Source organism: Bacillus sp. z26, from assembly GCF_058313635.1.
In genome coordinates this window covers 115,343-230,685 of the sequence record NZ_JBZFQM010000005.1, presented here as the reverse complement: position 1 = coordinate 230,685, position 115,343 = coordinate 115,343, and the positions used below count along the sequence as shown (strand labels likewise).

Here is a 115,343-nt window from a genome sequence, read left to right as displayed (position 1 = left end):
AGATATACATATAGGTACAGAAGATGAGGTTGATCGATTAAAAACTAAAGCTCATTTAGCATATCAAGTAGATGATTTATCCTACTGGGAAAAGGTTTTGGAGAAACAACATATTCAGACGGTGAAAGGGGTACCCATACCAGGATTAGACCGTTTTGAATTTAGAGACCCCTTCGGAAACAGAGTGGAAATGATACAAGTTATTTAATACCACACCCTGTGTTTAAGGGAAAAATAAAGGCTCAGGAATTTTCCTAAGCTCTTTTTATCGTACTTTGTGTCTTCGATTCTTTATTTCTCTCATCGTATTTTATTTGAAAATTTCCAATAAATCTTTCAAGGAATAGATATGGTAATCAGCATCATCTAGTTCACCAGCACCCGCATATCCAAAATGGCAGGCCACTGCCGGTATACCATGCTCTTTTGCAGCATCAATATCAGACGACCGGTCTCCAATCATAAAAACATCAGATTTATTTAAATGCTGAAAGTGTGCCGTTAGAATATCCCCTTTCTTTCGGCCGCCTACCCCTTCAATACACAATGGTTTATGAAATAAATCGCTCATTTGCTGCGAGTTCAGTATTTCATTTAGATAAGCCGTTGAACAATTACTTGCTGTTGATAAAATATGCCCTCTTCTTTTCAGTTCAGTTAATACTTCTTTGGCAAAGGGAAGCAGTACATTCTCATTTTTCAATGTTTGCAGTAATTTTTCCTCAGAATCACTCTGAATCGAGATTGCCTCTTGCTCTGTTGCATCAGGAGCCAAAAGTTCCCAAAACTCCTTACGCGGCAACCCAAATGCCGATTGTATCTTTTTTGGCTCAGGCACCTTCAAATGAGGATATTTCTTGATTTTAGCTTGAATTATAGGTATACTCAATCTCGTTGTCTCCACCAACGTACCATCTAGATCGAATAATAATATAGACAAAATAATCCCTCCGAACTTTTATTGAAATAATAGGAAGAAATATATGGAGTTATCCTAAAAATTGTTATATAATTCCTTTAACCTCTCAATTTATTCCATCGGCCAATTACTAAGTTTATTTTTATTCAAAAAAGGGAATAGTAATATATCCTCTTGACTGACAAACCGTCCATTAAAGAAAAACTTCTCTTCACTTATACTCTAAAACCTTGGAAAAACACCAATATTTTAGATCCACCAAAAGATGCACTTAGATGCGTCTATTAAACATTTTAAAAGAATAAAAGGAGTAGAATTATATGGTAAATGTTACAGTCTTAATAGATTTCATGGGAAAATGCTATCAAACAAATGTCCTTGCACCGCGAGATACTGATGAATCAGAAATTAAACAGGTAGCCTATGAGCAAGTCCGTAAGCAATGGACACCAGTAGCTAAATAAGTGTTTCTTTTTATAATTTTAAGCTATCGATTCTAATCGGTAGCTTTATTTATTTTCAATTGATCTTCTTATATTACACTTTTATTTCTCCCCTATTTTGTAAGATTCAAACACCTCAGGAGTAATTTCAACCTATTATCAAATTGTTATCTAAAAAAGTAAAATCCCCCTGATATCATCTTTACCCTTTCTCAAAATTCCCAAATAAAACCTTGTTAAATATAAGGGTTATCATTTGAATTTTGGATATTTTAAATCTTATCATAATAGTATAAATACTTTATCAATATAATAAAAATCATTCAAGAAAGGAGACTATCATGAAGAAAAAATGGACTTTATTCACTATGTCTTTGGCAACTTTATTGGCACTGGCAGGTTGTGACTCTTTAATGGTATTGAACCCCAAAGGGCCACAATCAAAGATTCTTTCCGACACAATTATTTTTTCAATGATTGTGATGGCTATTATCTTAGTGGTTGTTTATACCCTTTTCATTTATATGATTGTGAAATATCGAGCATCTAAACAACCTATTGATTATGTCCCGCCATACGAAAAAGGAAATATATGGTTGGAAGTTATTTGGACTGCCATTCCTATCCTTATTGTAATAGTCCTATCAGTAGTTACTGTCATAACCACCTTCCAAGTGGAAAGTACACCAGCTGGATATGAAGACGAAGAACCTTTGGTGATTTATGCATCTTCTTCCAACTGGAAATGGCATTTCAGCTATCCAGAAGAAGGAATTGAAACGGTCAATTATGTAAACATTCCAACCAATCGTGAAATTGAATTTCGTCTATATTCCTTTGGACCAATCACTAGCTTTTGGGTTCCACAGCTATCAGGTCAAAAATACGCAATGAGTGATATGGTTACGACCTTAAGAATCGCAGCAGACGAACCAGGTTCTTATTTTGGGCGAAATGCAAACTTTAGTGGTGAAGGCTTTGCACAGATGGAATTCGAAGTATTAGCCCAGTCACCAGAAGAATTTGATGAGTGGACAAAAGAGGTTCAGGAAACAGCTGATCCTTTAACTGAGAAGGAATTTAACAAGCTGCTTGATATGGAAGTAATGGGCAGAGCTACTTACACTTCCACACACCTTGATTTCAGTCCGGCTCCTGTATGGCCATTCCATGAAAACAATGATGATGCAATAGATGGCACAGATACAGAAACGGATGAACACAATCATGAATAAATCAGGAAAGGAGATTTGACCATGAAATGGGATGAATTTTTTGTAACTGGCGATCCACTCATATATGGAGCAATGGTCAGTATAGTAGTAGTCATGCTGGCAATCATCATCTTTCTAACCTATACCAAAAGATATGGTTGGCTGTGGAGTGAATGGTTAACAACGGTAGATCATAAACGCATTGGTATCATGTATATACTTTCTGCGTTCCTTATGTTATTTCGCGGTGGTGTTGATGCTTTAATGATGCGTCTACAGCAAGCGACACCAAATATGGAGTTTCTTCATTCACAACACTACAATGAGGTATTTTCTACTCATGGAGTCATTATGATTCTTTTTATGGCCATGCCATTTGTACTGGGAATGATGAATATTATAGTTCCTTTACAAATTGGAGCCCGTGACGTTGCTTTTCCGTCGCTGAACGCCTTAAGCTTTTGGTTATTCTTTGTAGGAGCTATGCTTTATAATTTATCGTTTATCATTGGTGGATCTCCAGATGCAGGCTGGAGCGCCTACTTCCCTTTGGCAAGCAATGAATTCAGTCCAACTGTTGGACACAATTATTATTCAATCGCCATCCAGTTATCCGGTCTCGGTACACTGATGACGGGGATTAACTTTATCGTAACTATTATTAAAATGAGAGCACCAGGTATGTCCATGTGGAAAATGCCGGCATTTACTTGGTCAGCTTTGATTACATGTATTATTATTTTGTTCGCTTTCCCTACCTTCACCGTGTCACTCGCCCAAATGATGTTTGACCGATTATTTGGGACACAATTTTTCTCTACCACAAACGGTGGTATGGACATGCTTTGGGCAAACAACTTTTGGTTCTGGGGACATCCTGAGGTATACATCGTTATCTTGCCTGCTTTCGGTATTTTCAGTGATGTCATCTCTACTTTCGCACGTAAAAACCTTTATGGATATAAATCAATGGTATTCAGTATGATTGCCATCTCGTTACTATCATTCCTTGTATGGACCCATCACTTCTATACAATGGGACACAACGCAACAGTAAATAGTGTATTCGCAATTGCTACAATGGCTATTTCTGTACCAACAGGTATTAAAATTTTCAACTGGCTGTTTACTCTGAGAAAAGGAAAAATTGTATTCCCTACAGCCATGCTATTCTCACTAGCCTTTATACCGATTTTTACAATCGGTGGTGTTACAGGGGTTATGCTGGCGATGTCCAGTGCAGATTATCAGTACCATAATACCATGTTCCTGGTGGCTCATTTCCATTATGTATTAATTCCAGGTACTGTATTTGGATTGATTGCAGGAACGTATTATTGGTTCCCAAAAGTTTTCGGCTTCCGATTAAATGAAAAAATAGGAAAAATTAGTTTTTGGATGATTGCAATATTCTTTAATGTGACATTCCTTCCGCTATTCTATTTAGGCTTGGACGGTATGGCACGTCGGATGTATACCTACTCCGAAGCAACAGGCTACGGACCACTGAATTTAGTAGCAAGTATTGGAGCGGTAGGTTTAGCAATCGGCTTTGCACTGGTTATCTATAATATTATCTATAGTGCATTCAAGAGTCCGCGTGACAGACAGGCAGACCCATGGGATGCACGTACATTAGAATGGTCTATTCCTAGTCCGGCACCTTTTTATAATTTCGCTGTTATGCCAAACGTTAAACACGTGGATCCTTTATGGTATTCCAAAACCCATAATGAACCGCTTTATGAAGATGAAATACAACCTATCCATATGCCAAGCAATACAGGAAAGCCAGTCATTATGAGCATTTTCTTCTTCCTCTCTGGTTTTTGCTTAGTATTTAGCTGGTGGATTCCAGCTATTATATTTGGGATTGGTGTATTCGTCACGATGGCTGCTAAATCCTTTGAACGAGATCCTGGCTATTATGTTTCTGTTGAGGAAATAGAAGGAACGGAAAAAGTATTGAGAGGTGAAAAACTATGAAGATAGACTCTTCTCTTCCATTGGAATATAGTACAGAACAAAATCAATTAAGAATCTTTGGATTCTGGTTATTCCTTGGTGCTGAGATTGCCTTATTTTCCATGTTATTTGCAACCTATTATACGCTCTTTAATGGTACAGGTGATGGCCCTACAGCAAAAGAAATTTTTGAAATTAAAGGCGTAATTATTGAAACCATTGTCCTTTTAACAAGCAGCTTTACTTGTGGTCTCGCTATTCATAGTATGAGACTTAATTTGAAAAAACCGATGATTACATTCTTTATTATTACCATGCTGCTCGGTCTTGTCTTCCTTGGTGTAGAGATCTTTGAATTTATGACCTATATTGAAGAAGGCGCAACCATGCAAACAAGCGGTTTTCTATCCAGCTTATTCATGTTGCTCGGCACACATGGAGCCCACGTAACGTTCGGGCTATTCTGGGGACTATGTATTCTGATTCAAGTCATACGAGAAGGATTTACTGCAGATACAGCTAATAAATCATTTATCTTTTCTCTATATTGGCATTTCCTTGATGTGATTTGGATTCTCATCTTTAGCTTCGTTTATTTGAAGGAGATGATATAGGATGATCAAACAACTATTTCCAGTTAAACATGTTTTAGGATATGTTATATCTTTAATTCTAACAATCATTGCGCTATCTGTAGCCTTTTATGACATATCCTTTACGGCCGGAATGGTAATCCTGTCCATAACCGCCATTATCCAAACAGCTGTACAACTCTTCATGTTCATGCATGTAAATGAATCGAAAGATAAGAAAATACTCTATCTCAATCTAATATATGCGATATTCGTTGCACACGCTATTATCTTTGGAACCATCCTAACCATGATCTGGGGCCATTCCCACTAAAAAGCTGAAGGGCCTTGCTCAGCCGCGACAAGCATAAGAGGAGTTGCGTAAGGAGAGCGCTCTTTCTCTCCTGCAGCAGCTACACTTATGTCTCGAGCGGCTAGGCCCTGAAGCTGGATTAACTAAAAAGCTGATGCGACTGTATTAATGAACAAAGACTAAGGACGCCACATCGTGTGGCCATGTCTTTGTGACCAACATCCTGTTGGCCTCAATCAAAAAATCCTGTGTGTTCAAACACAGGATTTTCATTAGCTATATGCCTCGCTTAAAATACTTTTTTTCGTTCTCTATCATCTGTAATAATTTGTACAGCCTCACGGAACCGTTGAGAATGAACGATTTCTCTTTCTCTTAAAAATCGTAAACTATCATTTAAATCAGGATCATCTGACATATTAATAATCCATTGGTAGGTAGCTCTTGCTTTTTCCTCAGCCGCAATATCCTCATATAAATCTGCAATTGGATCTCCCTTTGCCTGAATATATGCGGCCGTAAATGGAACACCAGCAGCATTATGATAAAAAAGAGCAGAATCATGATCAACATAGTGCTCTGCCAAACCGGCATCTCGCATCTGCTCTGGAGTAGCGTCTTTTGTGAGTTTATAAATCATGGTGGCTATCATTTCTAAATGGGCGAACTCCTCCGTGCCAATATCGTTTAACAACCCCACCACCTTATCAGGAATGGTATATCGTTGATTCAGGTATCTAAGGGCTGCCGCCAATTCTCCATCTGCTCCTCCGTATTGTTCGATTAGATACTTGGCTAATGTAGGATTACATGTACTGACTCTGACTGGATATTGTAATTTCTTTTCATAGAACCACATGCTGATATCACCTCATCTATTATATTTGCCAAGGCCACGGGTTGGTTCCCCATCCCCAAGTGGCATCTGTATAACTGTTCCCAAATTGTTGAAGCGGTCCGAATTTCTTTTCGAATTGCTGTTTAAGCTTTCTGCTTTGATGAGAATACTCATTAAATTGCTGCATGGTATCCACGTCTTTAGGGTGCGTGTCTAAATATAAAGTTAGCTCTACCAAGGCAAAGTCGATTGCCTGAATTTCCTCTAATAATTGATAATATTCATCCGGTAGTTGCGGTTTCATTAAGGCTCCTCCCTTTTATGTTCATATGGGTTTTCATAATAGTCATAAAAAACAGGCCAAAGGGTTCCCTTGAAAAGCGCTTCTTTCGGAGAATATTGCGGCAAGTTGGGAGGTTGAAACCCAAGAAATAAATTAGGTGGAGTAGAATAGTACTTCTTGCCAATTGGTCTGCATGGATCAAATCGACTGTGAAAGGGTGTGTAAGATTTCATATAAGATTTCTCAGGTCGATCTTGTTCAGTCATGGTTGCACCATCCTTTTTAAAATTCATATTCCTTTCAGGCTATGAGTGAAGTAGCCAATTTATTACGAACATTTTTCATAGAGGTTAAGCCTCCCTTAGAGACTATATTTTTCATTTAATAAAAGATATATAATCTAAAAGACATGCAAATAACTCTTGATCTTTTTTGCTTCTTTTTCATTCCTACCTTCAGCCCATTTTTTTAATTTAATAAAAAGTTAATAATAGTTATCATAGTTTCAACTATTTGTATTTTAAGTAAAAGTGACATACCATAATTAATATAAGATTTAGTACTGTAGAAGATGGGTGAAAGAATGTCAATACTTGTCGTTGATGACAATAAAGTAAATTTGTTTGTTATAGAGACCATCTTAAAGCAGGCAGGCTATAAAGAAATAGCACTGGCAAAATCTGCAAACGAGATGATTCATATTTTAGAAGAAGATTTAAGTAAAAATCATGGGAGAAGTTCCTATAATTTGATTCTATTAGATATCATGATGCCTGAAATAGATGGAATAGAAGCCTGCAGGAGAATTACTGCAACGGTGGAATATAAAGATATACCGGTTATATTTGTGACCGCATTAGGCGATACACATAAGCTGGCAGAGGCATTGGATGCCGGCGGATCGGATTATCTAATGAAGCCTATTAATAAGATAGAGCTTTTGGCTCGTATACGTGCTGCACTTCGATTAAAAGAAGAGAAGGATTGGCATAAAAATCAGGATGAAAAAATAAGCTACGAACTCGATCTTGCCACTAAAGTGCAGAGGAGTTTGTTAAGTGAGCCTATAATTAATGAGCAAATTAAAATTACCAGGTCTTATAAGCCATCTTTTAATCTGGCGGGTGATATGTATTATTGGCAACAAATTGATCAGGACCGCTATGCTATATTTATGTTTGACATGATGGGGCATGGAATACCCGCATCATTGGTATGTATGTATATCTCCTCTATTCTTCGTGAAGCGGTACGTAACCTGGTGGATCCTGAGAAAGTTATTCTTGAATTAAATCGATGCATGACTTTACTTGAGGAAAAAACAAAGTTAACATCTTATTACTTAACAGGTATTTATATATTAGTAGATACCAAATCCAAAACGATTCAATATGTAAATGCCGGCCATCCACCAGGCTATCTTTATATCGATGGGAAAGATGTAATCGAAATGGGTCAACGAAACACTGCTGTAGGCTTCTTTGTCGATATGCATATAAACAAAATAACTGTTCCTTATACAGATAGTTTTCAGGCGTTACTATTTACTGATGGTGTTGCAGAAGCTATTGATGACAATGAAAATATTGCGTTGGCACATTTGAAAAAGATCGCCAAGCATCCATGGACAGAACATGAAGCAATGGCTCCATTAAATATTATCCTTCCTGAAGAGAAACAAGCCAATCAACACGATGATATGTGCGTGATTCTCGTTAGAGGTTAATATAGCTTTCTAAATGTTTATCATAAAAAGACAAAGACACAGGTTCCGTATATGAATCTGTGTCTTTGTCTTTTTTGATGGAGGAAGTAGTCGATTAAAAATTAGATTACGGACAAACATTGAGCATAAAATTATTAGTTGCTATTAGTGAGCTGATTACTTTTTTCCTTACTCCCTAATATTCATCCTATCCGGGTAAAATAAAAAGGAGACCCAACTGAGCTGATTCCAAAAGTTAGATGATAAAACCAACTTTCGGGACACAGTCCAGAACTGGAGTCTCCTTTTCATTTTTCAAACCCTATTATGAATGTAATTTTTTTCGATAAAGACGCTGATTAATATCTAATTCCATATACGTATCAGCCATTTCCATAATCTTAAGGGATTCTTTGTTACCAAGTCCCAAAAAGCCACCAGGGCTTAAGCTCTCATCAAATAGCTGGAATACTTTCGCCTGCAACTCCAATGTGAAATAAATAATGACGTTTCTGCAAATTATCACATGGAATTCATTAAATGATCCATCCGTCACTAAGTTATGCTGTGCAAAAACAATATTCCTCGATAAGGAAGGTCGGAAATATGCATATTGCATGTCCGTCTTATAATATTTGGAAAAAGCATCCACCCCACCAGCCTGCAAATAATTTTTCGTGTAAGATTGCATTCTTTTTAGGGGAAATGCACCTTGGCGGGCTTTTTCAATGACTTTTTCATTCATATCAGTCGCATAAATTTTTGTTTTGTGAGCCAGTCCTTCTTCTTCCAAGAGGATCGCCATTGAATATACTTCCTCACCGGTTGAACAACCCGCATGCCATATGCGTATTTCTGGCAGATCCTTCAATCTGGGAACAATCTTCTTACGAAAAGCATAAAAGAAGTCTGGATCTCTAAACATGTCAGTAACATTAATTGAAAAGTCACTCAGAAGATTATTTACATACCCTTCTTCATGAATCACTCTTACTAGAAGGTCGGAAATAGTAGTCAGGTGATCCTTATTAAGTCGATTTTTTATGCGGCGAGCAATTGAAGAACGCATATATTCACGGAAATCGTACCCTGTCATCCGGTAGATTGCCTCTAGCAATAAGTCAATTTCTAAATTCTCGCGTTCCTCCAAAGATGAGGGATACACCAACAATAAGCAGCTCCTTTCTCCTTACTTCGTTAACCAAACAGACATTACCGAATATAGCTGTTCTAAATTAATTGGTTTGCTGATGTAGTCTGTTGCACCAGCTTCCAAACATTTTTCTCGATCTCCCTTCATTGCTTTAGCTGTTAATGCAATGATAGGGATAGATGTAAATTCAGGATTTGCACGTATATGTCTCATCGTATCATATCCATCAAGCTCAGGCATCATAATATCCATAAGAATCATGTCCAAATCACCTTGTTCCTTAATGATATCAAGACATTCTCTTCCATTCTCGGCAACTATGATTTGAACACCTTTACTTTCAAGTGCTCTTTGGAGAGCAAATATATTACGATGATCATCATCCGTAATTAATACCTTTTTCCCTTTAAAGACATCCAGTATTTCCATTTCTTCTTCCCGAGGATCCACTACTTCTTTTTGAACAGCAATTTGCTCCATTACATCATTTGCAATTGGCATATGAATAATTTCAGCATTCTCTTTACTGTTTCTATTAGTCATTCCATTCGGTAGATTCGGCAAGTACACAGTAAACGCACTTCCAACGCCCTCTTCACTTTCTAAGGTCACGTATCCGCCTAGTAATTTTGTAAATTCGCGGCATATCGATAATCCTAATCCAGTTCCCCCATATTTACGGGCTGTTGCTCCATCTGCTTGCCGGAAGGCCTCAAAAATAATTTGCTGTTTAGCAACTGCAATACCAGGACCAGTATCGGTTACAACAATTTTCATCCAGAAATCCGTTTCCGTAATACCATCAAGCAGTTCTTTCTCTCGAGTGTTTTTCACTTTTTCCAGCTTGACCGTAACTGAACCTTTGTCCGTAAACTTCACAGCGTTGGATAATAAATTCTTTAAGATCTGCTGCATTCTCTGTTCATCCGTATAGAAGATGGATGGCAGGTCATTCTCTTTTTCAATAACCAATTCCAGGCCTTTTTGTTCTGCCTGAGGAGAAAAGACCCTTTCTAAACTTTCAATAATCTCATATACATTGGTCTCATTAAAGAAGACTTCCAGTTTACCAGCCTCAATTTTAGATAAATCTAAAATATCATTAATAAGTGTCATTAAATCATTACCAGACGTATGGATCACTTTTGCAAATTCTTTTTCATCCTCTGTATATTCACCCGGCTCTTTTTCTGCAAGCATTTCAGATAAAATTAAAATACTATTCAGAGGAGTTCTTAATTCATGAGACATATTCGCAAGAAACTCAGATTTGTAATTTGAACTTTGAAGGAGTTGTTCATTTTTAACCTCCAGTTCCTCTTTAGAAATCTCAAGTTCTCTTGATTTCTGCTCGGCTTCCAGATTACGTTCTTCCAATTGTTCATTAATCATGCGCAATTCTTCTGATTGCATCTGAAGTTCTTCAGATTGGGTTTGTAATTCTTCTGCCTGAACCTGCAATTCTTCAGTCATAGCCTGTGATTCATTTAGCAGTCTTTCTACTTCCATCCGACCAAGTACACTGTTTATAGCCATACCTAGATTATCAAGCATATGGTTAATTGTTTTTAACTCAAGATCAGTAAAACCTTTAATACTCGCAAACTCCAGTACAGCTATTACCTTATGTTCATATAAAACCGGAGCAATCACAATCGACTTCGGTTTTATTTCTCCCAGCCCAGTTTTAATCAGTTTGTAATCTCCTGGGACATCATCAAGTAATACAACTTCTTTATTAGCGACCGACTGGCCGATTACGCCTTCACCAAGACTAAATCCATCACGCCCTCCATCACCATAAGAGGCAACTTTATAGAATTGGTGATCTTCATTTTCATTTCTTAAATAAAAGGCTCCCAATTCCGCTCCCATGATTGGCGTGATTTTATTTATAAATTCATCGGCAAGCTGCCCAACCTTAAAGATTCCCTGATACATTTCCGCAACTTCGGCAACTTGTGTTTGCACCCAGCTTTGATTCATGATTTCCTGAGTATATTCTTTTTCGTTTCTACTAAATGTCTCTAGTGATGCTGACATCCTATTAAAAGCAGATGCGATTCGACCAATTTCATCCTCTACTTTTACTTCAATTCTTGGCATAGTGGTCGTATCACTTAGATCTACATTAGTAATCACTTTTGTAATTCTGTTTAATTCACGTGTAGAACTCATGATTACCCAATAAGCCAAAAGTAACGTCAGAACAATTGTAATGATTAAAGAACTGACAATAATCGTCTGCATTTGTTCATATTTTTCATCGGCACGCACCAGTGCGTCATCCATAAGATCTTCTTGGAAGTCAACAAAATCGGCAATTACACCAAGCACATTATCACTTGCTCTGTCTTTCTCTGCCCTTAGCACTTCATAGCTAGTGACCCCTTTTTGCATATCAGTCATTAATTGAATTTCCAGCTTTGTATAGTTCTCATATGATGCACGGAACTCCGCCAATAAGGCTTCACCTTTTTTCGTATTCGCGATGCTTTCCAGTTTTCTATAACGGTCTTCAATATAGATATGATTTTGATCGATTGTTTCTGAGGCCTCGCTTAACTCTTCTTTACTCGGAGTACTGGAATCCTGCCCCAGTAAATTAAGAGTACGTTCCGACTCTGCAAAATTTCTTTGAATATCATTAATATAACTAACCTTTTGATATCGATCATCCACTATTTCAAGTAAATCTTCTCTCGAGCTGCTCAATCTTGCGTCAATTATAACCATCAATGCAATAATGATTACTAATATTGTGCCAAAGCCAACTAAATTTTTTTGCTTAAATGTCATTCATGTACCTCTTCCCTGTTCCCAATGTCTACTATCTATTTACAGGACTATTATTAGAAATATTTAAAGAACACACCAATATTATACTGTATTACCATAATAAAAAGACACTAACTCGTCCTAGTGTCTTTAAAAATAGTACTTATTTACTCTTATTTATAAAACAGGGGATAATAATCTGGATAATGACTCTTTAAATCGAATGAAAAGCGATCGATTATTATAAATTTCTAATGTCAATTCATGGCAGTGCTTTAAATCAGCATCAAATGTATCCTTTAAACGTACCGCTGTCTCTGCATGATAAATAATGGCGTTTACTTCAAAATTCAACCGGAAACTTCGCACATCAATATTAGCTGTTCCAACCGTCGCTAATCGATCATCTATCACCATCGTTTTAGCATGCAAGAATCCATTTTCATATAAAAAAACTTTTGCACCGGCCTTTAGTAGTTCTCCTACATAAGAATAGGTGGCCCAATAAACAAATAAATGATCCGGCTTATTTGGTATCATTACTCTGACATCGACACCGGACATAGATGCGATTCTGACTGCATCTAACACACTGTCATCTGGTATGAAATATGGTGTCTGCAGATAAATATACTCTTTTGCATCCAGTATCATACGAATATAACTGGTTTTAATTTGTTCCCACTCAGAATCAGGTCCGGATGTAACAATTTGAAGTCCAACGCCCTTTTCATTATGTTTGAGACTGTATCTGAAGTAATCTTCTGTCCATTCCATTTTATCTCCAGAAGCCTGCGCCCAATCCAGTAGAAAGCGCGACTGCAAATCATTTACTGCATCACCCCAAATTCGTAAATGGGTGTCTCTCCAATAACCAAACTTCGGGTTAAGTCCCAGATATTCTTCACCGACATTGAATCCGCCAAGATATCCAACTTTACGGTCAATGATGACGAGCTTCCGATGGTTTCGGAAGTTAATTCTGAGATTGATAAGTGGTAATTTCCCAGGAAAGAATGCTTCTGCATGACCACCAGCTTCTTCTAATTTCTTAATTCGTTTTTTTGAGATCCTCCTGGAACCGGCATCATCATAAATCAGCCGTATTTCTACTCCTTCTTTAGCCTTTTCAATCAAAGCATCGAGCAGCCTGTTACCATATGTATCGTTTTGAATAATGTAATATAGTACATGAATATGATACTTGGCATTCGCAATATCATCAAATAGTGCGTTAAATTTATCTTTTCCATCCGTAAAAATTTCAATATTATTATCATTGGTGTACACGGAATTATCCGTTTTCATATTCATTAAAATCAAATCTTTATATCTCTGAGGTATAGAAGTATTAAAAGGCTCTTCCATATTTTTTAAGTTTTCTTTTTGTTTGGCGATCCGTTTCTCCAAATAATCATAGCCACGTTTATCCCATGTGAATATTTTCCTTTTACTTAAATTCTGCCCCAATACAATATACAGAATAAAGCCTCCAATTGGAATAAAGCTTAGAACCATTAACCAAGCCCACGAAGCACTGACATTACGCCTTTCTAAAAAGGTTATCGTTATAGCAAATATAAGATTGATTATTATTAACAATTGCCACATAAAATTATTAATTATATCCATTTATCTACCTCTCCAACTGAAACATTGTCTTTACTTCTATAAATATTATAACGATAAAGAATAAAAAAACATACAGAACTATATTGATAACAAAAAGGCAACCAAATTCAAGAGGTTGCCTTTTACACTTTGTTAATCTCCTATATTATACCAATTAATGAACGTAATATTCACTATATGACGCTTTAAAACAAAAGCTCATGGCAACGCTTCTTATCATTCTCCAAGTATAGAAAGAAAGATTTCAGGCAACTTAAGAGTAAATAATTCTTGAGTAGAAAAGGAATGAGTCAATTGCCGAGAAACAGAGATAATGTCCATGTTAATCCCGAACCAAATCCAGATGGGAAACAGGAATCGATAATAAATGATCCAATGGGCAATCAAATGGGTGTGGTTAATGGCAGCCTGCAGCCCGGGTTTAACCAAAGCCAAAACCCTTATCATGTCAGTGATAAAAAGGAGACCCCAGAATCGATAAAAGGATTCGAGAAATTAACCAGAGGCAGAAAATCAGATGAGTTCTAATCTTGATGTTACGGCTTATAGGGGATATTATTAAGGAAATCCATTTAAGGAGTTTATTATAATATGTCTAAAAAATTAAGTCTTCAAGAGGCAATCAAACAAAAACTTGCTTCCAAGCAACAATCAACTCAAGCCAACAGCCATGTAAACGGACCTGTCAAAAAAACGAAAGAATTGCAAAGCCAATTGACAAAAAAACCAAACAATCAACGTAAACGGACCGGTGTATAACGATTCAGGGACTGCAATTGCAGTCCCTTTGTCATTATAAAACTTTACTCAAAAATAGCTTTGTCCGATTGTGTTGCGGATTTTCAAATAAGCTTGCTGGGTCATTTTGTTCAACGATATATCCATCATCCATAAAAATAACCCGATCTCCAACTTCACGTGCAAACCCCATTTCGTGCGTGACAACTACCATTGTCATTCCGTCACGTGCCAGTTCTTTCATGACTTCCAGGACCTCTCCAACCATTTCAGGATCAAGTGCTGAAGTTGGTTCATCAAACAACATAATTTCTGGCTCCATTGCCAAAGCACGTGCGATCGCTACCCTTTGTTTTTGTCCACCGGATAATGAATCCGGATAGGCATTTTCTTTATCTGAAAGCCCTACCTTTTCGAGAAGCTCCAAACAATGCTTACGCACTTCTTCAACGGGAATCTTCTTTACTTTGGTAGGAGCCAGCATTAAATTTTCCAAGACCGTCTTATGGGGAAACAAATTGAAATGTTGAAAAACCATCCCCGTTTTGGTTCGAACCATATTAATATCTATTTTTTTATCGGCAAGATCCTTCCCATTGATGATGACATGCCCATCCGATATGATCTCCAATAAATTTAAACATCGAAGAAAGGTAGATTTGCCCGAACCTGAAGGACCAATCACTACCACGACTTCCTGGGGTTTAATCTTTAACGATATGTCTTTTAATACCTCATGATTTCCAAAGCTTTTTTTCAAATTCCTCACATCTATCATGTTGTCTCCAGCCTTCTTTCCAATCGATTTAATAGCAAGCTCAAAGAAAGCGTAAGGATGAGATAAATAAAGGCAGATGTTAAATAAGGTTCCCACACCCGATAATACTCAGTCGCCATGGCTCTGCCCCAATACGTTAGTTCCGGTGCCGCGATAACAGCGGCTATTGAAGACTCCTTTATTAATACAATAAACTCGTTCCCCAGAGGAGGAATAATGCGTTTGAACGCTTGCGGCAAAATAACATATCTCATCGCCTGACTCTGAGACATTCCAAGTGACCTGGCTCCTTCCATTTGTCCTGCATCAATCGATTGAATACCCCCTCGGAAAATCTCAGCTATATAAGCAGCTGCATTTAGGGACAAGGCGAGAATGGTTGCAAATATGGCATTTGTTTCGCCGGTCAATGCTGGTACCACTCCAAAGTGTACTAACAGGAGTTGAACAAATATGGGTGTTCCACGAAAAAATGCTATATAACAATTTAGGGGGATAGATAACCATTTTCTTTTGGTCAATCTGCCAAGACCGATAAGTAAACCAAGAATTGATCCAATTAAAATTCCGGCTATTGAAAGCCCAATTGTATAAAGCGTTCCTTTCATTAACAATGGAGCATAAATTTGAATAATATCCCACCTAAAATCCACACCTGTTCCCCCTCTAGACAAAGATTGCGTAGCACAGTTTCCCTGCGATACGCAATCCTCTCACGGTTTCTTTATTTTGATTGCTGAGCTTTTAACGTCTCAAGATCCGGTTCAATTCCAAACCATTTTTTATAAATTGTTGTATATGTTCCATTTTCGATAATTTCTTTTAACGCTTTATCTACGGAAGCTCTATCTTTACTATCCTTTGGAAACATTAAACCATAGTACTCATTGTCAAATGCTTGTTCATCCTTCACTACAACAAACTCATCCTTAGGATTATTTTTAGCGTATTCCTCGACAACACCATTATCAGCTACTACGGCTTGCGCACCGCCTTTTTTCATATCCATAATTGCCAATACGGTTGTTTCAAATTTTTTAATATCTTTATGGTTCTTGCCCACTACTTTTTCAACTGCAAATTGACCTGTAGTACCAGTTTGAACGGCAATTTCCTTGCCTTTCAAATCCTCTGCAGATTTAATATCACTTCCTTCGGGGACAAGAATTTTATTAGTGGATAAAAAATATGGCAAAGAGAAGTCATATGTTTTTTTCCGTTCGTCATTAATTGATATCGCTGACATCCCAAAGGCCGCCCTCTTGCTTTTAATCTCGACAAATAACGGATCCCAGCCAACATGCTCGATTTTTACTATAAAACCCGCTTCCTTCGCTATCGCATTAACAATATCTACATCAAACCCAACGACTTCACCTTTTTTTTGAAATTCAAATGGTGAATAGGCCGCGTCAGTCACTACTCTTAACGTTTTCTTTGCGTCACCTTCGCCGCTCACGTTTTCTTCCTTCGTTCCGCAAGCTGCAATGACAGCCATAATAGATAACATGATTATGGTTAAAAAAAATCTCTTTTTCAAAATGACGCCCCCTTTATTTAATTATTCAGAAAAGTCTATGAATAACATTATAAGGTTGGCTGTGAAAATACGCAATTTAATTTTGAATTTTTTGTATATTTAAACTTTAAAAGGAAAAAGTATCTATTTATTAAAAATAATCCATATTTTACTTTGATAATTGAGAAATAATCAATTGTGTTTTTCTTTTATTACAAGCAAAATATTTAATATAGACAGTAAAGGAAAGAGGTCAGTATGGAAAACAAATCGAAAGCTTTGTATGATTATTTGATTACTCATTCAGATAAAATAATTGAAGACTGGTATTCACGATTGCCAAAATCTAATGAAGCTGATTATTCTCTTAAAGCGCCGATCCATACAGTCACAGCATTAAAGAAACAATTTAAAGAATACTTACATATAGTTGCAGATAGCCTGTTTCAATCAGAAGAAGAACGGGATTTTATAGTAAAAGAACGCACGCTCTCTGTTGCACATGTACGACTTGATTCTTGTACTCCTTTAAGCGATTCTATTAATGCTGCTGGTTTATTAAGAAGAGTGGTATGGGGATATGTTAAAAAATTTATTGAAAATACCAGTATAAAAATTAGCTTTGAAGATATTTTTTACTGGGAAGAGAGGCTTAACTCGACCATTGATCAGCTAACTCACAGCTACACAGAACATTATATAAACATTTTACTAAAGCGTATTCTCTCACAATCTAATCTTATTAATGAATTAAGTTCTCCTGTGATTAAATTAACCAAAAACATCGGCTTGTTGCCTATTGTAGGTAATATTGATTCAGCCAGAGCTCAGGTTATTAACGAAAGTACCCTTCAGCAAAGTGCCGATACTCAAATTTCAACATTAATTATCGATTTATCTGGAGTGTATATCGTTGATACTATGGTCGCCCAGCGCCTTTTTCAAATGATAAAAGCACTTAAACTCATCGGTGTAAAGGTAATTATGACAGGAATTCGGGCAGAGGTTGCCCAAACAAGTGTACAGCTTGGAATTGATTTTTCAAGTATTCAAACAGAAAGCAGTGTTAATCAGGCTTTTACTAAATTAGGGCTCATCATTGAAGATATGTAATTTTATCTTTCTCGCCACACCACATGTCACATCCATTATATATATCCATATCAAACAGCGACTTGTATTCCTGAATTGGTGTAGTCGCTGTTTTTTTATAAGGTTGCTTACCATCTATTTTTCTTGCCTGAGAGTATATTCTTCGCATTTATGGGTATAGTTCTAGCAAACGAAATTATAGATTCGGGGGATTCTTATGTGGATTAATAAACCTTTTTATAAATATGCCACTGCTACAATTCTGATATTGATTATTATCTACTTATTTGGAAAAATTGATTATTTTATGTGGCCCTTTCAAAAACTGATTATAACAATCTTTTTTCCTATTCTGATAGCCGGGCTTCTCTATTATATCTTGAGACCTGTCGTTCAATTTTTAAGTAAATATATGCCCATCACGCTCAGCATTCTTCTCCTCTATCTGGTAATAGGCGGGATAGGTTATAGTGCGGTCCAATTTCTAGGGCCGAAGATTGCTTCTCAGAGTGAAGAACTCATCCATAAAATACCTGAAAAAGTAGAAGAATCAAAGGATATGTTAAGTGAGAATACCTCAAACTACGTATCAGTGGATAAAATTCTCCACTATGCAAAAGAATACTTAGACTCTTTTCCAAAGCTATTATCCGATCATGCTATAACTATTTTTTCAACTGTCAGCAGCATTATCACTGTTCTCTTGATTGTTCCTTTTATTGTATTTTACTTTCTTAAGGATGGACATAAACTTAGACCCTTTTTATTAAAACGTATTCCTTCTAATGTAGAAGAAGAAGGCAATCGTATCTTAATGGATGTCGATAAAACCTTATCCACCTATATTGTTGGTCAATTTATTATCGCCATTGTCGATGGTTTCCTGATGTATATTGGCTATCTTATCATTGGACTTGATAATGCGTTAATTCTGGCTGTTTTTGCAACCTTACTGACTGTAGTACCTTTCCTTGGTCCATTTCTCGGAACCATCCCTGCGATAATATCAGGGTTATTAATTAGTCCGTTTACCGCCTTAAAAGTCCTAATCGTCTTTGGGATTGTCCAACAACTTGAGGGGCATCTCGTTACACCACAAGTTATGGGCAAGCGCCTGGATATTCATCCCTTAACGGTTATATTATTGCTCCTTGTAGCAGGTTCCCTATATGGATTTATTGGCATTCTTATTGCCATACCTACTTATTCTGTTGTGAAGGTCATAGTAAAGAATTTCATAAAATTTTATAAACTGCGTACTACTTAAAGTAGCTGAATTTTAAAAAAAGGTGACTCAAGGCTTTTTCTTAAGACCATTGAGTCACCTTATTTTTATCTAGTTATGGCTTGAACTTCTTTTTGGCCAATCAAGATCCATTCGTACTGACGTAGTCGCAATTCGTATAACTTTAATGGATCGCGATATAATTCCGGTTGAGAACGCATTTTCTCAAGCACAATGTTGTGCTCCGCAATTTGCTCATTCGTATTAGTAATAGCTCCAATCATCACTTCTTTTGGATCTGCAAAGAACATGGCTACATCCCGAGTAATCGATTTTTCAAACATATCAAATTGCAACAAGAATTTATCTGCAATCAATTGAGCGACCTCTGTGTAATCCTGTGTTTCAATTAAAGTTGTATACTTATTGTACAGAACACTTTTATTCGCAATCGAACCAAACAACATTCCTGCACCCTTCAACAATAATTGCTGTGGGGTATGGCGAAGTAGAATATTAATGGTTTCCATTTGTACTCCGCTTGTCATTCTGTTTGCGTCTCTGCGCCAATCATCCAATACTCTAAAATCACACTCTAATCTCATACTGTCTTCACGATAAATGGCATTAAAGCTTTCCGCCATCTCGGTTAAATAAGCCTGGCTTTCCTTCAATTCTACTTCAGCCTCTGTAATCCATTCCTTTAGAGAGTAAAAATACTTAGGCAAAATAGTTGTATCTATATATTCTTGAATCCGTAGATTCATTTTTTCATTTAATTCAACATGAATTGTACGGAAATCACTATCCTCCGTAAGTAAATCTTTGCTGGCACGCAGAATTTTCGGCACGGCTGCCTCCACATCCAGACGAATTACTTCTTTTCTTTGTTTAAATGATTTACGTAACAATACGGCCTTTTCTTTTTCCAAATCATCCATCTGATTTTTGGCACCATTTAGTTTAGCCAAAAGATCCTCATTCCAGTGAATAGATTCTATTAAACTTTCTTCCCTTTCCAAACGTTGATCCAACAAGTTAGAAATGGTATCCCGTACAAAGTGCAGCAGTTTAGCCGTTCGGACGTTTTCCGTAAACCTACTTGTCAAATTCATTTGTATAAACTCAGCAAAATCGGATAGCTGCCTATTGCCCCTGTAATGGGCCGAATGGGCAAATATTTTTGCATTTGGCAAATAAGGGTTAATTTTTGACCATGCTTCATCTACTATACGAATGGCTTCCTGATCATTATGGACAAGATCCATCTTATTCAATAAGAAGTGAATTGGCAGATCAGGTACCTGTTCATGAATCTTCATGACGATTTCCCGTTCTTTATTCGTAAACGGATCATTTACATCCAATACAAGCAAAAGACTGTCTGCCATATTCAAATAACGACGTATTTCATGCATTTTATTATTCGCGATACTGAATCCCGGAGTATCAATAATTGCAATTTGGTTATCACTCAAAAATTTACTCTGCAGTTGATACTCAATGATACTTAAATCAGAGCTCATCAAGCTACGATCCATCACTTTTTCTTCTAATTCTTCCAGTGTAAGTGGATTAATTGAAGAATTTGTTACTTCCACAATCTTTTCTTCTTCTGCATTTTTATACATGATAGCTGAAGAGGTCGGTTGGTCAAATAGCTCCTCACCTATAATAGAATGAATCAAAGCAGATTTACCGCTTCCACTTGTTCCAGCAATCATAATATGCTGTACATGAACATCTAACAGTTCATCAATTATCCATTTATCTCTTTCACTCACAGCAAGATTATTTTCAACTGCCCATTGATCGATTTCTTCAAATAGACGCACACTATCTTCCAGACCATTCCGGTTATTTTCAGCCTTCATTAAGACTCTCTCAGCTTTATCAATATCCATTTGTCCAATAGCAGCCGGGAAATTATCATTCCATGCCAATACAGCAGAAGAAGCTAGAAGAGCATGGTGCCTATCTGCAATACGAAGCCAATTGCGTAATAAACTTGGCACTAATCCTTTTAAAGATTTTAGTGGTTTTTCTCCATTAATTAATTCGAAATATCCCTCTTTAAATAAAGCGGATAAATCAGACCATTGTTCGGCATGAATAAATTCCAGATCCTGCAGTAAATCATTGAATCCCTGAACCCAGGACAAATAAGCTGGCTCACCCTTATAGCTGTTCCAAAGAGATACAGCTAGCTGTTCGAAATGGGTGCTGTCAATGGAATAAAGTTGGTGTAAAACTTGATAAAAATAGCCGGGTTCCATATTCTTCGTTACACCCTGGTTAATATAGGACTTCAGGACATCATACCAAATTAAAGACTCGGTACGGATAGATTCATTGACTGCAAGTTCAACTGCGCTATACCAATCTTGTTGATTCTCAAAAAATGAACGTGCGATTTCTGTCACTTGAGAATCATCAGGATTTAATTTAACAACCTTTTTAATGGTTCTGTCAGCCATTTCTGTTTTATTCAATTTTATGTAAAGTGCAAATAACTGTAATCCAACCTCGGTATTCAATATAATCGATTCTGTTTCAATAGATTTATAAAGCTCTTCCGCATTAGAATACATAGCCAATTCAAAATATGCATCCGCCATATTCTTTTTAGCCCATGGTTTTAAATCATCACTAACTTTTTCCCACTTAAAAATAGAAGCTTCGTAATCTTTATGATGAAAATAAATCTCTCCCTGAGCAAATCTTAATATTGATAACTCAGGTAGTTCTTTTTGTTGTTCTGCCAGTAATTCTTCACTTATTATAAGCAACGGGTTCGCCGCATTATCATTCATTAATAAGGTCTTATATAAGGACTTTTCTATCAAGTTATTTTCATTATTCATCATACGACCCCTCCCTGGTTCATTTATATAAATTGGATTTTCTATAATACTTTATAACTTATATAGTGTAATAAAATTTGATTGCAAAATGATTTCTGTTAAATTTCATCTTCAATACATTATGAAAGTATTATGGAATAATTGTCATATTTGAAATACTATACTTATAGATTATATCCTATACCCATTATAAAATAACTAAAACTATTACATCCCTTAATTGTTTCTTATTTATTATATCAATATATTTTACCTTATGGCATGATTCAATTTATTCACGAAAAAACAAGCCCATGACTATAAAAATCACAGGCTTACCTTTGGTTGTTTATTTCCACCAATTATCGTGTATACTTGCTGGCATTTGGCGTTTATGTTCTGTTTTTAAATATTGCTTTTCAATTTTCAGAGCAGCTTCAGGATCTACTTTGCGACCTTCCAAATAGTCATCAATCGTTTCATACGTTAAGCCGAGCTCTGTTTCGTCCGCTTGCTGCGGTTTATTGTCAAGTAAATCAGCAGTCGGCACTTTCATATATAGTCTTTCCTCTGCCCCTAATTCTTTAAGTAATTCTCTGCCCTGACGTTTAGATAGTCCGGATAACGGAAGAATATCAGCCCCACCATCTCCATATTTTGTATAAAATCCAGTTACTGCCTCAGCAGCATGATCTGTACCCACTACGAGAAGGCCATTTTGTCCACCAACCGCATATTGCGCAATCATACGAAGTCTTGCCTTTACATTCCCTTTGTTAAAGTCAGTTAATGCCTCATCTGTTGCTTCTCTATATTGATCGGTAATCGCATCGACTGTAGATTTTACATTAAAAGTCACACTTTCATCCGGTTTAATAAACTGAAGGGCAAGCTGTGCATCATCTTCATCATGCTGTACTCCATATGGAAGTCTAACAGCAACAAATTTGGCTGCAAATCCTTCTTCACGCAGTTCTTCCACCGCTAATTGGACAAGGCGTCCTGCTAAAGTAGAATCCTGCCCACCACTTATCCCAAGAACAAATCCTTTTGCTCCGCTCTTCTTTAAGTAATTTTTTAAGAACCCAACTCTGTTTATAATTTCTTCTTTTGGGTTTATTTGCGGTTTAACATGTAAAGCTTCAATAATAACTGATTGTAAGCTCATTCCCATTCCTCCTTAAAAATCCTATACTATTCCTTTTCCTTAAAAGTACTTAGTCTAATCATTTATATTAAATATATTTTACTCTTATATAAGAAATTTATAAAAGGGGTAAATTTATTAAAGTTCCATAAACAAACGATATGGCTCTGAATAAATCTTGGTAACCATCTTTATAAGATTGTCTACCCCGCAAAGTTTGTGAAGAAATGCACAATATCACATTTGTAAAGTTATTTTCAGTATTAACTCAAAAGATTCACATGTTTTTGTACAAATAATGAAATGCAGGGATAATGTGCCACAAGATGTGTTGAATGGTATATAAATAAGGAGAAGAAAGTTATTGGCACTAACAACCGCGGATTAGAGCCAGTTAAATCCATATAGGAGTGATTAAAAATGATGAATTGGTTACGCACGAATAAATACGCTTCCGGACTATTATTACTCATTAGACTATACCTTGGATATGAATGGATGATTCATGGATTCGAAAAAATTAAAGGCGGAGCATTTGATGCCTCTGGATTCCTTGGAAATATTGTTGCCAATCCTGTAGCGGGGCCAGAAGGAGGAGCACTATATCCAATCTACGGTGCTTTCATCGAAAAATTTGCCATTCCGAATGTCGGTTTGATCAATATCTTAATTCCATGGGGTGAATTTTTAGTCGGACTCGGATTATTGCTTGGTGTTTTAACAACCACTGCCGCTTTCTTTGGCTTATTGATGAACTTTATGTTTCTTTTCGGCGGAACGGTATCTACTAACCCATTATACATTTTACTTGGAATGATTATTTTGGTAGCAGGTGCAAATGCTGGTCGCTTTGGCGGAGATTATTACATTCTTCCTTGGATTCGTAAAACAATCTTTAAAAAGGATGACGTAAAGCCCGTTAACACAAAAAAATTAACTCCAAGTCATTAATTGGAGACACTAAGTATACATGGCGCCGAGATAATTCTCGACGTTTTTTTTTCTAAAAGGTCCATTTATTTACATTGAACTTAGCTGAAATAGCTCAATTAATTTTAATATAAAATATCCTATTCAAGCGATCCATAGTTGAATGCTGGCACATGGAATTTCCTGTTGACTGTACACCTTATTTTGCTTATGATTATTTGGTATCTTCGGGTATACCGAACGTGGTTCGTAACCATCCCACGATAAAAAACTAAGGGAGAGATTTAAAAATGAATATTAGAACACTTGCTGTAAATGGTGTATTAGCGGCACTCTATATTGCTGTTACCATGATTGTACAGCCGATTGCATTTTCGAACTTTCAGTTTCGAGTTCCAGAAATATTAAACCATCTGATTGTATTTAATAAAAAATACTTCTTTGGAATTGTGATAGGGGTATTTTTATCCAACCTCTTTTTCTCACAATTACTAGCCTACGATTTAGTTTTTGGTGTAGGCCACTCCATCCTATCATTAACCATCACAATTCTGATTTGCCGATTTATTCATAACATTTGGGCAAGAATGATTATAAACACACTTGTGTTTACTTTTATGATGTTCATAATTGCTTTTCAGTTAAATCTTGCCTTTCAATTCCCATTCTGGATTACGTGGGCAACAACAGCTATTGGGGAATTTGTAGTTATGGCAATTGGCGCTCCAATCATGTATTCATTAAACAAGCGTATTCATTTTTCGAAATTAATTTAACCATACTATTTATCAGCTTGATCCTTCTTGGATCAAGCTTTTTTATATGTAAATTTATGTAGTATGTCAAATAATCTTAAACATTTCTAAATTTTGTCACGAAAAGGATGCTTAATATGTAGAAAAGTAGGGTATCTTTGAATTATAGACAAGTAGAAGGAGTGAATTTTGGAATGGACGCAAAATTAAAAGAATTAATTGATGGGTTAAACGAAGATTTAGCTAATGAATATGCTGCATCTATTATGTATTCAAACTACGCAGCTTTAGTATCCGGTTTGTACAGACAAACTTTAAAACCTTTCTTTCAAAGTGAAATAGCCGATGAACAAGGCCATGCCTTATATCTTGCAGAAAAAATTAGTACATTAGGTGGAACTCCAACTGTCACACCAGCCAAAGTCAAACAAACTACTGATGTAAAAGTTATGCTTGAATCTGCCTTTCAGGCTGAAAAAGATACAATCGACCGTTATGAAACTCGTAAGAAACAAGCGGAAGATTTAGGTTTAACTGAATTAGTTGTGAAACTTGAAGATTTAATTACAGATGAAACAGGTCATATGGAAGAATTAGGCCGTATTCTCAGCGACTCCAAATTTGACTGAATTTAATTTTAAAAAGCTATATAAAGAACCGCAATCCTATTTATACAGGATTGCGGTTCTTTTATAGTCTCTATTGCCTGATCTTATTCTGGGACAGGGATAGTAAATTCTGCTTTTTTACCTTTAAATAGATCCTTCCCGTCACTATCCCGGAATGGACCGAATTCCATTTTTAATTTTTTGGTTATAGCAAACATATCCTTATCCATTAAAAATACATGAAGCATTTCTCCTGATGCTCCGGCAGCGATAACCTCTCTTTGTTGTTCCGTCTCCATACTGGACTGAGATATATAGGAAAATTGATTATCATTTCCCCTTAAAAATGAGCTTATTGAAGATAAATTCAATGGCTGATCAGAATTATTCTCGAGCTTTAAATTCATTGTAAGTGCCACGACGCCAGTTTCACTGTATTTTTCAAACTTTGATTTCGTCGCCTCAGATGGCGTTATTTCCGTAAACTGTATGCCTTCTAAAGTAATATTTACCTTGTCAATTTGTTTAGTTTTATTCATTTTTAAATTTTCGTAGAGTATTTTTTTCACAGCCATCTTATCGGAAGTCAAACGATCTGGATACAGACTGGGTTGAGATGTACCCTTTTTTGTTCCTTCTTCTCCTTTAGCCGCTACTCTTCCCTTTGTTTCTTTATTCTTAACACTTACTTCTTCCCTAGTAGCACTCTTTTTAAAATTTTCATCTTTTGACTCTTCTTGTCCGCTTTCACATGCTGTAATGATTAAAATTAAACATGCCATATATATGAGCCTTAATCTATTCTTCACCATTCATTCCCCCTATAAATACATGTATATTTCCATTTTAAAGTAATTGTTATACAAACACCTCTAAAATATTTAATATTCTAATAATGGTAAATTAGAAATATACTCGTATATCAGATAAGAATAGGGTTCTTAATGCCTATAATTGACGTACACAAATACGTAATCATTGATTAGGACTAGATATACCTTTTATAGTCATATTTTGTAAAATAAAAAAGAGGATGGGACATAACTTATAAACGATCCTGAAAAGACGAACGATATCTAATTTATCGGCTAAGTTACTTATTCAAGAGTTAAGTTGGAAGAAAAGTTCGTTCCATTGCGCACTTACTCCACTCGCTTTCCGCGGGGAAGAAGGCTTTAGCCTCCTCGGCTACGCCTTGCTCAAGTCTCAGCCTTTCCTCTACTTCCCGCAGGAGTCGGTGGCTTCCGTTCCAGGCCACTAAGTTTAATAATGGTAAACAGTAGGAACCAATCTATTGAAAACAAATAAAAATCCAAACTATAGGCGAAATATTTATTAAAATATCACCTACTAGTTCGGATTTATCATTGAATGAAATACTTATGTCCCAGTCTCTTTTTCTTCCTAGCCTATTCACTTTCATTACTTAGTAAAGAGTTTAGTTACCAAAATACCTGCCAAAAAAGTTATACAGCATAGCAGAATAGTAACTGATCCTGTTGGTAATCCAGGAACGATGACAAATATCGATCCAATAATTAACCCCATTATCACCGCAAATGTCATATGCGGATATTCCCTCAGTAAATAGCTAATCGCTTTACTGCTCACAATAAATCCAACCGCTGCTCCAGCCCCTACAATAATAATGATGGTAAAGTTTAAGTTTGATAATGCCGAGATGACAGTTGAATAGACACCAAGCAATAGCAAAATAAACGAGCCGCTAATACCCGGTAGAAGCATGGCCATACTTGCAAGCCAGCCGGAAAGGAATAATCCCAGAGCAGATAATAGTGTTACATCAGATATGACAATGGATTCATTCGGCTTCAAAAAACCGAGAGCTGCCATCATGATTGCGACCAAAATGACAACCAATATATGCTTGCCGGTAAAATGTTTTTTCACCTCTGCCTGTTTCACAATAAATGGCAATACACCGATAATTAATCCTACAAAAAAGAATTGTGTCGGTTCATGATGATGTTCCAACAAATAATCAATCAATCGACTAAACGTCAATATAGTAAACCCCATACCGAGTGCCAGTGGCAATAAAAATCCAAGATGACTTCTCCAATCCCGGCTGAAAAAACCACTGATTGATAATAATAGGCGATCGTATATACCTAATATAAACGCTATAGTTCCTCCACTTACACCAGGTATTAAATCACTGATTCCCATTAACATGCCACGATATATATTTTTCCATTCCACTATTTTTCAGTCCTTATATTTTATTTCACTATAATAGTTTACAAAATATAACCCTGTAAAAACAATGGCACATAAATACAAATTATATACTCCTTAATGAATTTTGATCTCACTTTAAATATATATGGATATCATTTATTTAGGTTCATGTATAATCTATCATTTTCTTAATTTAACAAAGTAGCAAACTTATTGTATAGCTTAGCTTACTTTCGCCGCATATTTCTTCCTTTTGATTAACGACGAACTTCCAATAACACTTTACCAGTTGTCTTTCGCGCTTGCAGTAACTCATGAACTTTTGCAGCTTCCTCTATAGGATGGACTTCACCAATAATCATCTTTATATTTCCGTCTTCTAAAAGAGAAAAAAGCTCATGCATACTCGGTAGCAATAGTTCTGGTTTCCTCATTATTTGCGGAAGGAAAAATCCAATGACGGATTGATTTCGTGCCATCAAAGATGATGGATGCATAATGGCCTGTTCTCCACTTGCCACTCCGTATATAACCAATCTCCCAAAGGTAGCTAAACATTTAAGCGTATCCTCAAAAATATTTCCCCCAGCCATTTCAAGCGCGACATTGACTCCGCGGCCATCTGTCGCTTCAAGCACTTCTTTATGCCAGCCCTCATTGGTATAATTGATACACACATCAGCTCCCAGAGAACGTGCAAGCTCCAACTTATCGTCCGTGCTGGCTGTAGCTATAACCTTACCAGCGCCCATTAATTTAGCCAATTGGACAGCAATAGTCCCAACACCTCCAGCAGCCGCATGAACCAGTACAGTTTCATCTTTTTGCAGACGACCCATTGTTTTTAAAATATGGTAGGCGCTCAAACCCTGAAGTGGCAGGGAAACCGCTTCTTTCAAATCTTGTTCTTCTTTCAGGATAATCACGGACCGAGCATCTGCAATAGCATATTCAGCATATCCCCCAGATTCAATTAGCGTGACCACTCTTGCTCCAATATTTACGTTTGTCACTTCTGCACCAGTTTCGACCACAACCCCGGCAACTTCTGCCCCAGGCACAAAAGGAAGCTTGGTTGGTACAACATATTGGCCCTCACGTCTGGCTGTATCTGCATAATTCACACCAACTAAATGTATTTCAATTAATACGTCATGTGGACCAGGTTTCGGTCGATCTAATTCGACTATCTCTAAAACTTCTGGTCCTCCGTATTCAGTAAATTGTATGGCTTTCATATAACATACATCCTTTCTCCTATTTGCCGGTAAATTGCGGTTTTCTTTTTTCTTTAAAGGCAGCTACACCTTCATGATGATCCTCTGTGGCTATCATCATCGTTTGAGTGATGCGTTCTCTCTCCAGGACATCTTCGAGGGTAGCTGTAAAAGAATAATCAACCAGTTTTTTCATTTGTCCATATGCTTTTCCTGGACCGTAGGATAGCATGGTCGCATATTGAATCGCTTCATCACGTAAAGCTTCCAAAGGTACAAGTTTATTAATGACCCCAAGATCATATAAACGTTCTGCCGGTATAGGTTCAGCTGAAAAGAAGAATTGTTTGGCCAAATGCGGACCAACTAAGCGCGGAAGGAAATACGAACCTCCCGCATCCGATATAAGACCAACCTGTGAAAAACTTAAGGCAAACTTGCTACCCTCTGCAGCCACAATCAAATCGCAGGCAAGCGCGAGATTAAAACCGGCCCCTGCAGCAAACCCATGTACCGCGGCAATAATGGGCTTTTCTATCGCTTTCATTGTTAAAATACACTTATTTATCAAACCTAGATGCTCATAGATCGCTGTTGCTGAATTGGTCCCCATTGATTTAACATCTCCGCCGGCACTAAAGGACCTGCCAGCTCCGTTTAGAACAATCACTTTCATATCAGGATTTTTATCAGCTTTATTTAATTCACTAATTAGGTCTGTAATCATCTCCGCACTAAAAGCATTCAAGCTTTCAGGTCTATTTAATGTCAAAACTAAAACTGAACCTATTTCTTTTTTTAATAAGTGTTCCATCATCCATCTCCCTTTCCCTGTTTACGTAATCATCCATCCCTATCTGTACCTGTCATATACACAACGCTTTCCAGCTTTTTGGTCTTTCCAACTAGAATGACATTCGCCCCTTCTTTCGCTAAACGTAGAGCGGTTGCCTTACCAATTCCGCTGCCTCCGCCGGTTATCACGGCGACCTGCTCTTTAAATCGCATCCTACACCTGCTTTTCGGCTGTTAATACAATGCGATTTTTTAACAACACAGGAACCACATCATGAGTTCCACGTGTGCCTGATAATAGGAGATCTTCCATCAACCCATGTTTAGTTAATAGTTGTCCAACTCTGGATGCGGCTAGAATTGAAACTGGATCTGATGAATAGCTGTTATAAAAAGCAAAAGCCGCTTTCCCAGCGTCATTCAAACCTATTTCTTCATTGGTTCTGTCTTTTATATTTGCAATCAAGTGCCCCGCACCATAGAAATCCTCTAAGCTAAATTCTCCTGAATTCCCTGAACAGATTACGATAATTGTGTCTTCCATGCCATCATTCAGTATCGTCTCCGCTACGGAAGCATTATTAAGGAAGGAGGAAATATATACTTGATTCGCATGAGCAGCTTTATGGAGCGCTACTGTGCCATTGGTAGTAGAAAGAATCAATGCTTTACCATGGATATGCTGGCTGATTTCAACGGGACCTGGATAAATAAAGCCATCGATAGGTTTGGCATGTAATTCCCCGGCCATCAACGCCTGTCCGTTCTCAAATTGTCTGCTTACTTTAATAGCTTCTTCCGGATTAAGAACCGGAATAACCTCCGTTGCACCATGCTGTAACGCTGTTACGATTGTGGTTGTAGCCAGGAGAATATCTAATACAACAGCTATCTTTTTGCCTGAGGCCAGTTTTTCAGGTGAAATATCTTCCTTAGTCAGTAAGACATGTACTTTCCGCATATTACTGGTCCCTTGTAAGTGAATAAGCATGCTCGATTAATGTTTTTACATACTTATCAAAGTCGGCAAATCTCGGATCCTTTGTTTGACCATTATGATAGCGATAGTAGATTTGCTGACATATCCCTGCTAATTTGAAATAAGCGAATGTCAAATAAAAATTCATATTGGTGATATCACGGCCACTTTGTCTGGCATATTCGGAGATAAATTGCTCCCTTGTATAAAATCCATCCCAAATCGTAATAGATGGCTTCCCTAACCCTTTCTTCAATAAATCAGGATCATCTCCCTCAGTCCAATAGCTCATAGCTACTCCCAGATCTGCGAGCGGATCCCCGACCGTAGTCATTTCCCAGTCAAATAGACCGACCATTTCTGATCCATCGTCCGTAAACATCGCGTTATTTAATTTGTAGTCATAATGAATAATCGAAGCATCACTTGAAGCTGGAACGTGATTAATTAACCACTTCTCCAAATCTTGTACATTTGGAATATCATGTGTTTTCGCTCGTTCATAACGTACTATCCATCCATTTGTCTGTCTTTCCATAAAACCATCAGGCTTGCTGATTTCTTTAAACTTTGTCTCCTGATAGGGGATGTTATGAAGCTGAACAAGCCGTCTTACCATTTCCTGTGATAAATTTTGAAAAAGTTCATGGGAAGGTTTAATACTTTCAGGAATGGATGTATCAAATACAAAACCTTGCTTTCGTTCCATAATAAAAAATGGACTTCCGACAACATGCTCATCACCTGAATATAGGATTGTTCTTGGGGCCGGATTAAAAAGAGGATGCACTTCTGATAGGATGCTATATTCTCTATGCATATCATGGGCTTTTGGAGCCACGGGTCCAAGCGGCGGTTTCCTTAAAACAGCCTCCCAAGTTCCTATTTTCAATTGATACGTTAAGTTTGAATGACCTGCCGAGAATTGTTCGATTTCCAGGTTTCCTTCTGGCAAATCGTTAATCTTACTCCGCAGAAATGTTTCAAGTACAGACAGCTTAAATTCTTCTCCACTTCGTACGGGAATCGTATCTTTACTTACTCTTGGGGTCATGCCTATCCCACCTTTTCAAAATTCGGACTCATTAAGCAGCTTTGATCAAACTCAGCAGTCTATCTTTAAGCAATTCAGGGATCGGTTCACTTTCCTGTTTATCAAAATTAAACTGAACAAGGATTGCAGTCCCTTTGGCAATCGGACTACCGGTTTGTGCACAAGAAATATCATGTTCAAGCTGGAAGCTCTTTGTTCCCACTCTTGATACAGTCGTAGTGATTTTTAAAATTTGGTCAAAATAGGCTTGAGAGAGAAAATCACACTTAGTCGATGCCAGAATGAATGACCAGTTTTTCATTTTCATATCTATCTCTATTTCTTTTAAAAAATGCAGACGTGCTTCCTCCAAATAAATGAAATAGCTTGTATTATTCACATGTCCCAATGCATCTGTTTCTGAAAAACGGACTGTAACCGTTGTTTCCATGATGACCTCCTATTCTATTGTTCTAAACCTACTCTGAGAACAAGCGCCTTCCCTTACTTGCATAACATCTTTAAAAATATCTCCATGACAATTCAATTTGATTCCCCCTACCAGCTACTAAACCGAACTTCAATAAAAAAAAGGAGTATTGCTTTCTACTCCCCTATTTCAATTCCTTTCATAATCATTTCAACGAACATATCAGCTATATCGTTTTCAGAAATAGCTCCTTCTGGATTAAACCATTGATAACTCCAGTTCAAAATACCAAGAATACCAAATGTAATGATGGAAGGGTTTAGAGTTGGACGTAATTCGCCCGTCTCTATTCCCTGCTTCATTAAATTTTCAATATTAAATCGAAATTGGTCACGCTTCGGGATAATTTCCTCAAGCTTATCGTCAGACAGGATCTTCATTTCTCGAAAGAACACTTTTGCACTTAACCCATTAGTTCTAATATCGCTGATTAATAATGAAGCGATATCCTGTATTTTTTGCCGACACGTTTTCATTGGAGCATTCACTATTTCTTCCTGTCTTTCAATTAATCCATTAATATAGTCGAGATGAATATTCATCAATAATTCTTCTTTACTTGCAAAATAGTAATAAAAGGTTCCCTTGGTAACACCCAAAGAATCAACAATATCCTGTATGGATGTTTCCGCAAAGCCCTTTCTTTCAAATAAAGAAATACTGGTGTTCGTTAATTTTTGTTTCATCCTCAGGACTCCACTTCTTGTGTATTGATGGCGTCCTACTTTGTTTGAATTTCTTCTCTCAGTGCCCGGCGAAGTATTTTTCCGACATTAGTCTTTGGTAATTCATGACGAAATTCTACAATCGTCGGTACTCGATAGGCTGCCATATTATTTTTGCAGTATCCAATGATTTCTTTTTCTGTAGCTGACTCATTCGCTTTTAAAACGATAATAGCCTTAACTGTTTCTCCTCGATATTCATCCGGTACACCAATCACAACGGCCTCTTGTATCGAAGGATGCTCATAAAGGACCTCTTCTACATCACGCGGATAGATATTATAGCCTCCTGCAATAATAAGATCCTTTTTACGGTCAACAATTGATAAGTATCCATCTTCATCCAGCTTGGCAATGTCCCCTGTAAATAACCATCCATCACGCAGAGCATTAGCCGTTTCTTCAGGCATATTCCAGTATCCCTTCATAACCTGTGGACCTTTGACAATTAATTCTCCCAATTCGCCTACCGGGACTTCTTCTGTTCCTGTAGCAACATCCACAATTTTACAATCGGTGGATGGATAGGCAATTCCAACTGTACCTGATTTACGAATTCCGAATGAGGGATTGCAATGAGTTACCGGTGATGCCTCCGAAAGGCCATATCCCTCCAAAATTTTAGCACCTGTTTTTGATTCATATTCTTTCATTAATTCCAATGGCATCGGGGCACTTCCGCTATTGCAAACTTTAATACTGTCAATTCCATATTCCTGTGCTTTCGGATGAGCATTGATTGCCACGTACATGGTTGGTACGCCAGGGAAAATAGTCGGCTTCTCCTGTTTAATCGTTTGAAGAACCTCTTCAAGGTCAAAACGCGGCAGCAATATATTTTCGCTGGCCATTAAAATACATCCATTCATACAGGCTGTCATGCCAAATACGTGGAATAATGGGATGACAGTCAAATACCGCTCCTTACCACGCTCTACAATTTGTTTGAAAAATTCCTTTGTTTGATACATATTAGCCACTAAATTTTGATGAGTGAGCATAGCTCCTTTTGAACGCCCCGTCGTTCCCCCTGTATATTGCAGCACGGCAACATCATGGATCGGATCAATGGCCGCCGGATCTACCGGAGTTACCGTTTCAGAGATAAATTGCTCAAATGTACGATCTGTTCCGAAATCTGCCACGGACGGCTGCAGACTGACTACAATAATATTTTTGAGATTCGTAGAGGATTGAACTGATTTAACGGTTTGATAGAATGCATCCATGACTACAATCGTTTCAGCACCGGAATCGTTCAATATATATTCCAGTTCACGGGCTACTAACATAGGGTTAATTTGAGTGACAATCCCTCCCACCATTAAAGTCCCATAATAGGCAATCACGTACTGAGGACAGTTTGGCAGCATAATCGCTACTCTGTCACCTTTTTTCACACCATTATTCTGAAGCGCTGCTGCGAATCGATTCGCTGTTCCTGAAAGTTCCTGGTAGGTCATTTTTCTTCCAAAGAATGAGAGGGCATTATTTGTAGGGTATTGAATGGTCGTTTCATGAAGAATGTCTGGGAGTGATTTATTTGGAATGTTAATCTCAGATGCTATACCTTCCGGATATTGCGTAAGCCAAGCTTTTTTTTCCATAGTCAAATCTCCTTCATCTTTTATTTAAACCATGGCGTGTTTTCCGCCATCAACTACCAATACCTCACCTGTTATATAGTTCGACGCATCAGATGCCAGGAATAAAGCAACTCCCTTCAGGTCCTCCTCATTCCCAAGCCTCCCAAGTGGTGTCATATATTCAATTGCATCTTTCCCCTGTTCAAGTAAGACTTGGGACATTTTGGTCGGGAAAAAGCCTGGTGCAATTGCATTGACATGGATATTGTGTTTCCCCCATTTCACTGCCAAATCCTTTGTTAAAGTAATGACAGCACCCTTGCTTGCATTGTATCCAACGGTATCCATCATATCAGCATGTGTTCCGCCGAGCCCCGCTACCGAAGCAATATTGATGATTTTTCCCCGTCCCTGTTCCACCATCACCTTTCCTACCGCCTGAGACATCAGGAATGTGCCTGTTAAATTTATATTGATGACCTTGTTCCAGGCTTCAAGGGGCATATCCAGGGTCGGTGCTCCCCAAGAGGCACCGCTATTGTTGACCAGAATATCAATGGTCTCAAATTTTTTTAATGTTTCTGAGACGACATTATGAATATCTTCCGGATTTGCGATATCACATTTTACGGCCAAGGTTTGAATTCCATATTCTTTCTTCAGATGATTTGCTACCTCTGTGCAGGCCTCAACCTTGCGTGAGCACAGAACAATATTAGCTCCCGCCTCAGCCAACCCATGCGCGATTTGGGCTCCAAGCCCGCGTCCACCGCCTGTGATAATCGCTGTCTTACCGGATAAATCAAACATTTGTAAAACGTTCATGGTTAGCTTGTTCCTCCCCTCGATATTTTTTTAGCTCAAGCTTGGCAATTTGGGCACGATGAACCTCATCCGGTCCGTCGGCCAATCGTAATGTTCTCGCATTAGCCCAATGAGCAGCCAATGGAAAATCCCCTGAAACACCGGCAGCACCAAGCCCTTGTATCGCTCTATCAATCACCTTCAGTGCCATATTCGGAGCAACCACCTTAATCATAGCAATCTCCGCTTTTGCTTTTTTGTTTCCGACTGTATCCATCATATAAGCTGCTTTCAGAGTTAATAATCTTGCCTGCTCAATTTCAATTCTTGAGTCCGCAATCCATTCCTGCACGACCCCTTGATTAGCAAGCGGCTTCCCAAAAGCATTTCTTTTTTGAATACGCTTACATAATATTTCAAGCGAACGTTCTGCTGCTCCGATTAGCCTCATACAATGATGAATTCTCCCTGGACCCAACCTGCCCTGAGCGATGGCAAATCCCTTACCCTCTCCCCAAATGATGTTCTCTTCAGGAACTCTAACATTCTCATATATAATTTCACCATGTCCATGAGGAGCATGATCATACCCGAAAACAGGTAGCATTCGCTCAATCTTTACTCCTTTGGAATCAAGAGGAACCAGAATCATAGATTGTTGCTCATGCCGGTTCGCCATTTTGTCCGTTTTTCCCATTACGATCGCAATTTTACACCTAGGATCTCCTGCACCGGACGACCACCATTTGCGACCATTGATGATATAGCTATCCCCATCTTTTTCAATGCTTGCTTCAATATTTGCTGCATCTGATGAAGCAACATCCGGTTCGGTCATTGAAAAACAGGAACGTATTTCTCCGGTCAATAATGGCTTGAGCCATCTATCTTTTTGTTCAGCTGTTCCATACCTCTCTAATACTTCCATATTCCCGGTGTCGGGTGCACTGCAATTAAATACTTCAGGTCCGATTAATGAACGGCCCATAATTTCACACAGAGGAGCATATTCCAAATTGGTAAGACCAGCTCCATATTCACTCTCAGGCAAAAATAAATTCCATAATCCTTTCTTTTTAGCCTTACTTTTTAATTCTTCCATAATAGGAGGTACTTGACTCCAGCGTGATTCTTGCTCATTTAACTGACCCTCATAGACTGCTTCATTAGGTAATACATACTCTTCCATAAAGGCAGTTAACTGTCTCCCCAGGTCAATAACCTTACTTGAATAGGAAAAGTCCATATACTCACTCCTTTCACATACTGACCAGTAGGTATTGTTAATTGTTACCAATTATACAAGAAAAGATATAAAATACAACTATTTTACTGATAATTTTAAAAATTCTGTTTTTTTAATTTGGCAATTGATTCGAATTTTTTATGATTCAAACTATATAATGGTATATATAAAAAAGGAGATGTGCTATGAGAATACGTTCTATTAAAGAAGCAGCAAAACAATCATTATCTGGCAACTGGGGTATAGCAATCGGTGTATTATTTATAAACTATATTTTAGCATCTATTATTGGAAGGATTTCTGAAGATTATTACATCCTTTCACTTCTTACCATGTTTTTTATATCTGGCCCTTTATTCATAGGATACATGTGGTTTCATTTAGATATAAAAAGAAAACAAGATCCTTCAGTCAGAGGACTATTCCGTGGGTTTACTGTGACTTATATCAGAAATGCTTTAACCTACTTTTTAATGACACTATTCCTTTTTCTTTGGTCACTTTTACTTATTATACCTGGGATTATTAAAGGGCTTGCTTATTCAATGACCGTATTTATATTACGGGATCACCCTGAACTGACTGCTCTCCAAGCCATTTCAGAAAGCCGCAAAATGATGAATGGGAAGAAAAAAGATTTGTTGTTATTATCCTTATCCTTTTTCACATGGCTTATCATTCCAATCATTTTATTGGTAATTGGAATCGCTTCTATTGGAGTTGGATTTAATGCTGATGCTAATTTAATTTTTGCAGGTTCTGCCAGCATTATTATTGGATCCATTGCTATGATGGGTATATCCATTTACGTCACACCTTACTACATGACTTCACTTGCCGTCTTTTATGACGATTATGTAAAACCAACAGAAGACTATATTACACGGGGTCCAATATCTAAAAATCATGATAACACTATAGAATACAACGAACTTGTTAAACCTATAGAATGAAGAATAAACCCGATCCTACCAAAAAGTCAGGGGATGACATGAACTAAATTCTTTTATTTAGCTTATGTATAAATTCATTTGGCATATATACTGCTATAAAATACAGCAATCTCACAATTCATATTATCTCGGATAACAAGATTCATATGCATTTTTCATTTTAAAGATATGTTAATAGAATGTCTCCGGTGTTTTTTAATAAATTGCTTCTGAAAAAATCCACTTCTAATAAAAACAAGCCAGCAGGAGACTGCTGGCTTTAAATCTGATCACTGTATTTTTTTCTGTAAATCTGGCACTTCTATTATTGCTGGTGCTGTTTGTTTCATCATTCCTATTGGATAACCAATGATAGCTCCCAAAATGGCTGGAGCAATCCATCCTAATCCCACTGAAGAAAGTGGCAAATAGGAAAATAAACTATTTATTGCTTCAATCTGCACGCCTGCTGCATTTAACCCATCAAACAAACTTACGATAAAGGTTAACCCCAAGCTGCAAATATAGACTTCAGACAAACCTTTAAATGCATTATGCATGAATGTAAGAAAAATCAAGCATATGGCCAAAGGATAAATAGCAGTTAATACAGGAACTGATATAGCTACTAAATTGGCAAGTCCTACATTAGCAACCATCGCACTAAAAACAGATAAAACAATCACAAATGTTTTATATGAAATTTTTGGAAGCAACGTATTAAAGTAAGCCGCACACGCAGTTACGAGGCCAATGCTCGTTGTTAAACAAGCCACAAGAACGACAAGCCCCAACACCAGACTGCCATATGATCCAAAATAATAGTGAGATACTGCTGCTAAAATAGCACCTCCGTTATCAAATACCCCAATCGCTTCCACACTGGAAGCTCCAAGAAAGGCAAGACCTGCGTAGATCACAGCGAGTAAACCAGCTGCAATGAAAGCAGACTTCATAACACTTGTCATCATTTCTTTTTTACTATAAATACCAGTAGAACGTACGGCATTAATAATAATGATTCCAAATACAAAAGATGCCAATGTATCCATCGTCAGGTAACCTTCCTGAAAACCTTTGAAAAATGCATATTCCGTATAATTTTCAGCTGGAGCAGTCAGGCTTCCCATCGGATTAAACAAAGCTACAAGAATTAATAAAGCAATAAATATTAATAAAATCGGTGTCAACAATTTACCGACAATATCTATAATTCTTCCTGGTCTTAACGCAAAGAAACATGTAATTGCAAAAAAGATAACAGTAAATATCACCATAGCCATTGTGCTATTCATATTTCCGATTAAAGGTTTCACACCAATTTCAAATGAAACCGTTCCTGTCCTCGGCATCGCGAACAATGGCCCGATTGCTAAGTAAAGCACCGTTGTAAAGATTATTGCAAATATAGGATGAACATTTTTAGCCATCGAATATAGATCATTTTTACCTGAAAACCCAATTGCCAGTACACCTAACAGAGGTAATCCCACACCAGTTACGATAAATCCCAGTGTAGATTGCCATACATTCGTTCCTGACATTTGTCCCATTAATACAGGGAAAATTAAATTTCCAGCTCCAAAAAATAAGGCAAAGAGCATGAAACCGATTGCTAGTGTTGTAGACCTACTCTTTCTATTATCCACATAAAAAACCTCCCGTTCAAATCTTGTTGGTCATTTTAAGTTTTCTGATAATTCTAAACATTTTTAATATAACATTGTCTAGTTTAACATAGATGTTAAGATTATTCAGACTTTTTGCTTCACTTTTTCACTGTGATGCTGACATTCACTAAAGTATTCCCTATATTACAAGTGATTATAGTAACTGTGCCCTAAAAATGCAAGAGATTCTTAAAAATTAATATAAAGGTAATTTTTATCACCCAGAAAGTGAGTTTTAGAGGTTCCATAAATCCAATTTAATATTTCTTCTAAATTTACCTTCTTACATACAAAAGAAACCTTCTTCATAGAAAGAATAAGGTTTCTTTTGTATTTGCTGACTAGTCAATAACTTGCAGCCTACTATTAATCTACAAAGTATTCAGCATATTGGCTATCTGACTTTAGTAAACTATTCCAGTATTTTTCTGGTCCTAATATATGTTGGCTAACAGCCTCATCAATTTGGTCCACTTTTTTATTTTCGATAATATCAATAATATTTTTATGTTGTTCAATGATTTCTGTATAATCATATTTGATCTCCGATAAAAGTCGGATTCGATTATAATGTGTGCTTAGACGGTTAATAGCATCCCATATATGTTCTTTTTCCTGAGCTTTATAAAATAGGGAGTGAAATTCCTGATCTAATTCATGAAAGGTTCTTTCCACGCCTTTTTTACCTATGAAATTTTCCTGTAAACTGATAACCCTCTTTAACTCTAATAATGTTTCTTCAGTAATAGATTCGCAGGCTAACTTAAGAACTTCTTTTTCAAGTACAGAGCGCATAAATGCTGCCTCTTTAACCAATTTATAATCAATTTTCGATATATATGAACCGACCTGCGGCCATACTTCAACCAAATGTTCCTCTTTTAATTTTCCGATTACCTCTCGAATCGGTGTACGGGAAATTCTTAGTTCATTGGCCAATTCAATTTCACTAATTGCTTGTCCTGGTTTCAATTCAAGAGACATAATTCCATTTTTAATAATTCTATACGAATAATGTTTATTATTTTCTCCAGGTAATTTGGGTGTCACTGTCAACATCATGATTTCTCCCTTATATAAACATATATAAATCTCATAATTCATTACTCCACACGTAACCAATATACCTATGTATTTTAATTATCATCATATTCCAAACATTTTTCAAGCAATTCAAACAAAAAGAGCTGAGACGACTGGTTAGGCCCGACAAGCATAAGACGAATACTCGAAGGGTGTTCTTCTCCCGTAGAGTATTTACTTATGACTCGAGGGACTAGGAGTCGAAGCTGGATTACAACAAAAAGAGCTGAGACGACTGGTTAGGCCCGACAAGCATAAGACGAATACTCGAAGGGCATTCTCCTCCCGTAGAGGATTTGCTTATGACTCGAGGGACTAGGAGTCGAAGCTGGATTACAACAAAAAGAGCTGAGACGACTACATTAATGAACAAAGGCTATGAACGCCACGTCGTGTGGCAACGTCTTTGTGACCTACATCCTGCAGGCCTCCGACAAGCATAAGACGAATACTCGAAGGGCGTTCTCCTCCCGTAGAGGATTTGCTTATGACTCGAGGGACTAGGAGTCGAAGCTGGATTACAACAAAAAGAGCTGAAACGGCTTGCCCAGAAGCGAGGAGCATAAGACAAAGGCACGTAGGGGATCTGGTAAAGGAACAAAGACTAAGAACACCACATCCTGTGGCAACGTCTTTGTGACCTACATCCTGTCGACCTCCCAGCAGCTACATTTATGTCAGTATTATCTATCTAATGTCCCTTCTCTATTTCGACATATTCCCGTATTAGATTGTTGTCATAAGACGAAAATCTATTGTTAACTGATATACCTCTGGGATAAAAGAGGGGGCGGATATCACCTTAAAGATTGGTAAATTAACAAAACTCCTTCCCTATTTCCCATTTTCTATATAGTTAGAGTGACTAAAGGATATGATTTAAATAGTTCGGTAAGCCTGATGACTTATTTTTATTATACTAGCATATTCATACTCTTCCACCCTCTCCATTTCACCGACTATATCCATATGAAATAGACAAGAATTATTTTTTTCTAAACAGGTCCTGATTAGTATGACACCTGCAGGACGGGAGAAAGTGTATACAATGATTCATTTTCATTTCTCCGAGCATCCTGGCGACATTTAGTGACAGTATATGACTGCTATTATTCGTTATGGTAGAAATACCAGCATGATTCCTATAATTCGATCTTACTTAACAAGGAGGTGCAAATATTCTTGGTATATTGGCAATTTAGTAAAATAGAATAGGGAGGGAAACATGTTGAAAACGAAAAGAAAAAAAGTTTCATCACTCATTCTTACATCTATTCTCATACCATCATTGCTACTTACTACAGGTTTTAATTCTTCAACCTCATCTTCTGCTGCTTCCTCAGAATCCATCCATAGTTCAGCAAAATCTACAATAGTTCAAAATAGCAGTAACAAAATCTCCAAAGATCTTCAAAATAAATTTAAAGATGATGTTAAAGTTACTTTTTTAATCAAACTTAAAGAACAGGTAGATACAGCCAAGGTTGCTAAAGAAGCTACTTCAGCTGCAAAGAAGCAAAAGCTCTCATCAGCTAAAACGACCCTGTCTAAACGATCTTCCATCGTCACAAATCTTCGGGCAACAGCTGAAGAAACTCAGCATGAGCTGAATAACTTTTTAGAGAAACAAGAGAAAGCCGGTAACGTTAAGGATATCCAGTCCTTTTACATCGTAAACGGTATGGCAGTTACGGCCACAAAAGAAGTGATGGAACAAATTGCGACATTTCCAGAAGTTGATAAACTACTACCGAATGAAACAATTCAACTTATACAACCAGTTAAACAGTCAAAAGCGGAAAAACCATTAATTGAATCCGATAAAAAGGAGACTTCCTCCAAAGTAAAAACGAAGGCAGAAACCTCCTCTATCGAGTGGAATATCGAAAAAATTAGTGCTCCACAAACTTGGGAGATGGGAATTGATGGTGCTGGAACAGTCGTAGCTAGCATTGACACAGGCGCACAATGGGATCACCCATCTTTAAAAACAAAATATCGCGGCTACAACCCGGCTAATCCTGATAATCCTAATCATGAGTTCAGCTGGTTTGATGCTACTTCGACAAACAACCCCGAAGCATTTGATGATCACGGCCATGGTACCCATACAATCGGAACAATGGTTGGCTCAGAGCCAAATGGTTCAAACCAAATCGGTGTAGCTCCTGGCGCTAAATTCATTGCGGTTAAAGCCCTTTCTGCATCTGGCGGTGGCACTAATGTTGATTTACTAGAAGCTGGTGAGTGGGTTTTAGCTCCTAAAGATGCAAATGGTACTCCACACCCTGAATATGCACCTGATGTCGTAAACAATTCATGGGGTGGCGGACCAGGCTTAGATGAATGGTTCCGACCAATGGTTCAGGCATGGAAAAATGCAGATATCTTCCCTGAATTTTCTGCCGGAAATGACGGAGGAGGAGCAGGAACTATAGCCGCTCCATCCAATTATCCTGAATCTTACGCAACTGCCGCAACAGATATCAATAATGCTTTGGCAAGCTTTTCTTCAAGGGGACCTTCTCCATATGGTGGAGAAATGAAACCAAATATAGCAGCACCAGGTGTAAATATTCGTTCTGCGGTACCTGGAAACGGGTATGATTCCTGGAATGGCACATCAATGGCCGGACCTCATGTGTCCGCAGTAGTTGCCCTGCTTAGACAAGCTGATTCGAGCTTAACTGTTGATCAAATGGAAGAGATTATGAACTTAACAGCAACACCATTAACTGACAGCGCTTATCCAGAGTCACCTAATTTTGGATATGGTCATGGTTTGGTAAATGCTTTCGATGCTGTCTCTTCAGTTGTAAGTGGTTTAGGAAAAATTAAAGGAACTGTCTCTAAAGAAGGTGACGACACAGAGGCACCTGATATTGAGACTGAACCTGTTACCACTTCTTATAAAGAAATGGATCTTACTCTTAACGCAACCGCTGAAGATGATATTTCAGTGACATCGGTTATTTTAAAATATAAAAAAGCTGATGGAAGCTGGGCAGAAGTAAACGGTGAACGTGTCACTGGAGATCATAAATCCGGTGAATACGAAGCAACAATTCCTGGTGCTGATTTAACCGGAGATTCAACAGAATACAAATTTATCGCCTATGATTTTGGAGGTAATTCAAAAGAGACGGGTGCTCATACAGTTACGTTACTTCCGGGTATTACAGTTGGATATGAAACGGATTTTGAACATAATCCGGTAGGATGGACATCGTATGGCACAAATAATTCTTGGGAATGGGGAGTACCAACAACTGGCCCTGGAGCTGCATTCTCAGGTGAAAAATTATATGCAACCAACCTGACAGGAAATTATGCAAATAGCTCTAATATGAGCTTAGAAATGCCGCCAATCGATCTTTCTGAGGGAGCCAGCTACTTGCAATTCAAACATTGGTATGAATTGGAAAGAAACTACGATTTTGGGCATGTATTTATATCAACGGATGGTACCAACTGGACACAGGCAGCGCGTTTCAATAATACATCCGGAGGTTGGATTGATGGGGAAGTAGATTTAAGCGAATACGCAGGACAACGTATCTACATTTCCTTTAACGTCACAAGTGATAGTTCTATCCCAAAAGCTGGATGGTATTTGGATGATATCAAATTATCAGCAGTGCCAATCCAACCGGCTAAAAAAGCTAAACTTGGTGTGACAAAAGAAACAGATTCCAGCAAAAAAGCAGCAAAAGAAAAAGTAGATCCAGCAAAAATCAAACCAGCAACTGAAAAAGAAAGCCCAAAAGCTGATAAACCTGATAATGAACAACCAGCACCAATGCTATTGCCAATCCAAGCTCATGTAACCGTCCTTGAAACGGGACGTTCTGTTTACACAAATCCACAGGATGGTTCCTATGAGTTAACCCATGCAACCGGAGACTACACTGTAAAAGCGGAAACCTATGGATTCCAATCCCAAACACAAAGAGTAAGTGTTGTAGATGAGGGAATAGCTACTGCTAACTTTACATTACAGGAAATCCCTAAAGGGACAGTCAGCGGTACGCTTACCAATAAAGTTACAGGCAATCCAGTTGCTGGCGCCACAGTTTATCTCGTGGAAGATGCTGCAGTCGTTCCAGTGACAACGAATGGAGATGGAGAATATTCGATTACTGCATATGAAGGTACCTACACACTTAAATTTGTTGCACCATCTTACTACAGCTCTGAAACAACCGTTACAATTGATGAAGGAGAACCAGTAGTTAAAGATATAGAGTTACGCCCATTCATTGGCTATGCCGGAGAGATTAAATATGATGACGGTACGGCTGAAAACGCCAGAGCCTGGAATGCTTCAGGCAATAGCTGGGCTGTTAAAATGTCATTAAGTGAAAGTGAAGATCAAGCTCTTGTAACTGGTGCACTCCTTCGCTTCTGGGATACTACATTTCCAACCCCAGGCGGAACTGATTTCCAAGTATCCGTTTATGACACCAGTGGTGCCAATGGCAGCCCAGGCAATAAGTTAGCCGGACCTTTCAACAAAACAGCTTTACGTGATGGTACCTGGACACATGTTGACCTTTCCGAACATAACATCATGGTAGAAGGTGACTTCTTCATTGTCTATACTCAACCAAATGCAAATCCAAATGCACCTGGCTTGGCAACTGACGAAGATGGGCCAAATGCCAAACGCAGCTGGCAAAGTGTAAGCGGAGCATGGTCTCAATCACCGGAGGCTGAAGGAAACTACATGATCCGTGCGACCGTCAACTATGAATTACAAGTACCATCCATCACTTCACCTAAAGATGGATCGTTTACGAATAAAAAGTCTGTTACAGTTGAGGGTAAATCTTCTCCTGAAACAACGATTGATTTATTCAATGACGGTGAAAAAACTGCTACCACAGAATCAAACGCAAGCGGCGACTTCTCTGTTGCTGTTGAATTGAATAATGGTGTAAATACACTGACTGCGAAAGCAAAAACAGATGTCGGTTCAACAGACCCATCTGAACCAGTTACGATTACACTTGATCAGGATAAACCTGAACTGACTATTACTTCACCGACAGACGGTTCTAAAACAAATAAAGAAACCGTTACAGTTACAGGGACTATCACTGATGTCAATCTGGATTGGGTGAAAGTAAATGGTCAAACGGCAACTGTAAGCGACGGGAAATTCAGCAAGCGTATCCTTCTTGATGAAGGTATCAATGAAATTACTGTCCAAGCTAAGGACAAAGCAGGAAACAGTATTAAGAAAATTATCACACTTGATGCCAATTATACGGCACCTGAACTTTCCAACCTACTCCCTGCTGAGGACAAAGTATTGGAAAGCGGTGATTCTGTCAAAATCGAATTTGACAGTGAACCTGGACTAGACGCTACCTTCTCAATCCTAGCTCCAGTCACAAACGTTGGCGTATCAAATGCACTTGAGCTTCCAATGCGTGAAACATCTGAGGGACACTATGTCGGATACTATACTGCCACCAAAAACATCAAAGCAAACGGTGCAGCAGTACAAGTAACCGCAGAAGATGACTATGGTAATAAAACGATTGAAAGAGCGGAAGGATTGTTATATATAAACGCTCCGCAATAAAATTATGAAAGCACAAGTGCATGAGCACTTGTGCTTTCTTTTTTGGACAGTCCGAATTTCAGGTGGATTCTCTTACTATTTTTCAAATGGCAATCTTGGATTCTCATCTTGATAGATAGAATACCCAGATCCTACATTTTCCATTTCTGAGCATTTTTCATTATTGCATGCAAACTGATAAGTCTGCTTGTCAGTACGAACAAATACCCCAAAATAGTAAGGGAAGACTCCGCCATCAAATTTATTCATATCTGCATTGATTGCCATAATGTTTTCTTTAGTAGCTAATTTTTGATAGTCTGTACTTTCGACTGTATTTTGAACCATCTCACTAAGAATAATATCCTCTTCTGAATCACGTTCATACCATTGATTAACCAGAACCCACTTCCCTGCTATATATAGATTTATACCTAAGCTGATAATCAATAATATAAACACAATCTTATTCTTCATATGTATACACCCTTCTTTATCTAACTACGTTTCTCTGTCAAAACAAAAGAAACCGCTATCAAATTACCATACTGAAAGTCCTATTATTCCAACGATAGCGCATCATAGGAATCTATTAATAATCCGGATGTTTTGTAATATTGCTGAACCATATTTTCAATCGCCGCAGGGTATCCAAGACTCCCATTAAATTTGTTAACACTACACTATCAGCTGCTATTGTTTCTCTAACTTCCATTCATCTAAATCCCCCAATTCAATGAGAAATAGAATAAAATGATGACCATTAAATCTTTCGAACATATCTCAGTGTCATATAGTTTTCTTCCTCAATATTTCCATGTCCATTCTGCTCATTTTTGAAAACAAACCCTCTTGCTTCATAGAATGGTATTCCTTTTTGATTCCCCTTAGCCACAGAAACCCATTGTTCATTTGCCTGATATACTTCTTTTTGCTGCTTTGTAAGAACATTTAATAACCTTGTCCCAATTCCCTCATTACGTCTTTCAGGATTTAGGTATAAAACAAATACCTCCCCAGAAGTCTCACCAATCATTCCGCCCCCAATTGCCCCAATGACTTCATTATCTTCTATAGCCACGAAATACCCTCCCCAGTCCCTGCCTGTATCATTTACTTCCTTCAAAATTCTTTCATGATTATAAAACTCTTTTATCACTCTCTTAATATATTCTTCAGACCTTAAACCATTATACGTAGCCCAATATCCATCACTGCATACTTTCGAAATCCCCTCGGCATGGCTTGCATTCGCTTTTAGTATGTCAATCATCTTTCCATCCCCTCATTTTATTATCTATAAGATCCTTTGAAAGTTCACTTTCCCATACAGTTTTCAACAAAAAGACCATTAATCCTTCAAAAATCAATGTCATTAGCATTAATAGCAGTCCTACAATCGATGTTCATAAAAATCCAAATGAAAAATGGCTAATATAAAATGCCTGAAATGTACAAAATATGAAGAACACAAACTATAGAGACTACACAGGAGGTACATATGAACCAACTCTTAGAAAGTGCAAGGGCCATGCAAGATGAGTTAATCCAATATAGAAGAGAAATTCATCAAAATCCGGAAGTAGGCGATCATCTTCCTCAAACCACGAAATACGTGATGGATAAGTTAAAGGAATTCGGCTATGAACCAAAAGAAATCTGTGAAAGTGGGATTGTAGCACTGGCGGGGAAACCTGATGCAAAGAAAACATTTTTATTACGGGCCGATATGGACGCTCTTCCAATTAAAGAACAGACAGATTACCCGTTTAAATCAACAAACGGAAATATGCACGCCTGTGGGCATGATATGCACACAACTATGCTACTAGGGGCTGCCAAATTATTAAAACAATATGAGAATGAACTGGAAGGATCTGTTAAGCTCGTATTCCAGCCAAATGAAGAAGGCTTCAAGGGTGCTAAATTAATGTTGAAGTCGGGAGTTTTAGAGAACCCAAAAGTCGATGCAGCAATGGCCTTACATGTACATTCCGGCACACCAACTAATACGATATTATATGGGCTTGGAACCGCAATCGCAGGTTGTACAATCTTTAGAATTACTGTAAAAGGTGTTGGATGTCATGGAGCTATGCCGGAAACAGGTGTTGATCCGATTAATATTGCAGCGCACATCTATACCTCTATCCATGAAATCATAGCAAGGGAAATCGCAGCAACCGAATCCGTAGTTATCACCATCGGAAAATTCCAAGCCGGAAGTACTCATAATGTGATTCCTGACCAGGCTATACTGGAGGGGACCATTCGTTATTTAAATGTAGATTTAGGAGATTTTATTTACAAAAGGTTAGAGAAAATAGTCACTTCAACAGGTGAAATGTTCAGGGGTGAAGCTAATATAGAGGTCGTTGCATCCGTTCCTCCATTAACGAACGATAAGAACTTAGCCAATCAATTGTCCTCTTATGTGAGTGATGTTGTCGGTAAACAATCTGTCATTTCTTTTGAGGGCGGAGGGATGGGTTCCGAAGATTTCGCTTCATATTGTTATCAAGTCCCTACCGTTTATTTTTTACTGGGAGCGGGCACAAAAGATGAAGACCCTCATTATGGACTTCCGATGCATCATCCACAGGTAATTTTTAATGAAGAAATCCTACCAACCGGTGCAGCCATACATGCCCATACGGCAATGATGTGGTTAAAAGCAAATCAATAGAGAAGCAGTAAGAGTGTGGCAAAGTTCTTTAAAGGATGCCACACTCTTTTAAATCTATTGTTGTTTATAATTATAAAGACTTTTTAAATATAGCTGTCAAAAAACCTTCCTCAGTAAATACATCATTCGATGAATCCATTTGTCTCATGTTTCTTATTTCAATTTCCTTAAAATCTTTAAAGATGTCCCTTAATTTTTGCTCCGTAAACCCCAAACCTCCTTTTAGGCTCCATAATCTATACACATCCCAATCGGTTATATCTGATCCGCCATACTTCCCATTTTCAAGAAAACAGGTAATACCTAACAAACCATCTGTTTTTAGAGCTCTTTTTATTAAATTGATATAACTAATCCTGCGATGAGGTGCTATATGATGAAAGCATCCTGAATCAAACACGATATCATAGCTTCCTTCATCAATAGCTAAATCAAATATATTATTATGTATAAAGTTGATTGCCAAACCACTCTCTTTCGCTCGTTCTCTTCCCCACTTCAGACTTTCTTCTGATGAATCAACGGCATCAACATGACAACCTTTTTCTGCAAAAAATACTGCATTTCGACCAGGACCACATCCCAATTCGAGCACTTTGCTCTCCGAAACAAATAAGCCCTTTTTGAAATACTCCAATAAGTTTTCATCAGGCCGATTAGAAAAAAAAGGGACATTCCGGTTACGATCCAAGTAAAATTGATCCCAGTCAAACCCGGTTTGTTCTTTTAATAATTGATCCATCATCATCAGCAAATCCTCATGACTATAAAGAGCTTCCATACTTAAACCTTCCTCTCCAAATTGATCCACGCTTCCCTAATTACCATTTTATAACAAACGATATATTCAGATTACATTACTATTAGATTAATTTGGTATGAACATTCACCTGTACGGCGCCTAATATAATATAAATGTTCACAAGCTATATTGAGACATTTAACATATATTAAGTTCCCAGGTTAACCGCAACCACTTCTTTAAATAAATTTGGTTATGACAAAAAGTCCATGATTATCATGGACTCGTAGATTATGCCAGAGCACCCTCTGGATTATAGGCGGATATATCGATATCCGTTTCCTCTCCAACGATCAGTTTTGCGAGCTGAGAAGCGATAAATGGACCCATCGTCAAACCTGAGGCACCCAAGCCATTTATGACATAAAGATTATGGTGATTTGGCATGCGGCCAAATACAGGAAGGAAACCTGGCGTAAAAGGTCTGAAGCCGACCCTTGTTTCAGTCAAGCTTGCATCCGCAAGATCGGGAGCAAGCTGAATGGCTTTACTCAGCACTTCTTGGACGCCTCCTGCCGTTATTCTGATATCCATTTTTTCATCGTTTTCATGCGTAGCACCAACTATTATTCTTCCATCTGGAAAAGCAAGCAAATATTGATCATTCGGAGGAATGATTACTGGCCAATCATGTGTTTTGGCAGTATGAACCTGCAAATGACAAATCTGTGCTTTTTGGAAGCTGACTTCCATTCGATAGCCGAGTGGTTCTAGCAATTGTCCAGCCCAAGCGCCTGCAGTAACTACGACTTTTTCCGGTATCCATTCTTCATTGCCGGCTGTCACAACGATTTGCCCTGCTTCCAAAGAAAGCTGTGCTTCAGCTGATACGAAACGGGCGCCGTATTTTCTGGCTGCTCGTTGCAAGGCATTTCGTAAAGCCCGGCCATCGACGCGAGCAGCACCGCTGACATGCACAGCTCCATATCCCTCCGCAAGTAAAGGAAATAACTGGCGTGCTTCGTTTTCGTTAAAACGGGTTATCTTACCCATCTCCGGTGCATCCGTTCTGCGCTTTTCAGCACGTTGCTGCATTGCATCCAGTTTTTTGAGATCCTCATGCAGGCTCAACGCACCTACACGTTCATAACCCGTCTCAGTTTCTCCATCACGACGGAGTTCCTCAATGATTTCTGGATAATAACGAGCACCGCCTTTCGCCAGCTGGTACCAATCTTTATTTCGCCGCTGGGACAGCCATGGACAAACGATCCCTGCTGCAGCATCTGTCGCTTGCCCTTTATCAAAGCGATCGATCACTGTTACTTTTAAGCCCCGCTTCGCAAGCTTATATGCGGTAACCGATCCTGCTATACCTGATCCGATTATTGTTATATGCATATCGAACATCCTTTTCTTCGTTTAGCTACAATATACCAAATATACCATAGCATATCGGTCATTTTTCAGTATTATAATCGAATGAGACAAAGTAAAAGTGAGAAGGAAAAATAAAAAGTCCAGTATGGAATGGCAATTCCTTTATATGGACAAGGCAGCCAGCTTGCATAAAAAAACCTCTCATCTGAGAGGTTTTTTATTCATTCAATTAAAGCAAATACTAAGCGCTTCGATTATTACTCGGCTTTTGTCGGAACCCAGCCTTTTGTCTGCAGAATGATGTTCCAAAGCGGATCTGGAATACCGTGTTGATCTTCACGGGCAGGATCGATCAGGCGGATGATTTCGTCTTCGCGTCCTTCTTTGAGCTTTGTGACGAATTCCGGATCAATTAATAATTCACGTCCCATAGCAATCAATGGTACTCCCGTGGCTTTGGCTGCAGCTACGTCTTCGGCAGAGTACAAGGATCCGACACCGATTAAAGGTAGTCTGTCATTGATGCGTTCCTTGATCAGGTCAATCCGTTTGGCATTCGTATCCGCACCGCGGCGCGCTGTGGAATGGAAGTCCATCAAAGATACATGCAGGTAATCCAATGGTTTTTCTACTAGAGCATCAATCAGCTCAAGTGTTTCTTTCATCGTTAATCCCGGAGTTTCCGGTTCCTCAGGAGAGAAGCGGTACCCAACGATGAAGTCTTTGGAGCCATGTTTTTCAACAGCATTTCTGACTGAGTCAATGACAGCCAATGGGAAACGCAAACGCTCGCCCCATTCATCTTCACGACGATTGGAGAATGGAGAATAGAACTGCTGAATAATATAGCCGTTTGCACCATGAATTTCGACGCCATCAAAGCCGGCTTCAATAGCACGACGAGTTGCTTCGCCAAAATCATCAACGATTTGCTGTACTTCTGCAGTTTTTAATGCGCGTGGTGTAGCTGCGCCTTCTTTTTCTACAGCGCTTGGAGCAACCACATCCCCATTCGGTACAAGATCAGTTAATGCTTCCCGTCCGCCATGGTGAAGCTGGATGATCGCTTTAGCTCCTTCAGCCTTTATTGTATCTACTAGTTTCTTTAGACCTGCTATATCTGTATCGCGTACAATGGATGGCTGTCCGGGGAACGCCTTTCCGCTATCGGATACATTGGTTGCAGCAGTGATGACCAAGCCGATCTCCTTGGAACGCTGTGCGATGTATTCAAGTTCCTGATCGGAAATCGTACCATCAGGATTAGAAGAGTAATGTGTCATTGGAGCAAGTACGAACCGATTTTTCAACGTAACGCCATTTGGCAGTGTTAAGCTTTCGAAAAGAGATGTATATTTTTCATTCATTGGAATCTATTCCTCCTCTATATGAACCTTATTCTAGTGAGTTGTGAAAAAGGTAGCAAACAAAACGCTCATTCGTAAGTAAGTGATGATTAGTAACATACTGACATGAAAGAAGTTCATCGCTGACTTGTTGGGTTTCAGCAGTGCTGTCATCCTTGTTGACAGATATCACCGAACTGATCCCCGTGATAAACAACAGAATTTTCCAAACCGGTACAATGAAGATTGCAGGTTTTTTTAAACAAAAATTTAGAACGATGATTACATTTATGATTGAGTTACAAGTTCCATAATGCCCTCCTTTTTATAATCCCTATAAAAAAGGCATTCAAACTGCTCATGATTATTCAACCAAAATTTAATCCTGAAAATTTAGTTATGTATTTGTAATAAATTTTACATCTTTTTCACCTAAATGATATTGATAATCGTTATCATTTGAATTATACTAATAGTAGAACACATCATAAATGCCATAGAACACAAATAAATCCCCCCTCTTTGCATAAAGGTCTCAAGGAAATAATCCTTGAGACCTTTAGCTATTTATCTTTTTCTAAACCCTATCATTTCCATATGTTTCTCGCCCTTTGTTATGATTGAATTATTACATGCTAAGGGGGTTTTTGTATGAATGAAAAAGTTCAGTTAGGTAAAACAGACTTACTTGTAAATCCGATTGGTCTTGGAACAAATGCTGTTGGAGGACATAATATCTACCCAAATCTCGATGAAGAAACAGGACGGGGAATCGTACGGACTGCCATCGACCATGGTGTGAATTTTATTGATACTGCCTATATTTATGGTCCGGAACGATCAGAGGAATTAATTGGAGAAATCGTTAGAGAAAAAGGCAATCGAGAAAACCTGGTTATTGCAACAAAAGGAGCTCATAAATTTGTAGAAAATGAAGTTATTTTTGATAACTCCCCTGAATTTCTAAAAAAAACTGTGGAAGATAGTCTGATTCGTTTGCGAACAGATTACATTGACCTCTTCTACATTCATTTCCCAGATCAAGATACTCCAAAGGATGAAGCAGTCGGCGCCTTAAAAGAACTGAAAGAAGCCGGAAAAATCCGTGCCATCGGTGTATCTAATTTTTCATTAGAACAATTAAAAGAAGCCAATAAAGACGGATACGTGGATGTGATTCAATCTGAATACAATCTATTTAAAAGAGATGCTGAAAAAGAGCTTCTTCCTTATACTGCTCAACACAATATTTCCTTTGTTCCATACTTCCCGCTTGCCTCTGGCCTATTAACCGGGAAATACACAAAGCATTCCACTATTGCTGACGGACGCTCCCGTAACCCATTATTCCAGGGAGAACTGTTTAATCAAAACCTAGCAAAGGTGGAGCAGCTTCGTAAAATCGCGAATAATAAAGATGTTCAAATTGCTCATCTCGTCCTTCAATGGTATTTGGCACAGGATTCGATTGATGTAGTCATTCCTGGAGCAAAACAGCCGGAACAAGTGATTGATAATCTTAAAACACTGGATGTTACATTATCTTCTGAAGAAATCCAACAAATCAGTTCAATATTCGAATAAGACACCAAAAACAGCCGCATTAATAGCTCAGCAACCCAATCTGACGGCGCGGACTTTATCATACAAAAGGATGGAGTATCATCGATGGCTCCTTCTTTCCAAATGAGTAAATGAAAGAACGATATCTGAATACTCGGTAAAAAGTTATCTTAAACTATATCTAAAAAAGGAGAGCGCTAAGCTAGCACTCTCCTTCTATCTTTTATTTTATCTTTGTATTTGATTGATTTTAGCAAGTGCCTGGTCTGTACTCCAGAAGACATTGTCTTCTCCAATCACATCCAGAATACCGCCTCTTTCAAATCGGCTGAGAACTCTGCGCTGTACACCACTAAAGATGATGGTTACACCCTCTTGTTTCTTTAATTCGCAGAATTCCATCATTGCTTGTACTCCTGAACCGTCAACGGAGGAAACACCGCGCATGGAAAGAATCATAATCCCTTGATTGATGTCTTCCAGTCGCTCTGTCAACGAGCTTACCGTTGCAAAGAAAATAGGCCCGGTAAGATAAACAACCCGTATATCATCATATGCCTGATCTAATTTTATTCCCTTGTCTTCTAATTTTTCTATATCCACTTTACTGATATTCATCTCTACGTCTGCACTGTTAATAACAAATAATATGGCAGATAGGGCAATTCCCGCAACAATAGCAACCGTTAAGTCAAACACTACAGTAGCAAGTAAGGTTAACATGAATTTAAAGATGGCCCCTTTGAATTTGTGAGAGAAGATATAGTGAATACTCTCCCATTCATTCATACGCCATGCTGTTACAATCAAAATACCCGCTAATGCGGACATCGGTATACTTGACATAATCGGGCTAAGGAGAAACATCGACAAAAGTAGACCAATTGCATGGAAAATTCCTGTCAATCTTGTTTGCATGCCGGCTTTAATCGCCACACTCGTACGGGCAATCGCAGCAGTAGCCGGAACGCCGCCAAAGAATGGAATAATCATGTTCCCGATTCCCTGTGCAACCAGTTCCCGATCTCCATTCATTTTTTCTCCAACCATACGACCGGCAGATGCTCCGCATAATAAACTTTCAATCATTCCTAAAGCCGCAATACTGATTGCCGGCCAAATTAATGGCTCTATTTTAGTGAGTGATAAATCCCCAAACATGAGTCGGTTTTCTGGGAAAAAAGTTTTTGGTATATCTCCTACCACTGCAACCGGTAATTTTAAAAAGGTATTGATGATTAGAACAAGCAATAAGGCTGCTAAGGAAGATGGAATAATCGCATTCCATTTTTTTGGCCAGAAGATCATCGTGACAACGGTAATGATTCCAATCAACACCGTGGCAAAATCAGGATGGAAACCATTCTCTATGTAAGAAATGATTTGACCAATTGGATTCTCTCCGCTCGATTCAACCCCAAAAAAGTTATCTACTTGTCCCATTGCGATTATAATGGCAATCCCTGATGTAAAACCCGTGATAACTGGCATCGGTATAATAGAAACAACACGGCCAAATTTCAGTAGACCAGCAATCACCAATAAGATACCAGCCAACAAACAGGCAATAAATACTCCATCCAGACCATACTGGGCAACAACTGCTATCAATATAGCAGACATCGCTCCTGTAGGTCCTGATATTTGATAGGATGCACCTGATAGCATACTGATAATTAAGCCTGCTAAAATCGCTGTAATTAATCCGGCAGCTGCATCTGCTCCACTGCTAACGCCGAACGCGAGGGATAAAGGCAGCGCAACAGCGGTAACTGTAATACCTGCCATAATATCTTTACGAAGCTTTGCCGAATTATATCCGGCAAATTCATTATGCAAATCTAGAATATATTGTTTAAACATGCCAATTCTTCTTTCCATACGTAATATGATAATAATTGCAACCTTATCATTATACTGACCTCAGAAATTGAAATCTATATACAATCAATTCCAATTATGACCTATAGGACGATGTATGTTTATTATCCCATTGCAATCTTTTAATTTATGCTTTTGGGAGATTTTCTCTCTCTCTAAACCTGTACCTCTCTTTCCATATCTATTCAATCTCAAACAACAAACCAAAACTTTTAAATAGAAAAACCTGTGAAAACTTTGTAAAATATTGTAGAATTAACTTTTAATACCAATAGAAAGAGTGGGTTACTCTGCAAAAAAAAGTATTCAAATGGCAAATTGGTCACCGATTCTTCTGGAGTTTACTATCCATCGGATTAATATGGATCTGTTTAAACTTAGCATCCCTTTTTTATGTAAAGAGTGAATTTGTTTCTTCAAACGAAACAATGGAACAACTAGAAGCCATGAACGAACATGTATTAGTTCTCTATCAATCTTTAATCGATCAAGAGACCGGGCAGCGAGGATATAGTTTATCTAAAAATGATGCCTTTCTTGAACCATTTTATGCTGGAACTGAGACATTTCAACAAACTTCTGAAAAACTCAAAGAAGATATAACCATTTTTCCAAGCGTAAGTAAATCTGTTACTGCTTTGATGACTAGCGGAGAAAAATGGAATAGTGAGTATGGGAATGTTCAAATTAAGATCATAGAAGATAATAAATTGATTTCAAAAGAAGTACTTGATAATAGTAAAATGGCATTTGATAACATACGGATCCATTATAAAGAGGTAACGAATGAAATCAGACTGTTAAAATCAAAAATGGAAGAGCGTTCACAAAACAGGGTAATGATTATTCTAACCGTTTTTTGTTTTGGAATTCTGCTCATGCTAGTACTTGCTGTTTTCTATATCATTTGGCATTTAACCAATTTAGTTCAGCCAATTGTTGAATTAGAGCAAAGTGTTACATCCTATTCCAATAAGGACTTTACAGTTAAAGTCCCAGAATATCATAAAGATGATGAATTGGGCCGTTTAATCATCGGTATCGAGCACATGCGTACTGAACTGAAAGAAAAATTTTTCACGCTTGAATCTATTGCCTATAAGGATGGATTAACAGGTATCAATAACAGAAGAACGGCAGATTACTACTTAACGAAATTTATAGAAAAGGCCCCAATGGAAAATGATTTAAGTATTATATTAATAGATATCGATCATTTCAAGAATTTTAACGATAAATACGGACATTTAGAGGGAGATCGGGTATTGAAGCATATTGCATCTGTTCTCGAGAAGAATGTAAAAACCTTTGATGTACTTGCCCGTTTTGGTGGTGAGGAATTTATTCTCATTTTGCCTAAAACCAAATATCCGTGTGCATTGAATGTCGCTGAGCGCTTACGAAAAGCGATAGAAATGGAGCCTCTTGGTACGTATCAAATCAGAGCAAGTTTTGGTGTAACCACCTTTGAAAAAGGGGACACCTATACTTCTTTTATTCATAAAGCAGATAAGGCCCTGTATAAGGCTAAAGCAAATGGAAGAAATCAAGTTGAACTCAAACTTACAAATATCGAAGCACAAAGCCAGAATTAATGGTTGAGTGCTTTTTCTATTTTCAACAGAAAATGGCTATCATGATTTCCAACATTCCAATGATTCCGAAGATCGGTTGCCCAGCCATTGCCTATTCCATTCAAAAGGAATAATAATAGGCCTGGTATAAACCAGCTATTTATAAAAGGAATAGGATTCAAAAATGATAATGACATCTGCATCATATCCATTTCAGGATACACAGCACCAAGCATCATGGTACCCCCCAGCTAAAGCTCCAAAAGAAACAAATGCCAGCAATAGAGCAAGAAGCAGACGAATGTACGTACTCAACATCTTCACCATCTCTTCTTAAAATAACCTATTATCTTTAAACAAAAAAGCACTGCATAATGAGAAATTTCCTAAAATGCAGTGCTCTAATCTTTAATTCTATGGTTTTCTTTATTAAACAGTTTCAATTTATCTTTAAAGGCAGATTTATTCATATTTTAATGGAATCTACTGTTCCTTCACACAATCATGGTTAGCCTATACTTGCCTATGGCTATCGAGCATTATAATCCTGAAACAAACTCTTTGAATGTAAGAGTAATTTTAACGGATCATATCTGTACCATATTTAGCTATCCGTTTTTATAGGATTCAAACGGATGATTCTATCGTCTTTGTCAGATGGATTGCCTCTGCCATCCCGATTATTTGTCATCATATACAAGGACCCATCCGGTGCTTCAATGATATTTCTGATTCTCCCGTACTTTTCTTTAAAGAGAGATTCGATTTTTTTTACCTGTTTGCCAGATTCATCAAGTTCTACCTTAAGCACCTGCATGCCTCGTAAATTGGCAACCAGTAATTGATTTTTCCATTCACCTTTCGAGACAAATGTCATTCCTGAAGGTGCCCATGTTTCAGTTGCACTTTGGGCAATAGGGGGTTGCATTCCCTCTTTTGCTTCATTTCCCTGAATAATCGGCCAGCCATAATTTTTCCCTGCCTCAATTAAGTTAATCTCATCATGTGCCGATTGGCCGTGTTCCGAACTGAATAAGTCTCCTGTTATAGGATGCCAGGCTAGTCCCTGCGGATTACGATGTCCGTAACTGTAAACAGGCGATTCGTCGATTGGATTATCATTCGGTATGGAACCATCTGTATGGATTCTGAAAATTTTCCCGCCCATACTTCTCTTATCCTGAGCTAAGTCAGGTTCATACCGGTCTCCTGCTGTAATATAAAGCATCCCGTCAGAACCTATCTTCATCCTCCCTCCATTATGATTCGTATCACCAACAATCCCATCCAGAATCACTTTATCAATACTAGCTTGATTGTCATCGACTACAAGACGAAGAACGCGGTTTTTGATTTTCCCATTATCTTCATAGGTGTGGTACGTATACATAAAGTGATTCGTTTGGAAATCAGGATCTAGCGCCAATCCAAGTAATCCTCCCTCTCCTTCACTAATGAAAGGTGCCGGTAAAGACAGAAGCGGCTTTTCCACTACTTTTCCATCACGAATTTCCCTAATTTGTCCGGGTCTTTCTGTAAAAAACATTCTCCCATCTTCAGCAATAACCATTTCCCATGGAACATTCAGGCCTTCAGCAACCACTTCAATATCATATGGTTGTTTTTCATTTGTATCTGTCTGCCTGACAACGGTATCATTCTCCTCCTCTTTTGAACAACCGAGTACGACCATGATGATTAAATAAGGCAGTAACAAACGAAATACTGTTCTCATATTAGCCTCCTTTTTTTACTTCGATCATTCTGAGATGTCATACGTGATGGATTTTTTGACCCTGTTTTTTCAGGGCGATTAGGCGGATATCCATGTGTGTTTCGATTTGCTTTCCTTTCGTCCGTAAAATCTGACCACTCCAGTACACTATTCAATTCATTGGCATGAAAAACAACGCAGCGGAGCTATGGTTTTGTTAAATTTTATCATAATCCTCTCTTACAACTAAACTATCAGGAAAGATAGGACCAATTGAGTTATAGAATAACTTGAAAAATCCGAGTAAATTATCCATAATAGAATAACTTGGGAGGAAAAGAAAAAATGACTAATTCAGAAGCAAATATTACATTATTTCGTGCAGTTAATGACATAGGAAAAGAATATCCGGATATAAATCCACTTTTTATTTTCTTCGCTGAATATACGGTTTATTGCTTGATGCTAGTTCTGCTGTTTTACTGGTTAACTCGTAAAACAGAAAACAAATTAATGGTCGTAAGTGCCGTTATTTCTTTTTTTATCGCTGAAGTAACTGGTAAATTAATTGGATTGGTCTATTCACATCATCAACCATTTGCCGTTTGGTCCAATGTAAACAAGTTAATAGAAAAAGAGGTTGGAAACTCGTTTCCTAGTGACCATACGATCGTGTTCTTCTCGGTTTGTATATCTATTGCCCTCTTCCGCAGACGATTCTGGTATTTATGGGCAGCACTTGCACTTCTTCTTTCTATTTCCCGAATCTATGTAGGAGTCCATTATCCTGTTGATATTTTAGTAGGAGCTATTCTTGGATTTGTTTCTGCTATACTCGTCCATAAATTCGTTCCTAAACAGAAATGGATTAGACACTCAATTGCTCTATATGAAAAGGGAGAAAGTTATCTATTTGACCGAAATAAAAGCATTTAATTTAAAATCACCAACATGAATGGCCACCGACAATGTCGGTGGCTTTTTATTTATAGAACTACGTATCTTATCAAAATAGACTATGTTAAGGTGTAATTATCCGAAAATTACATTTATTAAGGAAAATTTATTCCCTGGGAGGTAGATTATATGAAGAATAAAAAATACCGTAAAGTGAACTATAACGAGGGGAATACTGCTAAATAAAAATGCGTTTCTCCACATTTGAAAGGGGAAATCCGGTTGAATCAATCTTTGTTAATTATTGATGCACAACAAGAATTAATAGATGGGAATCAAGAAGTTAGTGCTGTTTTTATGAAAAACAGACTTATAAGGAATATTAATTTAGTAATTGATAAAGCAAGGGAATTAAATATTCCGATTATTTTTGTAAGGGATCTAGATGTTGCTGGGGGTAAAGGTAAAGGATTTCAAATTCATGAAGAAATTCGGGTACCTGTGGATGCAAAATTCTTCGATAAGACGGCAACAAATACCTTTCATGGGACTGGCCTTTTAAATCATTTACACTCTAAAGGAATAGAACATATTGTTATAATGGGCTGCGAGACACAACACTGCATTGATAGTGCGGTGAGAACAGCCACTATCAATGGATTCGATATTACATTAGTTGGGGATGGTCATTCTACAGCCGGCAATACGGTTTTAACCCCGGAACAAATCATCCAACACCATAATGAAACTCTTCATGGGCATTACAATGTTGAACATTTTTCAATTGTGAGAGATGCGGTTGAAGACCTATTTCATCCGAATCATGATTCATATCGATAAATTTATAGAAGTATGACAGAAATTTCCTCATCTTTCAAACAGATGGGGATATTTTTGTAAACTATAAACTCATTTTGTTTTAAAAAAATATGTAGGTAAGAAACTCATTTCAGAAGCAACATTATTATCATAAATTGGCCTCCTCGATAATAAGATATTCTTGTATCAAAAAAATCTTCGAAAGCAGGGATGTATATGTTGGCTTCTAAGATAAAAAAACCCTCTATTCTAATAGGTATTGTGATGGCCGTACTTCTACTTTTCTCAGCCTTCTTTGGTCCAGTACATATTGGTGGAGCACAATCGGAAAGTCAAGAAACAACGCCTATTCAATAAAATTAACAAGCAGTCTATATAAATTGGGCAGAACAACACCAAAGGGTTTCGATACCTCCGGCTTCACACAATATGTATTTTAAAAAGCGCGGCAAAAAAATGCCGCGTACCAGTGCAGATCAGTTAAACCCGGCGATTTAGTTTTATAGAAAACAAAATTTATTGGTGCTTCATCAAAAGGAGTTTGAACCCGAGAAATGAATCTTGATTATTGGAAGAAACACTGTGCAGGAGCAAAACAAGTAGGTAAGTAAAGATAAAATGGCAAGAACAAAACTCTTTTTCTATATGGAAAAGAGTTTTGTTCTTGATAGATTATAATACTTCACAATGATACCTCGACTATTATATTTAACAAAATTAAGGTATCCATAAACCTAAACGACTTTTAAGATATCCCCCAACCTTTAAATATTACATTTTCAGCTTTACTTTTACCCATTCACGGACACTATTGATAAACCATATATTTGAGGACTTTTCCAGTTCTTGAATGGTAATGTCTTTTTCCGTAATTTCTTCGCTTTTTAATAAATATTCTCGAAAAGTACCTTCTAATAATCCACAATCCGTACTAGGTGTATATAGCTGTCCACCCATTTCCACCACAATATTACCATTTGTAAATTCGGTGATTTCACCATTTTCATTCCAAAGGAGAACATCAAAATACTCCGGATATACCTCCTTCATCTCTTTATGAACAGCTCGGTTCGTTGTTTTATGATATAGAAAAATATCGTCCTTTAAAATTGGTTTTTTAGCCAATATGACCTCTGCTGGTAATGGTATTCGTTCCATTTTATGAAACTCAATTGTCAGATTGCATAACCGATCCGCCAGCACTCTAACTTTATATTCACCTTCTGGATAGTTTTCGGATTCTTTCAAAAGAGTGTCCCTGACTTTATCTTTCGTAAACTTATATCCAAAATACTCAGCTGAACGCTCCATGCGATTTAAATGCTCGTCAAGTAAAAAATAGACGCCATCAATCAACCGAATTGATTCTAGCAACTCAAATACAGTCTGTTTCGTCTCCAACACTTTAGCTTTAGTAAGGACTTCTTCATATTCATCCTCAGCTGTCGAATCCCAAGTGATTCCACCGCCAACACCATATTGAGCAACACCTGTTGGATGATGAATAATCGCTGTGCGAATTGGTACATTAAAAACCGCTTCTCCACCAGGATTTACATAGCCAATGGCACCACAATAAACCTCCCTGGGACTGTTCTCAAGCTCAGCAATTACTTCCATTGTTTTCACTTTCGGGGCTCCCGTAATGGATCCACATGGAAAAAGAGCACGAAAGATATCCACAAGCTTTGTATCAGCTTCCAATTCGGCAGTCACAGTGGATGTCATCTGATGAACAGTCGGATATTTTTCAATTTCAAATAGTTTTGGCACCTTAACAGTCCCAGTCTTGGCAATTCTACCAAGATCATTTCTTAACAAATCTACAATCATGACATTTTCAGCGCGATTTTTCTCAGAGGAGGCCAGCCGTTCAACATGCACCTGATCCTCTTCTAACGTCCTTCCACGCTTAATCGTGCCTTTCATCGGCTTGGTGGTTATTTTTCGATCCTTAATTTGAAAAAATAATTCTGGTGAAGCAGAAACAATCGCATAGTCCCCAATATCCAGATAAGCAGAATAGTTGGAGGACTGCGCCTTTGCGAGTTTTTTGAAAAAACTCCTGCTATCCCCGGTAAATTGCGAATTCATTCGAATAGTATAATTCACTTGATAGGTATCACCTTGTTCGATTCTTTCCCGTATAGTCTTTATAGCCTGATCATATTCCTCCCTGCTTACTGAAGGCTGCCAATTTGTTAAGGCATATTCCCCATTCGCATCAATTTCCTTTTCACTCGCCTCATTATAAATTCCAAACCAGAGCAAGGGCATTTTGGAACCGTTAGTGATTTTAAATGAAGAATCGAATGCTGGTGCTGCTTCATAGGAAAGGTATCCTGCTGCATAGTATCCTTTATCTACTGCATGTTGTATCTTTTCTAAACAAGAAACTACTTCATCAAGTTGATGTGTTTTAATAATATCCACTGGTTTTTGATATATTTTCTTGATGACTTGACCATCTGGATTAGCAAACTGAAAGGCCAGCATTAAACCGCCTCCCCAAAAAAGTTTTCCAAGAGCTTCAACCCATACTCAGTTAAAATCGCTTCTGGATGAAATTGAACACTCTCAATTGGATATTGCTTATGCCGCATTGCCATAATTTCTCCATCCTCACTTAAAGCACTTACCTCTAGACTTTCCGGTAGGTTGGCACGATTCACAACCAACGAATGGTATCTGGCAACTGTATAAGAAGTTGGCAATCCACGAAATATCGTCTGTCCATCATGTTGAATTTTAGAAATCTTCCCATGCTTTGGCTGACCTGCTTTAATAATGTTCCCTCCAAAATATTGGCCTATGACCTGGTGACCTAAACAAACACCCAGTATCGGAATTTGTTGATGGAATACCTCTAACACTTTCATACTGATTCCAGCTTCATTAGGATTACCAGGACCCGGGGAAAGCAGAATCGCTTCCGGCATGATTTTTTCTACTTCCTCAATTGTGCATTTGTCATTTCTAACAACATGAACATCATGTCCAAGTTGTTTAATATATTGGACTAAATTAAACGTAAACGAATCATAATTATCAATGACCAGAATCATACACTTAAGTCTCCATTTCAACTTCTTTTAAGCGTATTATAACTTGATTCCACCATTCAACTAGTGCCATTTTTATCCTATTAATAAATTTAAACCTTACCTTACACCAGCTTCCAATATGCTAAATGTACTTCGTTCGCAATCTATTTCACCCATCGCTCCAAGAGGAACTATACTCATTGGAGCCGTATGTCCAAAACTCATATTATAAAGAATTGGCAAATCGGGTAACTTTAACTCATCTCGCACCACCATCAGGATAGCTTCCTTATATTCGTCGTAATAGCAATCACCGTATGGCTTGGAAAATAACAAGCCTTTGGCATTTTGCAAAATTCCTTGTGCTCCATAATTGCGCAGCCAACCAATAAACAGCTCTGGACTGACTTTCACTTCTGAGGTCTCAAAAAATAAAAGTTTGTCCTTCCATTCTGCTTGCGCAGGCCACACTACAGTCCCTTTAAGCAATTCAAGTACCTCCATGCAACCACCCAACAATTGCCCCTTATGTATTCCTTCACCCTGTAAAACTTCATAACCAATATGAGGAACTGTCTTTCTTTTCCGTATCCAATTCTGCTGTTCCCATGGGATATATTCACTTGTCCATTCAGAAGGCGGCCCAATTTCGCCAATCGGTTCTCCCGAAAATAAAACCTTTTTTACCCAATGATTTGTATAATCAAAAGCCTCCACATTTTCTGCAAATTCAGCCAGAACCGATGGGCCATAATAACTCATCACACCAGCTTTATAACAAATAAAATGAGTGACGGTTGAATCAGAATAACCGAGGAAAATCTTTGGGTTCTTTTTGATGACCTCATAATCGATGTATGGCAGCATGCGAATACTATCATCCCCACCAATACACGAGAATATTCCCTTAATGAACGGATCTTGAAATGCATTCATCAAATCGCGTGCCCTCTCCTCCGGATGCTTATACACATATTCAGAACCCTTTAATGTATGCGCCAACTCCATAACTTCTAAGCCGAATTCCTCCAACCGCTTCTTTCCCACCTGATAACGCCAACGAATATCAGGGTCTCCCGCACCACCCCATGAAAGACTGACTGTAGCTATACGGTCTCCCCTACTCAACCGATTTGGTTTTTGCAACTCCATCCAACTCACCACTTTCTCGATTCTCCTCGTATTAGATAAAGTATAATGCAATATATACCAAATTTGATAATAATTATATAATCTTTGCCTTTGAATTTTGCAATTTATAAATCTTCATTAACTTAAAATTAGGATGTATTGGGGATGGTTGTGTTAAAGAAACTCTATTGGATTCTTTGATAGCTTCCTTATCGATAAAAAAAGCTCCCACAAAAATGGCAGCTTTCTAGAATACAATTATGTTGTATGAATCTCCGACTACTATTTTATCTTTTCAGGATTTTCCACAGCATTTCTTATACTTTTTTCCGCTTCCGCATGGACAGGGATCATTTCTGCCTGCTTTTATGATCACAGTTTGGCTCGAATTATCAGGTTGATGTTGGCCAGCCCACCAAGCAAGTTCTTCATGAATGTTTGTGATGGGTCGATAATCATTGGCATACATTGGATCATATTCTCTAAATTGTGCCTCCACATCATCGAGTGACATATGAAAGGCATCTACTTTCTTTTGAGCAAATATTTCTGCTATATCATCATATAGATTTCGAAAATTCAGTACCATACAGGAATCAATTAAAATGGTGTATATATATCCCGATTCATCTTCCAGCCCACCCTGCAGAAGATCATGGTAGTAATACTCTATCATTTCTATTGATATACGTTTTTGCAATACAAGTGATGTAATGGCCTGAATACCAGTAGCACGAATACTCTCATCCAGCGATAGATCATCAATTAATTCAAATAAGGCATCCAGTTCTGGTATTATGGGGCTATCCTCGTCCATGACTATTTCTCCCGTATATGTATCAGCAAGAATTCGACCTGCCGTTGTAACCATATAGTCATCATATAAATCCAATGCAAGATCATTCGGTAATTTTAATATTTCTAAAAATGGATAATATGCTTCCTTGGCACCTAACTGCCCTAATATAATAGAGGCATAAATATGGTCAAATCGATCCGGTTCATTTAAAAATAATTCTGGTTCCTGTCTAACAAGTTTTAAAATACCCATTAGTTCGGAAATAGCATCCTCACGATTCAATAACTGATCCAGCTCATCTTTTGGGTAGGTATCCCCTATATAACGAATCTTTTTTATTAATTCCTTAGTTGAAACAATTGGCATATCCATATCAACAGCACCTCCGTACCCTTCTTATATAACTAGTTTACCAAACTCCCTGACAGCTCCTCTACTCGCAAACGATCCGAAAAATTGTTAAAATTAACAAAATAACAGTATATAGTATCTATTATATTGTTTTTCACCAAGGGAGTGTCATAATGAATAAACATTGGATAAAGGTTTTTATAGGAGCTTTCTTTGAAGTCATTTGGGTAAGCGGCCTTAAAAATGCAGATACAATTGGGATGTGGCTGATTACACTTGCAGCTATTTGTATCAGCTTCTATATGATGATTGATGCAAGCCGCCATCTACCAGTTGGTACGGTATACGCTGTATTTGTTGGATTGGGTACGGTCGGTACTGTTGTTGCAGAAATCATTTTTTTTGGAGAACCATTAATGATAGAGAAAATGATGTTAATTCTTCTCTTATTAATAGGTGTCATCGGATTGAAAATGGTGACCGATGAGGACAGTTCCAAGAAGGAGGCTAACCTCTAATGGCTTGGTTCGCTCTAATCGTCGCTGGTTTTTTAGAAATTTTCGGTGTAGGTATGATTAATAGACTGAATAAAAATAGAGATTTCTTATCTCTTCTTCTTTTAATTATCGGATTTTCCGGCAGTTTTTTCTGCCTATCATTCGCAATGAAGACACTTCCCATGGGAACAGCCTATGCAGTGTGGACGGGAATTGGCGCTTCTGGCGGTGCATTAATTGGTATGTTTTTATTTGGAGAAGCTAGAAGTTTAAAGCGTGTTTTTTTCATATTGCTCATTTTAATTTCAGCGATTGGCTTAAAATTAATATCATAATGAGAACACAAAGAGAGTCTGCCTAAATATAATAGGACAGACTCTCTTTACTAGTTTAAAATATATCTTTTTATTACCATTAGTAATAAATATATGCAAAACGCTTACAAGGATTTTTTTCAATTTATTCGAAATATTTATCTAAAAAATACCAGACTCTAGTAAACAACTTGCTTAGCACGGCTTTTTTGATTACTTATCCAACCATTCCATGATGATCTCTTGAAACTTCCCATAAAAGGCAGTGCTCATTAAGGCAGGATCCTCATTTAATGAAGCGATCATATTTTTAACCAAATAATGTCGCGGGGCTTTATTATGCAATAGTTCATCTTGCAGAAATTCAATTATTTGCAACTTTTCCGCGCGATACTCAGCTTCAAAAACCTCTTTTTCAAGGTAAGTTTTCAGTTTGTTAACGGATTGGATTAAATCGTAGCAAAAATCCCTATTTCCCTTAGGGCCATCTGGAATAAACCGATTTAATACTTCCGGTTCGAGTAAAACAACATCATTTTTACTCACATCATCAACAATCGCCTTAATGCAATCAAAATAATACCGAATGGCTCTTTCCGTATCGTTATTTCCCTTTGCTATACTATAAAAATGTAAGTGATGTTGGATCATGGAGGAAAGAAGAATCGCACAATCTAACAAATATGGTTTCTTCTCCATCCCAAATATATCGACCAGACGATTATGAATCCAATTTAAATATAACCATCGCGTTTGTTTCAAATACTCTTTTAATTCGACATCGTTCGAAACCATTACATCCTCTATAAGAACAAATAATTGATTATGGGAATGTGATTTTCTTTGTATATGAAGTTGTTCTATAAAAATGTCTATATCACTTAGATTTTTTCCAATAATCAATTCATCCCGCTGTTGGTGATACTCCTCCAGGAACGAATCGTATACAGCTTTGAATAGTTCACTTTTAGACGGAAAGTAATTATAAAAAGTTCCTCTGGAAATACCGCTATCTTCCAAAATTTCTTGAATAGATGTATTTCTATAGCCTTTTTCAATGAATAGCTTTTTCGCATGATTAATGACTTGCTTTTTTCTTACGTTCATGACAACTCAATCCATTCCTAATGACTTCAGTTATTTGAGTGTATATTAGCTCAAATCTTGGGTAAATACAAATTTATATATACTGAATTTTTTTAATTGCCAAATGAGGGGAATGGGAGTAATATATTCAACATGGATTTAGAGTCTAAAAATTAAACACATAGTATAAAAAAGGGAGAGAAGTACATGACAGCAATTGAAAGACAACAAGTGCGTCCTAATTATGGAATCATAGCTATTCTTTTAGCCGGTGCATTTGTATCTATATTGAACTCAACATTATTGAATGTTGCTTTACCGTCCATGATGGCAGATTTTAAAGTTGAGGCAACAACGATTCAGTGGCTAGCAACAGGTTATATGCTGATAAATGGCATTATCATTCCTACGACAGCCTACTTAATTCAAAAATACTCGGTTAGAAACTTATTTATAACCGCCATGATACTCTTTACAATCGGAACAGTTTTTTCTGGTTTTGCACCAAGTTTCGCATTGTTATTAGTTGGAAGAATGATTCAGGCAGCAGGTTCTGCTATTATGATGCCACTCTTAATGAATGTTCTTTTAACGAGCTTCCCAATTGAAAAACGCGGTGGTGCGATGGGGATCTTAGGACTTGTTATGATTTTTGCACCTGCTATTGGTCCTACATTATCAGGCTGGATTATTGAACATTATGAATGGAGATTTCTGTTCTATATGATCATTCCTTTCGCCGTTATTGTTTTACTGCTTTCAATCTTTAAATTAAAAGATACGAAAGAAAGAAATAACACTACATTAGACGTCTTATCCGTTATTTTTTCAAGCATCGGATTTGGAGGATTGTTATATGGATTCAGCTCAGCCGGCAGTAAAGGCTGGGGAGATGTTGAAGTATTCGGTACACTGATTGCCGGTGTTATCGGCTTGATTTTGTTGATTGTTCGCCAATTCAATTTGGAAAAGCCGATGCTTGATTTCCGCGTCTATAAATATCCAATGTTCTCTTTGTCTTCAGCTATATCAATTGTATTAAATATGGCGATGTTTTCAGCCATGATTTTAATGCCAATTTACCTGCAAAATATACGTGGTATTTCCCCATTGGATTCTGGTTTATTAATGCTCCCAGGTGCAATCATTATGGGAATTATGTCACCTATTACAGGTAAATTATTTGATAAATTTGGCGGTCGTGTTCTTGCCGTAATCGGTTTATCCATCACAGTCGCTACAACTTATTTCTTCAGTCAATTAACAACGGATACTACTTACGGAACATTAATTGTGATGTATTCTATTCGTATGTTCGGTATGTCAATGGTCATGATGCCGATTATGACTAACGGGATGAATTCATTGCCTGCCCGATTAAATCCACACGGTACAGCAATGAATAGTACACTTAATCAAGTGTCCGGGGCCATTGGTTCTGCCTTGCTTGTTTCGGTCATGACATCCCGTACGAAAATACATGCGGAAGAATTAGCTGAAAAAGCAATGAGCAAACTGACAGGCCAACCAAGTCCTGAAGCTATTGCTCAAATGAAGGCTGAAATAGGTGCTCAAGCCACTGTTAATGGAATTAACGATGCCTTCTATGTAGCTACCTTTATCGCTGCATTGGCTCTTTTCCTTGCCTTCTTTGTTAAACGACCAAAGAGAGCTGATGAACAGATCAATTCTCAAGAAACTGAAAACCTCTCCCATTAAGGAGAGGTTTTTTTATATTATTCTTCCCATTTCCATTCCTCGATATTATTTAAAACAAATAGAGGTTGCTCATTTGATTGAAACGTCTGCTCGCCTATTTTTAGCTCTTTCTTTGCAAAGAATAAATGGTCGGGATTGACCAACCACATCCATGGCACATCCTCTGCAATCTGCTTCTGAATCATTTGCCACAGCTTAAAATCACCGTTGGCTAGTGCCCCCTCCATCAGTTGATCCACTTCCTCAGATGAATATAAATTCGTATTATAAAATCCGGTTCCAATACTATTCGTATGGTACCTGCGATATACATCAAAGGGATTACGATTACCTGCGCGCATTATAATCGGATCTTTAAACTTATTTGAACTGATTTCCTCCCATGTTTGACCAACCAATTCCACCTCAATACCCAGCTCTTTCAATTGCTGCTTGAAGATTTTCGCCATTGCCTGTGCCATACTATCAGATTCCAAAAACTGTAGATTAAATTTCGCTTTGAGCCCTTGTTTTTCAAGAACACCATCTTCATCCATATCTGCCCATCCTGCTATTTTTAAAATTTCCTCAGCCTTTTGTCTATTATGATATTCCGGCTCTATATCTTTGTAGCCCCATGGAAGCTGATCAGCATTATTGTATGCTTCTTCCCCGTACCCATATAAAACTTCATCTATAATGTATTCACGATTAACCGTTAAATTAATCGCCTGTCTGATTGACCATTCACTCGTTACATCATTTCCTGCCTGCTTCCCTTCAATTTCTGCTCCTGATGGAGCGGTAACAAAGGCAATCCCATATTGATCAATGCCTTTAAAGCTATTGATCTCCATTCCATCCACACCGACATTTGCATAAGCAGGGGATGTTTGAGCTACATCCACCAACCCCTTTTGTGCCGCAGCATAGGCCTCTTCCTCATCCATAAAAAGAATCGTAATCTTTTTAAAAAAAGGTTTATTTCCATAATACCGTTCATTTCTAATGAAAACTGCTTGTTTACCTTCCTTCCATTCCTTTAAGATAAAAGGTCCCGAACCAATTGGATCTAATGCGTAAAAATCGTCGTAATGATTTTCAGGAACGATTCCCAGTTGAGCAGTTATATAACTAAAGGTAGATAGAGGTTTCTTCAATCGAAAATGGACCGTGTAATCATCTACCACCACGGCTTCTTTTAATAAAGATAAATCCAACCATCCATTATGCTTAGCTGTATTAAATGTAAAAGCTACATCATCTGCTTTAACTTGTTCACCGTTCGAAAAATAAGCATCATCTCTAACTTTAAATTCCCAGGTCAATTTATCATCACTAATCTGATACTCATCAGCTAGATCATACGTAAGTTCCATATCCTTATCAAAAGATAATAAAGTACTTTGAATGATTGCAGTAGCATTGGCTGAGGAAAATACTAAAGGGTCAACGCCTTTGATTGCCTCTGGTGTCAAAGCTAATGTTAACTCATCCTTAGTGGTTGTTGCTCTACTGACTCCCGCTCCAACATTCAGCGATCCGCTTGCCAGAATAAGAATCAGGATTATTTTCATTATTTTCATCAACTTTATCCCCCGCTGAACTAACGCTTTACTAAAGCCAGTACCAAGTAGTCCAAGTACTAAATAGTATTAGTATGTACAGGCGATTCCTGTTCATTCTATTCATCAAAAATAAGAGAATCAGATTCATACTGTTCTCTCTCTTGTCTTAATCTCATGCTGTTTACTCTTGTGGAATCGAATGGACAATCAGGATAAAGTGATGCTCTATTAGGTAACCTTTATTGCTTCATCACGTGAATCCATAATTGTACCAGTTTTTCTTCAAAGTTCTGCTCGGAGTCCCCTTCCGAATCGTTCGAAACAGCATTCTCTCGTTCAGAACTACCCTCCGAATTATTCGGAATCTAGTTATATTATCTTTGATTGGGCAGATAAATATACTTTAGATGCTATTTAGGTCCTTTAACAGATAAAAAGATTCCTGAGAGAATTCAATTCTTAACAATTTCAAAATAATACAAGCTGTAAAATAGGTGGCTCTTCTTTAAGCTACTAAAGGGGTGGGTTAGTGAAAGAAGACTTAGACTATTATTTTATCTTGCTTAATATATGATGCTAATATAAACGAGTAGATAAATTAATAAATAGAGGTGTATTAATGAAGTTAGGTGAGTTTACTGTTGGACAGGTGTTCGAAACTAAATCATTCAAATTATCTAAAGAGGATATTATGAGATTTGCAACTGAGTTTGACCCTCAATATATGCATTTGGATGAGGAAAAAGCAAATCAAGGAAGGTTTAATGGAATCATCGCTTCTGGTATACATACGTTAGCCATTTCATTTAAGCTGTGGATTGAACAAGGCATCTATGGTGATGATGTCATTGCTGGAACACGGATGAATAATATAAAATTTATTAAGCCCGTGTATCCTAATGATGAATTACATACCATTGTTGAGGTTATTGATAAGGAAGCTAAGAAAAATGAAACGGGAATTCTTACAGTACTGTTAACTACTTTCAATGATAAAGAAGAAAAAGTTTTTGAGGGTGACTTGTCCGTATTAATAAAACAATGAAGGGATATTGAGCAGAAAGTAAATATTCTATTTAATAACTCCAGTCTCAAACTTATGCTAGATTAAGGAGTTGTTTTTAATACATTGTGAAAAAATGACTTACATTAATAGGGACTTTAGCGGAGCAAGGAGACGGCTTTTCACCGTCTCCCTATTTTAACTATTAGCAACAGTGTTTATGAAAAAAGCCTTTGATTAAATCCTATATCGCTTACTATGGAATCCATATCAACTTTTCGTTTTCTGTTTGTCCCGTTTTTCCGTTATACTCTTTTCTAATCCTAACGTATTCCGGAAGCCTTCTTGTCCTCTTGAGACTAAATAAATACGCGCTTCATAGGCATTCAATTTATAAGTTGGTGCTTCATTATAGTTGGTAATTAGTAAAGATGATTTGCTCAAGTCCATTTCATTTCCCAGATTAATCTCAATCGATTTCGGCTGATGATTCGAGACAAAGTAAATCGTCTCATTCGCATAGCTTCTTATATATCCGTAAAGATGAGGATGCCCTTTGAAAATTTCCTGATAGTCACCATATACGAAGACCTTATGCTTTTTTCTTAACTCAATTAATTTTTGATAGAAATAAAAGATTGAATTTGAATTGAATAATTCGTTATCCACATTAATTGTTTGATAGTTCGGATTAACCCCAATCCACGGCTCGCCTGTTGTGAATCCCGCCTGTTTCCCACTGGTCCATTGCATGGGTGTACGGCTATTATCTCTGCTCAGTGGCTGTAAATTACAAAGTGCCTCTTGTGGGTCCGCTCCCTTTGAAACTAATTCAGCGTACTGATTTTTCATCGCAATATCATTATATTCATCAATCGAAGAGAGACGAATCCCTGTCATACCTATTTCTTCTCCTTGATAAATATAGGGAATCCCCGGCAAAGAATGAATCATAGCTGCAAATAGCTTAGCTGATTGAACACGGTGCTCATTATCATCACCATATCTGGTAACTACTCTTGTATGATCATGATTATTTAGAAATTGTGAGTTCCAGCCCTTCTCCTTTAACTCTTCATACCATCTTTCCTGAATCTCTTTAAATTTTTTCAAGTCCCAAGTCGGCATTTCATCACATACTTCGAAGTGAAACAAGGTATTCAATTCATGACGGTCCTTATCTATATATAATAAACCCTGCTCCGGTGACACAAAAGCGACCTCTCCGACAGTTAACATATCATAATGACGCAATACCTGTTCATTCATCTCCCGTAAATAATCATGTACTTTCGGATGATTGGCCAGATAACGAATATCATAAGGATCCTCCGCATCTGGAAACCCCTCCGGCTTCGCAAGCAGAGCGATAGCATCAAGCCTGAAACCCTTAATTCCTTTCTTCAGCCAAAAATGCATGATTCGATATATCTCATTGCGTACTTCTTCGTTCTCCCAATTTAAATCCGGCTGTTCAGCTGCAAATGAATGAAAGTAGTACTGTTTAGTTTGTTCATCATTTTCCCATGCAGACGGGGAAAAATAGGAACGCCAATTATTCGGCGGATTCTCCTGAACGCCATCTCTCCAAATATACCAATCTCTTTTTGGACTATCTCTGCTGGATTTGGACTCTTTAAACCACTCATGCTCATTTGATGTATGGTTTACGACTAAATCCAGTATAATTTTCAGATCTCTTTTGTTTGCTTCACTAATTAATTCCTCAAAATCCTCCATACTGCCCGCTTTAGGCATAATGGAATAATAATCAGAGATATCATATCCGTTATCTTGATCAGGGGAAAGATAAAAAGGATTGAGCCAGATGACATCCGCCCCTAACTTTTTTATATAATCGAGTTTCTTTGTTACACCACGTAAATCTCCATATCCATCTCCATTACTATCATAATAGCTCCTCCAATAAACTTGGTAAACGACACTTTCCTTCCACCATAGCTTCTCCATATCTCCACCTCTAATATGTATTTTATGTGCATTATACTTATATATTACCCACAATTCACCTCCTTTTACATTTTATACAAAAAGTAATATAATTTCTGAGATAATAAAAAAACTGCCCCTAAAGGTAAGTTTTCACTTCCTTTTGGGACAGCCTTATTCGGAATCTATTATAATTGCATTCTCTTATTTACCAATGAACATTTGTGTCCAGTAGTTTCCATTCTCAACAAAACCAATGCCAATGTGAGTATAGCTTGAACTTAAAATATTTTTTCTGTGGCCATCACTATTCATCCATGCATTTACCACTTCTTCTGGTGTACGTTGTCCCATAGCAATATTTTCCGCTGCTGCTCTATATGAAATTCCGAACTGCTCCATCATATCAAATGGAGATCCGTAAGTTGGACTGGTATGGCTGAAATAATTATTCTTTTGCATATCCTCAGATTTTACACGTGCCACTTGGCTTAACTCTGTATCCATAGTTAATGGTTCCAAGCCTTGCTTGGCCCGCTCCGCATTGGTAAGCTCAAGAACTTCCTGCTCATACGCACTTACTTCATAATCGCTTGATTCAGTTTGAGTAGAATCAGAATTATTTTCTTCAACTGTTGGAGTATTTGTATTTTGGTTATTTTCTTCTACCGAACCAGTTGAGCCGGAATTAGAATTCTGTTCTGTGTTATTACTATTCGGGCATTGAATAAACCCACCCGGGAATTTAATCAATCCTCCATATATGACTTTATATGAAGTGGTTGTATTCGGTTTAGAAGATACACAGGCAGCCTCCGCACCTGTCATAGCTGTAAAAGATAGTGCCGCTGCTGCAGCAACTGTAACGATAAGCTTACGTTTCATCGATAAATCTCCTCCTGTCATGATGTTTGTTCAATCGACAACCATATCGTAACATGAGTTTTTTGTAATATTTGAACCATAAACTACCAGACAAGTAAAGATAGGATAATAGATATCCTTCTCAAATAGGAGATATCTATCTTAATATATTGATATATCAATAAACCCACTTATCATACTATTTTTACCAAATTATGATAATCAAGTCCCTCTTTTTGTAAAACCGCCACTTTTATCCTATAAAATAACTATTGACAGCATGTAAATAACAGTGAATTCTTTACTAATACTACAAGCTTGTTACAAGCATTGCAGTTATTTTTAAATAACTAAATTACGTGTTCATATGGAACAGAAACACTATGATTAGGAGTATTGAATGGAGATTGCTAGACCACTGGTAGAAGGGGGACAATTCTCACACGCTTAGCTAAAGAATTAAATAATGAGGAAAGAACGTTGCACCACTTGGATGGATAATTAACAGGATTTGGTGACAGTTGCTCAAATACACGTGGGCTATCGCAGAAAGTACCCCTACCATAATTCTTTTTAAATTAATAAAAGGGAGCAGATTGTTACCTGCTCCCTACCAAATTGTCACCGTCGAAGTATAAACCTTTACTTAATCAGTCGGAGAAGTAATTTCCAGCAATTTCGCTTTCCATGATTATCGATGATTTTTCACATAATTATACATAGCTTAATAGGACACCCTATTCCCCATTACTTGATATGCTTTGAATAGTTCATCACATTCTTTATGATCCACTTGGAGCAAATCATACGATAGCTTCCCATCAATCATTTTATAAAAAATATCATCTCTGAAACCGATCTTATCCGTATCTAATCGATCGCATCCATAATAAACCTTCGTTATGCCGGCCCAAAGTACGGCCCCTAAACACATTGGACAAGGTTCAGCCGTTGTATAAAGCTCTGCTCCAGATAAATCAAAGTGATTTATCTGACGGCATGCATCTTTAATGGCAACAATTTCTCCATGCATGGTTGGGTCAAGCTCCTTAATCACCCTGTTATGGCCCTTACCAATAATCGTTCCATCCTTGACTATGACAGCTCCAAACGGTCCGCCATGCCCTTGCTTAATTCCTTCGTATGCTTCTTCTACAGCGGCTTTCATATATGGATTCATACGTCTAACCCCCAATAATTGGTTTATCTAAGGATGTCGTATTTTATGTCTGTTTTCTACTTTAGATCTATAGTATCACATGACGATTAATATTCCAGATATCCCCTGATCAAAATACTTTATTGCTTTATCGAGAAAAAGAGCCTGGGTGCTCCAAGTTCTGATTGAACCCCGACTCTTTTCAGCTGAGATATAGCTTTATTTATTCTCCAATCTCCTTCGAGGATACCGCTTCACATACTTTTCTTATATTACCCGAACTAAATGTATATAAAGGCTTCTCCACTTGAAATGCCTATACTCCAATTAATAAGCAAGCCGGTAGATTAGAATTCTTTCAAACGGATTCTCTTCTGTTAGTACAATCTCTTTATACAGTTCAAATGCCGTTTGATTATCTAGATAGTAGATATAATCTTCAGATGGATAATACAATATCAGATTCACTTCACGGTATGTCTCTTCAACGGATAATAGAATACGATTAAGGACCTGACGGAAAATTTGTATCGTAAAAGGATTAAAAAAATAGAATTTATTATCGGTTGGCTGAACTTCATACTCCTCAGCCAGACAACAGTAAAACTTAATACGCTCTTTCCCTTTGTAAGGATAGTTCTTGAGATTTTCCTCAGCTTCATTAATAAATTGTTCATTCATTTCTATCCCACTTACATAGGCCCCCGTTTTGTGGTGGATAAAGAAATTCAGCCTCCCCTTTCCACATCCAAAATCCACGACATGATCGTTGTATTTAATGTCATACTCATCCAATAATCTTTCCAAAATCCAATACGGCGTTGGTTCATATCTATGGTAATGAAAGGAACGATAAAAACCAGCTTGATTACCGACCGTATTTATATGTAATAAATCATCGTATTCTTTTTCTTTCATTATCTAACTCCCATTTTTCTTGTCTACCTTTATCCATTAGTTTAAGCCTTTTCGATACTGTTCGAAAGTCTTTTTCTATATAATAGACATCTTTAAATTTAATAACCCAGTATTCGCCTAAATCTCCACTTTTAAGTATATATTTTTACAATTTATTCTAACAATATAATTAAATGTTAATTTGTTCACAACTTTGTCAAAATTGAAGATTTCCATGTCTTCTTTTAGTTTCATATATTTGTAATTTTGAAATTCAGTTATTATATTGAAAATCAGGGGTATGGAAAATGTAAGAATTATACCTAAATAGCTACACGCAAGGGAAATAATAACTATTCCAGTGTGCAAATTTACATGAATTTCCCTTACATAGCTTAAACTTACTTACTACATTAGGAAGGGGAAAAATATGAATAAAAAATGGGCACTTTTGAGTTCCATGATGGCGTCTATTCTATTGCTAGCCGGATGTGACTGGGTTGTATTTGACACAAACGGTCCTGTAGCGAAAACGCAATCCAATGCCATTCTTTTCTCAATGGCGATGATGGCCGCCGTTGTAATAACAGTCTATGTACTTTTTATCGTTATTTTATATAAATACCGTGCATCCAAAACTCCAAAAGATTACGAGCCTCCTCATATGGAAGGCAGCAAAGCGCTCGAAATAACATGGACCGTAATACCGATTATCATTGTAGCCATTTTAGCAGTAGTTACAGTTAAAACTACATTTGAAGTGGAAAGTAAACCCAAAGGCTATGAAGATCAAAAACCACTTGTCATCTACGCTTCTTCTTCAAACTGGAAATGGCATTTCAGTTATCCGGAACAAGACATTGAGACGGTTAATTATGTAAATATCCCAGTTGATAGAGTCGTAGAATTTCGTCTATATTCATACGGACCAATTACAAGTTTCTGGATTCCGCAGCTTGGCGGGCAGAAATATGCCATGAGTGACATGGTAACAAAATTAAACTTCGTAGCTGAAACACCAGCTTCCATGATGGGTAGAAATGCAAACTTCAGTGGAGAAGGATATGCCCATATGGATTTTGAAGCATTATCTATGACTCAGGAAGATTTCGAAGAATGGGTTAACGATGTAAAAACAAATGAAGATAAATTAACAGAAGAAAAATTTGAAAAACTGCTCGATACTGCACACGTCGGCAGAGAATCTTATTCTTCCACTCACTTGGATTTCAGTCCTCCACCTGAAGGACATCATCATGGTTCTGGTTCTGAACCATCTCCATCAAATGAGAGTAATGAAGCAGACAACACCTTTGATGAAGATACAGAAAAAGGTAATTCAGAACACGAAGATCATTCAAATCATTAAAATAAAGCTTTCTACAAGAAAGGAGTTGCAACCTTGGATTTGGATAAATTTTTAGTACACGGTGGCCCGTTAATCTATGGCGCAATGGTCAGTATTGTCGCTGTGTCCCTGGCTATCGTTATCGGCTTGACTTATTTTAAGAAATGGCGCTGGCTTAAGGATGAATGGCTTACCACTGTTGATCATAAACGTATTGGGGTTATGTATATTCTCTGTGCTTTAGTTATGTTATTCCGTGGCGGTGTCGATGGCTTATTAATGCGTGGGCAGTTGGCTAAGCCTGAAAATGGCTTGCTTGATGCACAGCATTATAACGAAATATTTACAACGCATGGTGTTGTTATGATTTTGTTTATGGCTATGCCTTTTATTATCGGTTTAATGAATATTGTTGTGCCTCTTCAAATTGGTGCACGTGACGTTGCTTTTCCTTATTTAAACGCAATCAGCTTCTGGTTATTCTTTGCCGGAGCAATGCTATTTAATATCTCTTTCGTTATTGGTGGATCACCGGATGCCGGCTGGTCAGCCTATTTCCCGCTTGCAGGTATTGAATTCAGCCCAACTGTTGGGAATAACTATTACAGTATTGCGATTCAGATTGCCGGTATTGGAACACTGCTGACTGGTGTTAACTTTATCGTTACGATTTTAAAAATGAGAGCACCTGGTATGACAATGTGGAAAATGCCAATGTTCACTTGGTCTATTTTAATCACTAGCATCATTATCGTTTTTGCTTTCCCTGTTCTAACAGTAGCTCTAGCGTTGATGATGTTTGACCGTTTGTTTTTCACACAATTTTTCACTATGCAAGATGGCGGAATGGATATGCTGTGGGCCAATCTATTCTGGGTTTGGGGCCATCCTGAAGTATATATCGTTATTCTTCCTGCTTTTGGTATATTCAGTGAAGTTATTTCAACATTTTCAAGGAAAAATCTGTATGGCTATAAATCGATGGTATTCAGTATGCTTGCCATCTCTGCCCTATCCTTTACTGTATGGGTTCACCATTTCTATACAATGGGTCAGGGAGCAATGGCAAATAGCTTCTTCTCGATTACAACGATGTTAATTGCTGTACCGACAGGGGTTAAGATATTTAACTGGCTTCTTACGATGTATAAAGGGAAAATTGAAATCACCACACCAATGCTTTACGCCCTTGCTTTTATACCAATCTTCACCTTTGGTGGAGTGACAGGTGTTATGCTGGCAATGGCAAGTGCGGATTATCAATACCATAATACGATGTTCCTTGTAGCCCATTTCCACTATGTTTTAATACCAGGTACCGTGTTTGGCGTACTGGCGGGCATGTACTTCTGGTTCCCTAAAATATTTGGTTTCAAATTAGACGAGAAATTAGGAAAAATAGCATTCTGGATTATCTCTATTTCATTCAACGTTACATTCCTCCCTCTATTCGCATTGGGACTTAAAGGAATGAACCGTAGAATGTATACGTACTCTGAAGAAACTGGGTATGGACCTTTGAACCTTATCGCATCAATAGGTGCTGCTGGTTTAGCAATTGGTTTCATCGTTCTTGTTTATAGCTTCTACTGGAGCTTCCGTTATGCTCCAAGATTAGCAGGAGACGCAGATCCATGGGGTGGCCGTACACTGGAATGGGCAACAAAAACTCCTGTTCCTGCCTATAACTTTGCCATCACACCGGAAGTAGACTCTGTAGATTCCTGGTGGGATCATAAAAAAGGTACACATAATCTGTTTACACGGAAAATTGAAGAAATACACATGCCAAATAGTGACTTTAAGCCGTTTCTCATGGCTGTATGCTTCTTCTTCTGGGGATTCTTCATGGTATTCAGTATGTGGATTCCGGCGATTATCACGGCACTTCCAATTATCTATTTAATGTTTGCACGTTCCTTCAACGATGATCATGGATTCCATATATCTGTTGAAGAAATTGAAGAAGAAGAAAGAAAATTGCGAGGTGAGACAAAATGAAAATAGATGCCTCTCAACCACTGGAATATAGCACTGAACAAAATCAGCTTAAAATATTGGGCTTCTGGATTTTCCTTGGAGCCGAGATTGTCTTATTTGCTACACTGTTTACTGTCTACTTAGTACTTGAAAATCGTACGGGAGACGGACCTGCCGGGAGCGATATCTTCGCTCTTGGGGGAGTTTTAGCTGAAACGTTTATTCTTTTGGCAAGTAGCTTTACGATTGGAATTGCTATTCACGCTATGCGTATGGGCATGAAAAAAGCAATGATGGTTATGTTCTCGATTACGCTTGTCCTAGGATTAGCTTTCCTAGGTATTGAGATTTACGAGTTCTTCCATTATGTACACGAAGGAGCATCCATCCAAACAAGTGGCTTTACGTCCGCATTGCTTACATTGCTTGGAACACACGGGGCTCACGTAACTGGTGGGATTCTATGGGGAATTGCAATTCTGATTCAAGTAAGCAGACGCGGGATCAATCACCTTACAGCTAACAAAGCATTTATTTTTTCTCTGTACTGGCACTTCCTGGACGTTGTCTGGATTTTCATCTTCAGCTTCGTCTACCTGAAAGGACTGATGTAAAATGGCTAAGTTATTCCCTAAAGAGCATATCATTGGATTTTTATCATCCATCGCTCTGACAGTGGCAGCATTATTAGTTCTTTTCCTGGATGTATCATTCGGAATTAAAATGGCTATTTTGCTTATCACTGCTTGCCTTCAAGCAAGTTTACAACTTTTCCTATTCATGCATATCAATGAATCTAAGGAAAGAAGGACACTTTATACCAATATCCTTTATGCATTATTTGTAGCCGCAGTTACCATCTTCGGTTCCATGTTCGTCTTGCTTTGGGATTGGTGAAATACAAAACCTAAATGAAACGGACAGTGAGTTTATTCTCTCTGTCCGTTTTTCTATTTACGAGTTTGCTTTAGTCAGAGAACCCATTCCTTCCCCGTCTTCCTTGTTGGTTTTCTTTATCATAAATAAATGATAATGAATCAGTAGAAATAATCTTCGTTTTCTAGATTGCATGCCAACACCAAGCATGCTTCTATAAACTACCATGTATTCATTTAAAAAATTCTTTTATGATGGAACTATATGACACAGGAGTGATTGTATGAAAATATCTCTAATAAATAAAGAAGGCATCATAAAAGAGACGAAGCTTGGCTTCAGCTGGACCACTCTATTTTTTGGAATTTTCCCTGCATTACTGCGCAAGGATTATAAATGGGCTACGATTATGCTTTTAATATCCATCACGATTAATCTTTTTGCACTTGGATTAGGCGCACTGCTAACAAGCACTGTATTTGCCTTTATCTATAATAAAATCTATATAAAAAACCTACTTACCAACGGCTACCGCCCTGTTTATGCTGCAGATCGGGAAATATTGATAAAAAAACAGCTGTTAGCCGCTTAAAGTTATGATGGTCCCAAATAGCTCAAAGTTTTGTCTTTGGCTTAAGGGACCATTTCTTTAACGTTTCACCCACTCCTCTATTTTCATTGGAAAAACCTATTGATCACCTCAACCACTCTTGCTATCCATCTAAGCTCACAAAAAAATAAATCTGCAACGAGTGATTGACAAAAATAATGCCACCTAATAGAATAAAACAGCTGCTCATATATAGACCAGTCATTATATTCGAAAAGAGGGATTCCATGTGAGTGCAAAAATGGATTCGCGTCAAAAAATTTTAGAGGCAGCTACTCGCCTTTTTAATATACAGGGATATCATGCGACAGGCTTAAATCAAATCCTGAAGGAAAGCGGTGCACCTAAAGGATCTTTATATTATCATTTTCCGGATGGTAAAGAGCAACTGGCCGTGGAAGCAGTCAACAGAATGGCCGTTCAAATTGAAGATGATATTAAGCTGGCAATGAATCAGTATGGTGATGCTTTGGAGGCATTACAATATCATATTGAAAAAATAGCTCAACATTTCAATGAATATGACCTACTTGAAGGGTTACCAATTGGACTATTGGCAGCAGAAACATCCTTAATGAGCGAACCTTTACGCAAAGCGTGCAAGGCTGCATTTGAAGGGTGGGAAACACTTTATTATGACAAAATGATTCAAGATGGCTTTGAACCAGAAAAAGCATACCGTCTAAGTCTGCTGGTTAATTCAATGATTGAAGGAGCCATCACCCGCTCGCTAACAAATTTAAATGGCCAACCTTTACTAAACATCTCTAAATGTCTGCCCGATATAATAAAGAAATAAGCAGACAAAGATGTAGATCCTTAACAGCTTATTATATAGACTGGTCTAGTAATTTACATAATGAAAGGAGAATACTATTTGAGCAATTATCAAGCTGCAAATTTAGAAAACAAACAAATTAAGCCACTTCCAATCGTGATTGCTATTATGATTGGGGCTTTTATTGGACTCTTTAGTGAAACGGCCTTAAATATGGCTTTTACAAACATTATGGATGACTTTCACATTGGTCCCCATGTCGTTCAGTGGTTAACAACCGGGTATTTACTTGTACTGGGGATTCTTGTGCCTATAACAGCATTACTGCTCCAATGGTTTACTACGAAGCAACTATTTAGCGCATCCCTCATTTTTTCAATCGTAGGAACATTAGTAGGAGCTATGGCACCTACCTTTGCCATTCTTCTATTAGCCCGTGTCATTCAGGCTATAGGAACAGGTCTCTTACTACCGTTAATGACAAACGTTATTATGGTTATATACCCGCCTCATAGACGAGGAACAATTATGGGGATGATGGGGCTTGTCATTATGTGTGCACCCGCTGTCGGTCCAACTCTTTCAGGATTGATCGTAGATAGCCTGAGCTGGCAAGCGATTTTCTGGATGTGCTTACCTTTACTTATCTTTACGTTCATATTTGGTCTCATTTATATGCAGAACGTATCAACAATCACGAAACCAAAAATAGATATTCTCTCCATTATTCTGTCATCCATTGGTTTTGGAGGAATCGTCTTTGGATTTAGCAGTGCCGGAGAGGGGGCTGGTTCATGGAGCGACCCGGGTGTACTTGTACCGATCATTGTTGGAGCACTCAGCCTTATCCTATTTTCTTTCCGCCAGTTTAAAATGAAACAGCCAATGCTTAATTTACGCGTATTTAAGTTCCCTATGTTCTCCATTGGACTTTTAATGGTATTCCTGGGGATGATGATCATTTTATCCTCAGCGATTTTATTGCCTATGTACCTAAAGGGCGGACTGTTATTGCCAGCTCTTGCAGCAGGCCTTGTCTTATTGCCTGGCGGTATCGTAAATGGAATTATGTCACCAATTACGGGAAAATTATTTGATACTTTCGGACCAAAATACTTGGTTATTCCCGGTTTTGTCTTAACAACAATATTTACTTACTTATTTACAAACATATCAACCGAAACTACACAATTAACGGTCATCATCATGCACACATGCATGTTTATCGGAGTTGCCATGATTATGATGCCTTCGCAAACAAACGGATTAAACCAATTGCCAAGACAATTTTATCCTGATGGAGCTGCCGTCATGAATACCCTTCAGCAAATTGCAGGAGCGATTGGAACCGCAGTTGCTGTCAGCATCATGTCAGCTAGTCAGGCAAGCTATATGGCTACTGCAGATCCTACTAATCCACTAGCTGTCTCTGAAGCTATGACAGCAGGTGTGCAAAACGCCTTTCTATTTGCGTTTATTGCCTCCATTATTGGATTGGTAGTATCCTTCTTCATCAAACGCGTGGATGTTTAAAAGTGAATAAAATAAGAGGATGGCATTTGCCATCCTCTTATTTTATAAATCTAAAAACATAATAAAATCTCTCTCGTAAATCCTGTCTTTTTCGCTTCACATCGGTCCTGTATGCTTAATCCAGCTTCCTTCATCATGCTATCGATCCGTTCCCCTGTCACAACTACTACCCTGTCTGCGATGCGATTTGCATGCTTTAAAATCGATAATTGTTCTTCAGAAGTCGCTGTATGGCATAAATTATAGGGTAAATCAACGATAGCTGCATCATAGTGCTCCGTAATTTCCTCAATTGCACCTATTTTAATATCACAGCTATATCCAAAATGAGCTACATTTTCCCTGGCTCCGATAGCTGGCAAGGGCTTGATATCACGTCCACAAATCGTAATTCCCATTGATAGGGCCTCTACCAATACATTTCCAATGCCACAGCATGGGTCAATCGCTTTGATACCATCTGGATTGGGAATCGCAATATTAACAACTGCCCTTGCCATTCTAGTACTGAGAGCTGTCGAATACTCACGTGGTTTCTTTTGATGATGCAACCAAACCGCTTCATTTTTTTCATAAATCCCTACATACCATTTACCACCGCAAGTAATGATGCCGAGAACAATATCCGGCTTTTCCAAATTAGCTTCAGCCTGGATTTGCAATCCTATTTCACGTTCAATCTCTCTTCGACGAATGAAGCTTACTTTATCTTCTAAATCATTCGTTTTCACAAATATCGTTTTAAATGTCTGATCAGGGAAGGATAACTCGCCTGCCTTCTGATAAATCGTCTCCAAACTGTCCCCTTCAATGAGAATCTCTATTCTTTCCCTGATAAAGGGGCTTCTGCTTGGATTGATTTTTTTTGGACTTTTAAATACGAGATTTTCAGGATTCGAATTAAACAGTGCCCTGAATTCCATTTTACATAGAGGTTCATCCTCTGAACTGCATCCATACGTATAGATATAAATTGGCTTCACCAATCCTATTCCTTATATTCTTTAGAACAATCACTTAAATAGATTAACAGGCTTATTATAAAGTATTTTAATAGGAAACGAAAATATCATACATATAGTAATGCATATACATCACTTGAAGTAATCTTAAAAATGATTATTGAAGTAGATTATGAATCATGAGGTGTAAGTAACCCTTAAGCCATTGGATGTAAAGATCAGCTGTGCTCCTGGTATACAGAAGCATGTAGCATTGCCAGAAATCCCCCACGCTTTAATGATTTATTTCTTTTAAAACATATAAAAAAACAGGTAGAGAAAACTATTTGTTCCTCTACCTGTTCTAATTTTACATATGATGATGCAGTTCCTTCTCTGATTGCTTGATCAACTTTGCTTGTGGAATTTTGGATAGATTAATCCATTTAATGATGGAAGCCACCATAATGACGAGACCCAATCCAAGCATGATAATAGATAGAATACCATTTAAGACATTATATCCACCGGCATCTGGATTTAAATATACATTCTTAATCATCCAGTATCCCCCGACATTAACCGTTACATATAGATAGGCCAATGGAATTAAACAAGTTAGCATATACCAGCGTTTCTCTGCGATTTTCAAAACAACGGTGGCTCCTACTATCAATCCTATGGAGGCCATCAATTGGTTGGAAACCCCAAACAGAGCCCAGACGGAACTGATATCTCCAGAGAATAATAGATATCCCCAAATAAAGCAGGCCAGTGCACTAGCAAAAATATTAGCTCCGACAGAATCTGTTCGCTTAAGCGGTTTGATAAAGTCTCCAAAGAAATCCTGGATGAGATAACGGGCAACCCTGGTTCCTGAATCAATCGCCGTTAAAATAAATACCGCTTCGAACAGGATTACAAATTGATAGAAGTAGGAAGCCAGGTTTTGGAAGAATGGTACACTGGTAAAGATTTCTGTCATACCGACAGCAAGGGTTACTGCACCACCTGTTCTTCCTTCCAAGTCCATATCTACTGCTTCTTCCAATCTATTTAAATGGACTGTTTCCATTCCTAATGTAGAATAGACTTCAGGAGTAGAATTAATTGCAAAATAATCGCCAGGCTGAAGAGCAACAGCTGCAATTAATGCCATAATGGCTACCAAACATTCTACTAACATTGCACCAAAAGCTATACCTTTGATATCCCTCCAACGGCTAACCATTTTAGGTGTGGTTCCTGACCCAACAAAAGCATGGAATCCCGAGATCGCTCCACAAGCTATCGTAATCGATATAAACGGCCAAACCGGACCGGCCACAATTGGACCGCCCCCATTTATGAAGTCAGGAATAATGGCCGGGAACTCAACAGAAGGGTTAACAATAAATACGCCAATGATGAGTGCGGCGAAAACGCCAATTTTCATAAATGTACTTAAATAATCACGTGGTGCAAGCAATAGCCAAACAGGAAGAGCTGCGGCGAAAAATGCATAGACTGGTAAAATAATAGCAAGAGTGCTTTTTTCAAGTGTTAAGAAATCGCCCAACCACGTCCCCTGAATTTGAGGTCCAAAGAAAATAGCAGCCATAATTAAGATAAAACCAACTGTCGTAGGAATTTTTAAGTTTCCTGTTTTCTTATGATAGATTCCCACTAACATCGCAATCGGTATTGTAATCCCTACTGCAAATGTCCCCCATGGGTTTCTTTCCAGTGCTCCAAGTACAACCAATGACAAACCTGCCATCGTAATCGTAATAATGAATAGCATGGCCAAGCCCGTACAAAATCCTGCTACAGGTCCAAGTTCTTCTTTGGCTACCTCAGATAATGATTTACCATCCCGGCGCATAGAGGCAAAAAGAACAACTGTATCATGAACAGCTCCTCCGATTACCGCTCCAACAAGTAACCAAATCAATCCAGGTAAATAACCAAACTGAGCTGCCAGAATTGGACCAACCAATGGTCCGGCAGCAGCAATGGCTGCAAAATGATGTCCAAATACAACCCATTTATTGGTCGGCACATAGTCCTGCCCATCCTCAAATTTTTCTGCTGGTGTTGGCGTATCATCAGATAACTTCAAAACTTTGTTTGCCATAAACGTCCCATACAGACGGTAGGCGATTAAAAGGATGCAGATAGAACCAATCACTATAGTAATTGCATTCATTTTACTATTCCCTCCTCTTTTTATGTATCTATTAATTGAGACTAATTCTAACCAATGCCACCCTCCCATGTATTCAATCTTTCCATCCTCTAATAAATCGTCTGCTAACATTTTCATTATATTGTAAAATTTGAGAAAAATAAAAAGAAAGCCCTTTCTTAATGAGGCAAATTCATTGGGTACGATTTTATCTTTAAAAGCCTTGACATGCTTTAGTATGAAATTATATTCTTGACTCTATGACTCTGTTAATGTTCAAGAATACTTAGCACTCCTCTCCCTTTAGCGACATCAGTCAAGTTTCTTTCAGAAAACCAAACCTTTCCTGGTTGTCACTTACTCGGAGTTCTGCAAGCCTATTAAACATCAACAGTTCTAATATAGAAAATCTTCAACAAGGAGAATCATTATGTGGTTTATTTTTTCACTTCTAACAGCATTAGCCTGGGGCGGTGCTGACCTATTTTACAAAAAAGGAACAGATAGCAATGACAAGTACAGCCATATAAAAATTATAATCATGGTTGGTCTTGTAATGGGAATTCATGCAACTGCCTATATGATTATAAAAGATATACAGTTTAATCCAATGGATATGATTAAATATTTGCCTGTATCTGCTTTATACATCCTATCCATGGCATTTGGATATATTGGTTTGCGCTATATTGAATTGTCCATCGCTTCACCGATACAGAATTCATCAGGTGCCGTAACAAGTATTCTGCTTTTCATCTTTTTCACTCATGAGCTGAGTATCCTGGAAGTACTCGGGATTATCATCATCACTCTAGGGATTGTCGGAATTGCCGTTCTGGAAAAAAGAGCAGAAGATGAAGCACGTCTACTGAATTCTGAGCATATCGATAAAAAATATCAAATCGGTTTTTTGGCCATCATCTTCCCGATTTTATATTGTATTATTGATGGGCTTGGTACCTTTGCGGATGCCATCTATCTGGATGAATTAAAATTAATCAGCGAAAATTCAGCGTTATTAGCTTATGAATATACCTTTTTCATCTGCGCAGCTGTATCCTTTATCTATCTGCGTTTTATCAAGAAGGAATCCTTCCATGTATTTAAAGAACGGGATAAAGGTATCGCAGCTATTTTGGAAACGGTTGGGCAATTCTTCTATGTTTTTGCCTTGTCATCAGGAAATGCCATTATCGCGGCACCTTTAATTGCATCTTACAGTATCTTTTCAGTCATCCTGTCACGAATCTTCCTAAAAGAGAAGCTGACAAAAAAACAATACATGATCATCGCATTTGTCATTTTCGGTATTATCCTGCTTGGAATTGCGGATGAATTGTAGATTTAAAAAAGTATGTAATTCCGTTCTTGTACGAGCATATCAAGGACCAAATCTTCATTGATTTGGTCTTTTTGTTATGCCTTCCTTCCCTTAACCATAAAAAGAAAAGTATTCAACCGCTCTTCCTATGAATCTGGTAGTATTCTCTTTTGATTTCAAATCCCTTGTTTTGTATCTAATTAATTCGTTTCATCCTTTGGTAATACAAAGTCTCATTCTATTTAATAGACACAATCCATCCCCTTCTTTTTTCCTTATATAAAGCTTTAAAGGCAATTTACCTATATTTTATTTTTACATAGTTTTTATTTTGGAATGGCCTTTGAAGTTTACTTTACAACATCCTCTATAATCACGGTTTCATCAGATTAAACAACTACCTGCAATACGTTTGACAACATATTAATTTAGTGATAGCATTTTTGTCATATCATTTTTCTGAAATTTTATTAAAAATTTAATATAGCATGCATTGATCGCTGTGGATAAAACTATAGCGGGAGCAGCTTCTGGAGAGACTGTATATTTACAGCGCCGAAGGATTCACAATCTCAGGCAAAAGGACAGAAAGGTAACGATTTTTGTTATTCTAGCCCTTTTAGAGATTGGAGACTACCAATCTCTTTTTTTATTGTCCAATCATCAATCGTGAGGTGGGACATTGCATCTAAATAAAGAGAAAGTATGACAATTATCTATTTTACTAGGTGCCTGTTTTAGACATCTAAGAATAAACGGGGGCATGCAACTTGGCTAAACAAGAGTTAAAAAGAGACTTGAAAAATCGTCATGTACAACTAATTGCAATAGGGGGTACTATTGGTACCGGCTTATTTTTAGGTTCCGGAAAATCGATACATTTAGCCGGCCCTTCCATTATTTTTTCTTATTTGATTATAGGGATTGCTTTATTTTTTGTGATGAGAGCCTTAGGAGAATTACTTTTATCCAATTCAGGCTATACGTCCTTCATAGATTTTGCTGCTGAATATCTTGGCCCCTGGGCCGGATTTGTAACTGGATGGACGTATTGGTTCTGCTGGATTATGACGGCCATGGCTGATATTATCGCTGTTGGGTTATATACACAATACTGGTTTGATATCCCACAATGGGTACCTGCCATCATCTGTTTAGTGATTCTTTTAGGATTAAATCTTTTGACCGTCAAACTCTTTGGTGAGTTAGAATTCTGGTTTGCCATTATAAAGGTCGTCACTATTGTTGCACTTATTATCATAGGAATTGTACTCCTTGTGATTGGTTTTGAAACGGATAGCGGAACTGTTTCTATTTCTAATCTTTGGAATCATGGCGGCATGTTCCCGAATGGAATATCGGGATTCTTACTATCTCTGCAAATGGTTGTCTTCTCCTTTGTAGGAGTTGAACTTATTGGTGTATCAGCTGCTGAAACAGCTAATCCGCGAAAGAACATTCCATCTGCTATCAACAAAATACCCGTTCGGATCTTGCTGTTTTATGTAGGTGCTTTATTTGTAATTTTATGCATAAACCCTTGGGATCAATTAAGTGCAACAAGCAGTCCATTTGTGGGGGTATTTGCCTTAATCGGTATTCCAATGGCAGCGGGTATCATTAACTTTGTTGTCTTAACATCTGCAGCCTCTGCTTCAAACAGCGGACTATTCTCAACCAGCCGTATTCTTTACAATTTAAGCAATAACAAAGAAGCGCCTGAAAATTTTTCTAAATTAAATAAACATCATGTACCTAGTCATGCATTATTTACTTCTACAATTGTAGTTTCAATAGGTGCACTGCTTAGTAAGCTGATACCAGAGCAGGCTTTTACAATCGTTACAACAATCAGCGCTATCTGTTTCATTTGGGTATGGAGCATTATTTTGATTTCCCATATTAGATATGTCAAAACAAGGCCTGATTTAAGAGCTTCAACTACATTTAAAGCTCCATTAACACCAGTTATAAATTACGTGATACTCGGTATGTTTGCTTTCATATTAATCGTGATGCTCTTTGCTGCAGAAACACGTTTATCCATGTTGTTGACACCATTATGGTTTATCTTATTGATTGCTTTATATAACTTTCAGAAAAAGAAGAGATCAAGATAATAGCTCATTAATAATAATGCACTCTAATTGTTAAGTATGATCAAACAATTAGAGTGCATTTTTTATCATATACACTGTATGAACGACCAGCAGTCAGTGACTTAATGAAAATTGAGCCCGGCACGATACCAAACTCAGTTAAAATAGTTTAAAGATCTATTTCCTTTATTTATCAATCTCCAGTTGCTCCTTATTCTGCGGTATAATCGCTGTGAAAGGATCGAGATCCACTGTATCTAAAAATGAATTAAAATCAAATTCCAGAATGGCATGATTTATATCAAAAATAGTGATTTTTTGAACGATATCCCCCTCATATACAACTTCTTCACTTAAAATCAAACCAGGATGTTAAATACGTTTTCTATGTACTAAGCCCTCTTAAATCCAATAAAAAGTATAAAAAAAGCAGCCTTACATCCGAATGAATGGAATGTAAGGCTGCCAAAATTTTATTGTATAAAAGGATATTGATTGGAATTATTCATGTTTGTGCATATCGATGACCATACGGCCTTGGATCTTACCTGCTTCCATTTCTTCAAAAATATCATTTACTTCATGCAGGCATCTTGTTTCTACGATTGGCACTACTTTGCCCTCTGCTCCAAATTGGAATGCTTCTTCTAAATCTTTACGTGTACCTACTAAGGATCCAACGATTTGAATACCATCCAATACGGTTTTCACAATAGCCAAATCCATTGTTTCAGGAGGTAATCCTACTGCAACAACTTTAGCAGTGGCACGTACAGAGTTTACAGCTTGGTTAAAGGCAACTTTGGAAACAGCTGTCACGACAGCAGCATGAGCTCCGCCAACTTTTTCTTGGATCCACTCACCTGCATCACCATCAGTTAATGGGTTACATACAAGGTCTGCTCCCACTTCTTTAGATAATGCCAATTTATCATCATTAATATCCACCGCAATTACTTTTGCATTGAATACATTTTTTGCATATTGGATAGCAAGGTTACCTAAGCCACCACAGCCAAAGATAGCAATCCATTGACCTGGTTTAATATCAGAAACTTTGATCGCTTTGTAGCAAGTTACACCTGCGCAAGTAATACTGCTTGCTTGTGCCGGATCTAACCCTTCAGGTACTTTAACCGCATAGTCCGCATCGACGATACATTGTTCAGCCATCGCTCCATCAACTGTGAAGCCAGCATTTTGTACGCTGCGGCAGAAGGTTTCATTTCCTGTCACACAGTATTCGCAAGTTCCGCATCCTTTATAGAACCAGGCAATGCTGACACGATCTCCTACTTTTAAACTTGTCACATCGTCTGCAATTTCTTTTACAATACCGATTCCTTCATGCCCAGGAATTCTTCCCGGAACTTCACCAAAATCACCTTTTGCTACATGCAAATCTGTATGACATACTCCGCAATATTCTACATCAACTAAAGCTTGACCAGGTTGTAATTTAGGTAATTCCTTTTCAACAATTTCCACTTTACCAGGATTCTTTGCACTCACTACAGCTGCTTTCATTCCAATCAATCCTCCGTATGTATATTAGATTGCTCAATGTTTCACATACTTATTATAATTGTGTCTATTCACAAAAGCAATACATATTGAATAATTTAATATAATCAGATTATTATATTAAATACATTTTGAACTATCAGTTAAATTTATAAAATATGAAATATGAGCAGTTCCGAACTTACAATAACTCTGATTATTAAACTCAGGAAGTCAGAGTTGAAAAGTCTAACTTCCTGAGTTTGTTTATTGTGTCGGTCCTTTTTAAAATAATCGTATATTTCTAATTTGATTTTTTATAAGTTAAATAATAGCTCTCCAATTTTATGCTTTTAAATAGCTTACTCTAAGACTAGCGATAAGAATGACCTCTGCGCAATGGGCTCGCAGCCATATGAACTTACAGTTAGAATCCTGCTTATGATTCCTTCCTTTTACTCAAAAACAGATTAACTTCATCAATACTTGGATAAGAGTTCTGAGTACCGCGTTTTGTGACACTTAATGCTGCAAAGGCGGTGGCCATATTAATCGCTTGAACAACATTGCCATTCTGTTCATAATAGTGGGCAAAACAGCCGATAAACGCGTCTCCAGCTCCCGTAGTGTCAATTGCATCAACCCTATATGAATCCACAATATGTGCCCCATTATTGGTGACCCACATCACACCACGGCTCCCCATCGTTACAATGACGTTTTTAACCCCTTCCTCTACCAGGCTGGCTGCAGCAGCTTCAATTTGTTCAATCGTTGAAACAGGCAGACCTGTTAAAATCTCGAGTTCACTTTCATTCGGAACGAAAAAGTCACATTTACATACATAACTATAGTCCAATTTTTTTGTAGCTGGTGCTGGGTTCAGGATAACAGGAATCCCAAGCTCGTTCCCAATTTCTATAGCACGATAAACAGTCTCGAGCGGAATTTCCAATTGAAGAACAATCAAAGAACATGTCTTCAGCTTTTCTTTTGCTTTATCCACATCCTCTGGTAAAAGGTATTGATTAGCCCCTTTTATAATTAAAATACGATTTTTGGAATCCGGGTCAACAAAGATTGGTGCAACCCCACTGGAGGTTCCCGGAACCACCTTCGTAAACTCTGTATCAATTCCATATCGCTCAAGGTTATGAATGGTATTATCTGCAAAGATGTCATCTCCTACTTTTGTTACCATCATTACCTTTGAGCCCAGTTTTGCTGCCGCTACAGCCTGATTGGCACCTTTCCCTCCACAACCCATTTCAAAATCCGGAGCCTCCAGGGTTTCTCCCTCTTTTGGCATTCGATCAATATATGAGATAAGATCGACCATATTCGATCCAATAACTGCAATTCCCATTATTTTTTCCTCCTTATTTTTTCCTCACAGAGAAGATTCTATATACTAATTTTTCAACTATAATATAATACTAAAGGATTATTTTGGTAGATGAAACTGTAAGAATAACTATTTTTTCTATGTTCACAATAATATTCCCTTATTTCATCTTTCTCATATACATGCATTTCTCCTATAATCACAGTCATATTATTTGAAATTTCCTTGAATTAGTCGAATAATAGAAAAGTAAACGTTTACTTGATGATTATTTTTATACCAAAATAGCATCAAAAACCTTACATCTACGAATTTTCAATACGAACAAAGGGGAGAAGTTAACATGATTTATGCAAATCCTAATACGGATGGGGCAGTTGTCCATTTCAAAGAAAAATACGATAACTTTATCGGAGGTAAATGGGTTGCACCGGTTAAAGGTCAGTATTTTGAGAATAAATCTCCAGTAACAGGAGAAGTCTTTACGAAAGCCGCTCGTTCTTCTGCAGAAGATATTGAATTGGCATTAGATGCAGCACATGCAGCTAAAGAAGCTTGGGGGAAAACTTCTACTGCTGAACGTGCTCGTTTATTAAATAAAATTGCTGATCGTTTAGAAGAAAACTTAGAAAAGATTGCTATAGCTGAAACTTGGGATAACGGGAAAGCAGTGCGTGAAACATTGAATGCGGATATTCCTTTGGCAATCGATCACTTCCGATATTTTGCAAGTGCCATTCGTACACAGGAAGGAAGAACTACTCAATTAGACAATGATACAGTAGCTTACCACTTCCAGGAACCACTTGGGGTAGTGGGACAAATCATTCCTTGGAATTTCCCGATTCTAATGGCTGTATGGAAAATCGCTCCGGCCTTGGCAGCGGGCAACTGTATCGTATTAAAACCTGCTGAACAAACTCCTGCCTCCATTATGGTACTCATTGAATTAATTCAAGATTTACTACCAGCAGGTGTCCTTAATGTTGTAAATGGTTTCGGTGTGGAAGTTGGTAAACCACTTGCAACTAACCCACGTATTGCAAAAATCGCCTTTACAGGTTCTACAGCTGTTGGACGTCAAATTATGCAGTATGCCACTGAAAATATCATCCCTGTCACATTGGAGCTTGGTGGTAAATCACCTAATGTCTTCTTCGAAGACGTGATGGATCAAGATGATGAATTTTTAAATAAAGCAATCGAAGGTCTAGTTATGTTTGCGCTAAACTCCGGCGAAATTTGTACATGTCCTTCACGTGCTTTAATCCAGGAATCCATCTATGATAAATTTATGGAACGTGCTTTAGAGCGAGTGAAAGCCATCAAAATTGGGAACCCACTTGATACAGAAGTCATGATGGGTGCGCAAGCCTCTAATGAACAAAAAGAAAAAATCTTATCCTACATTAAACTCGGTAAAGAAGAAGGCGCTGAATGTTTAATCGGGGGAGAAGAAAATGACCTCGGTGAAGGTCTTCAAAATGGTAACTATATTAAGCCAACTGTTTTCAAAGGTCATAACAAAATGCGTATATTCCAAGAAGAAATTTTTGGTCCGGTTCTTGGCGTGACTACTTTTAAAGATTTTGATGAAGCGATGGAAATCGCAAATGATACACTATATGGATTAGGTGCCGGTGTTTGGTCCCGCAGCGGAGATCTTGCTTACCGCGCCGGCCGTGCCATTCAAGCCGGTCGTGTTTGGACAAATACTTATCACCAGTATCCAGCAGGTGCTGCGTTTGGCGGTTATAAATTATCCGGTATCGGTCGTGAAAACCACGCTATGATGCTAGATCATTACCAACAAACTAAATGTTTGTTAGTAAGCTATGATAAAAACGCTCAAGGTTTTTTCTAAAAAGTGAGGTTATCTCTTAAATGGTAGAACGTGTCGTAGCAACCGAAGAAGCACTTCAATTAATAGAATCATTAAAGAGAACCCACGGCTCGATTATGTTTTATCAATCCGGTGGCTGTTGTGATGGATCGGCTCCGATGTGCTATAAGGAAGGCGACTTTAAAATAGGGGATTCAGACATTTACTTGGGTTCTATTGGAGATTGCCCATTTCATATACACAAATCGCAATATGAGTACTGGAAGCATACTCAATTAATCATTGACGCCACTGATGGAAGAGGCGCAAGCTTTTCACTTGATAGTGTAGAAGAGCGTCATTTCATTACGCAGTCTCGTATTTTCTCAGAAGAAGAATACGCTGATTTAAAAAATCAAACAGAAGTTTGAATCAAGCTGCCCTTAAAAGTTATCCAATGACTTTTAAGGGCAGTTTTTATATAGAAATGTTTCTTTAGACTTATATTCCTAAAGATTTTTTTTAGATCTCTAGTAGTTTTATATTAGATTATGATTAAATAAATCGACATATAGTCTTTCAATTTTGATTTTTTGGTCAATGTAAAATAAAATTATAGTACATCATGTAAAAGGAGAGGGAATTTTTTGAATAATAAAAAACAACTGGGTGTTCCAGGTATTCCTACTACTGGTTTCTTCGGTCATCCAAAGGGACTTTTCACACTGTTTTTCACAGAATTTTGGGAACGTTTTTCATACTACGGCATGCGGGCCATTCTGGTCCTCTACCTATACGCTGAAGTTAGCAAGGGTGGACTAGGATTTGACCAATCCACTGCCATGTCCATAGCTGCCATTTACGGATCTTTAGTCTATCTATCCGGTATTATCGGCGGATGGGTTGCAGACCGACTGCTTGGGACAAGCAGGACCGTATTCTACGGTGGAGTTTTCATTATGTTTGGTCATGTTGTTCTGGCATTGCCACTTGGTGCTGAAGCCTTTTTTGCCAGTATGTTCCTGATCATCATTGGTACCGGACTATTAAAACCAAATATTTCGAGCGTCGTTGGCGACTTATATACAAAAGATGACCTTCGTCGCGATTCAGGATTCAGTATTTTCTATATGGGAATCAATTTAGGTGCCTTTATTGCACCATTTATTGTTGAAGGATTACGCGGACATTATGATAGCTATCATGCTGGATTTTCAGCTGCCGCTGTAGGGATGTTTCTTGGACTAATCGTATTTGTTATTACAAAGAAGAAAAATCTAGGAACGATCGGAACACAGCCACCTAACCCATTAAGCCCGGAAGGCAAAAAGAAGTTTTCTCTTTATTTCGGTGTGGTAATCGCTCTATTAATCGCTCTTTTCTATGCTCTGATTACAATCGGTTGGTTAACCATTGATCGATTTGTCTTACTCGTAACCATTTTGGCAGTCATTATACCTATCGTTTACTTTGTATGGATGTACAAAAGTTCAAAAACAACTGTTGACGAGCGTTCTAGATTGCTCGCTTATATTCCTTTATTCCTGTCAGCTGTTGTCTTCTGGGCTATTTATGAACAAGGCTCTAATCTTTTAAATATCTATGCGTTAGAACGAACTAATTTAACTTTATTGGGCTTTAAAATTGCACCTGGTGTGCTCCAGGCTATGCCTGCTCTTTTCGTTATCATATTTGCACCAGTTGCAGCCTGGTTATGGATGAAGCTTGGGGATAGACAGCCTTCAACTTCCAAAAAATTCTCCATCGGGTTACTATTAGCGGGTTTATCATTTATTGTCATGCTGGTCCCTGGTTACCTGAGTGGTGGTGACTCACTTGTCAGTCCTTATTGGCTCATATTAAGCTACCTAATCGTTACACTTGGAGAGCTTTGTTTATCTCCTGTTGGCTTATCTGCCACTACCAAACTAGCACCGGCAGCTTTCTCTTCTCAAACGATGAGCCTCTGGTTCCTGGCAAGTGCAGTTGCACAGGCTATTAATGCACAACTTGTAAAACTTTATAGTACAGAAACGGAACTCCTTTACTTTGGATCAATCGGTGGATTCGCTATTCTTTGCGCAATCATTATCTACTTGATTTCACCAATTATCCAAAGATATATGAAAGGCGTTAAATAAGTAATAATGAAATGACCTCAGCTACTTTGCTGAGGTCATTTTTTATGTTTTAATCTAAAAGGCAGCGAACAGACAATCACTCAGCGCTGTCTGTTCACCATATAATTCATTAAATGCTTTAAAAATGAACTCTTTGGTGAAATCTGTACAATAGCTTCCATAGCATAGCAGTAATGATCCCACATTACTTTGCGAGCACCCTCCCTGCCGAGGACAGATACAAACGTTGAATTTTTATTTTCTTTATCCTGTCCGACAGGTTTTCCAAGTAAATGGTCATCCCCTTCTATATCAAGTAAGTCATCCTTAATTTGAAAGGCAATCCCGGCATGACGTGCGAATTTTTTTATCGATTCCATTTCGGATTCCTCTGCTTGAGCAAGAATGGCAGGCATAATTAATGAAGCCTCAAAAGCTATTCCTGTTTTGTAAAAGGCGAGAGTGTTCAATTCTTCTAATGTCAACGTTTTTCCCTTAGACTCCAAATCCATTGCCTGCCCTCTGCACATATCCATAGCTACTTGGGATGAATACTGAATCAAGTGAAGGACAGACTCTGAATTAAACTGCCTTAATGATGCTTGCTCCTTCATAGCACATTGGATAAGATAAACAGAGGTTATCTCAGCAATACCTGCGTTATAAACCTCATGCAAAGTTTCACGCCCTCTGCGAATAGGCGCATTATCCTGTGACGGCAGATCATCAAGGATAAGGGACGCGGTATGCATATATTCTAAGGATTTCAGGAGCGGTACAATGGCAATAGGATTTAATCCATATTCCCTTACCCCCATCATCCAAGTCACAATTGGCCTTAACCTTTTTCCATCACCTTCGAGACTGTAATTTGCCGCATCAACAATAGGATCCTTCATCAAAGAATCCGTTTCCTCTTTATGAACAGACAGAATCTGATTAATCTCCTGTCGAACAGTTTTTATTATGTTAACAAAATCACTTTCTTCCTTACGATCCTTTTTCAAATTGGTAAGGATATGGTCACGAAGCAGTTTATCAAAGAAATCTACATCATCCGCTTTCTGAACCATCTTTTGGATGAGATGATTGAATGCTGGCATATCAGCCGTTAACAGATTCATTAGTTCATTATATTTTTTAGTTCCCAATCGTTCTTTATTCCTTTTTAAGCCATTAATCGCTCGATCCAATATTACTTCACAGGCATTTGGATCAGACTCATACACATGGTGAATTAAATTAAAAATGACTGTCCAATATAATTCAAATGGATTGATAAGATCAGAACGCTTATCATAATAGGTTAAATAATAGGTATATGGAGTAACCGCCCCTGCCTCCATATCATCGAACAAATCAGCAAAATCATCGGCCAATTGATTATAGATTCCATAATAAAATGTGCGTTTATTAAATCCCTCATCCTCCGCGGCACTAATAACAGAACGAACAATCAATCGTGAGGAAGAAGATTTTAAGATGATTGGAATGAATAGTTCTTCATTTGTATACTGTTCATTTGTTAATTCTTTAACTCGGTCCACTTCCTGTGAATGAAAAAACACATAGGCCTGTTCAAAAAATACACTTATCGTTTCTGGCCTTTGGCTAGCTTTAATAAACTGAAAAGCTTCTTTAAGTTCTGAGTGAATAAACCGAATGAGCGTTTCATTTTTACCGCACCACTCGTCTATTGCTGGGACTCTCCCACTAATGAGCGTTGTTCTTATGATATCTGAAAACTGTTTTTTCTCCTGAATAGATAATATGCTCGCATCCAGTAAATCATCAATAAACGGATAGGTCAGACCATAGGAATACCCTAATCGGATTGCTTCATCAAGCTTTTGTGCCCGTTCTTCCGGAGAAATATCAGGGCTCATCTCTTCCATAACATGCATCATAACTCCGCCTATGATCTTGATCAATTTACGCTGTGCATTCTCGGCATCCATCCCATTCGGTATAGAGGAAGCAACTTTCTTTAATCTGTCAAACAACCAGATGACTGTAGATTCAATCTGCTCTTTTTGACCCCATCTGTACATACCAGGCATACTAAACAGATCGATTTCGCCAACTTCACCGGTTTTATCTTGAATCAATTGAGAAATCAGCTTATCCACAACTTGTTTGATTTTATTTTGTGTTTCAGGCAAGTCCAAGGCTTTACCCAAATCTCTCAGATAAATATATGAGATACTCCGATGAAGATATGGCTCCAGTTTCCCACTCTTATTCAACCATCGTAAGTACTGATGATACTCCTTGTTTGTTGGTTTTCTATTCTTAAGCGAAAAAAGGGAAACTAAGGATCGATGACGAATATGGTTCTGCTTCCATGATTGAATATCTTTCGTTAGTACGTCAATATAGTTCTTTGATTTGACCTGTGCATGCAGAGATTCGAAATACTGTCTGGCCCTCTGCTCATCTCTGGCATAACATTCATCAGCATTTATTATTTCCTTTTCATTCATACGCAAAATCTACCTCTTATTTTCTTTTGGTTATTTGTCGTCCTGCCAACTCTATACTTCAAACGTAACATCTTTATAAGCTGAATGCTAAAATAAACAAATTATATTTTTCTAACAAATTCTTACTCAAACGGACATTCCCCAAGTTAATAGGAATAAAGCATGTATATATTCATCCCAAGAGACAGCCACATCATTAAATAGGAAAATCCTCCTTCAAATAAGCTGAATGAGGATTTCCTATCTTACTTTTACAAATAACATTTAATAGATTTTTCAATCCAATACATAAATACCGTATTTGGGCATCTTTTTTCAAACAACTTCATACTTAAATACATATCGATTCCATCTGAAACATCGTGCCATAAATCTGTAAATACAAAATCAAATTGACCCTTTGCCATCGATCCTTGTGCATATTCAAAAGCATCCGCTTTAATGATCTTGATCTTTTTGCTGTTTTTAAACTGTGGCAAAATATAGGTTCGAAACAGGTCAATAACCTCTTCATTCTTTTCCACTACAGTGATACTTTCCACATTCTCTTTTTCAGAAACCATATAGGGATAATAGCCAAGACCCAATCCAAAAGTAAGCACGTTCCCAAATGCCTGATCAACCGCTTCTTTCATTGTTTCAATTTCGTTCGGTGTAACCGTCATCCATATTCTTTCATTTTCTAAAATCGCAGGATAGGTAAATTCCGTCTCAAAAAAACCAATTTGCGGTATTTGTCTTCCCTCTTTTGTTTGGACAATATCATTACATACAAACCCCTCAAATGGTTTATAAATTTCATATTTCAATTCGCTATTACCTATTTTGATCGTGGGAACCTTGATGTTCTTATAATAAGGATTATCATAATATTCCTTTTCATTAAGCTTAAAAAACATTTTGCTAAAATAGTTGTTAAATAAGTTTTTGTCTTCTGTCTTATCAACAATATCCAGTCCAAAAGCTGCAGCTAATATGACTGCAAACGCATGTTCATAAGATACGCCATATTGAACAATCTCATTAATCTCTTCTTTATCAATAAAGTCAGGCGCTTTATTTAAATAATTGCTCAGCAAAGCAAAAACTTTATTATTATCTTCTTCTATTCCGTCTTTCAGCTTCATGTCTTCACCTATATTCGTCGAGTTATAAGTAAAATAATAGCTAAAAAAAGGGATGAGGGCAATGAAGATGGAATTCCCACTCTACAATATTACCGAAAAATAAGCTTTTGATAATACAGGGAATTTAGATGTATGTACGAATAAAAAAGCTTCTGATTCAGTACAAATCAGAAGCTTATCTATTGGTTTAATTTGTTGCTTTTCCGCACTTCAATAAGTAGTAGGTACAGTGACTATTTAAGCACTTTTCACCTTAGGTTGTTTACTTTCTCCAATTTTCTCAATATCCTCTAAACTGCGACCGCGAGTTTCAGGAACGCATGTCCGGATAAATAGTACTCCCAGTAAACAAATACCACCGAAGATGGCAAAAACAGCTTCTTGAGGCATCGAAGCAGTCATGATTGGAAATAGCAATCCAACCAGGAAAGAACCGATCCAATTAAATGATGAAGCTAAACCTGATGCACGCCCGCGAATAGCCATCGGGAAGATCTCACCAACTATAACCCAAGTTAAAGGAGCCCAAGTGAATGAATAAAGTGCTACATAGATGCTTAAAAAAACAACCATCATCATCGGATCAGCATTAGGAATAACTATATTCAGGATTGCCGGTAAAATAAAGGAGAGTCCCATTATTGTTCCGCCCACAGTTAATAAAGTACGTCGCTTAAATTTATCAGCAATCAACAGGAAGACCAATGAACCTATTACGAGGATAACCCCCTGAATGATTGGCCACATCAACGCGGAACTGGCTGCATGCCCTGTTGCATTTTGTACAATCAACGGAATGTAATAGAAGATGGCATTTGCACCCTGAAATTGTTGAAAAGCAGCCACACCGACACCTGCAAATACCAAATACCGGTACTTACCACTTAAGAGAGTTCCCCAAGACGTTTTTAGATATGCTTTGTTTTCCTCTCTTGAAACTTCTTGAATTTGTTTTATTTCAGCATCAATTTCTTTTTTACTTGAGCGAATATAGCCCAATACCTTACGAGCTTCATCAAGTTTATTATTCTTGATTAAAAATCTTGGTGATTCAGGTAGCTTTAACATTCCAAAAAATAAGATGATAGCAGGTACTGCTGCCAAACCAAGCATCATTCGCCAAGCCATCGTTTCTGGTAGGTCTTTCAAAAAATAATCAACAATGTAGGAAAGCAACATTCCAGAAACAATCATTGTTTGATTTATTCCTGACAGACGACCGCGCAATCGTGCAGGCGCCATTTCCGACATATAGGCTGGAACTAACGCAGAAGCAGCACCTACAGCCAATCCTAAAAACATCCGAGAAACAATCAAAAATAGTATTCCATCATGAGGGGCAATTCCTGACAATATGGAACCTACAACAAAAATGACAGCAGATATTAAAATCATTTTCCGTCGTCCTAAACGGTCAGACAGCTGACCAGCCACGACACCTCCAAAAATAGCTCCAAACATTACGGATGAGGTAATCCATCCAATGGCTGTAGCTTTTCCTTCTAGACTCCAATCACTTTCTAAAAAAGGCAATGCCCCTGTCATAACACCAATATCATAACCAAAAAGTATGCCGGCAAAAGCCCCAAAAAAGTAAATAAAGCGACTTGAGATTTTCTTCTCATTAACCATTTATGTTCCCTCCACTAGGTGCAAAAATATATTGCTAGAAATCCCACCACTAAAACTATTACTGGCCTCAACATATATAAAAACGTTTTCATAGGAAGAAAAATTGCTATAGTGACAGAAAATTTTTAATTTAGTATTTACGTTCTCAGCTTGTCTTACATGATATGAGGTACATCCTATTAAATTTTAGAAAGCACCCTACTTAACTTACTGAAGATATTATCTTTGACAAGGATTTGGCCATTTTTACATCAAAATTCGTAATCCATAAACACATCGTTTCAATTTGTAATCTTAAACGCTTTCATATATAGAAACATAGAACACGCTTACAAATAAAAGTATCATATTCTTACTTCTGAATTACTACATTACCCTCCAAGGAAGCATAAGACCCCTCGGTGGATAAAGCCAGCCATTACCTAATAACTACATAGTCCAAATCAACAAGCTTTGCATAAGTGATAATTTGATCTGTTGTCAGATTCAATGAAACAACAGTATGGTGGCCGCCGCCATTCTCAATCCAAGCTTTAACCCCATCCTGGAAGTTCGGCTTCACTTCCCATAGTACACGGGCAACTGGAAGGTTAGGTGCTTTAACAGTTGGCTCAAATGCAGATACTTCGTTAATTAAAAGCTTGTAATGTGTACCAAAGTCAGCCATTGAAACAACAACACCGTCTCCTGCCTTACCATCGAAAACTAAACGGGCTGGATCCTCACGATCACCAATACCTAATGGAGATACGACAATTTTTGGCTTGTTACTAGCTAATGTAGGGTCTACTTCAAGCATATGCGATTGAAGAGCAGCTTCTTGCCCAACCGCTAGTTCATACGTGTAATCTTCCATAAATCCAGTCGATTGGTTATGGCTCATCACTTTAAGTAAGCGATCAAGCGCCGCAGTCTTCCAATCCCCTTCACCAGCAAAGCCATATCCTTGTGCCATCAAACGCTGGACAGCAAGGCCAGGAAGCTGTTTCATACCATATAAGTCTTCAAAGTTAGTTGTGAAGGCATTGTAACCACCAGCATCAAGGAAACGCTTAATGGCAATTTCATAGCTTGCTTGCACCTTCACGCTCTTTTCCCAATCTTCTTTGCTGTAAGTGCCATAATCAAATTCATATAGTTCCGCATACTCAGCAAGTAAATCGTCTACTTCTTCGTCCTTAACGTCATTCACATATTGAACAAGATCCCCTATACCAAAGTAGTCAACGGTCCATCCAAATTGAATTTGAGCCTCAACTTTATCCCCTTCGGTAACTCCAACATTACGCATGTTATCACCGAAGCGAGCAACTTTAATATTGAAACTTTCGTTATAAGCAACTGCTACGTCCATCCACTCTGCCATTTGTTTTTGAACTTCAGCACGTTTCCAGTAACCTACTACAACTTTATTTTGCTTTTTCAAACGCGCATTGATAAATCCATATTCACGATCACCATGAGCGGATTGATTCAGATTCATGAAATCCATATCAATGGTTTCCCATGGAATACTTTCGTTAAATTGCGTTGCTAAATGAAGCAATGGCTTTTGTAATAATTTTGTTCCGCGAATCCACATTTTTGCAGGTGAGAAGGTATGCATCCAGGTAATTACCCCTGCAACCTCATCACGATAGTTCACTTCTTTCATAATGCTTGTAATTTTATCTGCACTTACAGCTAAATCCTGCAATACAAGCGGGTAAGGTAATATACCGCTTTCATTTAAGGCATCCGTCATCGTTTGTGCGTGTGCTTTGACTTCCGCGAGTGCCTCTTCCCCATATAGATGCTGTGAACCTACGACAAACCAAAATTCTTTTGCTTTTAGCATAATAATCCTCTTTTCATAGTTTGATAGTTTGTATTATTTTTGCCCATAGTAGGCATTTTTCCCATGTTTACGTAGATAGTGCTTATCTAAAATACGTTGTGGCAATTCTTCAGCAAAATGATTCAATTCACGTGTAAACAAATTCATCTTGGCAACCTCTTCTAATACCACACTGTTCATAACTGCTGATTTTGCATCTTTGCCCCAAGTAAATGGTCCATGCCCATGAAGTAAAACACCGGGAACTGCCAATATATCTAATCCACGTTTATCAAATGTTTCGATAATTACCTTTCCAGTTTCCACTTCGTACCCACGATCAACTTCCTCTTGAGTTAAAAACCTTGCACATGGAATGGAACCATAGAATGTATCGGCATGAGTAGTTCCCATCGCCGGAACATCTAAACCTGCTTGAGCCCATATGGTCGCCCAGGTTGAGTGAGTATGCACAATACCGCCAATTTCTGAATAATGCTTGTAAAGTACTGCATGAGTTGCTGTATCTGATGAAGGATTCAATTCCCCTTCAACCACCTGACCATCCAAATCAACAACCACCATATCACTTGGCTTCATCGTCTTATAATCAACACCACTCGGTTTGATAACAAATAAGTCACTATCACGGTCAATTGCACTTACGTTTCCCCATGTATATTTGACGAGTCCATGCTCGGGCAATTCTAAATTTGCTTCAAATACTTCCTCTTTTAACTTTTCTAACACTTGAAACCCTCCAAACTTAGACTCATAAAATCAAATGATCGACAGCTGCCTGCTCAATTACGAGACCTTTTTTATATCGCTCTATAAATTTCTCAAAACCTTTAACATCAAATTGATCCGGATATATTTCTTGACTATCAACCTCGTAAAAGACTTTTTGGTCAAGGAATTCTTCCAGGCATTCTTTATCATTTTTGTTCATCATGTAAGAAGCCAGAATAGCCATTCCCCACGCACCGCCTTCTCCGGCTGTTGCCATAACGGATACTGGTGCATCAATGGCAGCTGCGACGATTTTTTGACCTACAACAGGTGTCTTGAATAATCCGCCGTGAGCCAAAATCCCATCAATTTCAACATTTTCTTTTTTAGTCATAATGTCCATTCCAATTTTTAAAGCGCCAAATGCAGTAAAAAGATGAGCTCGCATAAAGTTTGCTAAATTAAACTGACTATCAGGTGGACGGACGAATAGCGGTCGCCCCTCTTCCAATCCTGTAATATTTTCACCGGACAAATAGCCATAGCTTAGCAATCCGCCAGCATCTGGTTCAGCTTCCAATGCTTTATTCAACATCACTTCATATAATTGATCCGTTTCAATCTCATGACCCATTGCTTCAGAAAACTCACGGAATAATTTCAGCCAGGCATTTAAATCACTGGAGCAGTTATTAGCATGAACCATCGCCACTGGACTGCCATCAGGTGTTGTTACTAAATCAATTTCCGGATACACTTTTGAGAGTTCCTTTTCTAATACAATCATTGCAAAGACTGATGTTCCTACTGAAATATTACCAGTACGCTTTCTCACACTATTTGTAGCAACCATTCCTGTACCGGCATCACCTTCCGGCGGACAAAGCGGAATACCTGGTTGTAAATTCTGTGATTGATCAAGAATTTTGGCACCAACTACAGTCAATTCACCAGCTTGTTCTCCTGAAAGATAAACTTTAGGAAGAATCTCCTTCAGGCTCAAATGGCAACCTTTAGTGGAAATTAGTTCATCAAATTGCTTCACATTCGATTCATTGTAATTCTTTGTTGATTCATCGATTGGAAACATACCTGAAGCATCTCCAATGCCGATTGCTTTATTACCAGTCAGTAACCAATGGATATAACCTGCCAAAGTCGTAACATAATCAATACGCGGCAAATGTTTCTCTTCATTTAAAATGGCTTGATAAAGATGTGCAACGCTCCATCTTTCTGGGATATTGAATTTAAATGTATCAGTCAATTCTTTAGCTGCCGCACTCGTTGTTGAGTTACGCCATGTACGAAACGGAACAAGCAATTCGCCGGTGTGATCAAAGGCCATATATCCATGCATCATGGCCGAAATTCCAATAGAACCAATCGTGCGAATCGTAATCCCATAATTTCTTTCAACTTCTTGCTTCATCTCACGATATGACGCTTGTAGTCCAGTAATTATATCTACTAGGCTGTATGTCCAAAATCCATCTTCCAAGCGGTTTTCCCACTCATAGCTTCCAGATGCAATCGTTTCAAAATGATGATCAATTAACACTGCTTTGATACGTGTAGAACCAAACTCAATCCCAAGAGAAGTCTCTCCCTTAGTAATCGCCTCTTTTATGTTTGCTTTGTTCTTTTTCATATAAACCCCCATCTGATAGCGGTTCCAATATTCAGAATGATTGCGCTTTCTATTTGTTAACTCGATTATATTAATTTGTACGTACAAATGTCAACTAATATATAATTAGTACACACAAATATAATCTTACTGATTCTACTATTATTTAAACAACGACCCACAAAACCATTTATTGGGTATACTATTAAAGAAATAAATAAAGATGTTACTTTTAAAAGGGAATTAGATTACTTATTTTATTTCTTACTAATTCAAAGTAAAATATGTACATACAACTATTTCGAATCAATTAGTGCAAGAGCACCTATGAAGGAAGTGAGCAATAAATGAAACCAAAATATCAGGTCATCATTGATGATATAAAAAGCAAGATTCTTTCGGGAGATTACAGAGTTGGTGACCAAATCCCTACTGAAGCTTCCCTCCAAGGAAAATACGAAGTGAGCCGCCAAACAGTTCGTAAAGCTATTTTAGAATTATCTAACGAGGGGTTTTTAAGAAGTGAAAAAGGGTCTGGCACTTATGTCAGTAATCAATACCAAGCAAAATCAGGCGGTCAATCCAATACTAAAACAATCGGAGTTATTACAACCTACATTTCTGATTATATTTTCCCCTCTATTATTCGAGGAATTGAAGGTAGATTAAATGAAGAGAATTATTCGTTACTCTTAGCCAGTACAAATAATGATGTCGAACAGGAAAAAAAAGCGTTGGAAATGATGATGTCATTTGGCGTGGATGGTTTAATTGTTGAGCCTACAAAAAGCAATCTATATAATCCTAATATTTCTTACTACCTTTCGTTCAAAGAACAAGAGGTTCCATTCATTATGATTAATGCTTATTATGAGGAATTAAGTGTTGCTTTCCTATGTCTTGATGATGTACAGTCCAGTTATCTTGCCACAAAAGAATTAATTTCGAAGGGACATACACAAATTGGTCTCATATCAAAATCTGATGATCTACAAGGAAAGTATCGAATGAAGGGATATATAAAAGCGCTTGGAGAAGCAAAATTAGCATTTCGTCCAGAGCATGTACTTACATTCAATACAGAAACAAAACCTCAGTTATCTACTAACCTGAGGAAATTTCTAAATGAAAATAGTAATATGTTAACAGCTATTGTGTGTTATAACGACGAGGTTGGTTTAGAAGTAGTAAATGTATGCAAACAGCTTGAAATTCCTATTCCGGAGAAATTATCGATTATTGGCCAGGACAACTCCTATATTGCAAAAAACGCCAATATTTCCCTAACAACATTAACACACCCACAAGAACAAATGGGACGCGATGCAGCTGATTGGGTCATTAAGAAATTGCAAGGTAAAAAGGATTTACCAAATGAAACCTACTATGAGCCAGTGCTGATGGAAGGAGAAACAGTAAAAGAGATAGAACCGCACTAAACACATGTGAAATTTCTTTAGGATCACAGAATTCACTTTAAAATAAAATAAAAACCCAGTCCATGTTCGTAAAGAAGATGAACAAAAACTGGGTTTTCATTCCCATTTCAACTAACTTAATTACCTTACTATTTCTTTAATCCCTGCTGATCCTTCAGGTGAATTCCAATGTGGCCAATACCAAAAATAATAACAGAAATGATAAACCCAATTACTTTTCCATAAATTCCAAGGAGAAGAAAAGCTATTACAGGCAAAGTGGCTCCTGCTACAGGGATTCAAAGAAACTGCTGTAGAAGTCCTCCATAGTCCTTTCACTTTTAAAGTAACGAATCCACCAAATTTCGTAAAAAATCATAGATAAAAGTGACCCTAATAGCCATATACTCCAAGGCCGAACACTTCCAATTGTTATATTTGAAACCATTAAAGAGAAACAGACAACAAGGACCTGCCCAACCCTTTCAAAGGCAAGCAGAATTTTATTTTCACCTTGAACAATGTATCCTATTGGCTGCCTTTTGATCCAAATAAGATTAGGGATCATCAACATGAGCAACCAGATTGCTCCAATATATGAAAACTCCAAATGACCTATCATTGAAATCCCCCATTTCAAAACTAGGCTATACCCTACTTTACTTAAAACGCTATTAAACCGTACACGAACCAACGGATATGAATGTTTGCCCTACATAAAAGAAACCCGCCTCTCATTTAAAAGCAGGTGAAGTTTTTATTTTTTTCGAATTGATAACATATACTGTACATTAGTAATAACTAAAATAAGGAGAATCGTAAAAATTCCAAATAATTGGGACACACCAGAGATGATCGAGTAGCCAATGAGTACAAGCACCGCTATAACTATCACACAGTTCAAGAAGCACTAAAAATAGCAAGTAAATAAAATATCGCAAAGAAAACGGATACAACGATTATTAGAATGCCTTGAGCTTTAAGAAAAGTCGTTAGTATATGCTCTTGTTTGTTTGCAGCGTATTCTTTAGCATATAAGAAGTGTAATGGGATACAAAATAAAGAAAAACAAAACCCAACACTTAAAGATATTAAAACAAATTGAAGGGAGAATGGCAGACTCGTTTCTGAAAAGATAATGATTAAACCGAATAAGGGAACGCCGCACCAAAAACCAAATGCAAGAAACAATATCATTAATGTCATGATAAAAATAAATATATTATTCTTTATGGATTGGAAATATATCTGCATGTTTTTTCCCTCCTGAGAAAGACTCCTTATATCATCATATATTTCATTACAGGCTATTTATGATCTAAACACTATCAGTCTTAATGAATTAAACATAAGAGAATTAAAACTACGGAATAATGGGGAAGTAAATCAGCCAAGGACTAATTATACTGTTCATATTCGTTCTTTTACCTTTTATTTTCTACACTTTTCAGCCAGTGTCTAAGTCCTTTACCAGCATAGGGTTCATCACTAAATCGAGGAATAATATGTAGATGAGAGTGCATGATATGTTGACCCCCAATTGAATCACAGTTCCACCCAATGTTATATCCATCAGGTCGATATGTATCATCCAGGAGCGCTTTTACTTCTTGCAGTAATGAATAGGTAGCGGACCATTCTTCCTCTGTCATGTCAAATAATGTTTCACGGTGTTTTATTGGAACAATTAATCCTGAGCCGACTAATACTTCCTGTGGCATTTGCAGAAACATACAATGTTCATTTTTTACTACCACTTCTTGTTGTTCTATTATATCCGGATGACAAAATGGGCATGCTTTCACTTCAATCCCCTCCTTAAATCTATTTTCATTTTTACATTTTCTTACTTTTCATAGCGACACCTTTCTAAAAAAATAAAACAAACAAAAACGCAAAGGCATTACAACCTTTACGTTCTTCTATTTAGATGTATAAAAAAAGACCTCATATTCGCAAAGTTCACGAAATAAGGATAGATTAAGCAAATGTATTTTTCGAGGTCTGCAGTATCATTTTCATTTCAAAGATAAAAGATGTAACATACAATATCTAGATATATTCGTCTGGATTTAACAATATTCTTTATGTAACTTGATTAATTCTTGGACGACTCCAGGTCGCTGTGTCGGAATACGGGGACATACGTGATAGTATTCTTCTTTTCTCAGATGCTTCTTTCCAAAGGTTGGAACAGTTGCTTCATGAAGCAAGGTTTTCCATGCTTGTTTGATTGCCCTATAATTCTCCCATCTCCGCTCATTGGCGATTCCCCAACCAAGGATAATCCAGGGATGCCGCCTTATCTCTTGAACAGATACCAAAGAATCCTTTGGATCATATTCCTGTTCTTCAACTAGTTTTTCCAATAGATCAATAGCCCTTCCTTGAGTAGGATCTTGGATTATAAATAGGTTATAGATATATAATCTGCCTGAGACCGACTGCCTATCTTCATATATTCCTTCTACTACCCGAACTAACTGTTTCATGGTTTCATCAAGTCTGTGTATCTTTCCTTGCGCTTTTCCCTTTATATGCAGTTCTGTTACCAACTCCCGCCCTAATTCTGCAGATCCAGGATTACACAAAAGACAAGCTCCTAGTGATTGCTCTGAGTTACCCCACTGAATGTATGTCGATGTGCGGTAAATATAATTTCCTTTCTTTTGATAGTGTGCATAGGCTGTAGGTATGTTCATAAACACTTCCTCCTTTTGCACTTATATTGTTTATTGGTCTGAATTCTGTATGTCTGGTATTGCAGGAAGATACAAGAGTACTAAATTGGATAATAATGAGGCAGCATGGTCTATCCCTAATGTTTGGAATACTTGTTGATAATGAGCAATAAACTCCTCTTTAGAGGTGGAGATGTGGTCGCTGTCGTTGATAAATTGTACAAGTACCAGCCATGTTGGAATCTGAAGTTCTTGATTTAGGATTTGTAAATAAGCTAATCGATTCGCCAACTGGTAATAGTCATACAGCCAAGGATTTATAGATGTAGTGGAACCGAACTTCTTTTGTGTGACAGTGAGGGTTTCAGTTATTTTAGAGATACTTTGTAAGGAAGTAGCTTTTATCTTGGAGTGAGTTTCACGACGATGGGCCTTGGCTTCCACCAATACCAATCCTTTTTGGCCGGTACCTTCTACTGTCCCTATTCCATCCCAGACAGGTCCATTTTTCGGCCAATTTGATCTTAAAAAGAGGATCGATGATTGCAAAGTGTCTTTATTGCCATAATAGAACTTTAAAAAATCATCCTGATATTCGGTGTAACCTTCATGTGCAAGAGGCGATTTCCAGTCAATCCTTTGTTTTTCTGCAAAAGCTACTAGAGAAGGAGAGTGTGAGAAGATATCTTGATCTAATACTCTACTATATTTATTAACATACATCTGGAGATGGTATTGGCTTCCTTTCGTTTTATTTGTCATAATGTTCACCTGAAGAAATCCAATTGTATTTTTGCAATCGATTCATTTTTGCTTTTAAAGAAATTCCCCGGACTAAATCTAGCTCACTGTCTGACTTACGAATCATGAACACATCTATTTTCATATCACTTTTCACCCCTTACCTTATTTCCTAAATAATACCATAATGTCTCTCTATTTTGATTTAGTATTTTCTTATTTAACAGTTTTTCAGGAAAATCGTTCGGGGAAATATGGAAGTAATCCTATTTGCTGAAAGATAGAGAAAATGCGTAGGACGAATTGTTTTATTTTGAATACAATATAGGAGCATAAACCGTAAGAATCACCTCCCCATAATAGCCTGTAAGGAGGCAATTTAATGTTAAATATATTAGTTTTAGACTATGATTTTACACACTCCTATTATAAAAATTCTTTTTATTTATGGGATGAATTAAAAAAACTAACCAATTGTGTTCTTTTAACTCCGACACAATATGATCCTCACATAAAGTTAGATGAGATAGTGGACATGTGTCCCTTCAGGCCAGATTTCATTATAATAAACGAATTCGTAAATTTTCATCATGACTGGAGCCTGGAAGATGTGGATAAAGTAACTATTCCTATAGGTTATATGCCACACGATATAGATGCATTTGTAGATATTAGAAGAGAATACTTACAGCAAAACAATATGAGCTTGATATTCCCATTATATAAAGAAAGCTATCTAAGACTTTATCCTGAATTTGCGGATAAAATGCGATGGCTCCCACACCATGTAAACACAAATATATTTAAAGATTATAATATGATTAAAGATATAGATTCATTATTAATTGGTCGTGTTAAACAGTCTTACTATTCTTTGCGTAAAAAAATACTACAACAAATGAATGGTCACCCTGGCTTCGTCTACATGGTTCATCCATCTGACCAAGATTCCTCCCAAGGTTCATGGATAGAAGGTGAAGAATATGCCCGATTAATTAATCAATCAAAGATATTTTTTAGTTGTTGCTCCACCCTCAACTATCCACTTTTAAAATATTTCGAAACATTGGGTTGTCGAACGTTACTTCTGGCAGACACATGCTCAGATTTAACGTCATTAGGTTTTAAACCGGGTGAACACTTTGTAGAGATTAACGAACACAATATTTATGAGAAGTTTATGTACTACTTAAACAATGAAACAGAGCGTAATCAAATAGCAGCCAACGGTTATCAATTTATAAGAAGCCATCACTCTACTGAAATAAGAGCCCAGCAACTTGTCTCTTACATTCAGGCATTTTTGGGGCATTGAGTAGTCAATGTATAGGAACCTTACAATGTCATTGGTCACAATGCTAAGGCGAGTAAGAATGCAGACCAGGTGTGTCAAGCCTATTGGGATAACACCTTTACTGGTTCCATTAGCTTAAACCAAGGAGAAATTTTGATGATCGAATGAAGGTTTATTCTTGAATGTCTGCATTCGGACATCGTTTTTTCAACTCGTTGATAAACTCCTTTTTATCCTTTGGTGATATCTTTACACTACCAAGGGTTGCTGACTTGTAAAATAATTCAAATCCCTGATTAGATGATAAAATTCGGTAGCCAGTGAATATATCGTTGGTTGGAGAAATTTTTGTTATGGTTTGATAAGGGATTTTACTTCTGAATGGACCGCCTTTCACTAATAGATAATCTTCATAGAAAACGTATTTAATAAAAAAAGAGACCCATACTATCAAACCCACCGAAATAATAAAGATAGCAAACATTATGATTACGGTAGATATTGTTGCTTCTTTATCAAAGAACGGCGGTAGTAGTGTGACAGCACCTATTGTTATAGCTGCTATTATAATAAATATCACGAAAAAAGCATCTACTTTTGAACGGAAAATCATTAAGTAAACACAACCTTCTTATAGTATATTTATACAGTTTAATAACTTTCTTTAAATAGATTCTATTTTTAATTTCCATTTCCTTCTTCCACAAATCTGTCCCTTTACTTCCATAAGTAGTTATCATGAGAAAAGGATATTCATTCTTCATGGATCAATGACCCTGTTAAAGAGCCGGGTACACGAAAAAGGGAAATATATAGGAAAAAGTTAATCAGGTGATTTATCAATGCATATAGCCTAAATAAACATAGGATTAAAAAATGAAAGTAATTGTAGACAAAGATGGTGTAATAAAAACGGCTTACCCTATATTTGGTAAGTCTGTAGGAAAGGTGAAATAACATTAGAGGGATGGATTGCAAAAATGAAACTATTATTTGAAGTTGAAGAGTATGAAGATATGAAAGGTCTCCCTTTTGACTTGATGACTTATTTTGATAGTAGATTATACGTATATATTTTAGATAACGGAAAAAAAAGAGAAATATTAAATTCAACATTTCATAATAGTACGTTACTTGATTTAGGAGACCATCTAATCACTCTAAGCAAGGGAAAAACAAAACAAGTTGACCTAGAAACATCTGAAAATGCTATGAAATATACATTTAAAAAACCTCAAAACCTGTTGTTCATTGACTGTTTTAGCTGTTATGATCAAAATAAACAAAGAATAGTAGAATGCTCCTTCGATGATTTCTCAAGGGCTTTCACATTGGAATACCAAAAATATACAAATGATATATTGAAGAAAGACGAAAATGCAAATGAAGATGAAACCTTTGTAATAATGGTTGACCAATTAACATTATTAAAAGAATTAAATGGTGTTTCTTGAATGAAACTCCTCTCTACTCATTAAATAAAAGCCCGGATTCGTATTGGATCGAACCCGGGTAGATACTGAAAAAGACCCGGAAATCCCGAAAACCGAGTCTGATTAGGAAAACTATATTGTATGGTCACATTGGAGACAAAAGAATGCGTATTCTCTCTTTTGGCCAGGCGTTTAAAGGGCATGATAAACCTTATGCCTTTACCCATTAGAACTCTCCATTACTAACATTTTTTCTTCTCCTAATAATTCGGCATTCACTCTCGCACTTAACTTGGTCAACCTTATCATACAATCGGGGGCTTTAGCGAAACAAGGTGACAGCAAAAATCCGTCTGTATTTTTTTCCATTAGCAATAATGTTCACAAAAAGGCTTAACAAACATAAAAAACGGAGGCCTACATGTGTAGACCTTCGTTTTTCAACTCCTTTATTCGTCTTTGCAACGTCTTAGATTGTATACCTACTTTTGGTTCTTCAAAATTTTATTCTTCCTATGTTTTCATTCATATTATTTATCTGTTTGTTTTTGCTTCTTTTTCAAATACTCCGCACGTATTTTTTCAAGTTGCTGCTTTTTATCAAATTTGGCAGGCGTCTGTTTTTCATGAAACTTTGTCACAGCTACCTTACCTTTGGTATCCAATTGATATTTTCCCACTTTGTTCACCTACTTTTCTTGTCTTTAAAGAGAATCTATTCAACAAATATAATATACCTAATCTTACTGAAGTAAACCTTATTACATTATCAGCGTGTATTATCAATTCGTTCATTAATTATTCCTCGTAATTCATTTATCCTAGCCATCATCCTTTGAGTGGCTTGCATTAAGAAGGAATCAAAAGCGATAAACCTATCCTCTGCATTATTAGCTCGTTCATCTTTAATTTCAAATGCTTGTTGGGTTTAATTTTGTATATAATCATTTAAAACATCTTCTGTCATATAAATCCCATTTCCTGACATTAGTTCATCTATATACCCAGTTTCATCAAACTCCAGAAATTCAATGACTTCTGGAACTATCTCATATTCGTAAATTAAATCCCGAAAGATTCGCCAACTCCTCGAATAGTTCTTCATACTCATCCGTTAATTTTCTACTAGACAAGTTACTTTCAATTTCTCGGATCAATATGGAGCTCCA

At 37.5% G+C, this 115,343-nt stretch carries 102 protein-coding genes, 2 pseudogenes and 2 riboswitches (1 of these 106 cut by a window edge); of the genes and pseudogenes, 41 read left to right on the top strand and 63 right to left on the bottom strand.

Features of this window, described 5'->3' with window-relative positions:
• Positions 1 to 208: pseudogene (locus tag AC4G3K_RS15555) on the top strand (VOC family protein) (it extends 154 nt beyond the left edge of the window).
• A 102-nt stretch (positions 209 to 310) separates the two neighbouring features.
• On the opposite strand, the gene AC4G3K_RS15550 reads toward AC4G3K_RS15555, so the two are convergent.
• Positions 311 to 940, bottom strand: a complete 630-nt coding sequence (locus AC4G3K_RS15550; protein WP_491077933.1) for an HAD family hydrolase — start codon at positions 938 to 940, stop codon at positions 311 to 313.
• Positions 941 to 1,239: 299 nt separating this feature from the next.
• On the opposite strand from AC4G3K_RS15550, the gene AC4G3K_RS15545 reads away from it, so the two are divergent.
• From AC4G3K_RS15545 to qoxD (AC4G3K_RS15525), 5 genes are all read left to right on the top strand, one after another.
• Positions 1,240 to 1,383 (top strand): BA3454 family stress response protein, encoded by a 144-nt coding sequence (locus tag AC4G3K_RS15545; protein ID WP_491077932.1) that lies wholly within the window; start codon positions 1,240 to 1,242, stop codon positions 1,381 to 1,383.
• 320 nt (positions 1,384 to 1,703) lie between these two features.
• On the top strand, positions 1,704 to 2,597 hold the full coding sequence (qoxA, locus tag AC4G3K_RS15540) for a cytochrome aa3 quinol oxidase subunit II (RefSeq protein WP_491077931.1): 894 nt from the start codon (positions 1,704 to 1,706) through the stop codon (positions 2,595 to 2,597).
• Positions 2,598 to 2,618: 21 nt separating this feature from the next.
• Complete coding sequence (gene qoxB / locus AC4G3K_RS15535; protein WP_491133868.1) at positions 2,619 to 4,562, top strand: cytochrome aa3 quinol oxidase subunit I; 1,944 nt, start codon at positions 2,619 to 2,621, stop codon at positions 4,560 to 4,562.
• Positions 4,559 to 5,155: a cytochrome aa3 quinol oxidase subunit III gene (qoxC, locus tag AC4G3K_RS15530; protein ID WP_491077929.1), complete on the top strand. Its 597-nt coding sequence runs from the start codon at positions 4,559 to 4,561 to the stop codon at positions 5,153 to 5,155. Before qoxB (AC4G3K_RS15535) ends, qoxC (AC4G3K_RS15530) begins: the two co-directional genes overlap by 4 nt.
• A 4-nt stretch (positions 5,156 to 5,159) precedes the next feature.
• A complete protein-coding gene (gene qoxD / locus AC4G3K_RS15525; protein WP_491077978.1) occupies positions 5,160 to 5,447 on the top strand; it encodes a cytochrome aa3 quinol oxidase subunit IV in 288 nt (95 codons plus the stop codon).
• A 268-nt stretch (positions 5,448 to 5,715) separates the two neighbouring features.
• Here the strand turns inward: qoxD (AC4G3K_RS15525) and AC4G3K_RS15520 are convergent, their stop codons facing one another.
• Genes AC4G3K_RS15520 through AC4G3K_RS15510 form a run of 3 tightly spaced genes read right to left on the bottom strand, consistent with a single transcriptional unit; the run spans position 5,716 to position 6,813 of the window.
• A complete protein-coding gene (locus AC4G3K_RS15520) occupies positions 5,716 to 6,285 on the bottom strand; it encodes a manganese catalase family protein (RefSeq protein ID WP_491133867.1) in 570 nt (189 codons plus the stop codon).
• Between the two features lie 19 nt (positions 6,286 to 6,304).
• A complete protein-coding gene (locus AC4G3K_RS15515; protein ID WP_491077927.1) occupies positions 6,305 to 6,568 on the bottom strand; it encodes a spore coat protein CotJB in 264 nt (87 codons plus the stop codon).
• The gene (locus AC4G3K_RS15510) at positions 6,568 to 6,813 is read right to left on the bottom strand and encodes a spore coat associated protein CotJA (RefSeq protein ID WP_491077926.1); all 246 of its coding nucleotides are present in this window, start codon (positions 6,811 to 6,813) and stop codon (positions 6,568 to 6,570) included. The genes AC4G3K_RS15515 and AC4G3K_RS15510 overlap by 1 nt, the downstream gene beginning before the upstream one ends.
• A gap of 317 nt (positions 6,814 to 7,130) precedes the next feature.
• Between AC4G3K_RS15510 and AC4G3K_RS15505 the strand changes: the two genes are divergently transcribed.
• Complete coding sequence (locus AC4G3K_RS15505) at positions 7,131 to 8,273, top strand: SpoIIE family protein phosphatase (protein WP_491077925.1); 1,143 nt, start codon at positions 7,131 to 7,133, stop codon at positions 8,271 to 8,273.
• Positions 8,274 to 8,577: 304 nt separating this feature from the next.
• Here AC4G3K_RS15505 and AC4G3K_RS15500 read toward each other — a convergent pair whose 3' ends face one another.
• The 3 genes from AC4G3K_RS15500 to cls form a co-directional block, all read right to left on the bottom strand.
• Positions 8,578 to 9,423, bottom strand: a complete 846-nt coding sequence (locus AC4G3K_RS15500; protein WP_491077924.1) for a CheR family methyltransferase — start codon at positions 9,421 to 9,423, stop codon at positions 8,578 to 8,580.
• 18 nt (positions 9,424 to 9,441) lie between these two features.
• Positions 9,442 to 12,204, bottom strand: coding sequence for a response regulator (locus tag AC4G3K_RS15495; protein WP_491077923.1), 2,763 nt, complete (start codon positions 12,202 to 12,204; stop codon positions 9,442 to 9,444).
• Between the two features lie 156 nt (positions 12,205 to 12,360).
• Complete coding sequence (gene cls / locus AC4G3K_RS15490; RefSeq protein WP_491077922.1) at positions 12,361 to 13,815, bottom strand: cardiolipin synthase; 1,455 nt, start codon at positions 13,813 to 13,815, stop codon at positions 12,361 to 12,363.
• 270 nt (positions 13,816 to 14,085) lie between these two features.
• On the opposite strand from cls, the gene AC4G3K_RS15485 reads away from it, so the two are divergent.
• On the top strand, positions 14,086 to 14,343 hold the full coding sequence (locus AC4G3K_RS15485) for a hypothetical protein (RefSeq protein ID WP_491077921.1): 258 nt from the start codon (positions 14,086 to 14,088) through the stop codon (positions 14,341 to 14,343).
• Between the two features lie 63 nt (positions 14,344 to 14,406).
• Positions 14,407 to 14,574: a hypothetical protein gene (locus tag AC4G3K_RS15480; RefSeq protein WP_491077920.1), complete on the top strand. Its 168-nt coding sequence runs from the start codon at positions 14,407 to 14,409 to the stop codon at positions 14,572 to 14,574.
• Between the two features lie 34 nt (positions 14,575 to 14,608).
• On the opposite strand, the gene AC4G3K_RS15475 is transcribed toward AC4G3K_RS15480, so the two are convergent.
• The 3 genes from AC4G3K_RS15475 to AC4G3K_RS15465 all read right to left on the bottom strand — a co-directional run bounded on the left by AC4G3K_RS15475 (position 14,609) and on the right by AC4G3K_RS15465 (position 16,871).
• On the bottom strand, positions 14,609 to 15,331 hold the full coding sequence (locus tag AC4G3K_RS15475) for an amino acid ABC transporter ATP-binding protein (RefSeq protein ID WP_491077919.1): 723 nt from the start codon (positions 15,329 to 15,331) through the stop codon (positions 14,609 to 14,611).
• On the bottom strand, positions 15,328 to 15,984 hold the full coding sequence (locus tag AC4G3K_RS15470) for an amino acid ABC transporter permease (protein ID WP_491077918.1): 657 nt from the start codon (positions 15,982 to 15,984) through the stop codon (positions 15,328 to 15,330). The genes AC4G3K_RS15475 and AC4G3K_RS15470 overlap by 4 nt, the downstream gene beginning before the upstream one ends.
• Before the next feature lie 71 nt (positions 15,985 to 16,055).
• Positions 16,056 to 16,871 (bottom strand): basic amino acid ABC transporter substrate-binding protein, encoded by an 816-nt coding sequence (locus AC4G3K_RS15465; protein WP_491077917.1) that lies wholly within the window; start codon positions 16,869 to 16,871, stop codon positions 16,056 to 16,058.
• Positions 16,872 to 17,108: 237 nt separating this feature from the next.
• Between AC4G3K_RS15465 and AC4G3K_RS15460 the strand changes: the two genes are divergently transcribed.
• The gene (locus AC4G3K_RS15460; protein ID WP_491077916.1) at positions 17,109 to 17,963 is read left to right on the top strand and encodes an STAS domain-containing protein; all 855 of its coding nucleotides are present in this window, start codon (positions 17,109 to 17,111) and stop codon (positions 17,961 to 17,963) included.
• Between the two features lie 196 nt (positions 17,964 to 18,159).
• Positions 18,160 to 19,209: an AI-2E family transporter gene (locus AC4G3K_RS15455; RefSeq protein WP_491077915.1), complete on the top strand. Its 1,050-nt coding sequence runs from the start codon at positions 18,160 to 18,162 to the stop codon at positions 19,207 to 19,209.
• 65 nt (positions 19,210 to 19,274) lie between these two features.
• Here AC4G3K_RS15455 and AC4G3K_RS15450 read toward each other — a convergent pair whose 3' ends face one another.
• Together AC4G3K_RS15450 and nadE are read right to left on the bottom strand one after the other, a co-directional pair.
• Positions 19,275 to 22,034 (bottom strand): dynamin family protein, encoded by a 2,760-nt coding sequence (locus tag AC4G3K_RS15450; protein ID WP_491133866.1) that lies wholly within the window; start codon positions 22,032 to 22,034, stop codon positions 19,275 to 19,277.
• A 325-nt stretch (positions 22,035 to 22,359) separates the two neighbouring features.
• The gene (gene nadE, locus AC4G3K_RS15445) at positions 22,360 to 23,178 is read right to left on the bottom strand and encodes an NAD(+) synthase (protein ID WP_491077913.1); all 819 of its coding nucleotides are present in this window, start codon (positions 23,176 to 23,178) and stop codon (positions 22,360 to 22,362) included.
• A 399-nt stretch (positions 23,179 to 23,577) separates the two neighbouring features.
• Here nadE and AC4G3K_RS15440 point away from each other — a divergent pair, with 399 nt between their 5' ends.
• From AC4G3K_RS15440 to AC4G3K_RS15430, 3 genes are all read left to right on the top strand, one after another.
• Positions 23,578 to 24,108, top strand: a complete 531-nt coding sequence (locus tag AC4G3K_RS15440; RefSeq protein ID WP_491133865.1) for a DoxX family membrane protein — start codon at positions 23,578 to 23,580, stop codon at positions 24,106 to 24,108.
• 215 nt (positions 24,109 to 24,323) lie between these two features.
• Positions 24,324 to 24,368: riboswitch (PreQ1 riboswitch) on the top strand.
• Positions 24,369 to 24,377: 9 nt separating this feature from the next.
• Positions 24,378 to 24,863: a QueT transporter family protein gene (locus AC4G3K_RS15435; RefSeq protein WP_491077911.1), complete on the top strand. Its 486-nt coding sequence runs from the start codon at positions 24,378 to 24,380 to the stop codon at positions 24,861 to 24,863.
• 173 nt (positions 24,864 to 25,036) lie between these two features.
• Positions 25,037 to 25,471 (top strand): ferritin-like domain-containing protein, encoded by a 435-nt coding sequence (locus AC4G3K_RS15430; protein WP_491133864.1) that lies wholly within the window; start codon positions 25,037 to 25,039, stop codon positions 25,469 to 25,471.
• Positions 25,472 to 25,554: 83 nt separating this feature from the next.
• Here AC4G3K_RS15430 and AC4G3K_RS15425 read toward each other — a convergent pair whose 3' ends face one another.
• The 12 genes and pseudogenes from AC4G3K_RS15425 to AC4G3K_RS15370 form a co-directional block, all read right to left on the bottom strand.
• Positions 25,555 to 26,259 carry a DUF5068 domain-containing protein gene (locus AC4G3K_RS15425; protein WP_491133863.1) on the bottom strand — a complete coding sequence of 235 codons (705 nt, stop codon included), beginning with the start codon at positions 26,257 to 26,259 and terminating at the stop codon, positions 25,555 to 25,557.
• A 613-nt stretch (positions 26,260 to 26,872) separates the two neighbouring features.
• Positions 26,873 to 27,673, bottom strand: a complete 801-nt coding sequence (locus AC4G3K_RS15420; RefSeq protein WP_491077908.1) for a DUF368 domain-containing protein — start codon at positions 27,671 to 27,673, stop codon at positions 26,873 to 26,875.
• 236 nt (positions 27,674 to 27,909) lie between these two features.
• Entirely contained in the window at positions 27,910 to 28,890 is a 981-nt protein-coding gene (locus AC4G3K_RS15415; protein ID WP_491133862.1) for a quinone oxidoreductase family protein, read from the bottom strand.
• Positions 28,891 to 28,909: 19 nt separating this feature from the next.
• Positions 28,910 to 29,683: an enoyl-CoA hydratase/isomerase family protein gene (locus AC4G3K_RS15410; RefSeq protein WP_491133861.1), complete on the bottom strand. Its 774-nt coding sequence runs from the start codon at positions 29,681 to 29,683 to the stop codon at positions 28,910 to 28,912.
• 68 nt (positions 29,684 to 29,751) lie between these two features.
• A pseudogene (locus AC4G3K_RS15405) lies at positions 29,752 to 29,877 on the bottom strand (SDR family NAD(P)-dependent oxidoreductase); the annotation flags it as partial.
• Between the two features lies 1 nt (position 29,878).
• Complete coding sequence (locus tag AC4G3K_RS15400) at positions 29,879 to 30,625, bottom strand: 2-phosphosulfolactate phosphatase (RefSeq protein WP_491133860.1); 747 nt, start codon at positions 30,623 to 30,625, stop codon at positions 29,879 to 29,881.
• A 1-nt stretch (position 30,626) separates the two neighbouring features.
• The gene (locus AC4G3K_RS15395) at positions 30,627 to 31,697 is read right to left on the bottom strand and encodes a phosphotransferase family protein (protein ID WP_491133859.1); all 1,071 of its coding nucleotides are present in this window, start codon (positions 31,695 to 31,697) and stop codon (positions 30,627 to 30,629) included.
• A gap of 31 nt (positions 31,698 to 31,728) precedes the next feature.
• Complete coding sequence (locus AC4G3K_RS15390; protein ID WP_491133890.1) at positions 31,729 to 32,130, bottom strand: acyl-CoA thioesterase; 402 nt, start codon at positions 32,128 to 32,130, stop codon at positions 31,729 to 31,731.
• A 152-nt stretch (positions 32,131 to 32,282) separates the two neighbouring features.
• The gene (locus tag AC4G3K_RS15385; RefSeq protein WP_491077905.1) at positions 32,283 to 32,852 is read right to left on the bottom strand and encodes a TetR/AcrR family transcriptional regulator; all 570 of its coding nucleotides are present in this window, start codon (positions 32,850 to 32,852) and stop codon (positions 32,283 to 32,285) included.
• Positions 32,853 to 32,887: 35 nt separating this feature from the next.
• Entirely contained in the window at positions 32,888 to 34,498 is a 1,611-nt protein-coding gene (locus AC4G3K_RS15380) for a long-chain-fatty-acid--CoA ligase (protein ID WP_491077904.1), read from the bottom strand.
• Positions 34,499 to 34,522: 24 nt separating this feature from the next.
• Positions 34,523 to 35,302, bottom strand: a complete 780-nt coding sequence (locus AC4G3K_RS15375) for an SDR family oxidoreductase (RefSeq protein ID WP_491133858.1) — start codon at positions 35,300 to 35,302, stop codon at positions 34,523 to 34,525.
• Complete coding sequence (locus AC4G3K_RS15370) at positions 35,280 to 36,527, bottom strand: acyl-CoA dehydrogenase family protein (protein ID WP_491133857.1); 1,248 nt, start codon at positions 36,525 to 36,527, stop codon at positions 35,280 to 35,282. Before AC4G3K_RS15370 ends, AC4G3K_RS15375 begins: the two co-directional genes overlap by 23 nt.
• Before the next feature lie 185 nt (positions 36,528 to 36,712).
• Here AC4G3K_RS15370 and AC4G3K_RS15365 point away from each other — a divergent pair, with 185 nt between their 5' ends.
• Positions 36,713 to 37,480 carry a DUF975 family protein gene (locus AC4G3K_RS15365; RefSeq protein ID WP_491077901.1) on the top strand — a complete coding sequence of 256 codons (768 nt, stop codon included), beginning with the start codon at positions 36,713 to 36,715 and terminating at the stop codon, positions 37,478 to 37,480.
• Between the two features lie 269 nt (positions 37,481 to 37,749).
• Here AC4G3K_RS15365 and brnQ read toward each other — a convergent pair whose 3' ends face one another.
• Entirely contained in the window at positions 37,750 to 39,108 is a 1,359-nt protein-coding gene (gene brnQ, locus AC4G3K_RS15360; protein WP_491133856.1) for a branched-chain amino acid transport system II carrier protein, read from the bottom strand.
• 387 nt (positions 39,109 to 39,495) lie between these two features.
• Positions 39,496 to 40,188 carry a GntR family transcriptional regulator gene (locus AC4G3K_RS15355; protein WP_491077899.1) on the bottom strand — a complete coding sequence of 231 codons (693 nt, stop codon included), beginning with the start codon at positions 40,186 to 40,188 and terminating at the stop codon, positions 39,496 to 39,498.
• A gap of 1,249 nt (positions 40,189 to 41,437) precedes the next feature.
• Between AC4G3K_RS15355 and AC4G3K_RS15350 the strand changes: the two genes are divergently transcribed.
• Positions 41,438 to 45,802, top strand: coding sequence for a S8 family serine peptidase (locus tag AC4G3K_RS15350; protein ID WP_491133855.1), 4,365 nt, complete (start codon positions 41,438 to 41,440; stop codon positions 45,800 to 45,802).
• 75 nt (positions 45,803 to 45,877) lie between these two features.
• Here the strand turns inward: AC4G3K_RS15350 and AC4G3K_RS15345 are convergent, their stop codons facing one another.
• The 3 genes from AC4G3K_RS15345 to AC4G3K_RS15335 form a co-directional block, all read right to left on the bottom strand.
• The gene (locus tag AC4G3K_RS15345) at positions 45,878 to 46,258 is read right to left on the bottom strand and encodes a hypothetical protein (protein WP_491077897.1); all 381 of its coding nucleotides are present in this window, start codon (positions 46,256 to 46,258) and stop codon (positions 45,878 to 45,880) included.
• Positions 46,259 to 46,373: 115 nt separating this feature from the next.
• Positions 46,374 to 46,496, bottom strand: a complete 123-nt coding sequence (locus AC4G3K_RS15340) for a hypothetical protein (RefSeq protein ID WP_491077896.1) — start codon at positions 46,494 to 46,496, stop codon at positions 46,374 to 46,376.
• Positions 46,497 to 46,544: 48 nt separating this feature from the next.
• The gene (locus AC4G3K_RS15335) at positions 46,545 to 47,054 is read right to left on the bottom strand and encodes a GNAT family N-acetyltransferase (RefSeq protein ID WP_491077895.1); all 510 of its coding nucleotides are present in this window, start codon (positions 47,052 to 47,054) and stop codon (positions 46,545 to 46,547) included.
• A 228-nt stretch (positions 47,055 to 47,282) separates the two neighbouring features.
• On the opposite strand from AC4G3K_RS15335, the gene AC4G3K_RS15330 reads away from it, so the two are divergent.
• Positions 47,283 to 48,467, top strand: a complete 1,185-nt coding sequence (locus AC4G3K_RS15330; protein WP_491077894.1) for a M20 metallopeptidase family protein — start codon at positions 47,283 to 47,285, stop codon at positions 48,465 to 48,467.
• A 70-nt stretch (positions 48,468 to 48,537) separates the two neighbouring features.
• Here the strand turns inward: AC4G3K_RS15330 and AC4G3K_RS15325 are convergent, their stop codons facing one another.
• The 3 genes from AC4G3K_RS15325 to AC4G3K_RS15315 form a co-directional block, all read right to left on the bottom strand.
• Positions 48,538 to 49,248, bottom strand: a complete 711-nt coding sequence (locus AC4G3K_RS15325; RefSeq protein ID WP_491133889.1) for a class I SAM-dependent methyltransferase — start codon at positions 49,246 to 49,248, stop codon at positions 48,538 to 48,540.
• A 252-nt stretch (positions 49,249 to 49,500) separates the two neighbouring features.
• A complete protein-coding gene (locus tag AC4G3K_RS15320; protein WP_491133854.1) occupies positions 49,501 to 50,610 on the bottom strand; it encodes an NAD(P)/FAD-dependent oxidoreductase in 1,110 nt (369 codons plus the stop codon).
• A 236-nt stretch (positions 50,611 to 50,846) separates the two neighbouring features.
• Positions 50,847 to 51,956 carry an NADH-dependent flavin oxidoreductase gene (locus tag AC4G3K_RS15315; protein WP_491133853.1) on the bottom strand — a complete coding sequence of 370 codons (1,110 nt, stop codon included), beginning with the start codon at positions 51,954 to 51,956 and terminating at the stop codon, positions 50,847 to 50,849.
• 630 nt (positions 51,957 to 52,586) lie between these two features.
• On the opposite strand from AC4G3K_RS15315, the gene AC4G3K_RS15310 reads away from it, so the two are divergent.
• Complete coding sequence (locus tag AC4G3K_RS15310) at positions 52,587 to 53,519, top strand: aldo/keto reductase (protein ID WP_491133852.1); 933 nt, start codon at positions 52,587 to 52,589, stop codon at positions 53,517 to 53,519.
• A 207-nt stretch (positions 53,520 to 53,726) separates the two neighbouring features.
• Here AC4G3K_RS15310 and AC4G3K_RS15305 read toward each other — a convergent pair whose 3' ends face one another.
• Positions 53,727 to 55,361, bottom strand: coding sequence for a SulP family inorganic anion transporter (locus AC4G3K_RS15305; protein ID WP_491133851.1), 1,635 nt, complete (start codon positions 55,359 to 55,361; stop codon positions 53,727 to 53,729).
• Positions 55,362 to 55,807: 446 nt separating this feature from the next.
• Between AC4G3K_RS15305 and AC4G3K_RS15300 the strand changes: the two genes are divergently transcribed.
• A complete protein-coding gene (locus AC4G3K_RS15300; protein WP_491133850.1) occupies positions 55,808 to 56,974 on the top strand; it encodes a sensor domain-containing diguanylate cyclase in 1,167 nt (388 codons plus the stop codon).
• On the opposite strand, the gene AC4G3K_RS15295 is transcribed toward AC4G3K_RS15300, so the two are convergent.
• Positions 56,971 to 57,189 carry a hypothetical protein gene (locus tag AC4G3K_RS15295; protein WP_491133849.1) on the bottom strand — a complete coding sequence of 73 codons (219 nt, stop codon included), beginning with the start codon at positions 57,187 to 57,189 and terminating at the stop codon, positions 56,971 to 56,973. The two genes, AC4G3K_RS15300 and AC4G3K_RS15295, sit on opposite strands and share 4 nt — an antisense overlap.
• 368 nt (positions 57,190 to 57,557) lie before the next feature.
• Positions 57,558 to 58,688, bottom strand: coding sequence for a PQQ-dependent sugar dehydrogenase (locus AC4G3K_RS15290; RefSeq protein ID WP_491133848.1), 1,131 nt, complete (start codon positions 58,686 to 58,688; stop codon positions 57,558 to 57,560).
• A 324-nt stretch (positions 58,689 to 59,012) separates the two neighbouring features.
• Between AC4G3K_RS15290 and AC4G3K_RS15285 the strand changes: the two genes are divergently transcribed.
• The 3 genes from AC4G3K_RS15285 (at position 59,013) to AC4G3K_RS15275 (ending at position 60,740) form a co-directional block, all read left to right on the top strand.
• Entirely contained in the window at positions 59,013 to 59,603 is a 591-nt protein-coding gene (locus AC4G3K_RS15285; protein ID WP_491133847.1) for an undecaprenyl-diphosphatase, read from the top strand.
• A gap of 243 nt (positions 59,604 to 59,846) precedes the next feature.
• Positions 59,847 to 60,404 (top strand): isochorismatase family protein, encoded by a 558-nt coding sequence (locus tag AC4G3K_RS15280; protein ID WP_491133846.1) that lies wholly within the window; start codon positions 59,847 to 59,849, stop codon positions 60,402 to 60,404.
• A 195-nt stretch (positions 60,405 to 60,599) separates the two neighbouring features.
• Positions 60,600 to 60,740, top strand: a complete 141-nt coding sequence (locus AC4G3K_RS15275; RefSeq protein ID WP_491077884.1) for a hypothetical protein — start codon at positions 60,600 to 60,602, stop codon at positions 60,738 to 60,740.
• A 414-nt stretch (positions 60,741 to 61,154) separates the two neighbouring features.
• Here the strand turns inward: AC4G3K_RS15275 and pabB are convergent, their stop codons facing one another.
• From pabB to AC4G3K_RS15255, 4 genes are all read right to left on the bottom strand, one after another.
• The gene (pabB, locus tag AC4G3K_RS15270) at positions 61,155 to 62,879 is read right to left on the bottom strand and encodes an aminodeoxychorismate synthase component I (protein ID WP_491133845.1); all 1,725 of its coding nucleotides are present in this window, start codon (positions 62,877 to 62,879) and stop codon (positions 61,155 to 61,157) included.
• Positions 62,879 to 63,448 carry an anthranilate synthase component II gene (locus tag AC4G3K_RS15265; protein WP_491133844.1) on the bottom strand — a complete coding sequence of 190 codons (570 nt, stop codon included), beginning with the start codon at positions 63,446 to 63,448 and terminating at the stop codon, positions 62,879 to 62,881. Before AC4G3K_RS15265 ends, pabB begins: the two co-directional genes overlap by 1 nt.
• 96 nt (positions 63,449 to 63,544) lie before the next feature.
• Positions 63,545 to 64,579: a S66 family peptidase gene (locus AC4G3K_RS15260; protein WP_491133888.1), complete on the bottom strand. Its 1,035-nt coding sequence runs from the start codon at positions 64,577 to 64,579 to the stop codon at positions 63,545 to 63,547.
• 274 nt (positions 64,580 to 64,853) lie between these two features.
• Complete coding sequence (locus AC4G3K_RS15255) at positions 64,854 to 65,729, bottom strand: DUF1186 domain-containing protein (RefSeq protein ID WP_491133843.1); 876 nt, start codon at positions 65,727 to 65,729, stop codon at positions 64,854 to 64,856.
• A 152-nt stretch (positions 65,730 to 65,881) separates the two neighbouring features.
• Between AC4G3K_RS15255 and AC4G3K_RS15250 the strand changes: the two genes are divergently transcribed.
• The gene (locus tag AC4G3K_RS15250; RefSeq protein ID WP_491077879.1) at positions 65,882 to 66,226 is read left to right on the top strand and encodes a DMT family transporter; all 345 of its coding nucleotides are present in this window, start codon (positions 65,882 to 65,884) and stop codon (positions 66,224 to 66,226) included.
• Positions 66,226 to 66,540: a DMT family transporter gene (locus AC4G3K_RS15245; RefSeq protein WP_491133842.1), complete on the top strand. Its 315-nt coding sequence runs from the start codon at positions 66,226 to 66,228 to the stop codon at positions 66,538 to 66,540. The genes AC4G3K_RS15250 and AC4G3K_RS15245 overlap by 1 nt, the downstream gene beginning before the upstream one ends.
• Positions 66,541 to 66,732: 192 nt before the next feature.
• On the opposite strand, the gene AC4G3K_RS15240 is transcribed toward AC4G3K_RS15245, so the two are convergent.
• Positions 66,733 to 67,626, bottom strand: coding sequence for a TetR/AcrR family transcriptional regulator (locus AC4G3K_RS15240; protein WP_491133841.1), 894 nt, complete (start codon positions 67,624 to 67,626; stop codon positions 66,733 to 66,735).
• A 186-nt stretch (positions 67,627 to 67,812) separates the two neighbouring features.
• Between AC4G3K_RS15240 and AC4G3K_RS15235 the strand changes: the two genes are divergently transcribed.
• Positions 67,813 to 69,324, top strand: a complete 1,512-nt coding sequence (locus AC4G3K_RS15235; RefSeq protein WP_491133840.1) for a DHA2 family efflux MFS transporter permease subunit — start codon at positions 67,813 to 67,815, stop codon at positions 69,322 to 69,324.
• 17 nt (positions 69,325 to 69,341) lie between these two features.
• On the opposite strand, the gene AC4G3K_RS15230 is transcribed toward AC4G3K_RS15235, so the two are convergent.
• The gene (locus tag AC4G3K_RS15230) at positions 69,342 to 70,889 is read right to left on the bottom strand and encodes an ABC transporter substrate-binding protein (RefSeq protein ID WP_491133839.1); all 1,548 of its coding nucleotides are present in this window, start codon (positions 70,887 to 70,889) and stop codon (positions 69,342 to 69,344) included.
• Between the two features lie 601 nt (positions 70,890 to 71,490).
• Between AC4G3K_RS15230 and AC4G3K_RS15225 the strand changes: the two genes are divergently transcribed.
• On the top strand, positions 71,491 to 71,916 hold the full coding sequence (locus tag AC4G3K_RS15225; RefSeq protein ID WP_491077874.1) for a MaoC family dehydratase: 426 nt from the start codon (positions 71,491 to 71,493) through the stop codon (positions 71,914 to 71,916).
• A gap of 228 nt (positions 71,917 to 72,144) precedes the next feature.
• Here the strand turns inward: AC4G3K_RS15225 and AC4G3K_RS15220 are convergent, their stop codons facing one another.
• The 4 genes from AC4G3K_RS15220 to AC4G3K_RS15205 form a co-directional block, all read right to left on the bottom strand.
• Complete coding sequence (locus AC4G3K_RS15220) at positions 72,145 to 73,845, bottom strand: glycoside hydrolase family 13 protein (protein ID WP_491133838.1); 1,701 nt, start codon at positions 73,843 to 73,845, stop codon at positions 72,145 to 72,147.
• A 183-nt stretch (positions 73,846 to 74,028) separates the two neighbouring features.
• Positions 74,029 to 74,709 carry a CAP domain-containing protein gene (locus AC4G3K_RS15215; protein ID WP_491133837.1) on the bottom strand — a complete coding sequence of 227 codons (681 nt, stop codon included), beginning with the start codon at positions 74,707 to 74,709 and terminating at the stop codon, positions 74,029 to 74,031.
• Positions 74,710 to 75,412: 703 nt separating this feature from the next.
• Positions 75,413 to 75,868, bottom strand: a complete 456-nt coding sequence (locus tag AC4G3K_RS15210; RefSeq protein ID WP_491077871.1) for a nucleoside deaminase — start codon at positions 75,866 to 75,868, stop codon at positions 75,413 to 75,415.
• Positions 75,869 to 76,174: 306 nt separating this feature from the next.
• A complete protein-coding gene (locus AC4G3K_RS15205; protein ID WP_491133836.1) occupies positions 76,175 to 76,765 on the bottom strand; it encodes a class I SAM-dependent methyltransferase in 591 nt (196 codons plus the stop codon).
• Between the two features lie 409 nt (positions 76,766 to 77,174).
• Between AC4G3K_RS15205 and qoxA (AC4G3K_RS15200) the strand changes: the two genes are divergently transcribed.
• The 7 genes from qoxA (AC4G3K_RS15200) to AC4G3K_RS15170 all read left to right on the top strand — a co-directional run bounded on the left by qoxA (AC4G3K_RS15200) (position 77,175) and on the right by AC4G3K_RS15170 (position 83,869).
• On the top strand, positions 77,175 to 78,113 hold the full coding sequence (gene qoxA / locus AC4G3K_RS15200; RefSeq protein WP_491133835.1) for a cytochrome aa3 quinol oxidase subunit II: 939 nt from the start codon (positions 77,175 to 77,177) through the stop codon (positions 78,111 to 78,113).
• Between the two features lie 33 nt (positions 78,114 to 78,146).
• A complete protein-coding gene (gene qoxB / locus AC4G3K_RS15195; RefSeq protein ID WP_491133834.1) occupies positions 78,147 to 80,093 on the top strand; it encodes a cytochrome aa3 quinol oxidase subunit I in 1,947 nt (648 codons plus the stop codon).
• Complete coding sequence (gene qoxC, locus AC4G3K_RS15190; RefSeq protein WP_491077867.1) at positions 80,090 to 80,686, top strand: cytochrome aa3 quinol oxidase subunit III; 597 nt, start codon at positions 80,090 to 80,092, stop codon at positions 80,684 to 80,686. The genes qoxB (AC4G3K_RS15195) and qoxC (AC4G3K_RS15190) overlap by 4 nt, the downstream gene beginning before the upstream one ends.
• Before the next feature lies 1 nt (position 80,687).
• Entirely contained in the window at positions 80,688 to 80,969 is a 282-nt protein-coding gene (gene qoxD, locus AC4G3K_RS15185; RefSeq protein ID WP_491077866.1) for a cytochrome aa3 quinol oxidase subunit IV, read from the top strand.
• A 262-nt stretch (positions 80,970 to 81,231) separates the two neighbouring features.
• Entirely contained in the window at positions 81,232 to 81,540 is a 309-nt protein-coding gene (locus AC4G3K_RS15180) for a DUF2628 domain-containing protein (RefSeq protein WP_491133833.1), read from the top strand.
• A gap of 259 nt (positions 81,541 to 81,799) precedes the next feature.
• Entirely contained in the window at positions 81,800 to 82,357 is a 558-nt protein-coding gene (locus AC4G3K_RS15175) for a TetR/AcrR family transcriptional regulator (protein WP_491133887.1), read from the top strand.
• A gap of 78 nt (positions 82,358 to 82,435) precedes the next feature.
• The gene (locus AC4G3K_RS15170) at positions 82,436 to 83,869 is read left to right on the top strand and encodes a DHA2 family efflux MFS transporter permease subunit (RefSeq protein WP_491133832.1); all 1,434 of its coding nucleotides are present in this window, start codon (positions 82,436 to 82,438) and stop codon (positions 83,867 to 83,869) included.
• Between the two features lie 50 nt (positions 83,870 to 83,919).
• On the opposite strand, the gene AC4G3K_RS15165 is transcribed toward AC4G3K_RS15170, so the two are convergent.
• Positions 83,920 to 84,792: a TRM11 family SAM-dependent methyltransferase gene (locus tag AC4G3K_RS15165; RefSeq protein WP_491077973.1), complete on the bottom strand. Its 873-nt coding sequence runs from the start codon at positions 84,790 to 84,792 to the stop codon at positions 83,920 to 83,922.
• Positions 84,793 to 85,180: 388 nt separating this feature from the next.
• Entirely contained in the window at positions 85,181 to 86,998 is a 1,818-nt protein-coding gene (locus AC4G3K_RS15160) for a carbon starvation CstA family protein (RefSeq protein WP_491077863.1), read from the bottom strand.
• Positions 86,999 to 87,407: 409 nt separating this feature from the next.
• On the opposite strand from AC4G3K_RS15160, the gene AC4G3K_RS15155 reads away from it, so the two are divergent.
• Positions 87,408 to 88,319 (top strand): DMT family transporter, encoded by a 912-nt coding sequence (locus AC4G3K_RS15155; RefSeq protein ID WP_491077862.1) that lies wholly within the window; start codon positions 87,408 to 87,410, stop codon positions 88,317 to 88,319.
• A 499-nt stretch (positions 88,320 to 88,818) separates the two neighbouring features.
• Positions 88,819 to 88,896: riboswitch (glycine riboswitch) on the top strand.
• Positions 88,897 to 89,068: 172 nt separating this feature from the next.
• Positions 89,069 to 90,418, top strand: coding sequence for an amino acid permease (locus tag AC4G3K_RS15150; protein WP_491077861.1), 1,350 nt, complete (start codon positions 89,069 to 89,071; stop codon positions 90,416 to 90,418).
• A gap of 480 nt (positions 90,419 to 90,898) precedes the next feature.
• Here AC4G3K_RS15150 and adhP read toward each other — a convergent pair whose 3' ends face one another.
• Entirely contained in the window at positions 90,899 to 91,924 is a 1,026-nt protein-coding gene (adhP, locus tag AC4G3K_RS15145; protein WP_491133831.1) for an alcohol dehydrogenase AdhP, read from the bottom strand.
• A gap of 415 nt (positions 91,925 to 92,339) precedes the next feature.
• Entirely contained in the window at positions 92,340 to 93,266 is a 927-nt protein-coding gene (gene rbsK / locus AC4G3K_RS15140; protein WP_491133830.1) for a ribokinase, read from the bottom strand.
• 322 nt (positions 93,267 to 93,588) lie between these two features.
• Here rbsK and exaC point away from each other — a divergent pair, with 322 nt between their 5' ends.
• From exaC to AC4G3K_RS15125, 3 genes are all read left to right on the top strand, one after another.
• Positions 93,589 to 95,109, top strand: coding sequence for an acetaldehyde dehydrogenase ExaC (exaC, locus tag AC4G3K_RS15135; protein ID WP_491133829.1), 1,521 nt, complete (start codon positions 93,589 to 93,591; stop codon positions 95,107 to 95,109).
• Positions 95,110 to 95,129: 20 nt separating this feature from the next.
• Positions 95,130 to 95,498, top strand: coding sequence for a DUF779 domain-containing protein (locus tag AC4G3K_RS15130; protein ID WP_491133828.1), 369 nt, complete (start codon positions 95,130 to 95,132; stop codon positions 95,496 to 95,498).
• Between the two features lie 216 nt (positions 95,499 to 95,714).
• Positions 95,715 to 97,208 (top strand): peptide MFS transporter, encoded by a 1,494-nt coding sequence (locus AC4G3K_RS15125; protein ID WP_491133827.1) that lies wholly within the window; start codon positions 95,715 to 95,717, stop codon positions 97,206 to 97,208.
• An 80-nt stretch (positions 97,209 to 97,288) separates the two neighbouring features.
• On the opposite strand, the gene AC4G3K_RS15120 is transcribed toward AC4G3K_RS15125, so the two are convergent.
• The 6 genes from AC4G3K_RS15120 to AC4G3K_RS15095 form a co-directional block, all read right to left on the bottom strand.
• Positions 97,289 to 99,670, bottom strand: a complete 2,382-nt coding sequence (locus tag AC4G3K_RS15120; protein WP_491133886.1) for a polyprenyl synthetase family protein — start codon at positions 99,668 to 99,670, stop codon at positions 97,289 to 97,291.
• Between the two features lie 251 nt (positions 99,671 to 99,921).
• The gene (locus AC4G3K_RS15115; protein WP_491133826.1) at positions 99,922 to 100,797 is read right to left on the bottom strand and encodes a spermine/spermidine synthase domain-containing protein; all 876 of its coding nucleotides are present in this window, start codon (positions 100,795 to 100,797) and stop codon (positions 99,922 to 99,924) included.
• A gap of 237 nt (positions 100,798 to 101,034) precedes the next feature.
• Complete coding sequence (locus AC4G3K_RS15110; RefSeq protein ID WP_491133825.1) at positions 101,035 to 102,429, bottom strand: sugar porter family MFS transporter; 1,395 nt, start codon at positions 102,427 to 102,429, stop codon at positions 101,035 to 101,037.
• A 418-nt stretch (positions 102,430 to 102,847) separates the two neighbouring features.
• Positions 102,848 to 104,266, bottom strand: coding sequence for an L-arabinose isomerase (gene araA, locus AC4G3K_RS15105; protein WP_491133824.1), 1,419 nt, complete (start codon positions 104,264 to 104,266; stop codon positions 102,848 to 102,850).
• 33 nt (positions 104,267 to 104,299) lie between these two features.
• Entirely contained in the window at positions 104,300 to 104,995 is a 696-nt protein-coding gene (locus AC4G3K_RS15100) for an L-ribulose-5-phosphate 4-epimerase (RefSeq protein ID WP_491133823.1), read from the bottom strand.
• Positions 104,996 to 105,017: 22 nt separating this feature from the next.
• Positions 105,018 to 106,628, bottom strand: coding sequence for a xylulokinase (locus tag AC4G3K_RS15095; RefSeq protein ID WP_491133822.1), 1,611 nt, complete (start codon positions 106,626 to 106,628; stop codon positions 105,018 to 105,020).
• Between the two features lie 326 nt (positions 106,629 to 106,954).
• On the opposite strand from AC4G3K_RS15095, the gene AC4G3K_RS15090 reads away from it, so the two are divergent.
• Positions 106,955 to 108,046: a GntR family transcriptional regulator gene (locus AC4G3K_RS15090; protein WP_491133821.1), complete on the top strand. Its 1,092-nt coding sequence runs from the start codon at positions 106,955 to 106,957 to the stop codon at positions 108,044 to 108,046.
• An 879-nt stretch (positions 108,047 to 108,925) separates the two neighbouring features.
• Here AC4G3K_RS15090 and AC4G3K_RS15085 read toward each other — a convergent pair.
• The 5 genes from AC4G3K_RS15085 to AC4G3K_RS15065 form a co-directional block, all read right to left on the bottom strand.
• Positions 108,926 to 109,279 carry a hypothetical protein gene (locus AC4G3K_RS15085; RefSeq protein ID WP_491133820.1) on the bottom strand — a complete coding sequence of 118 codons (354 nt, stop codon included), beginning with the start codon at positions 109,277 to 109,279 and terminating at the stop codon, positions 108,926 to 108,928.
• Between the two features lie 170 nt (positions 109,280 to 109,449).
• Positions 109,450 to 109,830 (bottom strand): HIT family protein, encoded by a 381-nt coding sequence (locus AC4G3K_RS15080; RefSeq protein WP_491133819.1) that lies wholly within the window; start codon positions 109,828 to 109,830, stop codon positions 109,450 to 109,452.
• 267 nt (positions 109,831 to 110,097) lie between these two features.
• Positions 110,098 to 110,727 (bottom strand): hypothetical protein, encoded by a 630-nt coding sequence (locus AC4G3K_RS15075; RefSeq protein ID WP_491077845.1) that lies wholly within the window; start codon positions 110,725 to 110,727, stop codon positions 110,098 to 110,100.
• 30 nt (positions 110,728 to 110,757) lie between these two features.
• Complete coding sequence (locus tag AC4G3K_RS15070) at positions 110,758 to 111,468, bottom strand: hypothetical protein (RefSeq protein WP_491133818.1); 711 nt, start codon at positions 111,466 to 111,468, stop codon at positions 110,758 to 110,760.
• Positions 111,458 to 111,592, bottom strand: coding sequence for a hypothetical protein (locus AC4G3K_RS15065; protein WP_491077843.1), 135 nt, complete (start codon positions 111,590 to 111,592; stop codon positions 111,458 to 111,460). The genes AC4G3K_RS15070 and AC4G3K_RS15065 overlap by 11 nt, the downstream gene beginning before the upstream one ends.
• 237 nt (positions 111,593 to 111,829) lie before the next feature.
• Here AC4G3K_RS15065 and AC4G3K_RS15060 point away from each other — a divergent pair, with 237 nt between their 5' ends.
• Complete coding sequence (locus AC4G3K_RS15060) at positions 111,830 to 112,762, top strand: glycosyltransferase family protein (RefSeq protein WP_491133817.1); 933 nt, start codon at positions 111,830 to 111,832, stop codon at positions 112,760 to 112,762.
• A gap of 151 nt (positions 112,763 to 112,913) precedes the next feature.
• Here AC4G3K_RS15060 and AC4G3K_RS15055 read toward each other — a convergent pair whose 3' ends face one another.
• Positions 112,914 to 113,354, bottom strand: a complete 441-nt coding sequence (locus AC4G3K_RS15055; protein ID WP_491077840.1) for a PH domain-containing protein — start codon at positions 113,352 to 113,354, stop codon at positions 112,914 to 112,916.
• A 367-nt stretch (positions 113,355 to 113,721) separates the two neighbouring features.
• Here AC4G3K_RS15055 and AC4G3K_RS15050 point away from each other — a divergent pair, with 367 nt between their 5' ends.
• The gene (locus tag AC4G3K_RS15050; protein WP_491133816.1) at positions 113,722 to 114,195 is read left to right on the top strand and encodes a hypothetical protein; all 474 of its coding nucleotides are present in this window, start codon (positions 113,722 to 113,724) and stop codon (positions 114,193 to 114,195) included.
• A 509-nt stretch (positions 114,196 to 114,704) separates the two neighbouring features.
• Here the strand turns inward: AC4G3K_RS15050 and AC4G3K_RS15045 are convergent.
• The gene (locus AC4G3K_RS15045) at positions 114,705 to 114,854 is read right to left on the bottom strand and encodes a hypothetical protein (RefSeq protein ID WP_088090641.1); all 150 of its coding nucleotides are present in this window, start codon (positions 114,852 to 114,854) and stop codon (positions 114,705 to 114,707) included.
• A gap of 248 nt (positions 114,855 to 115,102) precedes the next feature.
• The gene (locus AC4G3K_RS15040; protein ID WP_491133815.1) at positions 115,103 to 115,285 is read right to left on the bottom strand and encodes a hypothetical protein; all 183 of its coding nucleotides are present in this window, start codon (positions 115,283 to 115,285) and stop codon (positions 115,103 to 115,105) included.
• Between the last annotated feature and the right edge of the window lie 58 nt (positions 115,286 to 115,343).

Coding starts and splice junctions, on each gene's coding strand:
- AC4G3K_RS15545 (WP_491077932.1), top strand. CDS start 1,240: ATGGTAAATGTTACAGTCTTAATAGATTTCATGGGAAAATGCTATCAA.
- qoxA (WP_491077931.1), top strand. CDS start 1,704: ATGAAGAAAAAATGGACTTTATTCACTATGTCTTTGGCAACTTTATTG.
- qoxB (WP_491133868.1), top strand. CDS start 2,619: ATGAAATGGGATGAATTTTTTGTAACTGGCGATCCACTCATATATGGA.
- qoxC (WP_491077929.1), top strand. CDS start 4,559: ATGAAGATAGACTCTTCTCTTCCATTGGAATATAGTACAGAACAAAAT.
- AC4G3K_RS15520 (WP_491133867.1), bottom strand. CDS start 6,285: ATGTGGTTCTATGAAAAGAAATTACAATATCCAGTCAGAGTCAGTACA.
- AC4G3K_RS15515 (WP_491077927.1), bottom strand. CDS start 6,568: ATGAAACCGCAACTACCGGATGAATATTATCAATTATTAGAGGAAATT.
- AC4G3K_RS15510 (WP_491077926.1), bottom strand. CDS start 6,813: ATGACTGAACAAGATCGACCTGAGAAATCTTATATGAAATCTTACACA.
- AC4G3K_RS15505 (WP_491077925.1), top strand. CDS start 7,131: ATGTCAATACTTGTCGTTGATGACAATAAAGTAAATTTGTTTGTTATA.
- AC4G3K_RS15495 (WP_491077923.1), bottom strand. CDS start 12,204: ATGACATTTAAGCAAAAAAATTTAGTTGGCTTTGGCACAATATTAGTA.
- cls (WP_491077922.1), bottom strand. CDS start 13,815: ATGGATATAATTAATAATTTTATGTGGCAATTGTTAATAATAATCAAT.
- AC4G3K_RS15480 (WP_491077920.1), top strand. CDS start 14,407: ATGTCTAAAAAATTAAGTCTTCAAGAGGCAATCAAACAAAAACTTGCT.
- AC4G3K_RS15475 (WP_491077919.1), bottom strand. CDS start 15,331: ATGATAGATGTGAGGAATTTGAAAAAAAGCTTTGGAAATCATGAGGTA.
- AC4G3K_RS15460 (WP_491077916.1), top strand. CDS start 17,109: ATGGAAAACAAATCGAAAGCTTTGTATGATTATTTGATTACTCATTCA.
- AC4G3K_RS15455 (WP_491077915.1), top strand. CDS start 18,160: ATGTGGATTAATAAACCTTTTTATAAATATGCCACTGCTACAATTCTG.
- AC4G3K_RS15450 (WP_491133866.1), bottom strand. CDS start 22,034: ATGATGAATAATGAAAATAACTTGATAGAAAAGTCCTTATATAAGACC.
- nadE (WP_491077913.1), bottom strand. CDS start 23,178: ATGAGCTTACAATCAGTTATTATTGAAGCTTTACATGTTAAACCGCAA.
- AC4G3K_RS15440 (WP_491133865.1), top strand. CDS start 23,578: ATGATGAATTGGTTACGCACGAATAAATACGCTTCCGGACTATTATTA.
- AC4G3K_RS15435 (WP_491077911.1), top strand. CDS start 24,378: ATGAATATTAGAACACTTGCTGTAAATGGTGTATTAGCGGCACTCTAT.
- AC4G3K_RS15430 (WP_491133864.1), top strand. CDS start 25,037: ATGGACGCAAAATTAAAAGAATTAATTGATGGGTTAAACGAAGATTTA.
- AC4G3K_RS15415 (WP_491133862.1), bottom strand. CDS start 28,890: ATGAAAGCCATACAATTTACTGAATACGGAGGACCAGAAGTTTTAGAG.
- AC4G3K_RS15410 (WP_491133861.1), bottom strand. CDS start 29,683: ATGGAACACTTATTAAAAAAAGAAATAGGTTCAGTTTTAGTTTTGACA.
- AC4G3K_RS15400 (WP_491133860.1), bottom strand. CDS start 30,625: ATGCGGAAAGTACATGTCTTACTGACTAAGGAAGATATTTCACCTGAA.
- AC4G3K_RS15395 (WP_491133859.1), bottom strand. CDS start 31,697: ATGACCCCAAGAGTAAGTAAAGATACGATTCCCGTACGAAGTGGAGAA.
- AC4G3K_RS15385 (WP_491077905.1), bottom strand. CDS start 32,852: ATGAAACAAAAATTAACGAACACCAGTATTTCTTTATTTGAAAGAAAG.
- AC4G3K_RS15380 (WP_491077904.1), bottom strand. CDS start 34,498: ATGGAAAAAAAAGCTTGGCTTACGCAATATCCGGAAGGTATAGCATCT.
- AC4G3K_RS15375 (WP_491133858.1), bottom strand. CDS start 35,302: ATGAACGTTTTACAAATGTTTGATTTATCCGGTAAGACAGCGATTATC.
- AC4G3K_RS15370 (WP_491133857.1), bottom strand. CDS start 36,527: ATGGACTTTTCCTATTCAAGTAAGGTTATTGACCTGGGGAGACAGTTA.
- AC4G3K_RS15365 (WP_491077901.1), top strand. CDS start 36,713: ATGAGAATACGTTCTATTAAAGAAGCAGCAAAACAATCATTATCTGGC.
- AC4G3K_RS15355 (WP_491077899.1), bottom strand. CDS start 40,188: ATGTTGACAGTGACACCCAAATTACCTGGAGAAAATAATAAACATTAT.
- AC4G3K_RS15350 (WP_491133855.1), top strand. CDS start 41,438: ATGTTGAAAACGAAAAGAAAAAAAGTTTCATCACTCATTCTTACATCT.
- AC4G3K_RS15345 (WP_491077897.1), bottom strand. CDS start 46,258: ATGAAGAATAAGATTGTGTTTATATTATTGATTATCAGCTTAGGTATA.
- AC4G3K_RS15340 (WP_491077896.1), bottom strand. CDS start 46,496: ATGGAAGTTAGAGAAACAATAGCAGCTGATAGTGTAGTGTTAACAAAT.
- AC4G3K_RS15335 (WP_491077895.1), bottom strand. CDS start 47,054: ATGATTGACATACTAAAAGCGAATGCAAGCCATGCCGAGGGGATTTCG.
- AC4G3K_RS15330 (WP_491077894.1), top strand. CDS start 47,283: ATGAACCAACTCTTAGAAAGTGCAAGGGCCATGCAAGATGAGTTAATC.
- AC4G3K_RS15325 (WP_491133889.1), bottom strand. CDS start 49,248: ATGGAAGCTCTTTATAGTCATGAGGATTTGCTGATGATGATGGATCAA.
- AC4G3K_RS15320 (WP_491133854.1), bottom strand. CDS start 50,610: ATGCATATAACAATAATCGGATCAGGTATAGCAGGATCGGTTACCGCA.
- AC4G3K_RS15315 (WP_491133853.1), bottom strand. CDS start 51,956: ATGAATGAAAAATATACATCTCTTTTCGAAAGCTTAACACTGCCAAAT.
- AC4G3K_RS15310 (WP_491133852.1), top strand. CDS start 52,587: ATGAATGAAAAAGTTCAGTTAGGTAAAACAGACTTACTTGTAAATCCG.
- AC4G3K_RS15305 (WP_491133851.1), bottom strand. CDS start 55,361: ATGTTTAAACAATATATTCTAGATTTGCATAATGAATTTGCCGGATAT.
- AC4G3K_RS15300 (WP_491133850.1), top strand. CDS start 55,808: ATGGAACAACTAGAAGCCATGAACGAACATGTATTAGTTCTCTATCAA.
- AC4G3K_RS15295 (WP_491133849.1), bottom strand. CDS start 57,189: ATGCTTGGTGCTGTGTATCCTGAAATGGATATGATGCAGATGTCATTA.
- AC4G3K_RS15290 (WP_491133848.1), bottom strand. CDS start 58,688: ATGAGAACAGTATTTCGTTTGTTACTGCCTTATTTAATCATCATGGTC.
- AC4G3K_RS15285 (WP_491133847.1), top strand. CDS start 59,013: ATGACTAATTCAGAAGCAAATATTACATTATTTCGTGCAGTTAATGAC.
- AC4G3K_RS15275 (WP_491077884.1), top strand. CDS start 60,600: ATGTTGGCTTCTAAGATAAAAAAACCCTCTATTCTAATAGGTATTGTG.
- pabB (WP_491133845.1), bottom strand. CDS start 62,879: ATGCTGGCCTTTCAGTTTGCTAATCCAGATGGTCAAGTCATCAAGAAA.
- AC4G3K_RS15265 (WP_491133844.1), bottom strand. CDS start 63,448: ATGATTCTGGTCATTGATAATTATGATTCGTTTACGTTTAATTTAGTC.
- AC4G3K_RS15260 (WP_491133888.1), bottom strand. CDS start 64,579: ATGGAGTTGCAAAAACCAAATCGGTTGAGTAGGGGAGACCGTATAGCT.
- AC4G3K_RS15255 (WP_491133843.1), bottom strand. CDS start 65,729: ATGGATATGCCAATTGTTTCAACTAAGGAATTAATAAAAAAGATTCGT.
- AC4G3K_RS15250 (WP_491077879.1), top strand. CDS start 65,882: ATGAATAAACATTGGATAAAGGTTTTTATAGGAGCTTTCTTTGAAGTC.
- AC4G3K_RS15245 (WP_491133842.1), top strand. CDS start 66,226: ATGGCTTGGTTCGCTCTAATCGTCGCTGGTTTTTTAGAAATTTTCGGT.
- AC4G3K_RS15240 (WP_491133841.1), bottom strand. CDS start 67,626: ATGAACGTAAGAAAAAAGCAAGTCATTAATCATGCGAAAAAGCTATTC.
- AC4G3K_RS15235 (WP_491133840.1), top strand. CDS start 67,813: ATGACAGCAATTGAAAGACAACAAGTGCGTCCTAATTATGGAATCATA.
- AC4G3K_RS15230 (WP_491133839.1), bottom strand. CDS start 70,889: ATGAAAATAATGAAAATAATCCTGATTCTTATTCTGGCAAGCGGATCG.
- AC4G3K_RS15225 (WP_491077874.1), top strand. CDS start 71,491: ATGAAGTTAGGTGAGTTTACTGTTGGACAGGTGTTCGAAACTAAATCA.
- AC4G3K_RS15220 (WP_491133838.1), bottom strand. CDS start 73,845: ATGGAGAAGCTATGGTGGAAGGAAAGTGTCGTTTACCAAGTTTATTGG.
- AC4G3K_RS15215 (WP_491133837.1), bottom strand. CDS start 74,709: ATGAAACGTAAGCTTATCGTTACAGTTGCTGCAGCAGCGGCACTATCT.
- AC4G3K_RS15210 (WP_491077871.1), bottom strand. CDS start 75,868: ATGAATCCATATATGAAAGCCGCTGTAGAAGAAGCATACGAAGGAATT.
- AC4G3K_RS15205 (WP_491133836.1), bottom strand. CDS start 76,765: ATGAAAGAAAAAGAATACGATGATTTATTACATATAAATACGGTCGGT.
- qoxA (WP_491133835.1), top strand. CDS start 77,175: ATGAATAAAAAATGGGCACTTTTGAGTTCCATGATGGCGTCTATTCTA.
- qoxC (WP_491077867.1), top strand. CDS start 80,090: ATGAAAATAGATGCCTCTCAACCACTGGAATATAGCACTGAACAAAAT.
- qoxD (WP_491077866.1), top strand. CDS start 80,688: ATGGCTAAGTTATTCCCTAAAGAGCATATCATTGGATTTTTATCATCC.
- AC4G3K_RS15180 (WP_491133833.1), top strand. CDS start 81,232: ATGAAAATATCTCTAATAAATAAAGAAGGCATCATAAAAGAGACGAAG.
- AC4G3K_RS15175 (WP_491133887.1), top strand. CDS start 81,800: ATGGATTCGCGTCAAAAAATTTTAGAGGCAGCTACTCGCCTTTTTAAT.
- AC4G3K_RS15165 (WP_491077973.1), bottom strand. CDS start 84,792: ATGGAATTCAGGGCACTGTTTAATTCGAATCCTGAAAATCTCGTATTT.
- AC4G3K_RS15160 (WP_491077863.1), bottom strand. CDS start 86,998: ATGAATGCAATTACTATAGTGATTGGTTCTATCTGCATCCTTTTAATC.
- AC4G3K_RS15155 (WP_491077862.1), top strand. CDS start 87,408: ATGTGGTTTATTTTTTCACTTCTAACAGCATTAGCCTGGGGCGGTGCT.
- adhP (WP_491133831.1), bottom strand. CDS start 91,924: ATGAAAGCAGCTGTAGTGAGTGCAAAGAATCCTGGTAAAGTGGAAATT.
- rbsK (WP_491133830.1), bottom strand. CDS start 93,266: ATGGGAATTGCAGTTATTGGATCGAATATGGTCGATCTTATCTCATAT.
- exaC (WP_491133829.1), top strand. CDS start 93,589: ATGATTTATGCAAATCCTAATACGGATGGGGCAGTTGTCCATTTCAAA.
- AC4G3K_RS15130 (WP_491133828.1), top strand. CDS start 95,130: ATGGTAGAACGTGTCGTAGCAACCGAAGAAGCACTTCAATTAATAGAA.
- AC4G3K_RS15120 (WP_491133886.1), bottom strand. CDS start 99,670: ATGAATGAAAAGGAAATAATAAATGCTGATGAATGTTATGCCAGAGAT.
- AC4G3K_RS15115 (WP_491133826.1), bottom strand. CDS start 100,797: ATGAAGCTGAAAGACGGAATAGAAGAAGATAATAATAAAGTTTTTGCT.
- AC4G3K_RS15110 (WP_491133825.1), bottom strand. CDS start 102,429: ATGGTTAATGAGAAGAAAATCTCAAGTCGCTTTATTTACTTTTTTGGG.
- araA (WP_491133824.1), bottom strand. CDS start 104,266: ATGCTAAAAGCAAAAGAATTTTGGTTTGTCGTAGGTTCACAGCATCTA.
- AC4G3K_RS15095 (WP_491133822.1), bottom strand. CDS start 106,628: ATGAAAAAGAACAAAGCAAACATAAAAGAGGCGATTACTAAGGGAGAG.
- AC4G3K_RS15090 (WP_491133821.1), top strand. CDS start 106,955: ATGAAACCAAAATATCAGGTCATCATTGATGATATAAAAAGCAAGATT.
- AC4G3K_RS15085 (WP_491133820.1), bottom strand. CDS start 109,279: ATGCAGATATATTTCCAATCCATAAAGAATAATATATTTATTTTTATC.
- AC4G3K_RS15075 (WP_491077845.1), bottom strand. CDS start 110,727: ATGAACATACCTACAGCCTATGCACACTATCAAAAGAAAGGAAATTAT.
- AC4G3K_RS15070 (WP_491133818.1), bottom strand. CDS start 111,468: ATGACAAATAAAACGAAAGGAAGCCAATACCATCTCCAGATGTATGTT.
- AC4G3K_RS15065 (WP_491077843.1), bottom strand. CDS start 111,592: ATGAAAATAGATGTGTTCATGATTCGTAAGTCAGACAGTGAGCTAGAT.
- AC4G3K_RS15060 (WP_491133817.1), top strand. CDS start 111,830: ATGTTAAATATATTAGTTTTAGACTATGATTTTACACACTCCTATTAT.
- AC4G3K_RS15055 (WP_491077840.1), bottom strand. CDS start 113,354: ATGATTTTCCGTTCAAAAGTAGATGCTTTTTTCGTGATATTTATTATA.
- AC4G3K_RS15050 (WP_491133816.1), top strand. CDS start 113,722: ATGAAACTATTATTTGAAGTTGAAGAGTATGAAGATATGAAAGGTCTC.
- AC4G3K_RS15040 (WP_491133815.1), bottom strand. CDS start 115,285: ATGAGTATGAAGAACTATTCGAGGAGTTGGCGAATCTTTCGGGATTTA.